The sequence below is a fragment of the uncultured Aquimarina sp. genome (assembly GCF_947500065.1).
In the GTDB taxonomy this organism is placed as follows: Bacteria; Bacteroidota; Bacteroidia; order Flavobacteriales; family Flavobacteriaceae; genus Aquimarina.
Genome location: NZ_CANMQT010000007.1, coordinates 57,672 through 173,014, shown reverse-complemented (window position 1 = coordinate 173,014; position 115,343 = coordinate 57,672). Strand labels below are relative to the sequence as shown.

The window sequence follows — 115,343 nt, the reverse complement described above, 5'->3', positions numbered from 1 at the left end:
AACAATACTACTGATTATATCAGAGTCCAAAAAAGTGGTGAATCCAATTACACAAGGGCTTTCGGTTTAAATGGAACCAATCAGCTCTATATTGGAAGTATTGAAAAACCTATTGGTAATATCTATTTTTTTAACAAAGGAACAAACCATCTAATGACCTTAAATCCTGCTGGTAATGTAGGTATAGGAACAACAAATCCAGGAGCTAAATTAGATATATTATCAAATGCAGGACAAACAGAAAGTTTGATGCGATTTAAGATATCTGATGCCCCTTCCGATTATTTACAAATAGCAAACAGTACAGGTTCTGCAAATCAATTTATTCCTTTAATTAAAGGATATCACGCAACAGACAACAGATATTCGCTTTCTATTATGGGTTCCACATCTGATGCTATGGATACAGGAACTAATGCATTGGTAGCTTTTGATGCAAGAAGATCTAATGGTCCGATACAAAACAGGCCATTATTTACCTGGACTAGTTATACTACCAAAATGATGACAATGGCAGCTAATGGTAATTTAGGTATTGGAACTACAAATCCTAACGCAAAATTACATATTGTGGATCAGGGAAATTCTAGTGTTACTAGTCTTCAATTGAATAATAGAATTAAATTTAGAGGAGATGGAGTTATTACTTGGGGATCAAGTGCGGATCATGGTCGATTAAGTTGGGATACAAACAAAGCTATTATTGGCGGACAAACAGGAAAGGATTTAAGCTTACTTGCTGGCGGAGGAGAAAAAATGATTGTAAAAACAAACGGAAATGTAGGTATTGGAACTACAAATCCAACTGCAGAACTAGAAGTTAAATCTATTGCAAACAATAATGCTGAAATTCATATAAATTCATCTACTGATGGGAAACCATCCATCATACGTTTTCAGGATGCAGGTCAAGATAGCTGGGGACTTCTTTCTAATTATCCTACTGTAGGGAAATTCAGTTTATATAATTACAATAATAATTCCATTTCGATGCTCGCAGACACCAATGGAAATATCGGTATTGGAACTACAAATCCGCAAGAAAAACTTGATGTGAAAGGAAAAATATTCTTAAACTCTGGACCTGATGATGATGGAATATATTGGGCCAGACATAACATGACCATGGGAACAATTCCAGGGAGTTATAATCACAATGTCTTTATGCTTAAACCTGGTGGATCATCAAGTGGTTTTCTTCACTCTAAATTCGAAATGTACACAGCTGATTCTGAAACAGAAAAAACAAAAAAAGTACAAATTCACTCCTATGGGACATCTTTTTTTAACGGAGGTAATGTAGGGATCGGTACTGAAGATACCAAAGGTTTCAAACTAGGTGTAAAAGGCAAAATCGCTGCGGAAGAGGTTAAGGTTGCCTTATACAATGCATGGCCTGACTACGTTTTCGAGAATGATTATAACCTACCTACGCTACAAGAAGTAGAAAATCATATCGCAGAAAAAGGACACTTAGAAAACGTTCCTTCTGCAACAGAAGTATCCGAAAATGGTATTCAACTAGGGGAAATGAATGCTAAACTTCTTCAAAAAATAGAGGAGCTTACATTGTATATGATTGAGCAGAATAAAAAGACAGAAAACTTAATCAAGGAAGTAGAAGCTTTAAAACTAAAAAATACTGAGTTGGAGCAAAAAATAAAATAAGAATGTCAGAGGCTTGAAGTCGGATGTCCGAGATAATCTATTATTTTCACTTCCGACTTCCATCACCCTTCCAACAATCTTTTCATATTGACATTTTCATAATTACGTTTTACAAAATCCAAGGCAGTCTTTAGGACTTCTCCCATCGATTTACTTCTCCTGAATTTTAGATCTAAGGTAAAATTATAGAGGTGTTCTCTTAGTTCTTCCAAGTTTTCGGAAGTAGAAATAGTATCAGCACACATGCAATTAACTAAGGTTTCATAACGTGATCTGGAATTTAATATACGTTTTGCCAGAACAGAACGTTCCTCTTTTTTATACTGTTCTATAGAACTAGGCTGTAATTTATTCATCACAATATCTACCATATCAAAATTCTCCTTAAAGAATTGTGGTTGATATACTTTTAACTTCCCTTCAAAACATTGTTGATCAAAATCAATAGCTCTAATCTTATACTCCACATGCTCAAAATCGTGTATAGGAATGATTACATAATTATAGGATCGCATATCTCCTAATAAACGCATCTGGCAGCGTTCATTAAACTTCACAAATTCCTTGGCGATCTGAGATTTTGCCTGATCACTTAGATCAGGTAAAAAATCTTTTATAAATACATCTCCAGGAATTCCTGCAATATGTTCCTCTATCAACGTATTTTTATATACTAAAAAGTTAATACGATTTGGCGAGAACATATGCTCTAACTCTAATCCATAAATACGAGAAGCATCCGCTTTCTTTACATAAATATAGGTGTAGTTATCATTCAGTATATTCCGAATCTTAATCCTAAAAGGCTTAGAATTTCCAAAAGTACAGTAATCAATCGCATCGATATTAAGAAACTCAATCGCATCTTCATTTCCATCAGAATGTAGTATCGTATACACTTTCTTTAGACTGGATTCTATCTCAGGACGCTCGTGTTCTTCATAATACACACGAACCCATAAAGTATCTATATCATTACTATCATACACAACAATAGAACCCGAAAACCTCAACAAATCATCATAAAATACCGGAATCTTGATTTTACGATTACATTCTTTTAAATAACTATCCAGGCTATCATTAATGGGATAGATAGGTTTCTTCTTAGACATTAGCTTTTCTTCCATGATTATAAAATTAACCAAAATATACAATTAGTAAGTTCTTTTTCTCGTTGTAAATGCACGCATGCCCATCAAATATTTATCTTTATAGTCTAATATTAAACTCAACAAACCTTTAAAATGAAAAAGCTCTTCTCACTATTAATAATATACTCATTATCAATTCCACTTACTTTTGCTCAACAAGAAACCTCCTCTTTCTATGCTACGATGGCGCTAATAGATGCTGAGGAATTACAAAAAGAATATCCTAACGAAATAGAAATTATAGCTAAACGAAGAAACGAAGCTGCAGTTTTCATGTCTGAAGAAGTAAGCCATAAACTACATGGTCGCGTTTTAGTTCATGGACCTGGGTTTATCTATAAATCATCAGAAACTGAAGCAAAACAATCATTGCAAAAAGATGATATAAAAGCGGTTTCTAATAAAATGGCCTTTACTATAACAGAGGATACTATGGTAAATCAAGCAATGAATGCTATTGATACTCAAAACATTGAAAACCATATCACCGAACTAGAAAATTACGGAACAAGATACCATACTTCTAATTCCGCTAATCAATCTGCGCAGGATCTAAAAACAAAATGGGAAACTATGGCTTCTACTTACAACAGAACAGATGTTAGTGTTAGATTAGTAAGCCATAATAGTACCCCAATGAAATCAGTAGTTATGACCATTCAAGGTTCTGAATTCCCAGATGAGTTTGTAATTGTTGGTGGTCATTTGGATTCTACTTCTTCTCAGGGAAATAATGACGCTCCAGGAGCTGATGATGACGCATCAGGTATTGCTACGATTACGGAAGCAGCAAGAACATTATTTGAAATTGGTTTTCAACCCAAAAGAACTATTGAAGTGATGGCATATGCCGCAGAAGAAGTTGGACTAAGAGGATCAGCAGAAATTGCAGCAGATTATAAAACTAACAATGTTAATGTAATTGCTGTAGGTCAATTCGACATGACAAATTATAATGGTTCTGCCAATGATGTTTATTTTATTGACGATAATACAGATAGTACTCTTAATGACTTTTTTAAACAATTAATGGATCATTATAACACATCTGGAAATCACCAACTCACCTATAGCACAGCGGTTTGTAACTATGGATGTTCTGATCACGCAAGTTGGAACAGTCAAGGATACCCAGCATCCTTTCCTTTTGAAGCTAATTTTTCTCAGTACAATCCAAATATTCATACCAGAAATGATACTTTTAGCATATCAGGAACTGCTGAGCATGCTACAAAATTTGCTAAATTATGTAGTGAATTCCTAATTGAAATAGCAAAAAATGATGCAACACTTTCTACACCTGAATTTGAAGAAGAAGGATATTATTTCTATGTAAAGAACAAAATATTAACATATAATATATCACAAACAAGTATGGAAGTAGAAAACATTAATATGTATGATATAAATGGAAGAAAAGTTCTACAAAAAAAGAATATAATTTCCTCAGGGAATATTTCACTCAATTCCCTTAGTAGTGGTATCTATGTAATTACGCTATCGCTAAAAGATCAGAGACAACTAAGTAAAAAAATCATTTTAGATTAAAATATCAAAAGAATTTAATGTAAAAAAGATCAACTAAAGAGTTGGTCTTTTTTACGTTTTTCAAGGATCCTAATAACATTATTAAATACTTTTTCCAACTAATGTTTGTAACAAAAACAAACACTGGTCGTCTTGTTTAATATAACCGCCAAAAAAAAACACCATTGGAAACCATTCTAACTTTGAAGAATCTTACCAAAAGATTCGGACCGATAACCGCTGTCAATGACCTTTCCTTTACCATTAAAAAAGGAAATGTGTATGGCATTCTAGGACCTAACGGAAGTGGTAAATCAACCACTCTCGGTATTGTTCTTAATGTTGTAAATAGATCTTCAGGAGATTTTACCTGGTTTGATGGAAATACATCTACTCATGAAGCTCTTAAAAAAGTTGGAGCCATTATAGAACGTCCTAATTTTTATCCCTATATGACTGCCGCTCAAAATCTGAAGCTAGTATGTCAGATTAAAGAAGTTGCAACTGATAAAATTGAAGAAAAGCTAGAACTTGTTGGTCTTTTGGATAGAAAAGACAGTAAATTCAGAACATTCTCTCTTGGTATGAAGCAGCGTTTAGCTATTGCATCGGCATTACTAAACGATCCTGAAATTCTTATTCTAGATGAACCTACAAATGGTTTAGATCCACAAGGAATCCATCAGATAAGAGAAATTATTAAGGTAATCGCTTCTCAGGGAACTACAATTCTTCTTGCTTCCCACTTATTGGATGAAGTAGAAAAAGTATGTAGTCATGTAGTTATCATTCGCAAAGGAGTAAAACTATACTCTGGTCCTGTTGATGAAATGAATGCCAGTTATGGTTTCTTTGAACTAAACAGTAATCAAAACAGTGTACTCAAGAAATGGTTATCTGACCAAAGTACTTTTGGCAATATTAAAGAAGAAGACGATAAGCTCATTGCTTTTTTAAATCGTGAGTTAGATGCAGAAAGTTTGAACAAGCAGTTATATGAAGCTGGTATTACGTTAACGCATCTTGTAAAACGAAAAGAAAGTCTGGAAGAACAGTTCTTACAATTAACCAACAACTTAAACTAAAGCAATGTTACGATTACTCAATATAGAATTTCAAAAATTACGATATAATAAGTCTGCTAAAGTACTTACCATTACCTATTTTATTTTAATACTCCTTATATCACTTATAGCTTCTTATGAGTTCAGTTTTGGAGGGGTTAATTTTAGGTTAGCTGATCAGGGAATCTTTAATTTCCCTTATATATGGCATGTTAACTCTTGGATAGCGGCTTGGTTAAAGCTTTTCTTAGCAATTGTTATTGTTTCTATTATGGCCAACGAATACTCTAACAGAACGCTAAAACAAAATTTAATAGATGGGTTAAGCAAAAAAGAATTTTTAGCTTCTAAGTTTCTTACTGTTATTGTTTTCTCATTTATATCTACAGTATTCTTATTCTTAGTTTCTTTGATTCTGGGACTTGTTTTTTCTGACTATAATGAGGTTTCAATTATATTTTCTGATTTAGAATTTATCCTTGCATATTTTGTAAAACTAGTGGGATTCTTTTCCTTCTGTATGTTTTTAGGTATACTTATTAAACGTTCTGCCTTTGCTCTTGGTTTTCTAATTTTTTGGCAACTTATAGAAGGGGCTTTTAGATTGTTCTCCGGATTAATTAAGTGGAAATTTGATTCTGACATTGTGGATAAAATTATACCCTTTTTGCCATTAGATAGCATGTCTAATCTGATTAATGAACCAGTAACCAGATTAAATGTTATACAATCAGCTGCAAATCAATTGGGAGAAAACTTTCAAAGAGACTATGCCGTACACTGGTATGAGATACTAATTGTGTTAGTTTGGACAGTAATATTTGTGAGACTTTCATATTATCTTCTTAAAAAGAGAGATTTATAATATCTTTGAGTTTTTGAACTCAACTCATGAAATACGTATCGATCGTCCTTTTATTTTTATTAGGCTCTTCATTATATGCACAAGGAGAAGCTAATAACTGGTATTTTGGACAAAATGCAGGGATAAACTTTAGTACGACACCTCCTACTCCACTTACTGATGGAAGAATAAATACATTAGAAGGATGTACTACAATCTCTGATGCAACCGGCGGTCTTCTTTTTTATACAGACGGTTCTACAATTTATACAAGAAATCATGGAGTAATGCAGAATGGAACAGATCTGAGAGGAGATACTTCCAGTACTTCATCTGCATTGATCGTTCCACAGCCCAATACACCTAACATATATATTGTTTTTACTGTAGATGAACCTCATCACTTTAATGCAGATAATAATTCCAGCACATCAGACGGAGATGGAGTGAATGATGGGCTTTTATATTCTATTGTCGATATGTCCTTGGACGGAGGAAATGGAGCAGTAGTTTCCGGACAAAAAAATATACCACTAGTTACCTATGACACATCTGATACTCAAGAAAGCTTATATAGATGTTCTGAAAAAATAACTGCTGTAAAAAGTGATGATTGCGATTCTTTTTGGGTGATTACCCATTTTATTGATACCTATTATGCCTTTAGTGTGGATCAAACTGGTGTAAATGCAACTCCTATAACCTCGCAAGTTGGCGTTACTGTGCCTATTTCGGGATATAGAAGAAACGCTTTAGGATACCTAAAAGCTTCTCCGGAAGGAGATAAATTAGCGGTAGTACATTTTGGGTTAACCAATGTAACAGGCGGAGATGGACCTGGAAAAGTATTATTTTATGATTTTGATAATAATACAGGAATTGTAAGTAATGAAATTGAATTATATGATGGTGACGCTCCTTATGGCATAGAATTTTCACAAAATGGAGAACGTTTATATACAACAGTAGGTATAGGTGATGGTGGCCAAGGAAATGGATTTTTGATGCAATTTGACCTTACATTACCTAACAATCAGATCGCAGCAAGTGGAACAAGAATTGCGAATGAAAATGGACAAGATTCCTCAGGTTTTAGTGCTGGAGCATTACAGCTCGGGCCGGATGGAAGAATTTATAGAGCTTTATATAATTTTAGCTCCGGATTCGGAAATTATCTAGGAGTCATAGAAAACCCGGAAGAAGTAGCAGCTAATATTGTCTATAGTGATACCGGATTATTAGTAAATGTAGATGGAAATCGAGGATCTAGAATAGGGTTACCACCATTTATTCAATCCATTTTTGCGCAGACCATTGACATTATTAACAGTGGAGATCCTAACAATGTAAATCTTATACTTTGTGAAGGAGATAGTTACAGATTAGAATATCAAGATATTACAACAGCTACATATACTTGGTTCGTGAATGATGTGCAGATTGCAAACAATACTTTTTTTCTGGATATAACTACCACTGGAAATTATAGATTAGAAGTTGACTTAAATGATGGTAGTTGTCCTTTGGTTGGAGTAGCTAATGTAACCTTTTTTGAAATACCAATAGTCCAAAACACTCCTGCAGATGAGATCGTTTGTGATGATAATAATGATGGTATAACCGACTTGGACCTATCAGTATATGATAGTACAATTTTAGGAACTCAAGATCCTAATCAGTTCCAGATTCGTTACTTCAGAACGATATTAGACGCCGATGCTGATCTGAATGTACTACCTCAAAATTTCACAACCGAGAATAATCCACAGACAATTGCTGCCAGAATTGAAAATACAGGAAACATTAACTGTTACAGCACAACAAGTTTTCAAATTGAAATTTTTGATAATCCAACGGCTTTTGCCACCAATCCTATAATTTCCTGTGATAATGCCGATGATGGTGATGACACTAATGGTATGATAACATATGATTTAACGATCGCTAACGCTGACATTTATAATGGTCAGAATGTTGCAGACTATGCTATAAGCTATCATACCTCACTTATAGATGCTCAGAATAATGCAAATCCAATTGCCGATCCTACTAATGCAGTGCTTTCTAATACAATGACAGCAGTGTATGCTAGACTTGAAAATATTCTAAACACAACATGTTTTGATACTTTAGAAATTCCTGTAACCATAAATTTATTACCTATTGCTAATAGTACCTCTTTATCACAATGTGATGAATATATGAATACCAATGATGGAATTACACTATTCAACCTAAATGAAGCAATTGATCAAATCACAACAGGTATTACAGATCGAACGGTTTTATTTTTTGAAGATATGACTTCTGCGGATTCAGGAACACCTTCAATAGTTAATACAAATACATATCAAAACACTACAGCCAACCAACAATTGTATGCGAGAGTAACAGATGACTTAACAGGATGCTTCAGAATTTCTACTTTAGATTTATTAGTAAGTACTACATCTGCAAGTGATGCAATTTTAAATATCTGTGATGATGACGGTATAGAAGATGGGTTTAGAGAATTTGATCTGACACAGGCAAATGCTCAAATTCTTTTTGGGATAGCGAGTCCTAATCTTGCTGTTTCCTATTATGAAACCAATGAAAATGCTCTTAGTGAAACTGATCCTATTACACTTTATACTAATAGTACTGCTGGAACTCAAGGGCAAGATATTGTATATGCCAGAGTGGAAGATAATTTAAACCAATGTTACGGTATAAATCAAGTGCAATTATTTGTGAATCCCTTACCAGATTTAGAAGAAATTGGTGAAGCATTTTTATGCGAAGGAACAAATGTTGTTATTAACTCAGGACTAGAATCTGGTAATTCTAGTGATTTTAATTATCAATGGTTACCTAATGGGGAAACAACGGAGAGTATAAGTGTCACTCAAGAAGGAACATATACAGTGACAGTGACAAATCAATTAACAGGATGTTTTAAAGATCGTACAGTCACCGTTATCATATCTTCTCCGCCCACCATACTAGAACCTATTATAATCAACGATGCTTCTGATAATAATACAGTGACCATTAATATAACAGGGTCTGGTAATTATGAATACGCTATAGCCTTTAACGGAAGTAATATTAGAACCTATCAAGATAGTGCTACATTTACTAATGTTCCTCCAGGATTTCATACAGTGTATGTAAGAGATAAAAATGGATGTGGCCCTGAAGATACTCAAGATATTTCTGTGGTGGGTTTTCCTAAATATTTCACACCTAATGGAGATGGTTTTCATGAAACCTGGAATGTAGAGGGAATATCCTCTCAGGTACTTGGTAATTCTACCATTTATATTTATGACCGAAGTGGGAAACTCTTAAAGCAATTGATTCCATCTGGAAATGGTTGGGACGGAACTTACGGAGGAAGATTAATGCCATCAAGCGAATATTGGTTTCAAGTAAAACTTGGTGATGGAAGAATCCGTAAAGGAAGCTTTTCTTTAATTAGATAGTACTTCCTTATCCTAATATACCTTAAGAACAATATTTTATTATTAGTATATTCGCAGCATAACAAAAATTGTAAATGAGGAAAAAATTACTAATTACTTTAGTACTTCTTATATCATTTTTTCGCGGCTATTCTCAAAACGAACCTACAGATTGTGCAAATGCCATTATCATATGTGGGAACACTAATTTAGAATTAAACTCTAATGGTGTAGGTATTGACGATTTTGCATTAGCAGGTAATAATGCTCCTGATTGTGCTTTTGCGGAAAGTCAGAGTCTATGGATAAGAGTAAATATTGTACAATCCGGAACATTAGCCTTTACTATAACACCTGAGTCCACAAGTGCCGAAGAAGATTATGATTTTGCAGTATATGGCCCAAATGTTACTTGTAGTACACTTGGTAGCTCCATTCGATGTTCTTCTACTAATCCCAGAGCAGCTGGAGTACCTACTCTAACTGGACTTAATGATACAGAAACAGATTTAAGCGAAGGTCCTGGAGCCACTGGTAATGGGTTTGTGCGATTTATAGATGCACTTGCTGGAGAAGAATACTATATCCTCATTGATAACTTTTCTCAAAATGGTGGTTTTGATTTAGAATTTACGGGAACTGCAATACTCCCTGATAGTCCTGAAAATGATACGGGAACAGGGATTAATTTAGATCTTACAGCATGTGATATAATTGGAGATTCAAGTGACGGTATGACAAATTTTGATCTAGAAAGTAATACTGCTGCCATTCTGGGAACTCAAACAAATACTGTTATAACCTATCATATCACGGAAGAGGATGCCAGTTTAGGTAACGGAGCATTAGCTAGTCCATACCTAAGTACTCAGAATAATCAAACTATTTATGTAAGAATTGAAAACACAACTACCGAATGTTTTATTGTAGATACATTTACTTTAATTACAAATCCCGGTCCTCCGATTAGCACTCCTAATCCATTCATCTTATGTGATAACGATAGTGATGGAAATGACGCTAATGGATTTGTTTCCTTTTTACTAAGTGACAAGGATACAGAAATTCTTAATGGTTTAGATCCCATAGATTATACACTTACATATCATACATCTCAGATAGATGCTAATACTGGCGCTGCTATTATTGATAAAACAACACCTTATACAAACATTTCAAACCCTCAGACAATTTTTGTACGTGTTCAAGAAAATACTGGTTTATTATGTTTAAACACAGTTAGCTTTGAGTTACAAGTAGACCAATTACCAGTCGCTACTCCATCTTCTTTAACGCAATGCGATGAGTATATGGATCCAACAGATGGTATAACTCTATTCAACCTGAATGAAGCAATAAATCAAATCACTGGAGGAAACTCTGATAGAACTGTCCTGTTTTTTGAAAATATGACTTCTGCTGATGCAGGGACACCATCAATTACAAACTCGGATACGTACCAAAACATAACTAGCAATCAGCAATTATTTGTTCGTGTAACAAATGATATTAATAATTGTTTTAGGATTTCCACACTAGATCTTCTGGTAAGTGTAACCTCCGCTAGTAATGCCTCCTTATCTGCATGTGATGATGATGGTACTGAAGATGGTTTTAGAGAGTTTGACCTAACACAAGCAAATGCACAAGTCCTCTTTGGTATTTCTAGTCCGAATTTAGTAGTAACCTATTACGGAACTATTAATGATGCATTAAGTGAAACAAATGCTATAACCTTATACACCAACATAACTTCTGGAACCCAAGGTACCGATGTAGTGTATGCTCGTGTAGAAGATAACCTAAATCAATGTTTCGGAATAAATCAAGTAGCATTATTTGTGAATCCATTACCTGATATTGAAGAACAAGAAGATTTTATTTTATGTCAAAACCAAAATGTAATTATAAATGCCGGTTTACAACCTGGAATCAACCCAAATGGCTTTAATTATTTATGGTCTACTGGTGACACCTCAGAAACTATCAATGTAACCCAGGAAGGTACTTATGATGTAATCGTAACAAATCAAACAACAGGATGTTCTAAAAATAGAACAGTAAATGTATCTCTTTCAGGTTCTGCAACAATTATTGATCCTATTGAAATTAATGATGCAGTAGATAATAATACTATTACCATCAATGTTACTGGTTTAGGAGATTATGAGTATGCAATAGCGTATAATGGAAGTAATATTAGAACATATCAAGATAGTGCTACGTTTACTAATGTTCCTCCAGGATTTCATACCGTGTATGTAAGAGATAAAAATGGATGTACACCAGAAACTACTCAAAACATATCTGTTGTTGGTTTTCCAAAATATTTCACACCTAATGGAGATGGTTTTCATGAGACCTGGAATGTAGGAGGAGTATCATCACAAGTACTTGGTAATTCCGTTATTTACATTTTTGATCGTAGTGGTAAACTGCTTAAGCAATTGATTCCATCAGGAAGTGGTTGGGATGGAACTTATAGTGGGACTTTAATGCCGTCCAGTGAATATTGGTACCGCGTAGAATTAAGTGATGGTAGAGTTCGAAAAGGAAGCTTTTCTTTAATTCGATAAACTTTCCCTAAAACTTCTATCCTGTTTTAAAAATCATAACAGTATTCTGTATCTTTAGTCAGAAAACATAGCCTATATAATGAAGTTCGAACTCAAGTCAGATTTTAAACCCACAGGTGATCAACCTGAAGCGATAAAGCAGCTTGTTAATGCGATGGAAGCAGGAGAAAGATACCAAACGCTTTTAGGAGTAACTGGATCTGGTAAAACTTTTACTGTTGCGAATGTTATTTCACAAGTCCAACGCCCCACATTAGTACTAGCACATAATAAAACCCTGGCTGCTCAGTTGTATTCTGAGTTTAAGCAATTCTTTCCGGAGAATGCAATAGAATATTTTGTTTCGTATTATGATTATTATCAGCCAGAAGCATATATACCAACGACAGGAACATATATCGAAAAAGATTTATCGATTAATGATGAAATAGAAAAATTACGATTAAGTGCTACTTCTTCCCTACTTTCAGGACGAAGAGATGTATTGGTGGTAGCATCGGTTTCCTGTCTATATGGAATCGGGAACCCCGTTGAATTCCAAAAAAATGTCATCTCCATTGAACAAGGACAAATTGTTTCCAGAACAGCACTGCTTCATAAGTTAGTGCAAAGTTTATATTCTAGAACTGAGGCTGAATTTAATCATGGTAATTTTAGGATTAAGGGAGATACCGTAGATATATATCCTAGTTATGCAGATGATGCTTTTAGAGTACATTTTTTTGGTGATGAAATTGAAGAGATTGAAGCTTTTGACGTGCAAACCAATGAAATTATTGAAAAATATGATCGGTTGAATATCTATCCAGCCAATATGTTTGTTACATCACCAGATGTTCTACATGGAGCGATTGATCAGATTGCGTTAGATCTAGGTAAGCAAGTGGAGTACTTTAAAGAAATAGGAAAACATCTCGAAGCTAAACGTCTGGAAGAGCGTACCAATTTTGACTTAGAAATGATCAAAGAATTAGGGTATTGCTCTGGAATTGAAAATTACTCTCGTTATCTTGACGGCAGAGATCCTGGTACTAGACCTTTTTGTTTATTAGACTACTTTCCTGATGACTATCTTATGCTCATAGATGAAAGTCATGTAACTATTCCGCAAACGCATGCGATGTATGGAGGTGATCGATCCAGAAAAGAAAACCTTGTAGAATATGGGTTCAGACTCCCTGCTGCAATGGATAATAGACCTTTAAAATTTGAAGAATTTGAAGCTCTTCAAAATCAGATAATTTATATCAGTGCAACACCTGCTGATTATGAATTACAAAAAAGTGAAGGAACCTATGTAGAACAGATTATCAGACCAACCGGATTACTTGATCCTGTAATAGAAGTACGACCAAGCCTTAATCAGATTGATGATTTGATTGAAGAAATGCATAAACGAATCGAAAAAGATGAGCGTGTCTTAGTTACAACTCTAACTAAGAGAATGGCCGAAGAGTTAACCAAATACCTTACTAGAATTGATATTCGATGTCGTTACATACATAGTGATGTAGATACTTTGGAACGAGTAGAGATTATGCAGGATTTACGAAAAGGTATTTTTGACGTACTAATTGGTGTAAATCTACTTCGAGAAGGGTTAGACTTACCAGAAGTATCCTTAGTTGCCATTTTGGATGCTGACAAAGAAGGGTTCTTACGTAATAACAGATCTCTGACGCAAACAATAGGTAGAGCTGCAAGAAACGTGAACGGATTAGCAATTATGTATGCAGACAAAATCACTAAAAGTATGCAGTTAACAATTGATCAAACCAACTATAGACGCGAAAAGCAAATCGCTTATAACACAAAACACGGGATCACTCCTACTGCTATTAAAAAATCCCTGGATAATGCATTAGCAGGTAAAAAAGTAGAACCTTATCAATTCGAAACAGCTCCATCATTACAGGCAGCTGAAGAAGAAACTGCATATTTCACAAAAGATCAATTAGAAGCTCGTATCCGTAATGTTCGAAAGGAAATGGAAAAAGCTGCAAAGGATCTAGACTTTATGATGGCTGCTAGATTACGGGATGAGATTAAAATGCTGCAGACTAAAGTTCAGGATTTAAAAGTATAATTTTGTGAAAACAAATACTAAGAACATAAAATATTAAGGTTATCGTACCGAAATTGAATCAAAATAAACAATGGGTATAAAAAACAAACGTCAGTTCGAGTGATCCGCCTGATGCGGATTATATCGAGAACAAATAGTTTTTAAGCCAAAAGATGATATTAACACACGAATCTAAATCAATATGATTTCAATAGAAAAATTTATAGAGGGTATTCCTAAAACAGAACTTCATTTACATATAGAAGGAACTTTTGAACCTGAATTGATGTTCGAGATTGCAAAACGAAACCAAAAGAAGATTCCATACAACTCGGTTTCTGAACTAAAGAATGCGTATAAGTTTAATAACCTTCAAGAGTTTTTGGATATCTATTATGCAGGTGCCAATGTACTAATTACTGAACAAGATTTTTATGATCTTACCTGGGCATATCTGAACAAAGTTCATGAACAAAATGTAGTACACGTAGAGATATTTTTTGACCCACAAACGCATACAGATCGCGGTATTTCTTTCGATACAGTTATCAAAGGAATTAGAGCTGCGCTAGAAGATGGAAAGGAAAAACTAGGTATTACTTATAAACTAATCATGTCTTTTCTAAGACATCTGGATGAAGCTTCTGCTTTTAAAACATTAGAACAGGCATTACCTTATAGAGATTGGATAAGCGCAGTAGGATTAGATTCTTCAGAGGTTGGTAATCCTCCATCTAAATTTGAAAGAGTATTCGCTAAATCAATTGAAGAAGGTTTTCTAACCGTTGCGCATGCTGGTGAAGAAGGTCCTGCCGAGTATATCTGGGAAGCATTGGATTTATTAAAAATCACACGTATTGATCATGGCAATCGCTGCTTGGACGATGAAAAATTAGTGAATAGACTGGTTGACATGCAAATACCACTTACATTATGTCCTTTATCCAATCTAGAATTAAAAGTAGTACAAGACTTAAAAGATCATCCTATAACTAAGATGATGGATAAAAACCTATTAGTAACAGTTAATTCTGATGATCCGGCTTATTTTGGCGGGTATATGAATGAAAACTATATAGGAATAGCTAATGCCTTAAACCTTTCTAAAGAACAAATCGTAACCTTAGTAAAAAATAGTTTTAAAGCAAGTTGGTTATCTGATCAGGAAAAAGAACAAAAAACACAAGAAATTGACCAATACTTTCAGCAAAACTCATGAGTCAAGATCCTTTTCGATTATTTAACGAGTGGTATGTGGAAGAGCTTAAAAGGAGTTCAGCTAGCATACCTTCTGCTTGCTGTATTTCTTCTAATGGATTAGATGGATATCCAAATGCTCGATTTGTATCTCTAAAAGAAGTTAAGAATGATACTTTTATTATTACAGGACCACTGCGATCCAGAAAAGGGTTAGAAGTAACACAATCATCGAAAGTAGCATTGACCTTTTGGTGGGAAACTACCCAAAAACAAATACGAATTCAGGGAAATGCTACTAAAATTTCTGACACAGAAGCAACTCAGTATTTTAATGAAAGAGCTAAGGATTCTAACATCATATCCATGATCAGCGAACAAGGAACGGCTATTGAAAATATTGAAGTTTTAAAAAAGAAGTTTACCGAAATCGAAATAGCATATAAAAACAAAGATGTCATGAAACCCAAAAACTGGGGTGGATTTGCTATTGCACCTATTAGAATAGAATGCATGGAATTCGAAAAAACTAGGTTTCATAAAAGAACGCTTTTTCAGTTAGAAGGAAAAAACTGGACAACAACTGTATTGCAACCATGATTTAAAAAGCATAGTCAGGTTATGATGTGTAATAACATTATGAAACGTAGCCCGATAATTATACGCTTACAAATGACAACAATCAACTATATAAAAGAAATAAGCGTAATTGCTGTTATGCAGTTGTTATAGTCAATTCCTATATTACTGATAGCTTTTCAGTAACACTTTTAAAAACATTTTGAACATTCAAAAATAAATCATACATTTGCATAGGAAAATGTTACCTATACAATGAAAAAAACTAAGGACTTATATCAAAATGTTGCTGTAGAACTACTAACTACCCATAGTTGGTATATGCATCAATTGAAAACAGTTTTAAAACCTTATGACATTTCTCCAGCTCAATACAACATTTTAAGAATCCTGAAAGGTGCAAAAGACACACCTGTATCTGCTTCATTTCTTAAAGATCAAGTCATAGATAAAGGTAGTAATATTACTCGTTTGATTGATAAAATGGAAATCAAGAAATGGGTCACACGTTGTCTTTGTTTAACTAATAGAAGGCAGATGGATATTGACATTACTGAAGAAGGTATAAAGATCTTATCAGACGCAACAAAAGAAATAAACGAGCTTATTAAAGTCCTCTACTCTATTACTGAAGAAGAAGCAGAGATTGTATCAAAAATTTTAATCAAAATTAGGAGTTAAAAAAATTTTCTTTAATATTTTCCTATACAAATATTACCTATACAATAATAAATAAAACTAATATTATGAAAACAGACAACAGATTTACAGAGTTTTTAACAAAAGAGAATGCAGTACTAACATTAATAGACCATCAAACAGGTTTACTAGCAAGTGTTAGGGACATCGACCCTATCCTATTGCAAAACAATTTAAAAGCATTAGCAACAATGGCTAAGGTCGCAGGGATTCCAGTAATCATAACCACAAGTATGGCTGATGGACCAAATGGCCCTTTCTGGCAAGAAATATTAGATATCGTTCCAGATGCAACTATTGTTGACAGACCAGGAGAAATAAATGCTTGGGATAATCCAGACTTCAAAGCAGCAATAGACAAGACTGGAAGAAAGAAGGTTATTATGGCTGGTATCGTAACAGATGTCTGCTTATTGTTCCCCGCTATTTCAGCTGTTCGCGATGGCTATGACCCTTATGCAGTTATTGATGCTTCTGGAACGTGGAACAAAATGGTACAAGATGCCACAATGCATCGCTTATCTCAAGCTGGCGCAAAAGTAGCTACATGGGCATCGGTAAATGCAGAATTAATGCACGATTGGAGAGATGAGAAATCTATGGAATTAGGTGGTGTTTTAGGGCAGTTCACTTCTTACGGATGGGTTTACGAAAGCTATTTATCATCAGTTAAACAGAAAAAATAAAGTTCTTTATTAATAAAAAAGGCAAATAAAATGGAATTACATATAAAATCAAAACTGGAACAAAAAGGCATTTCGCTTTTTGGTGGGCGTCTCCAAGAAAACAAACCTTTATCTGGAGAGCCTTTATATTCAAACCTTATTTACTGGGCAAATGTAGATGCAATTGAAGAAGGAGCCTTTCCAATGCATCCACACGAAGGGATAGAAATACTTACTTTTATTTTTGATGGTGGTTTAGAGCATTATGATACTGCCACTAATAAATGGACGCCTTTGCCAGCAGATGGTGTACAACATATTAAAGCTGGAAGTGGTTTACAACATTCAGAAAAATATTGGAAAGGTTCAAGAGCTTTTCAAATATGGTTTGATCCAGATTTTAGTAAATCATTACAAAAAGCACCTTACTACAAGGATTATCAAGCAAACAGTTTTCAATGGAAAAATGAAAATGACTATGAGGTAAAATCATATGCGGGAGAAGATGCTCCGATACAAACGGACGCTCCGGGTATTTTTGCAAAACGATATAAATTACCTAAAGGCAATCATACCATAAATTTAGATAAGAATAGCTTTCATTCATTTTATTTAATGGAAGGTGGTCTTGAAATTGAAGGAAATGAAATGCTAAAAGATAGTTTTACAAAAACGAATAACATAGAACAAGTAAACTTAAATGTTACACAAAATAGTGAATTGTTTATTTTGCAATCACCAGTACAAGTAAGTTATAAAAAGGTAACTGATAGATAAATGGCTGTAGATAGAAAACCAAAAAAATGGAAGATGGCAATCATAGTTTGGATTGCTATCGTTCCATTAATCTTCACGATTATGCCATTTTTTAAACCAAGATTAATAGCATTAGGGTTAAACCCTATTGTTGTAGAACTACTTTTAACAACAGTTTTAGTAATATTAATGGTTTATGTGGCGCAACCATTACTGATGAAATTATTTAAAAAGTGGTTGAATAAATAATGAAAGCACAACAATTTCTAATCCTACCAAGTCAGCGCATTGTACCAAACCCAAGTTGGTAGTTTGAGATTTTATACAAAAAAATTAATGTCGGGTAAATGTCGTGAATACGACGTTATAGATTTTTGGAATAATTATAAGTTAATGATAATCTTACGTGAAATCTCAATTAAAACACGTATAAAATGACAATAATTTATATTCTAATTTCTTTAATAATCGTTCTATTATTAGTGCTAAGAAAAAATGACTATTTTCAAGATCATTGTATAGTTACTTTAAGTTCAAAAAAGGAGTTTCTAATTTGTTTAGTTTTGATTGGGTTATCCTATACATCTATTGAACTTCAAAAAATAAAAGCAGACAATTTTACTGAATTTGAAATTGGAAGTTTGAATCAAGCAAAAATTAATCAAATAAATACTTTTGACAGAGGTATTACTGGAAGATGGGACATACGAGCTAAAAACAATGGAAAGGTGTTTAAAAATACTTCAATCTATTTAATACCCTTTTCTTTATTCCTTTTTGCTGGTAGTTTAAAACGAAGACTTGTTTTGTTTTTTATTTTTTCACAAGGGTATGTTCTAACTGAAAGTTTAACTGGTTTAGCAAAAGGTCTAGTTAATAGATACAGACCGTTTGCATATAGAACAATTAATGAAATTGAAACATTAAATCCTGAGGCAAAAGAAAAATTTTTGGAAGACATTGTGGATTATGATATTCTAAATTCTTTTTTTTCCGGTGACGCCAGTATTATTGCATTTGGTTTTGTGTTTTTTGCATATTCGTATAGCTTGTTTTATAAAGAACGGAAGTATAAAAATATACTATGGATTATAGCTCTTATTGGTGTAGTTCTAGGTTGTTATTATAGAACTTCATCAGGAAAACATTTTCCAACAGATGTTATGATTGGGGCTATAGTTGGATTTCTTGTAGCATTTGGAATCTTACTAATTCATAAAAAATCTATAAATCTAATTGAACTAAAAGATAAACAGCTACCAACAAAGAACTGAGGCAAAAAGTAACCTTTTTCTTCATTAATCTGAGACGTAATTATGCTAAACTCAAGGAAATCTTAAAAACAATTCTTTGATTTTTTTTTATATGATGGTAAAAGTTTATATCGAATCAATTTAAATTGGTTAGATAAAAAAATCTAAAAAATTGATTCTGTGTTAAATTCAAAATTTAGTATCTTTTTACGCGCTATGCTTCATACACAAACCATTAGGTTTAATTAAAACACAGGAAATGATTATCCGAATTTTTAAAGCCACTATTCCCAAAAAACTTCATCATGAATTTGAAGTTAAATTCAAGGAAATTTCGGTTCCTATAGTCAATAACTATGAAGGATTTATTTCTCTTGAAATTGCAAGACCTACCAAATGGAATTCTAATGAATTTATTATGATATCAAGATGGGAAAAAGAGGATGATTTAATAAATTTCGTAGGAGATAAATGGAATGAAGCACATATACCTAAGGGAATGGAGAAATACATTGAAAAATGTTCGGTTAACCATTACGAAAATATTGATATACAGTTATGACACAGACACCTAATCATTAAAGAAAAAAAATAGTCCTAACAAAGAACTTCGATAAAAAACAACATTGATTCATGCTTAATAATATAGAGAATATTATTTTCTCACGTTTTGTAGAACAAGATATTCCTTTTGAATTTATATCGATTAAAGAATTATATAAACGCTGTAAAGAAAGTGAATATGATTTATCAAATCCGCATAGAATTAAATTTAATGCCTTGATACTTATTACAGAAGGCGAGAGTTTCCATACTATTGATTTTAAAGAGGAGATTTTATCTCCAGGAGTAATTTTACCTCTAACAAAAGACCAAGTACATTCGTTTAACAAGGATCTTACCGTTAAAGGATATGTTATTTCTTTTGAAGAAAACTTTATCACCGAAAATATAAGTGAAAAGAATCTTTTTCATTTTCTCCATATCTATCACACCCCAAGTATTTTAATTGGGAAAGAAAATATGACAGCTTTGAATCCATTTTTACAACTTCTTGAAAATTTACATTTGGAATCCAACAATATTATGAAGGCCGAAATTATCAATTCAACTTTAATAGCGCTGTTGTTTCAAATAAAACGTCTTTCTATTTATCAGCACAAAACATTTGAAAGTCAGCGATTCAAAGACTTTATTCAGTTTAAACAATTAATTACCGAGTATTACCATGAAAGTCATAATGCAAAAGATTATGCGAAAAAACTAGCTGTATCTTACAAGTATTTAAATGACATTTGTAAACAAATTGGTCATAAAACAGCGAAAGCTTTCTTAGATAGCTGGTTACTACTTGAAGCTAAGCGAAATATTTCAGAAAACAAGTATAATTCTCAAGAAATTGCATATAAAATGGGCTTTAAAGAGCCTTCGAATTTTATTCGTTTCTTTAAAAAATTCACAAGCCTCACTCCAAATCAATTTCAAAAAGAATTAAAAAAATCTAGACTCGGTTAGATATTGACTATTTGTTTGCAAGCATAGATAATCAAATTACGGTTGTTTGACATGATATTTGTACCAACAAAAATTAGGTATAAAATGACATTACAAGAACAACTAAAACAAATGCGGAATGCCACTATGGAGAGGATGCCGCAGTCGATAATTAAAGTTTTTACCGATAGTATTAATGACATCAGAAAAAAACGGTTAAAAGAGAATGCGCTTCAAGTGGGAGACCATATTCCAGATATGGGTCTTCAAAACATCAACGGAAACAATTTATTGTTAAGCAATTTAATAGAAAAGGAATTCCTAATTCTAAACTTTTATAGAGGTGGTTGGTGCCCATATTGCAATATGGAACTTCGAGAATATGAACGATTACGTAAAATCTTTAACCAACTGAATACTGATATAGTAGGAATCAGTGCGGAAATACCAGAACTGGTAAATCAAACAATCGATAAAAATACACTTTCATTTCCTGTCTTATCAGATATTGATGCCGAATTAATGAAAGCAATTGGTATCGTTTTTCAACTAGACGAAGCGTCTAAAAAGGAATTTGAAAATTTCGGTATGGATTTCACTAGAATTCATAAGAACAATAATTTTGAATTACCAGTGCCCGCTATATATATCATTAATAAGAAAATGGAAATCGTATTTGTCCATTTTGAAGAAGATTATATGACACGACTTGAACCCACAGAGCTTTTAAACATTCTAAAAAACAACTTAATAACAGAAAATATTTAATATTATGAAAAGAGACAAAATTATTTATTGGATTTCGACAGGGCTACTCAGTACTTTATTCATGTTTAGTGCAATGATGTATATTTTTAACTACCCAAGAATCGAAGGTTTCTTTATAAACCTTGGGTTTCCAACTTGGATTATTTATCCATTAGCTATTCTTAAAGTATTTGGAGTACTTGCTATACTTACAAAAAAAAACAACTTCTTAAAAGAACTCGCTTATGCAGGGTTTTTATTTGATGCTATACTAGCTTTATGTGCCCATCTAATAGTCAATGATGACGAATTTGTACCTGCCGTAATTGCTCTAGTCGTTACTTCAATTTCTTGGATATATGACAGAAAGGTGTTCGGAAACTATATCCAAAACTTAAATGTTACTAAATTATAGAATTATGAAAAGAGATAAAGTTATTTACTGGCTGGTAACAGGAATTGTTAGCTTTTTATTTGCATCAGGTGGTTTAATGTATTTTTTAAATTACGATTACGCTCATCAATTTTTTATTAGTTTAGGATTCCCAACTTGGATTATTTATCCATTAGCAGTACTAAAAATACTAGGACCTATAGCAATATTGACCAAAAAGTCATCATTCTTAAAAGAATTGGCATATGCTGGTTTTCTATTTGATGCTGTTCTTGCAGTTTCCGCTCATTTAATAGTTGGTGACGGATTTATATATCACGGATTCGCCGCTATTATTTTAACTATTGTTTCATGGAGATACGATAGAAAGTTATTTGGTGAATATGTACAAAAAATAGCCACAAAATCAAGAAATCATGATACTATCTACAGTTAATCAGACACTGAATATACTACTAATATCTCTAGTTATATTTTCCTGTAATGAACCCAAAAATCAAATTTCATATATGAAACAGCAAGATGAACAAACAGAAAAAGGCTTAATAAAATCTATAAATAGATTAATAGAACCAGACGAGAATTTTGGCTTAGCTACACTTGATTCAATTTACCATAATGATATGATTGTTATTATGATTGATCAAAATGATAATAAAAACATTTTTAAGAAAGATGAATTCAAAACATTAATTGCCTCCAAATTGGAAGGAGAAGAACGAACCAAGAACACTTGGGCAAAATTTATCCATACAGAAGTTAATCAAGATAAAGGTCATATCGTTGTCAAAAGAAGAGTAAGTCTTACCGAAGAAAATAATGAATTGACTGTAATTTTAGATTTCGTTTGGGAAGAGAATCGTTGGCAAATTATTAGAGAGGTGATTTTTGGATAACATCAAGAATCGTAATTTATCTCAATTAACTTAATATAACTGGCTACAACAAAGACGTATCTAAAAAATACCGAAGAAAGTGCAAATCTCAAAGGCTTGCACTTTTTTTTTGTAGATTTGGTTTAACTAAAAAACTTTTTATTTATAATCGCCACTTTTCATATACAATACCGTTACCCACAATTACTAAATATTAAATAATTTCACATTTACCATAAAGAATTCATAACAAATGAATTACACATGTTTTTAAACAAATCTTTTCCATACAATATTTCACTTAGAGTTCATATTTTTATTGGGATTACTCTAGGGTTTTTCGTCCTGTTCATTCTCTTTTTTTTAGAACCCTTTGACTCAGGAAGTTCTGACTTTTCGTTTAAAACAATCTACCTTACAGGATATGGCGTAATGACCTTTTTCATGTATTTTATAATACACTTATTTTCTGCTATATACTATAAAAAAGCCAAGGTTTGGAAACTTTTTGAAGAAATCATCTTTTGTCTGTTTTTTATTATATCCGTAATAATAATTGCATTTTTCTATACAGAAATTATCATTAATAAAAATCCTGAAAGATTAAATCTAAATCATTTTTTTGGTTGGTTTAAAGTTATATTCTTTGGCTTTGGCACCCTTTTGTTTATTTCAGCGATTTTATTAAGAAAACGATATACTAGAACAAAAGTCCAAGATAAATCGGAAGACTTGACAAAGGAAGACTTGATTAAAAATATTACTATTTCTGGTAGTTTAAAAAAGGAATCTTTTCAAGTGGATCAAACAAATCTTGTTTACGTAAAGTCCGAAAATAATTATGTAAGCATATTCTATTTTGAAGAAAATTTGCTAAAAGAAAAACTATTAAGAAGTACTCTTTCTAATATTCAAAAACAACTCCCATTATTTGTCAAAATACACCGCTCATATATTGTGAACCCAGACTTTACTCTTTCGTTAAAAGGAAGTAAACAAAATGCCAAACTGTACCTAAAAAAAACAGAGCACAGTATTCCTGTATCGCAGCCCTTTTTTGAGACCGTGCATACATTGTTAAATCACCCCAAATAAATACTAAACCACACCAAAAATGACTAATTGACCACAAAAAATAGTCATCAGCAACTTTTATTTTCCTGAGATTTAAAAACCTCTTTTTTTTACTAGAATATTTGAACAATCAAACATTTTAGTAAATGAAAAAAACATTGAAAATTCTTATCAGGTTAATAGGTGCGATCGTAATATTACTCATTAGTATAATATGCTATATAAGATTTAGCAGAACCCTTGATCCCTATATTTATAGAGCTACTCCCAGTAAAGGTAAATTTACAAGCCTATATAAACATCAAGAACTAATGTTGGATTTGGAAGACAACACCAAAATACATGCAGCTATATTTAGCCCTGACTCAGCAAAAATAAAGGCCACTATTTTTCATCATTTAGGAAATGGAATGGATTTAAATACCGCTCAATTAACGTACAAAACGCTTCTTCAGGATGGGTATCAAATATTTGCCTATGAAAGAAGAGGTTTTGGCGAATCCACCGGAGATGACAACGACTCCAGTATACTAAAAAAAGATGCAATTGAAATATTTGATGCGTTTAAAAAAATGGATAAAGTTAAAGGTACAGACATCATCATTTGGGGAGTTTCTCTAGGCGGTATTTTTGCTACAACAAATGCAGCAGAAAGAAATAGTGACATTAAAGGACTTATTCTAGAAGGTACTTTTAGTTCTTTTCCCGATGTAGCTAAACATTATGCTAGTGAAATCAACTTAGAGAATTATAAATGGTTAATACCATTGCTATTGAATAATGATTTTCCAACAAACAAAGAAATTAAAAAGGTGACTAAACCTATTGTAATTATACACAGTACAGAAGATAAATTGATTCCTTTTAAATTGGGTGAAAATATTTTTAATAATTCAAATAAATCGAATACAACATTCTGGAAAATAAAAGGAGCGCACGTCAAAGGAATTTTAAATTATGAACAAGAATATTTAGAGAAATTTAACCAGATATTAAATCATTAATTCGCTTCGCAATAAATAATTTAAATAGTACTAGAATAATGAAATACTAACAATGTATAAAAACCATAGGGCTGTTTAGGTTTACCCAAAGGATCGTATTTATTTGAAAAGTCACCAAATATAAAATTTGACATCTATGAGGAAAAAGATAAAAGCAAAATATTTATATTTGACTTGCCACCAACTCAAAAAAGTATTGCCTATACATAAATATGGAATCAATTTCAAAAAATGACATAGTACGCAATTCATTATTGGGTAAGATCATGTTGTATATTATCATCCTATTTTTCATTGGTTTGACTATAGCGATATCATACTGGATTGTAATCATCATTCTAAATGAAGGAGTTTTAGGGACCCCAGGAGTTTTTGTTCTACTGTATTTTGCTGGTCAAATGTCATATACAGGTTTATTTTTATTTAAACATATAACTACCACTGTTGTTCATAGTAGACAAGGTTTCAAAATTACTTCAGGGAAGAAAACCATTGAATATTTATGGTCAGATATATCAAAGGCAAAAAGATATACTTTAGGCGGAGTTTTGCGATTATATGATCATCAAGGAAAATCTATTTATGCAGTTCAAAGTTCTGCGTTTGGCTATAGCTCTTTCAGAAAAAGAGTTAACGAAGAAATTGGAATAAGAACGGTTTTAACATAAACCTTATATCCAATTAAAATATTGAAATAAATTAGTATACAAGATGTATCAATGATTATAACAGGGCTTATAATTTTAGTCCAATATCAAAGCTGATAATTAGTGAAAATCATAAACAAAACTGTTTAATAATTACTATTTTTAAACATAAAGAAAACTTTATACTTCTTTAAAAAGCTTATATACTTTTTATTTCTAATGTTCAACGATTAAAAGCTATACCCTATGAATGATTTGCAAATTGCCAAAAAAGTGACTCTTACGCATATTTCATCCATTGCAGAAAAATTTGGTATCGATCCAGATCAAATAGAAATGTATGGCAAACATAAAGCTAAATTACCCTTACAAGCCATCGATAAACAAAATGCCAGTAAAAGCAACTTAGTACTGGTTTCTGCTATTTCTCCCACACCGGCAGGAGAAGGAAAGACTACCATGTCTATTGGTTTATCTGAAGGTTTAAATCGATTAGATAAAAAAACAACTGTCGTTTTAAGAGAACCTTCATTAGGCCCTGTTTTCGGTATCAAAGGTGGTGCTACAGGTGGTGGTTATTCGCAGGTATTACCGATGGAAGATATTAATCTTCATTTTACAGGTGATTTTGCAGCCATAGAAAAAGCACATAATCTATTAGCAGCGATTATAGATAATAATATTCAAAGCAAAACCAATTCTTTATTGTTGGATCCAAGAACCATAAGTTGGAAACGAGTAGTTGACTTAAATGATCGTGCTTTACGTCGCGTTATCGTTGGCTTAGGAGGAACAACATCAGGTGTACCCAGAGAGACTGGTTTTGATATTACCGCTGCTTCAGAAATTATGGCGATTCTTTGTTTGGCCGAGAATTTAGGTGATCTCAAAAAACGATTAGGTAATATTTTTATCGGTTATACGTATGATAAAAAACCTATGTATGCAAAAGACCTAAAGGCTGAAGGGGCTATGACTGCGCTACTTAAAGATGCGATAAAACCAAATCTAGTGCAAACTATAGAAGGAAATCCAGCCATTATCCATGGCGGACCTTTCGCCAATATTGCTCAGGGCACAAATTCAGTCATAGCTACATTAATGGGTATGACACATTCAGAATACACAGTAACAGAAGCTGGTTTTGGATTTGATCTGGGTGCCGAAAAATTCTTTGATATTAAATGTCAGAGTGCTGGATTAAAACCAAAAGTAGTAGTACTTACTGCCACAATACGTGCCTTAAAATATCATGGAGGTGCAGATCTGAAATCTTTGACTATTCCGGATACAGAAGCATTGCAAAAAGGGCTACCAAATTTAGAAAAACATCTAGAAAATATTTCTAAGTTTCATATTACACCAGTAATCTCAATTAATAAATTTACATCGGATAGTGATGCGGAAATCGATATTATTAGAAATTTTGCTGCTTCCAAAGGTGTCAGAGTTGCACTGGCCGAAGTTTGGGAAAAAGGCGGAGCAGGCGCAATTGAATTAGCAAAATGTGTAATTGATATAGTAGCATCTGACACTTCAGATTTTAAGCCGTTATATCAGTGGGAATCTACTGTTATGACTAAAATAGAAACTATTGCCACAGAAATTTATGGTGCCAAACATGTGGATTATACCGCAAAGGCAAAAGCGCATTTAAAAAAAATCACCAATTTAGGATTAGATCACTTACCGGTTTGTATTGCAAAAACCCAAAAATCATTATCTGACAATCCTAAATTACTAGGGAGACCAAAAGATTTTATTCTAACAGTAAGAGAAATTGAAATAGCTGCTGGAGCAGGCTTTTTGATCCCTATAACAGGTGATATTATGAGAATGCCTGGATTACCTGCACATCCCGCATCCGAAGGAATAGACATAACTGACGATGGAGAAATCATAGGATTGTTTTAGATAGTAAACTGTCAAATAACCAAGATGTAAGCGTGAAATTTCTTAAGAATATATTCAAAACTTATAACGGTAAGATTACCGCTAACAACTTACTTTGTGGAATGGGAGATTCGGAAATCGGCAAAGACACAATATTGATAAAAGAGTATCCTTTTGAACCATCCATAGCATATCCAGAAAAACTAATTAAAGCATCAGAAATTAACTCCATTTGTGTTGATTTTGGCGTATTAAAAATTAAAATAAAAGACGATATTGTTTTTATGTCAGCAGAGAAAAAAGAGCAGTTGAAAATATTTGCAGAAAAAAACAAAATACCTCTGTTTGCATATAGCTGGAATTGGGATTGGATTTTAGAACCTTATTTAGATACAGAATATACCACAGAAAACGATCAATTAGTCACGGATAGACTTTTAGAAAACGGTTTTGATAAAATTGAAATAAACGAAATCAGAAAAGAGGTAGGAAAACAGATGTACTCCTATAATTTTGATACCATGTTATGGGATTGGTGCAGTTTATCGTTAATAGATGTGCTTTCTGCCATGCGTGCAAAATATAATAAAGAAGATTTTCGTGATTTTTATACAAGAGCCATGAAAATTGAAAAACGAGAAAAACAAAATTAACCATCATATAGGATGAATTACTCTTTTATTCCAAACGACGACCCTTATTTCCCTACTCCTATTGAGGTTGTACAGCATAAACTGGATCTTTTAGAATTAAAAAATGGAGAAACAGTTTTTGATCTTGGTTGCGGTGATGCCAGGCAATTAATTATGGCATGCGCTATGGCAGATGTAAACTGTATAGGATATGAAATCTTGCCAGAAGCGATACGAGATGCAAAAATAAAAATAGAAGAAGCTAAACTGTCAGATCGAATAAAAATTCGGACTGAGGATATTTACCAGGCGGATATCTCTAATGCAGATGTGTTAATACTTTATTTCTCCAGAAGTGTATTGGGTGCATTATCTCTAAAATTGGAAAAAGAGTTACCTGTTGGAGCAAGAATTGCAACACATCAATTCGATATACCGGGATGGAAAGAAGAAACAAAGAAAGAAATAATGCAAAAAAATGGAGCTTTGGAAACCATCTATTTATACCGAAAGATCTGATTACTATTAGGCTCTTTCTATTCTTTACCTAGAATATCACGTATGATTTTTAAGTGATGTTTGGTGTGTATCTCAAGAAAACGCTTAGATTGTTTTTTATTTAGCTGACCAAAAACCGGGTGAATAAAGTTCACATTTTCGTTTAAATTTTCTAAATCTGAAAGATTTTCTCTAGCTATTTCTAATTGAGACAATATGCCTTCAGTTTTTATTTCCTTTGGCGGCAAAACAGCTGCGGGAGATTGCCCTCTTCCTCTAGGAATATAACCAAACAAAAACGAAAAGCTACGAGCTAGGTTGAAACGTTTTTCATAAACAGTAGGATCAGAACTCTTTAGTACATCGTGAATTCTATTAATAACTTTTAGGCTATGATCCAAATGCCAAGCAATTGGTACTTTAGAAACTGTAGCATTCACACGGTCTCTAAACTGAATCAAATATGCGATATCATATAACTGACTATCCATAAACCCTTTCTTAGCATCATTATTATCTCCTTGTCCATACCCCCAGAAAGCCAAGTTATCAATAGTAATCAACGTTAATAATGGTGTTCTCATTGTGTGCATTGCCTCTTTTTTTATGTTAAAATTCAAATCGATATCCGAAATCCGGAAAGAACCCTATCTGATTTACCTCATCTACATTATTTGTTATTCGATTATAACGTCGAGCAAATAAGTTCTCATTTCCAGTTACATTCTGCAAATCCACATAAAATTGATGAGAACGTTTCTTTTTACGACTATTGATCTTATATCCTAATTTCACATCCCATCTAAAATATCCATCGTTTTGTTCACTAAATGCAATATCCTCTTGTAATATCTCAAAACCAGCAGCTTGCGATGCTGCTAAATCAACAGGAGTATAATATCTACCTCCAGAAAAAGTAAGTCTGGTATCAAAAAATAACACATCCTTTTTAGTTTTTCCCATAGCAAACTCTTTTCCCGCTAACAAGTTGATCACATATCCATTATTAAATGGTGTGTTGCGTTCTACACCATCACTTCCTTCATATTTACTTTCGAATAAAGAGGTAGTTAACAATCCATAATACCCTTTATTAAAGAATCTTTCGAGTGTCAATTCAATTCCTTGATTAAAACCTGTTCCTTCATTTACTAATGAAATTCGATCATTATCAAACCCAAAATCAGCTCCTTCTGTTAGCGATGAATAACTAGAAGGAAATGATTCTACAGCAGCATTATCAATATCTTGATAATACACTTCTACCTTACCTCTCCAACTATTACCTAATTTCACATCATATCCTAATACATAATGGTTACTTCTTACAAAGTCAAGGTTTTTATTGGCTTGCACCAACTCCCCATTCACTTCTTCATTTAAGAATAAGAGGGGTAATGGAACAGGTTGATGATGCAAACCATACCCAAAGCTTAAACGATGCTTTTGGGATATTTTATAATTAAGTCCAGCTCTTGGTTCTATTACAAATTGTTCATTCAATGAGCTATATTGACCATGAACTCCTGCATTTAAAGTTAGCTTTTCTGTCAGTCTAAATTGTCCTTGAACAAACGGCTGAACTATCATTAGATTTTCGTCAATATCTCTAAACGTAAACAAATCTGGATCTCCATCTGCATTGAGGTCTGGTTGTTTTTCGCGATCTCTTTCAAGGGATTCTATTCCTATGTTTTCCAATAAAACTCCTGTTCTTATGGTACTTTTACTACTTAGTTTAGTGTTATACAGGGTAGAAAAAGTAACTCTATTTTCGGTATTATCCGCCTCAGTATATAGTATGGTTCGCTCTTGTGGAGTATCTTTATCAATAAAGCGATCGGCCATAAAATCATTTCCTGTAAATGAACCTGAAACAATAGTTTTTAAATAAGACTTGTCGGTGATATTAATTCTATGTTTTAGACCTATCACTCCAAACCTCGATTTCACAAAGCTGTTTTCATCTTCTGCTGCAAAAAGGTCGTCTTCATCAATATCATCACCAAGGAAATCGATATCAGAAAAACCAATAATTCCAAACAAAGAAAAATTACCTAACTTACTTTTTCCTAAATCCAGATTAAAAGAAACATCACTATAATTGGGAGCTGCCGAAGTTCCTCCTGCTCCAACACCTAGTAAACCGACTAATGAATATCTTCCCGCAACCAGAAAAGATCCATTGTTTTTTCCAACAGGACCTTCAGCCATAGCTTCTATTCCGGTAAAAATTCCTACTTGAGCAGTATATTCATAATCATCCTTATTTCCTTTTCTAAAACCTAGATCAAAAACACCTCCGATTGCATTTCCATATTCTGAGGGAAAAGCAGAAGTAATAAAATCAGAATTCTTTAACAGATTAGGATTTAATGCCGACACAGGCCCTCCAGTAGTTCCTAATGTACTATAATGATTAGGGCTTGGTATCGGAACCCCTTCTAATCTCCATAATAATCCCGTAGGAGAATTACCTCGAATCACTACATCATTTCTACTATCATCTGGAGCAGATACTCCTGCAAAATTTGCCGCTAATCGTCCAACATCACTTCTACCTCCCGAAAAACGAGTCACTTCTTCTAAACTAAATTGCCGTGCCGAGACTGATGTTAATTTATTTATAGCCTGAGCTTTATTAGTATCTGAAGTTATAATTACCTCATCCAATCGATCAAAAGCTTCAATTAAGGATACATTAACAACTGCATCCTTACCTGAGGTAACAACAATATTAGGTAAAGTAATAGATTCGAAACCAATATAACTTACTCGCACAGTTTGTCTTCCCAAAGGAACTTTTTCTAAGGTGAAATATCCATCTATATCTGTAATAACCCCATTGATTTCATCCGTATTTAATAATTCTACAGTTGCTCCGACCAATGGAGTTTCTGATTGTTTATCGACTACAAGCCCTTTAATAATTCCCGTTTGTGCATTCACTATACTGATACATAAAATAGCAAATATGAAAGCGTATTTTTTCATAACCTTATTGATTTTGATCAAATCTGCTAACTTGATACTAATCCACAAAACCAAAATACTAGAGTCGTTCATTTAACCCTTGAACTGTATATAATTATGATTGAATCCTTTTTAGTTACTAATTAGCTTCAATTTTCAAGAGAAATGACTTTTACTACGGTTCAACTTCTATTATGACAATTCAAGGAAATACTACATGTAAATTGATTCTCAGTTATGTATCTTTAACAATACTATCTGAATCTTTATGCTAAAAAAAACTACTATACAAAAATTAGGAATACGAGTGATCATTATTCATGTAGTGTATTTCTTGATCAAACTTACCATCGTTCATGACGAAGAAGAAAACATTTTTGATGCTACAAGTATTTTTTATTATTGTAGCGCTTTTTTTCTATTCATGCTTGCTTGGGAAAGCAATGATTGGTTAGTAAAAAGACTACAATCGAAAACAGGTGAAGGTCTTGACCTAACGAAAGGAGTTAAGATTTTACTAATTAATATGGCCATTTGCCTTCCTATTTCGGCATTAGTATATTATTTAGCAATCTTTCAGTTTGACCAAATTTGTCAAATTGATGTAGATGATCCTTGGTTACGTTTTAGAATTGATTTTTTTAGAGCAGCAATTCTTGGTTTTGCCTTAATCATCTTCAACTTATTCTATCATTCTTTGCAACAAAAAAAAGAAATAGAAAATAAGATGAACGATCTTCAGAAGGAAATAATGACCTCGAAATACAAGTCTTTAAAAAACCAAATAAGTCCTCATTTCTTATTCAACAGTCTAAACACGCTGACTTCTCTTATGTATGAAGACAGAGATCTAGCATCGGATTTCGTGTCCAGATTAGCTACTTGTTATCGCTATATCCTGGATAACCGCGAGGAAGATTTAGTAAGCTTGGAAAAAGAACTAAATTTTTTGGATTCTTTTATATTTATGATGAATATCAGACACAAGGGAGCGCTTAGCATCACTACCCATATCTCTGTAAATCCACAAGATTATGTAATCCCAACGCTTTCTTTACAAATGTTAGTAGAAAATGCACTAAAACATAATTATTACTCTAAAGAAAAACCTTTGGAAATCAATATTATTTCAATCAAAAATAACAGTCTTGTTATTCAGAACAATCTACACGTAAGAAAACATAAAGAAGAATCCACTAAACTGGGATTGAAAAACATAGAAAAAAGATACTCTTTCTACACAAATCAAAAAGTAATTGTAAAAACTGAAAACTGGTATTTTAAGGTAACGATTCCGTTACTTACCAAGAATATAAAAGAAATTGCAATCGTAAAAGTATCCTAAGATGACAGCAGTAATTGTAGAAGATGAAAATTTTGCCTCTAAACGACTGGCAGCTCTTATTGGGGAGCTCGCTCCTGAAATTAGGATAACTGGTCAAATCACATCTGTAGAAAATGGTCGTCAATGGTTTGACAATAACCCAAAACCTGATTTAATATTTCTGGACATTCAGCTTAATGATGGATACGGGTTTGATATTCTGGATATGCTAGAGGATCATCCTCCAGTTATTTTTACTACGGCATACAACGAATATGCTATTAGAGGATTTAAGTATAACGGATTAGATTATTTATTAAAACCTATTGATAAAAGTGATCTCAAAAATGCCCTTGGAAAATATAGAAAGTCACAGATAAAATCTGATGCAATTTTTAATGATGAAAAATTAGAAAAAATTAAAGACTTATTTACTAAAGAATACAAAAAGCGGTTCATGATTAAGGTTGGTAATCAATTTAACACCTTTAGTGTAGAAGATATTGCTTATTTCAAATCGAATGAAGGTTTGATCTTTCTGCACTCTCATACTGGACAGCAATACCCCATTGAATACTCTATAGATCAGCTAGAGGATATTCTGGATCCCGTTCATTTTTTTAGAATCAATAGAAAATTTATGATATCAGTAAAAGCGGTTACAGAAATACACAGTTATTTTAATAGTAGGTTATTACTCAAACTAAAACCACAAGAAGAAGAACAGATTATTGTTTCGCGAGAACGAACCTCTAATTTTAAAAAATGGTTAGATCTCTAAAAATTGTAAAAATCATCTTAAGAAATGGAAAATAAAAAAGTATTACTCACCGGAGTAACCGGTTTTCTTGGTTCCCATACTGCCATCCAATTACTTAATAAAGGATATGAAGTTATTGGCACATTACGAAACATGAAAAGAGCTGATGAAATAAAACAAATTATCGCAAAAAACACGGATAATATTGACAAATTATATTTTGCTGAAGCGGATTTAATGGATGAAAACATATGGGATGATCTTATAAGCGAAGTTCAGGATGTAATACATATTGCTTCGCCTTTTCCTAGAGAATTACCAAAACATGAAGAAGAACTCATTGCTCCTGCTAAAGCTGGAACGATAAATATATTAAAAGCTGCCTCTAAACATGGACTCAGAAGAGTAGTGCTTACATCCTCTTCTGGAGCAATTGCATATGGGAAAGAGAAATCTAACAGAAAAGGTGTTTTTGATGAAAACCATTGGACCGATATTACCAATATAAAAGACTCTACTCCATATTTCAGAAGTAAAACAATAGCAGAAAAAGCTGCTTGGGATTTTATTAAAAGTGATACTAGTGGATTAGAATTGACCACCATTTGTCCTGGAGCAATTCTGGGTCCAATACTAGAAAAAGATTTTGGAACCTCTGCTAATATTGTAATAAAAGCAATGGACGGTAGTTCTCCTGCAATTCCAAAAATTGGTTTTGATATGGTTGATGTTCGATCCGTAGCCGATCTGCATATAAGAGCAATGGAAACTCCTGAAGCTGCTGGCGAACGCTTTGTATGCTCAGCTGGTTTTTTAACCTTTAAGGAAGTAGCCTCTATATTAAGAGAAAAATATCCTGACAAAAAAGTGCCAAAATTTTCTTTACCTGATTTTGTTATACGTTTATTCTCTAATCTTGATAAAACTATAAAACCAATTCTGGTTGATTTAGGCGCAGAAAGAAAAGTAAATAACAAGAAAGCTATAAAACTTTTAGGTTGGCAACCTATCTCTGCAAAAGATGCGGTATTGGCTTGTGCAGAAAGTGCCATAAAACTAAGTTTAGTTTAATTCTTGTAAAAAAAAGTAATTAGAAACATATTTATAATGCTTAGCATCCTAATCAGACTATATCCTTTTATTGACAGTAAACTTGGATTATTAAATTCTAAAACTGATCAGCTTCTTGCAAATAAATACTGAAGTATTGCTTTTTATAGTCATATTTTATTTGGCGACATTACTTTATGAATCAGTTAAATACAATTCAATAAACGCATATGATTAAAAAGATTAAATCGAGTGTTTAATTGATGTTATTAAGTTTAAAAACAGAAAATTGAGGGGGAAATCTCACAAATTTATATACAAATAATCGATACAACTTTAAGATTAATTCCTTAAATTCGTGCCATACACAATTCATATAGATCATAATTTAATATAATTTCATTCTTCTGATCTAACTCATATAATTTTATTAGGGCTTAAAACTTATAACAATGCAGGCAAACTGTTTGTGATAATTATAATTAATATAAAGTACGCCTTAAATGAAACTAATTTTATTATCAATATTTACTAGTGTATTTGCCATAGGTACACCAAAAACAAGATCAGAAGGAACCGTTGATGGTATTTTCATTACTTCTACAGATCCTATATCTGGTAGAACACTAATGATAGAAGAAGATGAATATTCTGTATGGGTATATGTATTGAATTCTGATAAGCAGGGAATTGATTTTGATGGATTTCTTTGCTCAGTCGTTGATCCTGAATCCATAAAAATCAGTCCAAAAGAAGCTACAAAAAATGGAAATGCACCTCCTCTAACGACTACTTTTGCAAATAAGTATAGTTACATTAAAAACCTTAAATCAAAGGATATCAAAATATACTGGAAGCAAAATAGAATAGAAATAAAGCTGAAAAAAGAGATGTATCTTATTATGGATTTAGAATCCAAAACCAGTTACTCTAAAGCTCTTTCTAAAGATTGTTATTACGGAAACACATTATAAAAACATAAAAAAACGCCCTTTTAATAAGGGCGTTTTTCGTAACATTAACTAACTAACTCAAATCTCAAATCAACTTATGAAATTTCTATCGATCGCTTAGGTTGTACTTTTGCTTCTTCTTTTTTAGGAAGTTTTACGGATAAAATTCCACTGTTATAAGAAGCTAAAATCTCAACACTATTCACAGTATCTGGTAAGGTAAATGAACGCTTAAACGTACTGTAGCTAAATTCTTTTCTGGTATAATTATCTTTCTCTTCTGAGGCATCATTACTCGTTTCAGAAGAAATAGTTAATACATCGTTATCTAATTCTATTTTAAAATCTTCTTTTACTAATCCTGGTGCTGCAAGTTCGATAACAAAATCATTATCATTTTCTTTTACATTAACGGCAGGAGTATTGAAACCTATTTTATGATCGTTACTGATTCCACCGAACCAATCCGTATTAAAAATATCATCAAAAATAAAAGGTAATCTATCTGTTCTTTTTACTAAACTCATTGTATTATATTTTTAAGTTATTCTATATTTCAAATTCAATGAGTATATAGCAATTAGAGTTCCATTGCTGTTTTTATGTCAAAATGTCACTTTTGCATATTTAAACTATGTCATTTTGTCAATTATTTGTTTTTTTGAATGACAGAAATGCACGAAAAAGTAAAACCTTCAAGCTGCACTTGAAGGTTTGCGTATCGGATATTATAAGTAGATATTTTTACTAGTTATAAAATCTAGTAAAAATTGTAATCAATTCTTTCGGTGGAATTACTTTATTAGGATAGTTATGCATTTCTTTAAGCACAGAATCTATAGCTTCAGATCTTAATCCCATATGCAATCCCATTTCCCTGATTTTATGAATTTCTGATTGTGATGTTTCCTGATCAACATTCATTAGTAAAATCAATCTATGAAATTGTAATATTCTTTGCGACTCTGGTTGTAGATGTTTCTTTTCCGCATTATTTCTTACCAAATGACCAATCTCTTCCTCTGTTATTTCAAGTTGAGAGGCTACAGCCAAAATAAAATTATATTCTTCGTCCTTTATTTTTTTATCAGCCTTTGCAAAATCAATCATTTCTGATAATAAACTTAATTTCTCTTCCTTACTATACATCTTTTTAATATAAAATTTTGAGTATGCAAATATCCTATAAACATATTTGTTATAGAACATAAACGATATTTTTTTCTTTGAACTCATTTAAAAAAGTACCTTTGCTTTTATGGGATTAACGAACAATGATATTTTTAAAAAATTACGAGTAGCACACAAACTGAGAGATGATGATATCGTAAAGATTTGTGCTCTGGTAGATTTTAAGGTGACTAAAAGTGAACTTGGAGCTATTTTCAGAAATGAAAATCATCCTAAATATATGGAGTGTGGTGACCAAATTTTGCGGAACTTTTTAAATGGGCTGGTCATTCACCTAAGAGGTCCTATGCCTAAAAAAGAAGATAAAACTACCGCAAATAAGAAAGCATAGCACACTATCTTCAAAAATAAATCCTTAATTTGGATGAGACTAATCACAGTAAACTCTACAACCAAATCAAATAAGGTTTTATGCTTACAAAACAAGAAAAACAAATATTCCGAGAAGAATTATTTAGGCATTTAGACGGAATCGCTGTAGCGCCAGTTGCTTATTCTATTTTTAAGAACAATATTACTGGTTATCTCCTTACTCATCAAACTGCATCTGTATCTAAAATTGCGGAGCAATTTAATGGAAATTCTGGATATCTTAATGTTGCACTAAGAATGTTATCCTCTCAAGGATGGCTAGATTATAAAATTGAACAAAATTCTGTAAAAGTATCTATAAATGCATATACAAAAACAGCATTCGAACATTTTTACTTATATGAAGGTGTCATAGATCTTCTGGAGTATTCTGGTAAATTCCATCCCAGAAAATTCGAATTGGAACCTTTTCATAAATTAGAAAAGTTAATTACTCAATACCAAAACTCATTCAATCTCACCCTTTCTGAAGATCCATTAATAAGTCGAATACAACAACAAATATTAAAACATATAGAAGGTATTCTCGTTGGGCCAACAATCGTTCATCTTGGAATGGGTGGAATGTTTCATAAATATTTTATGGAAGCATCCTTTAGCGCAGATGAATATCATCGCTTTCCTGCAAGTTTTGATACAATTCTGACCTTTTTAAGCACTTTAGGATGGTTCAGTAAAAACAATGAAAATTATACGTTTACTAATAAAGGACTGTTTTTTGCCAAAAGAGCAACAGCCTATGGAGTAACGGTTTCTTATATCCCCATGTTCAGGCAAATGGACAAACTACTATTTGGAGATCCTAAGGTTTTGTGGAACACAGAACAAAATGTTGATGAGACTCATGTAGACCGTGAAATGAATGTTTGGGGAAGTGGTGGTGCTCACGCCACTTATTTTAAAAAAATAGATGAAATTATTATTAGTTTATTTAACAAACCACTAGAAGAACAACCCAAAGGAATTCTTGATATGGGTTGTGGAAATGGAGCTTTTCTTATTCATCTTTTTGAAATTATAGCATCTAAAACATTAAGAGGAAAACATCTGGATGATCATCCTTTATTTTTAGTTGGAGCGGATTATAATAAAGCCGCTCTTAAAGTCACTAGAGCCAATCTAATTCAGGCAGATATATGGGCCAAAGTAATTTGGGGTGACATTAGCGATCCTGATCTTTTAGAAACAGATTTAAAAGAAAATTATAAGATTGAATTAAAAGACCTCCTATCAGTAAGAACTTTTCTTGATCATAACAGAATCTGGAGCGAACCCACATCACAATTAGATACTCCCAGCAAATCTACAGGTGCATTTGCTTTTAGAGGAAAATTACTGAGTAATGATGACGTAGAACGCAACCTGAAAGATCATTTTAAGAAATGGGAACCGCATATTGCCAAATTTGGATTAATCGTTATTGAATTACATACTATTTCTCCTGATGTTGCCGCTAAAAATATAGGAAACACTGCAGCAACAGCGTATGATGCGACTCATGGATTTTCTGATCAGTATATTTTAGAAATTACTTCTTTTCTTAAGATTATTAAAGAAGTTGGTTTAGAAAGTAACCCAAATTATTTTTCTAGATTTCCTGATTCTGATTTAGCAACGGTAAGTATACACTATATTACAGGAAAATAACCAACATCATTTCACATAAAATAGATTGCATAAAAAATCCCGGGTGATTAATCCGGGATCATACTTTTTAAGAAACTATACTTTACGAGGCCACTACTCTAACCGGCATTGTATAAAACTTAATATCAGCATCTAGCTTCGTTTCGATTTTCTTATAGTTCAATCTGTCTTTGATAAAACCTTTAATTCTATCACTATCAGAATCAACTGAAAGCACAACGATTTCACCTTCATTATTTAAGGTAAACGTAACACTAGCCTCTATTTCATTTTCAACTTCAAATGAAGGCTTTTTTAATAACTCCTTAATTTCTTTTGTGAAATTAGTTTCTGATTTTGTTGGTTTCGTACTTGCACTTGCAATACTACAGATTGCAAATACTGCTGCTAACAGCATAACATTTAATTTTTTCATTCTATTCGTTTTTTATGATTTATACTTATAAGACGAAGAGAAATCACATTTTGTTACAGTAACAAAACATGTTTAACAACAGATTAACAAACTAACAAACAATAGTTTTCGGGTTTTATAATCAATTAAAGACTTAAGGTTTATAAAACTATATTATTTTAAAATATGATTAACAAAATCCAATTCATAAAGACTTAATTTCATCCATTAAATAAAAAACATAAATCTTCATCAATCATACAAGTCATGAAAAATTTAAACTCTACTCTTTATAAGATACTGCTATTAACGGCTTTGTATTCTATCAAATCTTATGCTACAGATCCTAGTGATACCCGAATGCTACATACACCAGCGATCAGCCAATCACATATCGCTTTTGTTTATGCGGAAGATCTTTGGATAGCTAAATCAGATGGGACTCAACCTCGTAGACTTACTATAGATGAAGGAATAGAATCTAACCCTGTTTTTTCTCCCGATGGTAAGCTTATTGCTTTTAATGCAGAATACGACGGAAATGTTGATGTTTTTATTATTCCGGTAGAAGGAGGAATTCCTAAAAGACTTACCTGGCATCCAATGAGAGACACTACATTAGGGTTTTCTCCTGATGGTAATTCTGTACTTTTCAACTCTCAAAGAGCAATTCATACTAACCGATATTCAAAGCTTTATCAAGTTGCTATCAATGGTGGTTTCCCAACCGAACTAGAAATACCGAATGCATGGCATGCTACTTATTCACCAGACGGAAAGCATATGGCTTACACTCCAATAAGAGAACGTTTTCATCAGTGGAAAAACTATCGAGGTGGTACAACAGCAAATATATGGCTGTTTTCTTTTGCAGATAAATCTATTATAAAAATCCCACAACCTAAAGGTGGAAGTAATGATGTACAGCCCATGTGGAAAAATGACACTATATTCTTTTTGAGTGACCGAAATGGAGAATTTAATTTATTTTCTTATCAGATAAACTCGAAAACAATAGAACAACTTACTCAATTTGATAAATTTCCAATTACTAATGCAGATTTAGGGACTGATAAAATAATTTTTGAACAAGCTGGTTACCTCCATACGTATGATATCAGCACAAAAACAAGCACCAAACTAACCATAGGGATAGCCACAGATCTTTTAGAGTTACGTGATAGATATATAAGCGGCTCCGAACATATACGCACTGCTGATATATCTCCCTCGGGAAAAAGGGCTGTTTTTGATTATCGAGGAGAAATTGTAACCGTTCCAGAAAGTAAAGGAGATCCTAGAAATCTAACACAAAGCCCTGGCAGTCATGAAAAATATCCGGCTTGGTCTCCTGATGGAAAAAGTATTGCTTATTTCTCCGATGATTCAGGAGAATATGAGTTATATATTAAATCCCAAGATGGTAAAGGAGATCCTCAAAGATTTAAAATTCCTGGCACTGGTTTTTATGCTTATACCAATTGGTCTCCTGATAGTAAAAAAATAAGCTTTTCGGATAATGGTAGAAATTTATATATTTTAAATATCGCTTCTAAAAAGGTTTCTAAAATTGCCAATGATGAATATTATGTTCCAGGAGCTTTCAGAAATATTTTTGGAGATTGGTCTAAGGATTCTAAATGGATTGTTTATTCGAAAATCATAGATTCTAACTACGAACAAGTATTTTTACATCACATAGAAGAATCCAAATCACATCCTATTAGTGACGGATTAAGTAATGCTACCAATCCTATTTTTGATCCTGGTGGCGATTATATTTACTTCTTTGCTTCTACCGATGCCGGACCGGTTGTTAACTGGTTTGATCAGTCTAATCAAGATATGACATCTAGCAGCTCTATTTATCTAGCTACACTTAGAAAAGATATCATTTCTCCTTTTGCCAAAGAAAGCGATGAAGAAGAAGTTAAAGAAAAAGGTGAATCTTCAGAAGATGAAGACAAAAATGAAGATTCCAAGAAATTACTGCAAATTGATATTGATGGAATACAAAATAGAATCATTGATATCCCTATAAAAGCAGGTAACTATCGTGAATTAAATTCAGGGCAAGCTAATAAAATCTTATACATCTCATCAAACCCTCTAGATCGTTCAATTCCTTCCTCTCTACACGAATACGATCTGAAGGAACGCAAAGACACTAAGGTAATGGAATTGGATAATTATGCTATTTCCTCTAATGGCAAAAAAATGCTCTATCAAAAAAATAATACATGGACAATAACAGAAATAGCTAAAAAGCCAAAAGACGGAAAAGGGACCTTAAAAGTTAACGAAATAGAAGTAAAAATGAGCCCAATAGATGAATGGGAAAACATTTTCGAAGAAGCATGGCGAATCAATCGTGATTATTTTTATGATCCTGGAATGCATGGCTCCGATTGGAAAGGAATGAAAAAGAAATACCAACAGTTTTTACCCCATCTTTCTTGTAGAAATGACCTTAATAGAGTGATACAATGGATGTGTAGTGAATTATCTGTAGGACACCATAGATTACAAGGAGGTGGAGAAAAATTAAATACTCCTGAAAGAATCCCTGGAGGTCTTCTTGGCGCTGATTATGAAATAACAAACAACAGATATCGATTTAAGAAAATCTATGGTGGACTAAATTGGAATCCTGATTTAAGATCTCCACTAACAGAACCTGGAGTATTAATCAATAAAGGAGATTATTTGTTAGCAGTAAATGGAATAAACCTAGAAGGCACTATGAACCTTTTTAGTGTTTTCGAGAATACTGCTGATAAAATCACCGAAATTACCGTAAGCTCTAATGGCACCTACAAAGATTCTAGAATTGTAAAAGTGACACCTATATCAAGTGAATATCGATTACGTAATCGTGATTGGGTTGAAGGAAACCTTAAAAAAGTACATGAAGCTACCAATGGAGAAGTTGCTTATGTATATGTTCCTAATACTGCTGGTGCCGGTCATGAATATTTTAAAAGATATTTCTTTCCTCAAGCTAATAAAAAAGCCATTATTATTGATGAGCGTTTTAATGGTGGTGGTCAAATAGCGGATTATTACATCAACTTATTATTAAATCCTTATCAGTCTCATTGGAATTTCAGGTATGGAAAAGATCTAAAAACACCAAGTGCTTCTATTCAGGGACCAAAAGTAATGATCATTGATGAAACTGCTGGATCTGGTGGAGATATGCTACCATGGATGTTTAGAAAATTTAAAGTAGGACAAATGGTAGGTAAACGAACCTGGGGCGGTTTAGTTGGAGTTTTAGGATTTCCAGAATTTATTGATGGCGCTAGTGTTACAGCACCAAATGTAGCAATTTGGACAGAAGATGGTTTCATTGTAGAAAATGTTGGTGTTGCACCAGATATAGAGGTAGAGCAATTACCATCTGAAGTAATTAAAGGAAAGGATCCTCAATTAGAAAAAGCTATAGAAATAGCCTTAAAAGAACTGAAAAAAAATCCACCAAAAGAGCGTAAAAGACCTCAATATCCTAAAAGAGCTCGTAATTAAATATAATCTAGCTATGTATTAGGTCATACTAAAATGAACCATAGTAGCAGACTACAAAACAAAACGTTACATATCCTGAAAAGAAACGTATAAAAAAAATATGTTGGGAATAGTTTTTTTTAAATATTTAAAATTCCATTCTCAACATTTTCTTTATGAAATAAAAATGCTTATAACAGATAAATTACTAACCCAGAATTATTAACTGAATAAATAACCAAACGATATAACAGTATCAAATAACAACTATTTTATTTACAAAAGTCAGAGTAACACAACTGATAAAAAGCACTTATTTCGAAATGAGTTAGAAAAGTTAGGCCTCGACAAGTATACTAAGCAGCTTGCTCGAATGCTATATAATTAATAAGCTTCCCTCTTTTATTAAGAACTGGAAAACCTTTAATATGGCACAAATAAGTAGAGTTATCCTTTTTATAATTAACAATAGAAACCTCAAATGGTTCTTGCCTATTCACTGCTTCTCTGATAGTTTGGGAAGTACTTTGATCCGTTTCTTTTCCTTGAAACATTTTAGGAGAGTTACCGATTACTTCATCAGGAGAATAACCGCTCATTTTTTCTATATTACGAGTAGCAAATACTATTTTAAGATCGGTATTAGTTATAACAATGACTGATTTCTTATGAACTAATTCATTATGGTAAACATCTTCAAAATCCCACTTTTTAGTAATTTTACTTAATGAATCAAGATCATTTTTAAAATTATTCAAAAGCCAATTATGTTCTCCATAAAATTCCCAGGACGATAATGGTAAAACAAGTGCTGGTGTAGCATTATAATATTCTGCCATCATAGTATCATACCCTTCAAACTCTTTCATAATGTGTGTTTTTAACAAATCTATAGATTTAAACTAAAACTACAGATTGAACAAAAGTTAATTATACAAGTAAACAAAAGTTAAATCTTATTAAATCACCACTTAAATTGTAATGTTGTATACCAAGTCAATGGATCAGAAGGAATGATCCCTGGTCCAGGATACCCTGTTGCTCTTTGGGTAAAATAACTCTCATCTAAAAGATTATTTATTCCAGTTTCTAACTTAAACTTTTTGTAAGTATAAGAGAGAGAGAGATCTAATACTGAATATGAAGGTATTTCACCTATAATACCATTTCTACTATCTCCATCTAAAGCAACGGAGGCATTTGAAACATCTGTAAATTGTTCAGAAAGATATGTATACTGGATATTTGCTAAGAAGTTCTTATAACCAAATTTCAATCCCGCTTTTAGATTAATCTCTGGTATAAATTCTACCTTATTACCCTCTACACCCGAAATATCTGACGAAGTATACTCTGAAGCTGTAAAAGAAGTATTTGCAAATACATTTAATCTGTAATCATTGTTATCTTCAGCAAAAGTATTCCAGATATTCCAATCTATAAAACTTTCAACACCATATATAAAAGCATCTCCAATATTCCCTCTTACCCGCTCTGCTCTATTATTAAACACAATTCCTATCCGTTCATCATATGCCAATCCAAAAACACTAATATCATAAGACAACATATTGTTTAACCTACCTCGTATTCCGATATCAGCAGTAAATCCTTCTTCATCACTTATTTCAGGATCAACCCTAAATGTTGGACTTACTACTCTAATATCACTAAAAGTTATAGATCTATAATTCTGCGAAACATTCGCATACGCTTCTAAAGAGTTACTAATTTTATAACTCGACCCTATTCCAAATAGGAAAAAAGATCGATCTAATTCTCTATTATCAGTTTCCAAATTATTAGCAATAGGATTCCCTGCATTATCAAAAACTACATCATTAAAAATTCCTTCGCTTTCTGTTTTAATGTACTCGAATCGAAATCCAGGAGTAACCGAAAACTTATCAGATAATTTAAATATGTTCTCTCCAAAAACAGCTAGGTTAACATTAGGAAAATCAAAAGAAGATTGATTTGGATAATCGGGAAAAGCTTCATCTTGAAAATTAAAATCTGGTCCTGATCCTATGCCTCCTGACCCTTGTCTTGAATCATTAGAAGCCTTATAATACTTTGAACCAATAAGAAACACAGACTCTTCGTCCCATAATTGATATCTAGTAAGTAATCTTGCTTCTGCACCCCAATTTCTAAAATTATCAACAATAAGATCCCTTGAGTTTACAAAATTACCAGATCCATCAACTTCATCTACATCTGTAATAGGATTAGTATTTAGACTACCTGGAATCCCTCTAAAACCAACAGCTGATCTCGAAGCATCTAATCCAAACAAATTAAAACTAAAATCTGTCTTGTCAGAAAATTCATGTTCAAGTTTCAAGGAAAATAATTTCCAGTTTACATCAAACCAATTTCTAGTTCTATTACTAAATGTAGGATCTATATTAAATTGTGTATCTGTTAAACCTCCTGGTTGTTTTGCCAAATAATCTAAATATGTAAATTCTCCGATCAGCTTTGTTCTATCAGACAACTGATATCCTAAATGAAAATAGGCATTCTTAGAATCAAACTTAGAATTTGCTCTAAACCCATCCCCCTTTTTATAATTGAAATAGGTATAATAACTTACCTTACCAATAGTGCCTCCTAAACTATTGAAGCTCGTAAAAAGATTATAGGAACCTAATGTTTGACGAGAAACCAATTCAATTTTTTTATTTGGATTTGGCCTCTTCATTTTAAAGTTTAACAACCCGCCGAATTGTGTTCCATATTGCAAAGAAGCGGCTCCACGCACTACTTGTATTTCTTCAATAGCTTCTGCAGGTGGGGTATAATAACTCTCAGGATATCCTAGTACATCTGCACTAATATCATAACCATTCTGACGAGTATTGAAATTTGCTGTACGATTCGGATCCAATCCTCTCCCTCCAATATTAAGCTGCAATCCGCCGGTACTATTTTCATAAATATTTAAACCCGCTACTTGCGCATAAATTTGTCGCGCATTATTAGAAGCTAGATTACCTTGCACATTACTTAGCAATACCACCTCACTTTTCTTTCCTGCATAAATAGCTGTTCCTTCAACTTCCTTTAATTGTTTAAGTCCAAAAACTTTTTCTCTTCGTTGAGTTATAACTACTTCAGAAAGTTCCTCTCCCAAAGGATTCAAAGTCAAATTAATTTCGGTATTCTTACTAATTGCTACTTGCTGTTCTAAAATCTCATAATCAAAACTAAATACAGCAATTAAACACTTCCCCTCCTCAACATCAGTAAGCTCAAAACTACCATCACTTCCAGTAATTACTTGTTGTCCCGTACTCCTATTATACACTTCTGCTCCAGAAACCGGTTGATTATTTTGGTTTTTTACAATACCTATAACATTATACTGCGCCGAAACGATTGCAGTTACTAATAAAAAAAAGATAACTACTTTACAATCCCTTAATCTCATCCTTAAATGGAATAATCCACGTTTTATGTTTAAATGATTCTTTTTGTTTTCCCAGATCCACATTAGGATCAATATACTGAGTACTTAATCTACCGTTAAGCGCTACATGACTTTCTACAAACACTTGTACATTTTGATGCCCCTGTTTTTCGAAATGTGCTTGAAGATAATGTGCGTATTCTAATATAAAATCAGGCTGTGTTGCCATCTGTTTTTGCTGAAACGGACTTAAGAAATCGTCATTATCTACGTAAAATCTTTTCCCAGTTTCTTTATCTACGATCTTAAAATTAGCATACCCTGCTTTTTCCATTAACATCACTCTCCAAGAAAATCGATATCCTTCTTCTGTCCAAAATAATTCTCCAGGATATAACACATATCTAAACGGTAAAAGCAACTGGATCACAAAAAACAACACCAATACTGGTGCAATAATTTTGGTCTTACTTGGGAGAAAATTTAAAGTTTTTCCTGTATCAAAATTTGCTTTTGCTATTCTAAATATTTTAGAGAAAAACTGTAATATCCTATGATGAATACTGCTGTCAAAAAATATCATTGCACTGACAATCATGATGTAAGGAAACATGCCTATTGGAAAAAGCACTCTAGTTAAAACATGAAAAATTACCACCATCACAAAGGCAAAAATTCTTGTCTTTCTATATATCAATAAAAATGGAATCGCTAGATCGTATATCACTCCTGTATAACTAAACACATAATGTACCCATTCCTGCTGCATTATGTCTCCTATTATGGGCGTATCATATTTAGAAGGTAGCCAAATTTTAAGAGGCATTGCTTTTTGTAACCAATCAGAGTTGAGTTTTGCCAAACCTGCATAGAAATAAACGATCCCTAATAATAATTTGACCGCATCAATCGACCAAGCTGGAATCTTCTGAAAAGAAGTTCCTTTTAATTTAGCATCTAATGAATAGTAGGCATTTGCCGGTAAAAAAATAAGTAAAAAACTAAGGACACTAATAAAATAGTAATGATTAAGATAGGTAGTCTTATCCATCAATTCTATATAAGTAAAACTTAGAAAAAATGTTACAATCGCTATTCTATACTTATATCCTATCGTAATGAATATGGTCGAAATACCACATAAAGCAAAAATAAAATATGTATAATTTCCTAATGGTTTAATAAATTCTAAACCATAATAAGAGAAGAAAAAAGAAGGCTTAACATATAATTTATCTATCCATCCATAACTCCAAAAACGAATAATACTGATCAACATCATTAATCCAAAAAAAATACGAAAGACTGCAAGTGGTGCAGCCTCAGTATTTTTTTTAAGATATTCGTTTAAACGATAATTCATATGATGCTAAAACAAATTAATCTCCATCTGCATCAATAAAATCAACAATAACTGATATTGCCGAAAGCATATCTACTTTAAGGAAAACTACATTTTTTTGAAGTTCGTTATATGTTTCAAGCATTAAATCGTTGTTCGTACGAACCTGTTCTGAAAAATCATTATTCAATCCCAAAGCTGTAGTTCTAGATAAATTAAACTGATCATTAATCATTACTGCCAGCTCTTTTTTATCTCTATTATCAAGATATGTCTTTAAGCTTTCGCCATTGAAGCTACTATTAAAATGTTTACCATTAAAAAAATCTTGTAATGCATTAAGATTAGCATTAAAGAGTGTTTTTGACAAATCCCCTTTATACAATGCTTCCACTCTATCCTCTAGAGGAGTTCCAGAAAACACACCAGCGGGAATACCAATTTTACCAGCACGTAAATGTTTCTCGTAATGAAATATAAAATCGTTTACTAACTTATCCACTGAGCTTGTTGCAGAAGAACCACTATTATTTACAAAAGTATCTCTATAGGTTCCTGTCCAATCATTTAGAACCTGAGTTGTTAATCCATCCATTCTATCTACAACATCTGTAAGGTAATTTTCATAAGTACTTCCACTAGTGGCATCTGTATAAAAACCAAGAATCGTAGCATCCGTATCAGACAAACCGTTAAGTAAATAATCTAATGCTCCAAATCCTTGTTCATCTTGCAGCGATACAGAAGTTAAATCATAAGTACCTGAAGAAATATTAGTTTCTATATTAGTGATATCAACCGGATATACATTTAAAAAATCTCTGTATAATAAATCCTCTGCTTTACCTATCTCAAACATACTAACAGATTGCCAAGAGATATAAGCCGTTGACCAAGCTTGTCTTAAAGAAACCAGATTAGCCTCATCCGTAGTAGTTACAAAATCCGAAGTTGCTATTTTTAATGCAGCCATATCTGTAGAAAAATTTTGATATGCCGGAATAATAATATTATCTGCTATATTTTCTAACATAGCTTTTCTATTAAAATCATCCGTTGTTCCAGCGCCATCATCACTAGATGAACATGCAGCTACAATAAGAACCAAAACAACCACTATTAAAAATCGAAACTTCACCATCTTATTTTTATTTATTCTTAATAAATTTTTGCAAATGTAAAAAAAGAGGTCGAAATGATATAACTTCCTACCTCTTTTTTTATCATTTTATACTTTGTTTATTTTTTAGCTTCCAGCTTGAGCTACTGTAAAATCAAATTTAGATGCAATTGTTTCTGATAATGTTTCTAATGTTGCTGGAGTCACATCCCAAAATCCGTTTGTACCTCCCATTAGGTCATCTATCAAATCCTGTACTTCAGTTCTTGTGAAATACGGTGTATTACTATCAGGTCTTCTTGTAAATTGTAAACTGTAAATAAACCCATATCCTTCAGAAAGATCATGGAATGCACTTGCATAATCAATTGTAGAAGCTTCTAAAGCTGTTTTACCTTGTTGCAAATAGTACACTGCTCTAATTGCAATGATTTGTGAAATTTTTTCTCTAATAATAGTTGCTTGCTGATCACGAACGGTATAATTCTTAGCTACAATAGCAGCTCTACCTAATTTGAATGCATTGTAAATATCATTTGCTATTCCTTCAAAATCAGTATCTCCTTCTACTCTACCAATATATTTATTAAGGAAACTATCATCTGCTCCTATAGTAGCGTTAGGATTTGCAGGATCTACAGAAGCTCCATATAAGTATCCATAAGCTTCATCCCATTTATGTTCCATCGTAGTATAAGGTTTCCCATCCGCTACAACTTCATTATCATTGTTTACTATATTATCTGCTTCATCAAGAACAGCAGTTCCCAAATAATTATTTAATGCCTGATCAGTCATTAATCCTCCGATCAAACTTTTTGCAAAGGCTTGATTTAATTCTAAACCTTTAGCATTTACATATCTGTTAGAACCATTTGCTCCTCCTTCTTGTATAACTCCAGGAGTACCTGCAGTAGCAGTTATCTCCCAATTAGGAAAAACGTCATCAACTTGACTTTTAATCCAACCATCAAAATCAGCTTTGATTGCCGCAGCATTTACTGTATTTGCAGAAAAATAATCTACGCTTGCCGCTGTTTTACTTCGTACACTTTTATCAGAAGAATTCAAATCCGCATCATCAAAATCATTAGCATTTTCCTGATGATCGAACATCGCATCTATAATTGTTTCTGTACTTGCATTATCTTTAAATTCATTAACAATAGCTTCTGCCATGGCTATTCTAGTAGTTTGCCCGCTGAAACTAACTGTACTTTCTCCTTCTCGTTCAAATACATATGTTGCAGGAGCTTCTACCTGAACTACCGTTATTGCATCATCATCTGAAGAACATGAACCTAAAATAACCGTGCCAGATATACATACAATTTTGAATAGACTTTTGATTTTCATTGCTTTTTATTTAGACTTATTACAAATAGTTAATTAATAGCTGCAAATATATTTAACCAAATGTATTTAGCAAATTTTTATTTATATTAAATCTAAATAAATTTAAAATTTTAACAATTGAAGAAAAAAAAGGAGTGATTTCAAACATTCATGAACGGCCTTGACCTATTACTAAAGCAAGCTATTACAATATTTAGAATAAGAATATTATTTCTGTTGTGAATACTTTTTTCTACAAGGATATACCTGTTTGATTACTATGGCAATCATAACGATATCGTTTATAAAGCAAAAATTATAACTTCTCCAAGAGCTTCTTAGCTTCTAAGTACTTATAATTATTTTCATTTTCGAGCAGGACATTTAGTGTTTTTTTTGCTTCTGATTTCTTTTCAAATTTTAAATACACTAATGCCTTATACCATAAAGATCTTGAACGATCTATACTATTAGAGTTTTCCAAAATAGTTAACTGCTCTATAGCTTTTTTTAGATCATTTTTTTCAGCATAAATAAGACTTGTATATATAAAAACAAGAGGATCCAAATCTTTATCACTAACTAATATATATTCCTCAAAATTAGATAAAGCAGCATCAAAATTAGTCGCTCTGAAATTAGATTTTGCCGTCGATAATAATGATGTCTTTCCTGATCTACTGGTAAAGGATGGTAATTCTTCTACCTTATAATACTCTGCAAATAGGTCCTTTTCCGATCCATCTATAAATAAAAAACCAAAAATCAATAAAACCATAGCAGCTGTAGAAATTGCAACGTATAAAAAACGCTTACTACTTGATTTATTATTTTTTGGGCGCTGCTCCTGTTCAGCTCGAGCATTCAATAAATTTTCTTTTATTTTCTTTCCTGTGTCACTTTTTATATAGGTATCTAACTTCTTTTTGTAATCTGTATTATAAAATGAATCATCTTCGTATGCAGTATCAGAAAGATGAAAATTGATAGCTTTATACAATGTTACCTCTTCTTTTAGGATAGTATTTGTATCTATTTCTTTTTGAAATTGTATCATCTCTTCTTTTGGCATATGCCCGCTGAAATATTTTTCAATTTTCATATACATTTCTTCTTCCATCACTTCTTCAGTTTTTCATAACTACTATCACTTTTTATCAAATCTGCTAATTGCTTCTTACATCTAAAGATACGTTGAAACGCCACATTATCTGATGAGTAATTAAATTTTGCAACAATCTCCGTGTATGATATTTTTTTAAAATATGCTTTTAACAATTCTCTACAATTAGGAGACAATAATTCTATTTTTTTTTCAAACAAGTCCCACCTTTCTTGTGCAATGATGGCTTCACTGTGATCATACTCTTCTTCTTTAAGTGTCATGAACGCATCTTTTCTTACCCATCTTTTTTGATTATTTAGCTCTTTTCTCCATATATTTCGACACATAGTAAATAAATATGCTTCGAAAGAAGAGTTTATTTCTATAGTATCAACTTTTAAACGTATCGTTAATTGAAATAATGCATTATGAAAAACTTCTTCTACGTCATGATGTTTCCCCTTATTTTTAAAAATAAAATCCCGTACTTTTGGGAAAACCGTGGTATATAATGCTTTAATGATTTTAGTATCACCATTGCGCAATCCTTCGAGATATTCTAAATCTTTTTGTTTACTCATTAATATCTAGGGTAAGATTATGGACCATAAAGAACATTAAGGCAAAATAACATATTAATATCACATTTGTAATTATGAAAACAGAAAAAATAATTCTATTTGTATTTAGTTTATTTGTAATTGGATGCTCTACTGATGAACTAGAAAAATCATTAATATTAGAGAAAGACCTTAATACCAATGAAAATTTAAGTAAAGGAATAGTAGTACGCGGTAACAATTCATCTAATTGTACAGAAACAAACCAGATTATTAAGATAATTTGGAAGTTACCAATAACAGATTCAGAAAAAAACGATGTTAGAATTTTCTTTGAACAAGATTATGGTAAGCATCCTCTAGTTGCCATTGATCCTAATGGCATAAATGAGACTTGGACATTTAATTTAAGTATAATACCTCTTGAACCTATATTAAACGATTCTGGTATAAACGATTGCCCACGTGCTAATGATGTTGTAAAAGCTGCAGTCACAGAGCATGAAGAAATTGAGTTAGACGATTAACACATGAGACTCTATTTTGCTTTTATATTTATTACTAGTATCATTATAGCTCAGGAAGAAAGTTATAATAATATTCATAGTCTAACCATTAACGATAGTATAAAATCATTAAAGATAGATTCTTTATTATGCAAGCGTATCAATGATCAAGAATACTTAGCTACTGATATTATTGGTAACAAATATGCTAATTGGCATTTTAGAAAAAAAAGGGTTTCCAAGGCTATTGAAGCCCTTTTAATTTCAATCACATATAATCAGAGAGGTGACACCTCTTTACAACAAAAGTATCATAAACTAGGGCAATTTTATAATGCAATAAAAATCCGCGATAAAAGTATTGAAGCATACAAAGAGGCTATCAGTATAAACGCCAATCCGATTAGAACAGCCAGAGTATATTCTTTACTGGGATTCTCATATTATGAAAATGGGGATTATTACAATTCTCAACAATATTTTGAAGTTGCTGAAAAAAAATTTAGAGAAGAAAAAGATGTACAACGTTTGATAATAAATCATATCAACTCTTCTAACACCTACTCAAGAATTAATACGCAAAAAGCTAGTAATAAGTTAATCAAAAACTTACTTGAAGCAGATTCTCTTACAAAATCAATAAATGTACCTACAACAAGAACGCTAAAAATAAAAAAAGCACTTTTATCTTATTATGTTGATTACAAAACCAGAGATATTAAATCTGGAGAAAAATATGGATCCGAGGCGCTAGTAATAGCTAACCAATTACAAGATTCTTTAGGAATATCCGAAACATATAATTTATTAGGAAACTTATATGATCACTCTAATCCTACAAATACAATACAATACAATAAAAAAGCTTTACGATTTAATACTCAATCTGAATATATTCAATCTATATCATACGCTAGTTTAGGGCTTAGTAATAGTAAGTTAAAAAATTATGATCAGAGTATTTCTCACTTCCATAAGTCATTAGCTTTATTGACAGGGTTTGATTTTAGATCTAAAGCTCCTGAAATAATCGAAAAAACATTAAACACGTACTTTGATAATGATAATCTATGGGTAATAATTAATAACCTAGCAGAAGCCTATTTACTACAATATGAGAACACTAACAATCCCATTTCACTGGAGAAATCTATTCATTTTTTCCTAATTGCCGATACTATAATTGACCTTTATAATAAGAATACAGATGAAACACAAACAAAACTTATATGGCGTCGTAAAGCAACAGAACTTTATGGTAGAGCGTTAAAAGCGGCATTTTTATCTAAAAGAATTGATGTTGGTCATTTCCTTCAGGAGAAAAATAAAGCATTATTACTCTATGAAGAAAACAGCAAACAACAACAATTACAAAACATCAAATTAAGCAGAGATATTTTACATCGTAAACTTCAACTTCAAAAAATAATTATAGAACTAGAACGAACTAATTCATCTACTAATAATATTTCGGAATCTTTATTAAAAAATAAACAAGCACTTAATCAGCTTTTGGATAGTATTCAAAAAATATATCCAGGCTATAATAATATAAAAAAAACATATATTCCTAAATCAATTAATGAAATCCAAGCTTCTTTAGATACTAATGAAATTATATTAGAATATCATGTAAATATAGATGAAGGTTATGGGGTCTACCCAAATAAGAACAAGGTGTATCTTATTTGTATTAGTAGAGAAAAAGCATATTTTTTTGAAATAAATGATGTTAAAAAACTAATTAAACAACTTTATCAAAAGCAATTAAAACCATTCAGAACAGATAACGATATTTTAGATTATCATAGTTTATCTCTAAAAGCGTATGATAAACTATTTCCTATTGAAATAAGAGAAGTTATTGCGAATAAAAACCTTACTATAATTCCTGATAATTATTTAAGTAAAATTCCTTTCGAAAGTTTAATTGTATCAAAAACAAAGCAAAGAGATTATCTTATCAATTACCATCAAATAAGCTATAAGTATAGTAACACATTTCATGATCAAAACAAAAATAACATAGTACTATCCAATCAAAACTTTGCTGCTTTTGCACCTGTATACTTTAATGATCCTGAATTAGATGAGTTAACGGAAAGTATGGCGGAGGTTGATATTTTAAAACAATATTTTAAGGGTCAAATATTTTTAGAAGAAAAAGCGACCAAAAAATCTTTTACTGATATACTAGGGAACGCTAATATCATTCATTTAGCAACTCATGCTGATGCTAATGATTCTATAGCACCGTGGATTGCTTTTAGTAAGCAAAAAATGTATTTAGATGAACTAAGTCTATCTCCAAACAATGCTTCCTTGGTGGTTTTAAGTGCCTGTAAAACAACAGATGGAAAAATAGAAACTGGAGAAGGAGTTATGAGTTTAGCTAGAGGTTTCTTTTATGGAGGAGCACAAAGTACTGTTTCTTCTTTATGGAATGTTGATGATAAATCTTCACAACTTATATTACGAGATTTTTACAAAAACCTAGATCTAGGAATTTCTAAATCACAGTCACTGCATACTGCTAAAATTAACTATTTAAAAAATCATGTTGGATCAGAAGCATCTCCTTATTATTGGGCTTCTCTTATTCTTATAGGTGATACAAGTCCATTGCCAAAGAATAATTGGGCTACTCCATTTTTGATAATAAGTATATTATCAGCTGTTATACTGATCATCTTAATCATTTTTTTGCTACGAACGCATATTCATAAAAAGAATGCATAAATTAAAGAGAGCAAGTAAAAATCACCTGCTCTCTATTTATAGTAATCTATCTTTCCCTTCTTAAAACTTAATCTAATTCAGGTTATAAAATATTTGATAAATTATTTAACCTATTACACCAAAACCACTTACTCTACATTCGTATGTTCCAGAAACGGCATTATTATCGGCACAAGGAGCGCAAGTGTTTCCTGGATTTGTACACACGTTCAAACAAGATGTTAATGAATTAAAATCACAACTAGAGGCAATTGGTAGGCCTCCAATATTAAATCCTCCTCCATTAATTACTTTTTGTTCACTTCTATTTAATCTCTGAACTCGGTTTAACTTCAAAATACTTTTTAACATGATTGTGGAAATTTAAAAAATTAATATTTATAGAAATTTTATAGGCATGCACTATGTATACCTAAGAATATTTTGATCTATTTATATCCTGATCTATTCAAATTACTGTAAGCTACTATTACTTTAATTCTTAATTAAGGGTGATTAAAGAAAAATAAAAAGCGGGCATAAAGCCCGCTTTATCTGAAATTATAAATGACAAGGGCCACATACTATATCACCACCAGGATTAACTCCAATTACACATTCTCTAGAACCAGGACATCGAGATTCTCCTAAACCAATACCAAAACCACCACTAATTACTTTTTGCTCAGCTTTATTTAATTCTTGAGCCCCGTTTAATTTTAAAATGTTTTTAATCATAATTGTAAAAATTTAAAAAAGTTTACTTTTGCTGCGATCATTTATGGACACTCACAGTTTGTGTCTATTCTTGCAAGAATATTTGTAATTGTATCATCAATACACCTTCATTATATTTTTAGAAGAAACAACAAATCAATAATTATCATTTTTCAGTATAATAATCCATTGTACTTGTAAACTAAAAATAGGTTTATACGTATGTAAGAGTTTGTATGAACACCTAGATGTTCCAATAGAGAAGAATTCTTACCCTTAGAAAACAAAAAAAATAATAGAATTAGCCAAAAAACAAACCAAAAATCTGATTTTTAGATAGTTACTCAAAAAAAATAAATATATCTAAGCTTAGTGATACGCTGTAAATACTTTAGTCGCTTCGTTATGTGAAGATTCGAAGCTCATCATTCTAACATTAGTATCTGCTTTTTGAGTCGTGAAATATGACAACATACGTTCTGTAGGCATATTACCAGTAAGTTCATCTTTTGCCATTGGGCATCCTCCAAATCCTTGGATTGCTCCATCAAATCTTCTGCAACCAGCTTTATAGGCTGCATCAACTTTCTCATGCCAAGTTGTTGGTGTTGTATGCAAATGTGCACCAAATTCAATTTCTGGATATTTAGGAATCAGATTAGCATATAAATAATCTATAATTTCAGGGTTAGAAGTACCCACAGTATCCGATAGTGATAAAATTTTCACTCCCATAGTACTCAACTTCTCCGTCCATTCTCCAACGATTTCAACATTCCAAGGATCTCCATATGGATTACCAAAGCCCATGGACAAATATGCAACCACTTGCTTATTAGATTTATCAGCAATATTTAGAATTTCTTGTAATGCCTCTACAGATTCTGCAATTGTCTTGTGCGTATTACGCATCTGAAAATTCTCCGAGATTGAAAAAGGATATCCCAAATAATCAATTTCCTTATGCTGTACCGCATCATTAGCCCCACGTACATTAGCAATAATTGCTAATAATTTACTATCTGTAGAAGATAAATCTAATCCTGCCAAAACCTCAGCCGTATCTACCATTTGTGGAATAGCTTTAGGAGACACAAAACTTCCGAAATCTATAGTATCAAACCCACATCGCAATAAAGATTGGATATACTGAATCTTTTTTTCTGTAGGAATAAAGTCTTTGATGCCTTGCATAGCATCTCTCGGACATTCAATAATTTTTACTTTTTCGGCCATTTACACGTGTCGATCTAGAAGAAATTCAATTTAGAGTATAAAAATATGATTATTTTTCAGAAAAGAGGATAAAAATTCCGATTCCGATAAAGACTATGACCTGCAACCATTTTAAGAACACTTTGTTCAGTCTCTCACATATTTATTCCAAAACATAAGGGATATATACAACCACCAGCGCACCAGGCTTATCATTATCTACAATATCAAATCGGGCATTAACTTTTAGAGATTTTGAATAAATTTTAAATCGTTCCTCTAGTATAGTGCCTGACAATGATTGGTAACCTGTCGTATTATTTTTTAATGTATTTCTTTTTGTATATCCTACCCCGTTATCTAGAACACTGCACTTTAACAAGTTTTCATTCTTTTCTTTTACAAGTTTCAATGTTATTTGTCCCTTTTCAATATTTGATATTCCATGTTCAATTGCATTTTCAACAAATGGCTGTATAAACATGGGAGGAATAAGCATCTCGTCAGAATCAATATCTAAATCAATTTCAACATCATAGCTGAATTTTTGAGAAAAATTAGATTGTAACTCTAAATAATCCCTAATCGTTTGAATTTCTTCTTCCACAGAAACAAATTCTTCTCTAGAATTTTCCAGAATTGATCTTAATAAACTACTTAATTTAAGTGTATATGGAATTACTTTTTCCGATTTGTTGGATGATAAATTTACTATACTACTTAAAGCGTTAAATAAAAAATGTGGATTCAATTGAGAACGGAGTAAACGTTGCTCCAAGACTGCCGTTTTATACTTACTGTTTAATTTATTTTGCCTAAATAGCACCACTCCCAATATTAAAAATGAAATAAACAATCCTATTAAAACCCAATTGATTATATTTTTTTGTTGCACAATTGTATTCTGTTGCTGTGTTAATTCCTCTAATTTTGATATTGACGCATCTTTTTCCTTCAAATCAAACTCAGCAGCATATAATTGTAATTGCTTGGTGATACTATTATCGTGATATCTAATCAAATAGTTATTTAATTCTTTTTGGACAATTAATTCGCTTGATGGATCATCTATTTTTTTAAAATTTCTACTAAGAATACCTTGTACCCTAAAAAGCAACCTTTTTTCATCTCGGCTATAATCATAATTACTTTTTAGTGAATCCAGAACACTTTTTAAAACGACATTTGATTGCTTAATACTATCCTTATGTGATAATATAAATCCATAATCTATTTGGGCAGATAACTTTAATTTTTCATCAATGTTAGCTTCCGCAAGATTATTAGTCCTAAAAATATTATACGATTCATTATAAGAGTTATATGCAGAATCATCTTGTTTCTGATTTAAAGCAACGTCTCCGATACCAGTGTTAGCTATAACCTGATTAATTAAGAAATTAACATTTCTATAATTATCACTATCTATTAGTGAAGTATCACGATATGTTTTTAGCGCACTTTTAAAATAAAATTTAGCGGAGTCATATTTTTTTAAATCTCTATATAGTGAACCTATTTCCGATTCATTATTACCTTTTTCAAACTTATGAGACATCCATATAGTATCCATTGCAGCTTTTTTTCGAGTTTCAAGTGCTAAATTGACATCTCCCACTTCAATATGTATGTATGAAATTCTATCTAAAATATAGAACTTCCAAGATTTTTTATCAGGTGATTCTGGATATTTGGATGTGAGCTCTAATCCTCTATAAAGAGTTTTTAATGCACTAAGTGGTTTTTTTCCAAAATATTCTCTCAAACCTTTAATATAATATGCTTTATGAACAATTCCATCCGCTCCCGGATGGGTATATTCAAATGATTCATATGCCTCAATAGCTTTATGAGCGTTTGTCAATGCAGAATCATTCTCACGTTTAAATAAATGTACGTAACTTTTGAATGTATAATATTTTGTCCAACCCTTAAGTGTAGTATCTTGCTGTATACTGTACTTTATTTGATCAATATAAACTCTATTGGGCTCCTTAAACGAAATCGTATCAATAAAATGCTGGGATAATATTTCTTGTGCAAAAGAATTAAAACTAACCAATAGAATTACAGAAATAAAAAAAAGACGTTTCAATGTTGTATTATTTGTGATGTAAACATAAATTTAGTGTTCGAATTTACATCTATTTTTATGATTAATGTTGTTATTATTGAAAATGATACTGATGCATCAAATTATCTTTCTAAACTTCTAAAAAATCCAATTTTTCAAATAAATATAGTAGGTTCAACTAAATCTATTAAAGAAGGTATAGCACTTATTTCTTCTTCTTCTCCTGAATTGGTTTTTCTTGATATACACCTAGATGATGGTCTAGGTTTTGAAATTCTGGATAATATACATTCAAAAAACTTTGAAGTTATATTTGTAACCGCATATGACACCTATTATGAGAAAGCAATAGAACATTTTGCATTTAATTACTTATTAAAACCAATAGATCCTTTAATGTTAGAAAAGGTAATCAATAGATATCAACAAGTAAAATCAAGGCATAGCCTACAAAGCAAGTATGATCACTTTAGAGAATTCATTAAAGAAAGTAATTCAAAAATACTTTTACACACTGGTCAACATTATAAATCTATTTATCTTGATGATATCATCTCTTGCACGGCAGATGGTAACTATACTTCTTTTACACTTAAAGACCATAAACCTATTTTAGCCAATAATATTCTAAAACACTATGATAAGCTACTATCAAATCGAGGTTTTTTTAGAGCGAATCGATCTTGTCTTATTAATATCTCCCATATAGAATCTATTTTTAGAAAAGAAACTATTATTCTTGATAACGGAGACAAAGTTCAAGTTTCCGGTAGTAATAGAGAGCAATTATCCCTACTTCTAGATTCGTTTAAATAGCAAAACACCTTGTTTATTTATTAAATCCTTTCATTCATTTATTCCTTTATTTATTATTTCTTATTCATTATAAATTTGGATATAAATTAAAAAAATAGACACAGACTGTGAGTGTCTTTAAAGGATCACAAATATTTAATTTTCAAAAAACAAATAATTATGTTGAAAAGCGTTTTAAATTTAGAAGGAGTACAAAGACTAAATAGAAATGAGCAAAAAATCATAAAAGGTGGAAGAGAACTGGAACCTAATCTTCCTTCGGGTTCTCCAGAATGTAATGGTTGTGAAATTCTGCGATTTAATGTATGCGTACCTGTATGCCTATAAAACTAAAAAAGCTGCCAAAAAAAATGGCAGCTTTTCTTTTAATTTATTTTTCAGAAAAGAGGATAAAAATTCCGATTCCGATAAAGACTATGATCTGCAACCATTTTAAAAACACACCTACTCTAGAGTTACCCTTAATATAATCTGAGATATATCCTGCCCCAATAGCTATTAAGCTAAATACTAAAAGAGATACACCCATAAATAAAAAACCTAAAACGTAAAACTGTGTTACACTACTTAACGTTTCACTAAATAAAAATCCTGGAAAGAAAGCCAAAAAAAATATTGAGACTTTAGGATTTAATACATTCATAACAAACCCTTGTCGAAATAATTGCCCCAAACTTTTTTTCTCTACAGTATCAGCCGAAAGTTGTATCGCTGCACTATTTTTCCAAACCTTATATGCTAAAAAAAATAAATATAGCGCTCCTAATAGTTTTATAGTAAAAAACAACACTTCACTTTGCTGGATAATAGTAGATACTCCAAAGGCTACTAATGTAGTATGCACCAAACAACCAGATATTAAGCCTGCCACTGTAGCAAGTCCATATTTTTTGCCATTTACAATACTTTGCATTAGTACGTAAATATTATCTGGTCCTGGAGAAATGGATAAAGCCAGAGTAGCGATTACAAAAGTGTATAGGATTTCAAAATTCATTGTTATTTTTTGTAAGGTTTCACATAAGTAACCGACAGCTCAAAAATATACATATCATTTTAAAATCAGTTCATAATAAATTATTATCGAAGAATTAGGGTTATTCCTTAGTCAGCTGTTTAAAGTATATAACACAATCAACTCATTTAATAACCATACAAATGAAAAAGCTTATTCTAAAAACTACCTTATTACTTTTATCATTATCAACATTTGGTCAAACTACTACAGCAGTTTATGACATAGTATTTACAAGCAATTGGGATGCTCATGGCACATTACCAGGAAATGCGCATTTTACAGAATTAGTAGGTGCTACTCACAATAGTAGTGTTACATTTCTCGAAATGGGAGGAATGGCAACAGCAGGTATCAAACAAGTAGCAGAAACAGGTCTTTTTGGAACTTTTAACTCAGAAGTTACTACTGCGATAAATGCAAATAATGCTGATCAATTTATTGAAGGTCCGAATTTATTTCCAACCCCTACTTCTAAAACTATTACGATAAGTGATCTTACTATAAGTTCAGACTACCCTTTAATTAGTCTTGCATCTATGATTGCTCCCAGTCCTGATTGGATGATCGCTGTAAATAGCGTATCTATGATTGATGGTGGAGGTCAATGGATTTCGCAAGTTACATTAGATTTATATGCATATGATGCTGGAACTGAAAATGGTACTGGTTACAGTTTAAATAATACAGCTACAGTGCCTCAGGAAGCAATATCAAGTCTACAAGGAGTTTCTCCATTCAATTCAGCAAAAATCGGAACGATAGTTTTTAATCAGAAACGACTTAGTACGGAAGATTTTACTAGCGAAAAGGAAAATGATAAAATTACAATCTCTCCTAATCCCAGTAATGGAGATATATCTATTTTAACATCAAAATCTGCTACTATAGAAGAAATTGAAATATACAATGTCCTAGGAAAACAAGTAAGACGCTATAATTTTAAGCAAAGTAACGCTAACATCAACCTTGATCTTACACAACTTACCTCTGGTATTTATCTGGTAAGACTTCTAACTAATTCAGGAAAAAGCGAAACCCAGAAAATAATTTTGAGATAGTTTATAATCCTTTTTTGATTACTGCTTTATTAATATTCTTAATCAATTTTGGCCCTTCATAAATAAAACCTGTATATAATTGTACAAGGCTTGCTCCTGCTTCTAATTTTTCTATAGCATCAGTAGCACTATGAATGCCTCCTACTCCAATAATAGGAAAAGCTTTATTGCTTTTTTCTGATAAAAACCTGATTACTTCAGTAGATCTATTGGTTAGTGGTTTACCACTCAACCCTCCTTTTTCATTTGCCAACGTGAGATTTGATTTCAATCCTTTTCTAGATATTGTAGTATTAGCAGCAATAACACCTGCTATTTTAGTGTCTTTCACAATATCAATTATATCTAATAACTGTTCATCTGTAAGGTCTGGTGCTATTTTAAGTAGGATTGGCTTAGCATTTTGATTATCAACAGTACCTTTTTCAAGATTTCTCTGTTGAAGTGTATTCAATAATGCTGTCAATGGTTCTTTATCCTGCAATGCTCTTAAATTTGGAGTATTAGGCGAACTAACATTGACCACAAAATAATCTACATAATCAAAAAGCGCATCAAAACATATTTTATAATCTTCTACTGCTGTTTCGTTTGGAGTTACTTTATTCTTACCAATGTTACCTCCTATTAAAACGCCTTTATTTTTCTTCAGTCGTTGTACTGCATCCTCTACTCCACCATTATTAAAACCCATTCGATTAATAATTGCGCTATCTTCCTTTAATCTAAATAATCTTTTTTTAGGATTACCTTCCTGAGGTTTAGGGGTCAATGTTCCTATCTCTACAAATCCAAACCCAAAATCAGAAAGTTCATTAAATAATTTAGCATCTTTATCAAAACCAGCTGCCAAGCCAACAGGGTTTTTGAATTTCAACCCAAATACTTCTCTTTCAAGAGTAGCGTTTTTTACTTGATATATACTTCTAAAAATTCCAGAAACAAATGGAATTTTAGACAAAGCTCTTATCATCTTAAAGGTAAAGTGATGTACACCTTCAGGATCATAATTAAATAAAATTGGTCGAATTATTGATTTGTACATTGGAAGATTCTTTTGGTTCGCAAAAATACGGGATACAAAAATTTTACCATACAAATATTTGATATTTATAGTAGCTCAGGAAATCCCCACATAATCTTAATAACAATCCATTCTAATCTGTTTATTATTAAGAAATGTACTCAATGGAATTTTAAGTTTATTTTCCGTGATACGCTCCAAAACATCAAGTACTTCTTCCTGCATGTTAACAGAACCACATATCATTATTACACCACCTTTTTGAAGAGTATTAGCAATAAGGTCATTCTCCTTACTTACCAAATCCTGAACATATTCTTTATCATTCTCCCTAGAATAGGCAACATGAAAACTAGATATTTGCTTTGTTAATCTTCCTCGTTTCACATAATCTTCATATATCTCCAAAGACTTTTTGGTTCTTCCTCCCCAAAACAAGTGAATTTTAGCATTACTCGTTTCACTTGTAATCATTCCTAAAAATGGGGCAATACCCGTTCCGTTAGCAATTAGAATTCCATCATTTGTGAAACTTGGAAAATAAAATTCTTCATTAGGTTTAATCATTGCCTTTATCGTATCACCTTCTTGTAATTGATTTAAATACGATGAACACACACCATTATCATGTTTTTTAATGCTCAATACGATAGCTCCATCCAATTTACCTATTGAATACAATCTAGCCACAGTATCATTATTAGGACGAATCGATAATAAATCTCCTGATCTAAAATCTAGCGATTGTTTTGAATGATGTAAACGAAGTAAAAACGTATCATCCGTATTTAAGGGTGTTTTATTTGCTACTTTGAAGACTTCATATCCTGATTCCCTTACTTCTTCGGAAGTATCAATTTTTAAGGACAAACCAACTAAATCATTCCATTTCTCTACCCAATTCTTGAAAACATCCAAAGATTGATTATTTATTTTTTGTAATGGTAAAATCGACCTGAATTCAGAATGCAATCCTAAAATTGCATCAACATCTATAGCATACTTACAAAAATCCGGATATGCTAATGATCCTAAACCTATGACTGAAAACTGAAGGGTATTGATTGGTTTAATTTCCTTAAACAATCGCTCAAATTTTTTGGCGTTTGCAGGAGGTTCTCCTTTTCCATAGGTAGCTGTAAAAACAATAAGATGTTTTGCTTTTTGATAGGTTGTATATGAATTTAATTCTGAAACGAAAACAGACTTGCCTGCCTTAAGAAGTGCTTTCCTAAAGAGATTTGCAAAAGTAAATGTAGAACCTGTTTCTGATCCTACTAGAATAATATATTCACACTCGTCTTTATTATTTTGTCCATTACTTAGCCTACTTCTCCTACTACGTTTAATAGTCATCCAGAACCCTGAATACATAAAAAACAGAATAATCCCACTAGTAATCAATAAAACAATTGACCACAAAACATTACCACTACCAGTATGTAACAAAAGGCTGTAGTACGATGCTAATTTCACAAAAGTATATTGCTGTACACTCAGAACACTTCCGCTAAATTGATGAACCATTAGTTCTTTATCAATTAGTTCTATTCTAAAATAATCTTCAACATCATCAGAAAATGGAAATTCTATATTTCTAACATCATTTAAATGAATTCTCCTGAAAACCGGAAAATCAGCAGCCGCCGTTTTCGTAGCTTTTTCGTATGCTTGTATATTAATTTGGTTAGAAGAAGAATATTTTGGAAGCAAAGAAAATTTTTCAAGAGACAAATAAACACCCGTAACAGCAATAATGAGTATTGGGATAAAAAACCAGCGACCGAAGACTACATGGTAATACTGATTCGTGGATTCCTTATGTACCTTCGTAAAAAACTTTGAAACACCTCCTTGTCGTTTCAGAATAAGTAGCATTCCGGTAACAACGATAATAACCAATAGTAACGAAACCAATCCAACAAAAAAACGCCCTACACTTTTCAGAAATAAAGATCTATGAAGATTAGTCGCAAACTTAAAAATACTTGCTTTTTGTTCAGGATTGCCAAGTTTTTCTCCAGTCCTGGGATTAACATAGATTTTTTCACCTTTTCCCTCTTTAGTAATTACAGAAGCAACAACAAAATTCGAATCTTCTACGGTAATTGTAATTACCTCTTTATACTCTCTTTGTAAAACTGCTATAGTTTCTGCTATAGTAATATTTTCAATATCACCTATTGCATAAGGTTGTACAGCATTAGACATAGGCTCTAAAGCAAGAATAATACCTGTTACTGAAGCTATCGATAAAAAAATAGCAGAAGATATAGCCAATACAAGATGGCTATATCTCCATAATGAAATAGTCATACTATTCTAAAAATTATTGTGGAAGCATTCGTATATATCTTATAAAACCTTTTCCTTCTACTTTAGATTTTATAGTTTCAGTAGTCAACTCAAACTCAACATCATCTTCATAGTATTCTTGATCCTCAACGGCTGTTTCAAAACGAATTTTATATCCGCTATCAATTTTATCTTTAGGGATTTTAATAATACTTACTGTTCTTTCTCCACCACTTATAGTAGCTCCAGAAATCGCGTCAATATCTGATCGTTGTTTTCCATAGAATTTCCACCATTCTGTAATATCACTATACCATTCACTATCTTTTCCTTGAACATATAAAGTCTCATCATATCCTCCTTCTGGTTTTATTAGAGAAATAACAACATATGCACCTTCTCCTGTATAATTTATCATCTGTATCATACATTTAAGGTTCGTTGTGTTTGACTCCCTTGTAAAAGATACTAATACAAAAACCGTTAGTATAGCTAATGGAAATAATCTAAAAATTGTTTTCATAACATTTATATTTTAATAAAGACCACACCATATTCACTGATCTCTCCTCATTTGTTATTGATATTTAGTAATTGTCAATTATTGTAAGAAACTTAACTCGACATTTTGCTGTTGTAGTAATTCGTTTTCTGTTGCTAGATCAAAAACCGTTTCTTCAAAACTCGTTTGTATACTTTTATCTGCTCCATTCTCTAAAAGAAATTTTAATAAATCTGCACTAGTAGCTTTCATAGCTGCAAGATGCAATGCTGTATTTCCTTCATCATTTTTACTATTCATAGGAACGGTCAATTTGGCAATTCTTTTTAGCAATTCAATATCATTTTCTTTTACTGCCAAATGCCATAACGTATGGCCATCAGCCTGAACTTCTGTAAAATCCACTCCCTTTTCTTGAAGCAATGCAATTTTTTGATCAAATTCTTGAGCTTTGTCTTTTTGATACGATTGCAAGACATAATATGCAAGCGAATTTCCTTTTAAGTCTTTCGCCAATGGATTTGCCTCATGATCCAGTAATAGTCTAATTACATCAATAGTATTTCTTTGAACAGCTTTCATTAGTGGTGTAACACCACTTTTATTAGCCTGATCGATGTCTTTTACATATGTAATAAGATGACTAATACGTTGCATATCATTTCTAGAAGCAGCATTGGCAAATGGTGTATCCCCTTTACTATTTGGTTGATTAACATCTACACCTTTCTGAATAAAGTAATCAAAAATAGCTCGCTCCTTATTTTTAAAAGCTAAAGCGTGTAACGCATTAATACCTTTATCCGTTACTACATTTGGTTGAATTCCTATGCCTTCAAAATATTTATACACTTCTAGATTATTAGCACTATTCCGAGTACCTTGACTTGCAAAAACAAATGCATTTCCACCTTCACTATTTAGATTTTTATAGGCTACACCTTTCTTAATAAGCTGGTTTAAGATTTCTTTATTTCCTTTTTTAGCAGCATAATTAAAAATACCATTGCCATTGGTATCTATACAATGTAGATCTATGCCTCTATCAACAAAATAATCAATGAGCTTATCATTCTCCAAAAACGGAGCAACCAATAACAACGCATTAGCTCCATCATTATTTTTTTCTGTCAACAAATCTGCTCCATTGGCAATACAAAAATCATATAGCTTAACGTTTTGCTGACCGGTAACAGCGGCAAAGTTTAATAACGAATATCCGTGGCTATCGATAATATCTGTCGTTGCTCCTTTTTCAAGAAGATGCTTCATCATTTCCAAATTATCACGATAGATAGCCCAAAAAATATAAGTACGTCCATCATGAGTTTTTTTATTTACGTCATTTCCTTTTTTAGTCAAAAGATATTTAATCGTTTGATTATCTACTTTTTCAATCAGCGCCCAAGAAACAGCATCAAAAGCAAACCGATTAAGTTCTGCAGGATCATTCCCTGAGGCAATATCTTTATCTATTTGCTGTATAGTAGGGTTTGATTTCCAATAGTTTCGATCTAAAAAAACATTTTCCTGTGCAGATACGTTTATATACAATAAAATAAAAACGATCCCCAATAAGCTATGAACTTTTCTCATATTATTATTTTTTTACAAAAGATTCTATAATTGTATTAATATCATTTTCTGCTTGATAATCTTCAGTAAAAAGATGCTTATATAGCGCTTTGTTCTCAACTTTTTGTTCTAAAGATAAATCTGTGTTTCTTCCAAAAACTTCTTCCCACTTACTTCTTACCAAAACCCATTTATCATTATGTTCTTTCCACCAATTAGATGCTCCTGCACAACGTTTATCATCTACACGTGTATAAATATTATTCCCTTTCTCTTTGGCTATGATTATATCTTCTTTACCCGCTTCTCTAATAATTTTGTCATTATCTTGATCATGTATCCAACCAGTTTCGGTAATTTCCTGACGATTACCTCTCATTGTAATATTATAATCACTTCTGGTAGTATACTCACGTCGTGGCAAAGGCGCTGTTGTAGTGTTTTCCCAAAAACTCTTACCATCGACATGGACCCAGCTAGCAGAACCTTCATAACGAGGACTATCATCTACTTGATATACTTTTTGAGACCACTGCCCTTTTACATCTTCTTCGGGTTTACGAACATATTTCCAATTATTATCTCCATCATACATATAAAAATCTCGGTTTTCAAACACCCAATCCTGTCTCCAATGCTTTACAATATGAGGTTTGGATGGATCGCCTACTTGTAGAATATGCTGAATAGCTATCTTATTCTCCTTATCAACTACTAATTCTGCCCACTCTAATGCCTTACTATCCTTTTTCGTTTTAGAAGGTTTATATAGAGAATCGTTACTATAATTAAAAGTTTCTGCAAAATTAAAAGAGACCTCATAGCAACCGCACATGGACTTTATTGCGGCAAGATCATTTGCTTTTTTATCTACTTGCCCTATTACTACACTAGATGTAAGTAGTGACACAACAATTACTAACTGACTGATTTTCATTTTGAAAGATTATTTAAAAGTTTAAAACATAAAAAATAATTAATCTTATTTAGACTTAATTAAAATAAGATTATATATTTGTCAAAAATAATAATTATTTTTAATTAGTCTAAATAAATGAATAAAATCATTACTTTTATCTTACTCTTATGCTGTAACCTATATAGTCAAGAACATGTTACTCCTAAAGAAAGTGACTCTCTAAAAACAGAGAGATTAGAAGAAGTATTCATAAGTGCAACTCGTACAGAAAGACAATTATCTTCTCTCCCTTTGCCTGCACAGATTATTTCTAAAAAAGAAATTGATGCAGTAAATTCAGTTCGCTTAACCGATATTCTTAATGAGCAAACTGGGCTCATTACTGTTCCTGATTTTGGTGGTGGAGAAGGAATTCAATTACAAGGTTTAGATAGTCAGTATACCTTGATCTTGATCGATGGGGTTCCTCTTGTTGGGAGATCCGCAGGCACCTTAGACTTAAGTCGTCTTACCACAGGTAACGTTAAACAATTAGAAGTAGTAAAAGGAGCCTCCTCAAGTTTATATGGTAGTGAAGCTTTGGGAGGTGTCATCAATATAATTACTAAAAACCCCAAGGAAGGCTTTAAAGGTACTATTAGTCATCGTACAGGAAGCTTCAATACCCAAGATTTAAGCACCGCTATTAATTTTAAACAAAAAAAGTTCGGAATTAATGCTTTTTTTAATAGATATAGTAGCTCCGGTTATGACCTTATTAATTCTGATGAGCTTAATACCGTAGAGCCTTTTAGCAACTATACTTTTACCACTAAAATATCCTATGATTTTAATGATAATACTAAACTTCTATTATCGAGTCGCTATTACACTCAGGAACAAGATAATGTTGCTCCAAATAATTTATTAGGAGAAAGTACCATAACAGAATGGAATACGCACTTTAAGTTCGATCACAAATTCAATAAAAAATGGGCCACATATATTGAATTCTACACTACCCAATATAAAGCTGAAGAGTTTCTTGATGACCCATCTGGTGCAAGATTCTCGGATAGTGATTTTGATCAACGTTTTTTACGTCCTGAAATACGAGCTTCTTACACTCCTAACGAAAAACATACACTTATCGGCGGTGTTGGTCTAACAAATGAAACATTAGACAGAACAGACTTTTTTGAAAAACCTGAGTTCTATGCTCCTTATATTTTTGCTCAATATGATGTCCAAGCTTTAGAAAAACTAAACGTTATTCTAGGTTTTAGATATGATGATCATAACGAATATGAATCACAGCTTAGTCCAAAAATTGCTCTTAGATATGAAATTACGGATAAGTTATCTGTAAAAAGTTCTGTAGGTTATGGATTCAAAGCTCCAGATTTTAGACAACTCTACTTTGATTTTACAAATGCTACTGTAGGATACACCGTGCTAGGATATAATGCTGTTCCTAGTCAGCTTCAGGAACTGGCAGATCAAGGACAATTAACAGAAGAATCTGTAAACAATCTTCCTTCTATTATAGAACAATTTAATGAATCTCTAAAACCAGAAAGTTCTGTGAGTTATAATTTAGGGGTCGATTTCGAGCCAATTTCAAAACTAAAACTAAGTCTAAACTTTTTCCAGAATAACATTACAAATCTAATAGACACTAGAGTAATTGCTAGAAAATCAAATGGTCAAAATGTATTTAGTTACTCAAATGTAGATGACGTATATACACAAGGTGTAGAATTCAGCGCAAACTGGAAACCAATCACAAATCTAAAAATATCAGGAGGTTATCAATTACTTTATGCTAAAGACAAAGAAGCAGAAAGAATTTTTCAAAACGGAGAAGCTTTTGCTCGTGTACCTAACCCTGATGGCCTAGGAACTACAACAATTCAATTAGAAGAAGGTGATTATTTTGGTTTACCCAATCGCTCCAGACATATGGCTAATGTCAAGCTATTTTATGAAATTCCAGATTGGAACATAAATACAAATATTAGAGCAACTTACAGAAGTAGCTATGGATTGTCTGATACTAATGGAACCATTAATGGTTACATAGATACCTATGACGAATTTGTAGGAGAATATACTATTTGGGATTTTGCTATAAACAAAACTTTTTACAACAACTATATCCTAGGAATGGGTATAGACAACCTCTTTGATTTTACCGATCCCGGAAACATAAGTAACATTGCTGGTCGCATATTATACGGAAAACTAAACATTAAATTTTAAATACATACAAATGAGAACACTTAGATTTTTAACTTTTGCTATACTCGCTATTGGATTTTTTTCTTGTAGTAGTGATGACGATTCATGCGCAGAAACTTTATTTTTTGATGATGCTGATGGAGATGGATTAGGAAATTCTGCAGCATCACAACTTGCTTGTGTTGCCCCAGAAGGATTTGTTTCCAATTCTGATGATAATGACGACACACAAGCTCTTGCCAACCTTATTTCTGAAACAGTTACTAATTTACACGCACCTCAAGAAGGAGGACAGGGACAACCAATATCTGGTGCTTTTACAAAATTTGATTTCGAAACAGGTCAAATTACTACTAGTGATGAAGATTGGGACATTGCTTTTAGAGGAACTACCATTATAATTAATGGAGGAGCTACACAAGGAACTACTGATGAACCAGATAGAACTGGAGATGCCGCTGCCTATATTGCTACAGGAACTATGGATAATATAACATCTGTGGAAATCGGAAATCTTATACAAGATACTGCTGCCGATACAGCCATACCTTCAGGAAGTGATAATGGATGGTATAATTATTCTGGAGCACCAAATTTCTTAATCACTCCTTTAACAGGAAAAATTTTAGTAATAAGAACTAGTGACGGAAAGTATGCAAAAGTAGAAATACTTAGCTACTATAAAGATGCTCCTATTAATCCAGATGCCTTTGTACATGAAAGCAGATATTTCACTTTTAACTATATATACCAACCAAACAATAATGTAACTGTATTTTAGAAAGCATCAATTAACCCTAAAACTAAATTACCCCCCTTTTTTAAGTTGTAATTGCATTGTTGTTTCTGCAGAAAACCTTGCTTGGCAAGGTTTTCTTATTTTAAAAAACTACTTTTTATAATAATAATGTATTTTTGAAAATCCAAAAATTAATTCATCCCTATGATTCCTAAAAAACATATTATTGATAGATTTATAAGTTATGTAACCATAGATACGGAGAGTGATCCTAATAGCGATACAACTCCTAGTTCTGAAAAGCAATGGGATCTAGCAAATAAATTAGTTGACGAATTAAAATCAATAGGTTTAGAAGATGTAACTATTGACCAAAATGCTTACATCATGGCAACACTACCATCTAATGTGGATCACGATGTCCCAACAATTGGTTTCATTTCTCATTTTGATACTACTCCTGATTTCACAGGAGCTAATGTGAATCCTCAAGTTATCGAATCCTATGATGGAAAAGATATCATTCTCAATAAAGAGGAGAATATTGTGTTGTCTCCAGATTACTTTGAAGATCTAAAATTATACAAAGGACAAACATTAATTACCACAGACGGAACTACACTTCTGGGAGCTGATGATAAGGCTGGTATTGCTGAGATTATTTCCGCCATGGAATACCTTATCCAACATCCAGAAATCAAACATGGAAAAATACGTATTGGTTTTACTCCTGATGAAGAAATCGGTAGAGGTGCTCATAAGTTTGATATCGAAAAATTTGGAGCAAAATGGGCCTACACCATGGATGGTAGCCAAATTGGTGAATTAGAATATGAAAACTTCAATGCAGCAGGTGCTGTCGTTACTATAAAAGGCAAAATAGTACATCCAGGATATGCTAAAGGAAAAATGATCAACAGCATGTATATCGCACAGGATTTCATCAATTCTTTGCCCAGATTAGAAACTCCGGAACACACTAGTGATCGGGAAGGTTTTTTTCATTTACATACCATGAACGGTGAAGTTGAAGAAACTAAATTACAGTACATCATTAGAGATCACGACAAAAAGCATTTCGAAGCTCGTAAAGAGATCATGACCAAGCTTGCAAATGAACTTAACAATCAATACGGAAAAGATACCATTACTGTAACCATTGATGATCAATACTATAACATGCGGGAAAAAGTGGAACCTGTAATGCACATTGTAGATATTGCAGAAGAAGCTATGAAAGAAATAGGTATCACTCCTCTCATAAAACCAATTCGCGGTGGTACGGATGGATCACAATTGAGCTATATGGGATTACCATGTCCTAATATTTTTGCTGGAGGACATAACTTTCACGGAAGATATGAATATGTTCCTGTGGAAAGTATGATTAAGGCGGTAGAAGTGATAGTAAAGATTGCGGAGTTAACTGCAAAGAGATAATCTGTAACTCATCGATATTTCATCACTTTTGACGATTTTGTGCTTTTTTCTTATTTACAAAGGAAAACCGTTAACCTGATATAGTAGTAGATTTATGTGATAACTATTTAATCACTATAAAACATAAATCATGCAAACTACAGACAAGGTTGTAGATACAGCTGTATCAGCAACTACAGAAGCAGGAGGAACAGTTATGAGTTCTCTTGGCGGTTTTTTTAATTCTATACAAGAAGGAGTTGGTCAATATGGACTTAAAATTGTTGGAGGAATTGTAGCATTAATAATTGGGCTTTGGATTGTAAAACTCATTATGAGAGCTATCAAAAAAGCTTTTGACAAAAGCAAAGTTGACGGCACTTTAAAACCATTTTTAGTTACTCTTGTTGGTTTTTTATTAAAAGTTCTCTTATTCATTTCTATAGCAGGTATTGTAGGTATTCCTACCGCCACTTTTGCAGCTTTATTAGCAGCAGTTGGATTGGCTATTGGAGGTGCCTTTAATGGTTCTTTGGGTCATATGGCTGCTGGAGTAATGTTACTTGTTTTCAGGCCATTTAAAGTCGGTGATCTAATCGAAACAGGTGGTAAACTTGGATTTGTAAAAGAAATCTCCGTATTTATTACAGTACTAGAAACTTTCCAAAATAAAACAGAAATTATTCCAAACGGTGCTATTACCGCAGGAACAATAACTAACCTAACAACTATTGGTAATCTAAGAGTAGATATGCCTTTTGGAATTCAATACGGCACTGACATTGAAAAAGCAAAACAAATTGTAATGGATGTTATGAAAGCTGATCAAAATGTAATGGAGAATCCTGCTCCAAGAGTTGCTGTTAATAATTTAGGACCTAATGGCGTAGAATTATTAGCACTACCCTATTCTACCTGTGAAGATTATTGGGATGTATATTGGGATACAAGACAAAAAATTGTTGAAGCACTAGGTAAGGCAGATTACGCAGCTCCACTACCACAACGAATTGTTACTATGAAATCATAACCAACTTTATTTATATATTACACAAAAAAAGCGTCGTATTTACATACGACGCTTTTTGCTTTATAAGCTCTGTTATTACTTTTTCTTTTCGGCAGGTGGTGCATTTAATTTCTGACTCATTTCTAAAGAAATAGCAGATTTATCGAATGTTAATTTACCAGCTCCTGTTTCAATAACAACGGCATTATTTTTTTCACTGAAGTCAAAGACTTTTCCGTGAAGACCACTTTTTGTAACTACGCGATCTCCTTTCTTAAGCTCTGCAGCGAATTTCTTCTCCTTTTTTGCCTTTTGCATTTGTGGACGTATCATAAAAAAATACATCACTACAAATATCAAAAGTATAAAAGGTAATTGTCCTCCAAATCCTTCCATAAAAATTACTCGCTTACCGGAGTTCCGCTTACTGGTTTAGCTTTTGGAGTTACCATTGCCTTAATCTTAAGGATTTCTTTTCCTGCTTCTGTATTAGCAGTAATAGTAACTTGTTTGTTTTGAGCGTTTGGCTTACCGTTAGAATTAAACTTCACTAACATAGATCCAGTAGCTCCAGGAGCAACAGGTTCTTTTGTCCACTCAGGAACAGTACAACCACAACTTCCTTTTGCATTTACAATTACTAAAGGTGCTTTACCTGTATTAGTAAAAGTAAATGTATGTTCTACTACATCACCTTCGTTGATTGTTCCGAAATCGTGCTCAGTTGCATCAAAAGACATTACAGGAAAATCTGTATTCTTTGCATCACGATCTGCAGCATCTGCTACATTTTCTTCTTTAACTTTTTCTGCTGCATTATCTTTGCAAGACACAAATGTCAAAGCAAAAACACCAGCTAAAATTAAGATTCCTTTTTTCATTACTTGGGTTTTTAATTAATTGAGGGTTAAAAATACTATTTTTTTTGAACTACAAAAGTCCTCGGCCAACTTTATTTAGTTTACCGTTTTCTTGATATTCTTTGGATATTTTATCCAAAATCCCGTTGATAAAGATACTACTCTTTGGAGTACTATATTCCTTGGCAATCTCTAAATATTCGTTAATTGTTACTTTTACAGGTATAGATGGGAATTTTTGAAACTCACAAATTGCCATTTTAATGACTGCTTTGTCTAATTCTGCAATACGATCTTTATCCCAATTAGGGGTTTTTCCTTCTATCTCTCCAGCAAATTCAACTCCGTTAAGCGCTGTTTTTCTAAAAATATCTTTAGCAAATTTTTTATCATCTACATCCTTATATAATCTTGGTAAAGACATATGCTCATCATGAGTTTGCTTCACTTTTCTGAGCATCTTAATAATTCCTGTATTGATTAATGGTAAATCATCAATCCAGGTAAGTTTCTTATCTTCTATATATTCATACAACTTGTCATTAGGAGCTACGATTTCTTTGAAGATATCAAGAATAAAATCTTTATCTTCTTTGAAGGAGCTCATCTTCGTATTCATATAATCTGCATACAACTCACTCTCATGAATTTCCTTCCAAAGAATTTTTACATACTCGTCATCAAGATGCCAGCAGTTCATCTTCTTACGTTCCATTGCTTCTTTAAGCTCAATATTATTTTCTAATAACAAAAGAATTTCGTTATTAATAAATTTTTGATTTGGGTTCTTTTCTTCTGAAGTAGCTAATATTTTTTTCTGACTTTTTTCCAGAAAATCAGCAGCGTGCTTTCTTATTTCTATCAAAAGTTGAAGATTTATTAGAAATAAATCATACATCTGTTCGATACTAAAAAGCAAAAACTTTTCTTCTTTATCTAGATTATCACTTTGCGTCTGCTCTAGCGCATAGAGAGATTGCATTACTTTAACTCGAATATGTCTTCTTGTTAACATAAGAAATTACAAAGAACATTAATTAAAAAGGACGAAAGTGTAGCTCACTTTCGTCCTGCAAAAATACTATTATTTTTAATCTACCAATTCTAAAATTTACTTTTTATGCAGTAAAATTTAGATAAATTTATTTATCGTTTTTTTTGGCAGCAATTCTTTCATCTGCAATACTAACGGCTGCAGCATTTGCAGTCATACCTGTAGCCTTTGATTTGTTTAAAATATCTAAGGTAGTATTATAAATATTTTCCGTTTTGGTCATAATTTGATCTCTTCCGTATCCTTCAATTTCTGCATATACATTAATAATACCTCCTGCATTGATTAAAAAATCCGGAGCATATACAATTCCTTTTTCCTGTAATAACGGACCGTGAACATTTTCTGAAGCTAACTGATTGTTTGCTGCTCCAGCAATCACTTTAACATTTAACTTATTAATAGTTTCATCGTTTATAGTAGCACCTAATGCACAAGGAGCATAAATATCAGCTGTCTCAGTATATAAATCTTGTCCTTTATATATTTCTACTCCGTATTTACCACTGACTTCATGAAGTCTTTCTTGGTTTATATCTGTAATAATAACATTAGCTCCTTCTTCTGCTGTTAACCTTACCAATTCCTCACCTACATGTCCAATACCTTGTACTAAGATTTTTTTACCATCTAAGTTATCAGTTCCATAAGCAAATTTAGCTGAGGCCTTCATACCCATATACACACCATATGCTGTTACCGGAGAAGGATTACCTGCTCCTCCTTTTGATTCTGATATTCCTGTTACGTAAGGTGTTACTTCTCGAACAGTATCCATATCAGAAGTTTCCATACCTACATCTTCTGCTGTATAGTATTTTCCTCCTAGTGTATGAACAAACTCTCCAAAACGTTTCATAAGTGCGGGAGTCTTCAATGTTTTAGGATCTCCAATAATCACAGCTTTCCCTCCACCTAAATTCAATCCAGTGATAGCCGCCTTATACGTCATTCCTCTAGATAGTCTCAAAACATCATTTAGAGCATCCCATTCTGTCTGATAATTATACATTCTAGTACCTCCTAATGCAGGTCCTAAAATTGTGTTATGCACCCCAATTATTGCCTTTAAACCTGTATCTTTGTCTTGACAAAAAACAACTTGTTCGTGATCATTAAAGGACAATTGTCCAAATACAGGAGCCTCTTTTTTTAATTGATTTGCAGTAAGCACTTCGGTTATCATTTTTGGAAATTTTAAAATGTTATATATTGAATAATAGTCAAAATTGAAGCGCTAAAATAATGTATTTTTACGAATTTAAAGTTTTTCGTTGTTAAATTTTAAGAATTTGTTAATAATTGAGCTTCTAAAAATCAATCCCTTATGCGTGCATTACGCCATTTAGACAAGTATTTCCTAAAATATAAATATCGCCTTATCATTGGTTTAGTTATTACAATAATTGCAAGAGTTTTTGCTATTGCAGTTCCCACATTTATTGGCGATAGTATTGATCTTATTCGTCAATATATTGATGGAGAAATTACAGATTATAGTTACTTAAAAAGAAATCTACTTATCAATCTTCTATTTCTTCTTGGTTCTGCTCTTTTAGCAGGTTTCTTTACTTTCTTAATGCGGCAGACCTTTATAGTGGTATCGCGATTTATTGAATTTGATCTAAAAAATGAAGTCTTTAAACATTATCAGATATTATCTCTCAATTTCTATAAAAAGAACAGAACTGGTGATTTGATGAGTCGTATCAGTGAAGATGTATCTAAAGTAAGAATGTATGTTGGTCCTGCTATTATGTATAGTGTAACCACCATTACGTTATTTGTTTTAGTAATAGGATACATGATTAGTATTGCACCACAATTAACCTTGTACACTGTTGCTCCGCTACCGATTCTTTCTGTTTCTATTTATAAGCTAAGTGTTGCCATACATAAAAGAAGTACGGTCGTTCAGCAATTTTTATCTAAACTAACGACATTCACCCAAGAATCATTTAGCGGTATATCTGTTATCAAAGCTTATGGAATAGAACCCCAAACTTTAAAAAACTTTACAAACTTATCCAATACCAGTAAAGAAAAAAACATTGATTTGGTAAAAGTACAAGCGTTATTTTTTCCTTTGATGGTGTTGCTTATTGGGATTAGTAATATTATGGTAATCTATATTGGAGGTAGACAATATATTAATGGCACGATTCAGGATCTTGGTGTTATTGTAGAATTCATCATTTTTGTAAATATGCTTACCTGGCCTGTTGCTACTGTAGGATGGGTAACCTCTATTATACAACAAGCAGAGGCTTCACAAGTTAGGATTAACGAATTCTTAAGCCAAGAACCCGAAATAACAAATACCATTACCGATCAAACACCAATAATCGGAAACGTTACCTTTGACAATGTTTCTTTTACATATGATGACACCAATATTACGGCTCTAAAAAAGATAAGTTTTGAAATTAATTCTGGCCAGACAATTGCTATTATTGGAAAGACTGGTTCAGGTAAATCTACTATTTTAGATCTATTAGGAAGATTATATGATGTTTCTAATGGTGAAATCAGAGTAGACGGAACACCTATCAGACAGTTAAACTTAATAAATCTTAGAGAATCCATTGGGTATGTGCCACAAGATGCTTTTTTGTTTAGCGACTCGATAAGAAATAATATAAAATTTGGTAAAACGAACGCCACAGAAACCGAAGTATTGGAAGCTGCAAAAAATGCTGCTGTTCACAAGAACATCGAAGGATTTAGCAAAGGATATGATACCGTTTTAGGCGAAAGAGGGATTACATTATCTGGAGGACAAAAACAACGTGTTTCTATTGCAAGAGCAATCATTAAAGACCCTTCTATTCTTCTTTTTGATGACTGTTTATCTGCCGTAGATACAGAAACTGAAGAAGAAATACTCAACAATCTTAATAGAATTTCCAAAAACAAGACTACTTTCATCGTTAGTCATCGAGTTTCTACTGCAAGAAATGCTGATAAAATAATTGTTTTAGAAGAAGGGGAAATCATCCAACAAGGCACTCATAATCAACTATTAGACGCCGATGGGTACTACAAAGAACTTTATTTAAAACAACTAAGCGAAAAAGAAATTTGATATTTTGTTGTACGATTAACAATTTTTTTAGATTTTTGATTCCATCGTAACAGACTAATTAATTAAGAAATAAGGATTATGAGTGATCATGAAATGTTGGAGAAAGAGGAGATTTTCTCAAAAGTTTTAAGGGCAGGAAGAAGAACATATTTCTTTGATGTAAGATCAACAAAAGCTGGAGATTACTATCTTACTATTACAGAGAGTAAAAAATTCACAAATGATGATGGATCTTTTCACTATAAAAAACATAAAATCTATTTATACAAAGAGGATTTTGTTGGATTTAGTGAAATACTAAGCGAAATGACTGATTTTATCGTTAACGAAAAGGGTGAAGAGGTTATAAGCGAAAGACATCAAAAAGATTATCAGAAATCTTACGAACAAAATACCGAAGAATCTACAACAGCTAATGAAGAAGTTACTGCTTCTACAGAAAGCTTTACAGATGTAAGCTTCGATGACATATAAGACATAGCAACTTATGTTAAACTTATGCAAACCGCTTCAATCTCTGAAGCGGTTTTTTTTATTTTCGGTGAATATAGACTCAACAATCGCACAAACTATCTAAAATGAAGCACTTCTTTACTATTATCTTATCTTTACTATTCATTTCTTCCTTTTCACAAGAAAACCTATCACTGGATTATTATTTACCAAAAGGAGTGTCCTATAACCCTGAAATTCCGACACCGCAAAGTGTTTTAGGGTTTGTTCCCGGAAAATGGCACGTTACACATGATAAACTAGTAGAATATATGAAAGCTTTAGCAGAAGCTTCACCTCGTATCACATTAGAGGATCGCGGGACAACTTTTGAAGATCGTCCAATTATTCTATTGACAATCACTTCAGAAAAAAATCATCAAAATCTGGATGAAATCCGAAACCAACATATTCAACTAACAGAAGCTACTGCAAGCACAACAGATATAGCATCCATGCCTGCCGTAGTGTATCAAGGGTTTTCTATCCATGGTAATGAACCTAGCGGATCTAATGCCAGTTTACTAGCCGCATATTATCTGGCCGCAGGACAAGGAAACGAAATTGATGAGCTTCTGGACAATGTTGTGATTTTATTTGATCCTTCGTTTAATCCTGATGGATTACAACGTTTTGCATATTGGGCAAACACCAATAAAAGCAAAAACATAAGTACTGATCCTCAGGATCGCGAATATAGCGAAGTGTGGCCTGGAGGAAGAACAAACCACTATTGGTTTGATATGAATCGTGATTGGCTACCTGTACAATTACCAGAATCAAGAGCCAGAATCAATACTTTTCATAAATGGTATCCAAACATTCTTACTGATCATCATGAAATGGGTTCTAATAGCAGTTTTTTCTTTCAGCCAGGAATACAGTCTCGAACACATCCTCTCACACCAAAGTTAAATCAAGAGCTAACAAAAAAAATAGCCAATTACCACGCCGATGCATTTAACAAAATAGGGTCCTTATATTTCACTGAAGAAAATTTTGATGATTTCTATTATGGAAAAGGCTCTACATTTCCAGATATTAATGGAGGTATTGGAATTCTGTTTGAACAAGGAAGTTCTCGCGGACATGCGCAACAAACAGATAATGGAATACTAACATTCCCTTTTACCATACGAAATCAATTTACTGCGGCACTTTCTACGCTAGAAGCTGCAAAATCAATGCGTACAGAACTCTTACAATATCAAAATAATTTCTACTCCAATGCCAGAAAAGAAGCAGAAAGTGGAGCTTATGTTTTTGGTAATGAAAAAGACGCTGCTTCCACATACCATTTAGCAGAAATTTTAAAACGTCACCAAATTAAGTTTTATGATTTAAAAAATAATATTACTTCAGATGGTAAAAAATTCAAAAAAGGATATAGCTATGTGGTTCCAAAAAATCAAAAGCAAAGCCGTTTGATTAAAGCCATGTTCGAAAAAAGAACTAGTTTTCAGGATAGTTTATTTTATGATGTCTCCGCTTGGACATTTCCTTTAGCTTTTAATCTAGATTATTCAGAAAAATCGACCACTGCGGATAAAGGAAAAGAAATTACTGAGTTAAAACAGAACACCCCAAAAGCTATTAATAAAAGTAACTATGCATACCTAATGGAATGGCATGAGTATTATACACCTGCTGTTTTATATAAAATTCTAAAAAAAGGACTGAGAGCTAAAGTAGGAATGAAACCATTTTCTGTAGAGAATCAAAATTATGATTACGGAACTATTATGCTTCCAATTCAAAATCAGAAATTAAACTCAGAAGAAATACATTCGTTTTTACAAAAACTTGCTTCAGAAAACCATGTAAACATTACTGGAGTATCTACTGGGTTAACCCTAGGAATTGATCTCGGAAGCAACCAGTTCCGGGCTTTATCATTGCCGAAAATCGCCTTACTAACAGGTAGTGGGATTACCCCATATGATGCTGGTGAAGTATGGCACCTTATGGATCAACGATACAACATTCCTATTACAAAACTAAACACAGATTATCTAGAGAGAAGAAACCTGTCTAGATACACGCATATCATTTTACCGAATAGCTGGAACCAAACATTAGACAAGAAGGTTATAGATAAAATAAAAGCCTGGATCCGAAATGGTGGTACGTTGATTGGATATAGAAATGCCGCACAGTTCTTTAAAAACAACGAACTGATGAAAATCGAATTTGCCAAACCGGAAAATGATGCTAAGCAAATTTCATTCGAACAAAGAAGAGATTTCTTTGGAGCTCAAGTGATTGGTGGGGCTATTTTTCAGGCTAAAGTAGACAGATCACATCCTATCAATTTCGGATATAAAAACGATAAAATCTCTTTATTTAGAAATACAACATTATTCATCAAAGCAGATAAACAGAGTTACAACAATCCTATTCAATACACAAAATCACCTCTTTTAAGTGGTTATATTAGTAAAAAGAATTTAGACTCTTTATCAGGTACTGTGCCTTTTAAACATCATAGTCTAGGAAGGGGAAATGCAATTTTATTTACGGATAACACTAATTTTAGAGCTTTCTGGTATGGAACCAACAAGTTATTAATGAATGCCATTTTCTTTAGTGATGAAATGTAGTTTGAGGTTTGAGGTTTGAGGTTTGAGGTTTGAGGTTTGAGGTTTGAGGAAGTTAAAAAATCCATTTAGTTTGTTCAAAAAAAACAAGTTTCAAAACGTTACAACTGCTTCCTAAATTCAGTATAATGATCTAGTACTTCTTGCGGTGCTTCCGTTTGAGGATAATGCCCTATGGCATCTAATATCACTACATCCGCATCAGGTACAATTTCTTGATAGAACTCTGCCATATGTCTTCCAGAAATTGGATCAACCGCTCCATCAATAAGTCGTTTTGGCACATCAGTATACTGTATTGCCTCTCGCCATCTAATCTTATAAGTATCTCTTTCTGTTAGATATTTAATAAGTTTTGGAATTACATTTTTACCAGAGTTATAAGCTATAGTTTCCCAAAACTCATCTATTTCTTGTTCACTTGCCTGTGTATCCTTTCCAAATATTTTTTTAAAGTTCTTTGCCAGCGTATTTCTTCCCATAAAATGTTTCAGAATAGTACCAAAAGGAGTTAGTAACATTCTTTGAGTAAATGTAGGGAAATTGGTTTCTGGAAACATTCCTCCGTTCAGAAAGCAAACAGATTGAATCTTGAATTCATATTCAAAATTTTCTCTTAACCTAGCTAGCATTTCCTGAACCACAGTATCTCCATAATCATGTGCCAGAATATGAAAAGTAGTAATCCCTTTTTCCTTTAAAAAAGCTTCCCACAAATCTACCTGAGAGGCAATTGTATATCTAAAATCAGTAGGTTTAGAAGAAAACCCATACCCTAACATATCAATAGCATACACACTATATTTTTTAACAAGCACATCCCATACCTTATTCCAATCCCAAGAAGATGTTGGAAATCCATGAATAAGAATCAGCGGTACTCCTGCTCCTTCTTCCCTATAGAAGATCTGATAATTTTTATATAAATAATAGGAACCCGAATTTTTCCAATCCTGTAATTTCATCTGTTTTTTTTTATTATTCTTAGATCTCAGATGGAATTAGCCACTGATATTATTAGCTGGTATCTACCTATATTATGGCTCATTTCAGATTACTTCTTTCCAAACATTTTTTGGATTACCCAAGCAGGTCCAATTAATAAAAATTGCAAATCCTGTGCTGCAGAAGGTTTCTTTCCTTCTAGGTGATGTCCATAAAATTGCCCTATCCAAGCAACTACAAAAATAATAAGAGACACCATCCATAATGGTGCATATTGACTAATATAATAATTAGCGATAATGCAAAAAGCAACAAAAACTAATATCTGCAATGCCATTTTAACAGATAATCTAACATAAAACAAAAGAATAAGTAAGGCAACTACAAATGCCCAATTTTCTATAAAAGGATTTTCACCAGGTATAATTGAAGCTAAAAATCCGCTGGGAATACTCATAATCAAACCTACAACAGAAAAAAATATTGCAGGTACACATATGAAATGAATTGCAATATTTGTTTTGTTTTGATGACTCACTGCATATTCTTGAAACCAGGTCTCTAAAGTTTTCATATCTATTGGATTTTAATGTAACTAAGATAACAATTTTTAGACTCATAAAGTATAAAATTGTAATTTCGAAAACCTAAAAAATTAAACATTATGGCTCGTACTCCTTCAAATATGTTACCTCTTGGTACAACCGCTCCCGATTTCACCTTGGTAGATGCAATTACCGATAATAAGATTTCTTTAAAGGATATTAAAGGCGAAAAAGGTACTGTAGTAATGTTCATCTGCAATCATTGTCCGTTTGTTATTCATGTAAATGAAGAGATTGTAAGAACAGCAAACGATTATCGTGTTCAAGGATTTGGTTTTGTAGCTATTAGCAGTAATGATATTGAAAACTATCCGCAAGACGGTCCTAAACATATGTGGAAAACAGCTCGGAAAAATAATTATACATTCCCATATTTGTTCGATGAGACGCAGGACGTAGCCAAAGCATATGATGCCGCTTGCACACCAGATTTTTATCTTTTTGATGCCGAATTAAAACTTATTTATCGCGGACAATTAGATGATTCCCGTCCTGGAAATGGGATCCCGGTAAATGGTCGTGATCTTCGCCAAGCATTAGATGCCGTTCTTAAAAACTCTAAAGTTATTGAACCACAAAAACCAAGTATAGGTTGCAATATTAAGTGGAAAGAGTAGCATATGGCTTTTGAAATTGAATTCCATAGATGTTCAGAAAACGATATTGAAACTTTAGTAAAAGTAAGTCAACAATTCTATCCTGAACACTACTCACACATATGGGAAAATGGAGACACCAGTTTTTATGTGAATTTAAGTTTTACTGCAGCTGCTTTTAAAAAAGACATTGACACTGAAAACATTATTTATTTTTTGATCCAAAGATCTGAAAAGACACTCGGATTACTAAAACTAAGAAAGCATCAAGAATTAGTCGGATACACGCAAATCGAAGCGCTTCAACTTGAAAAAATATATCTTCTTGCTGAAGCTACTGGATTAGGTATAGGTACGCTAGCTATGGATTTTACAAAAAATCTTGCTCAAGAATTGAATAAAAAAGTTATTTGGCTTGATGTTATGACTACAAGTCCAGCACTTCAATTTTATAAAAAGTTGGGATTTAAGACTATTTCTTATTACAGTCTTGATTATTCTGGACTAAAAGATGGTTATAGAGAAATGCAACGAATGATACTACCTATTTTGTAGCTGTTGCCACTATCTGTAGATGTGCTAAATGATGGTTTCCATGCCAGGCATATATACCAATATCTTCTGCTAAAGAAATAACCGAATTATCCTCAGGATGCACAAAGGCTTTTTCTAGATCGCTATCTGATAACCCTTTTAAGAAATACACCCATTTGGCATGAAGTGCTTTAATCAAATCTAAGGACAGCTGAATTGGAGCAGATTTTGTGTCAAACAACTCAGCCCATCGATCTTCATAATATGCTTTAATTACTGGAGTATCTTCTGTAAGTGCCCATTTAAAGCGAATATACCCATTATGATGACTGTCATGAATATGATGAATAACCTGTCTTGCCGTCCATCCTCCTGATCTGTATGGAGTTTCTAGTTGTTCTTCCGTAAAACCCGAAACAAGTTCAGATATTTTTGCTGGCAACTCTTCAATATCTTTTATCCAGTTAGAAATATGTTTTGCAGTAATAGTGCTAGGGCATTCGAATTTCCCTATAGGATATTGAAACTTCATGATTTATATAAGTTATTCCATTTTTTTGTACAAAACTAAACTTGAAGATGCATCCTGCATATCTTTAACCACTAACTCATGCGAATTGAGTGATTCGATTTTGTATCTATAAACATATTTATCTTTAGGAGATGAGCAATACATAATGTCATCTTTAATTTTGACTTTTAACCTTTTTAAAAATTTCCCGTCCCGGAAATTAAATCGTATGGTTTCTTCAAAAATCATATGTTCATCGGGAAATTGAACATTTACCCATTTTCCCTGAAGCGCATCATAAGTACCTCTATTTTTAAACTTATCATCTAATAGAGACTTCATTCGTAAACTATAGGTCACAAAAGTATCTTCTGGTTCAATATTAGTAACTGCTTGACCCATTACCTCTTTATCAATCTCTTTTCCTTTATCAAAAAAGTGCTTTGATTCATATTTAGTAAACGCATTAGAATAATCCATCACAATATTACCCTCTTCATTTCTCCGCTCCATATACTGGCGTTGCTTGTAATTTACGTGAATCAACTGATCATTCCAAAAATAAAACACAGTAGTTACCATAGCATTAGGCATACCTATTTTTCTTATGATCTTCTTTAAACGTTCATGTTCATAATATCCATTAAGTTCTGCTCCATGATCGGCAATTTGATCTAGGAACTCTTCCGGATCTAATGAAAACACATCAGATTCTATATAACTATCAATGATTTCTATCTGATCTTTGATAGCCATCATTATTGCGTCATTTTCCTGAGAAAAAGAAAAATTTACACAACAAAATGTTAAAAAAACTAGCAGTATCCACTTCATAACTGTCAAAAAACGGGGTTTCTTTATTGGCTTTAAATCTCAATAGGGGGTGTAAATATCTAAATTATAGATGGAAAAGCGTACTCTTTTCGTTAAAACTTATAAATTTCAAAAAACAAATCAATGTTTTAAGAGTGTTGATAAGTGTTAACAAAACCTTAAGGCAATATATCAAAATTTTCGAAACCACAAAAAAACCTCCGAAATTTCTTTCAGAGGTTTCTTATTATATACCTAAAAATGGCTTATTTCACTTCTACTAATTCTACATCAAAAACCAATGTAGCATTTGGAGGAATTACACCACCTGCACCGTGTGCTCCATATCCTAAAGATGGTGGAATCACAAAACGTGCTTTATCTCCTGTCTGTAATAAAGCAATACCTTCATCCCATCCTGGGATTACTTGCCCCATTCCTAATGGAAAATCAATCGGTTGGTTACGCTTATAAGAAGAATCGAAAACAGTACCATCTGTTAAACTTCCTTTATAATGAACAGAAACGGTTTTTCCTTTTTCTGCCTGTGCACCATCACCTTTTTGAATTATTTTATAACGTAAACCGCTATCAGTTTTATCAAATCCAGCTGCCAATTCCTCTAGTAATTGATCTGCTGCTTTCTTTGATGCTTCTTCTCTTTCTGCTTTAGCTCCATTAAATTGTCTAAAAGTCTCTACTCCATTAAAACTTTCTGCTTCTGCTCCTACTCTGATGATCTCTAAAGAATCAATAGTATCTCCTTGCGCAACTGCATTTACAACATCTAGTCCTTCTACAACTTTACCAAAAACAGTATGCTTCCCATCTAACCAAGCTGTTTCTACATGCGTAATAAAAAACTGACTTCCGTTAGTTCCTGGTCCTGCGTTGGCCATAGATAACACTCCTGGTCCATCATGTGTAAGATCTGGATGAATCTCATCATCAAATTGATATCCTGGTCCACCAGCACCTGAACCTTGAGGATCTCCTCCCTGAATCATAAAATCAGGAATAACTCTATGAAATTTTAATCCATCATAATAAGGCTTTCCCTGAGGAACTGCCTTATTCTCCATATTTCCTTCTGCTAAACCTACAAAGTTCCCCACTGTTCCCGGAGTTTTCTTATACTCTAGATTCACTAGAATACTACCCTTTGTTGTATTAAATTTTGCGTATAATCCGTCTTGCATAACTGCGTATTTTAAGCTTGTTAAATTTTAAGCTGCAAAGATAGGTAATTGCTTAATGTTTAGTAAATAAAAACACAGGATTGTTTATTGATTAAACTCGGTTAGGTATGAGGATTCTAACTATTAAAAACCATCAAATCGAATAATTCTTATTTGGTGGCCTCTCGACTACGCTCGAGGTGACTGAAGAAAGATGATGTCAAGATTCGGTTTTTAGTTAAAAATTACGTCACCTTGAGTGAAATTCTGTAAGAATTTTGTGTCGAAAGGAAGTAATTTTATTAAATCAACCTTATTACAGAATTTAACACACGATCCTAAAGCAAAACCTTATACCATCAATCAATTTTCCCTAGTAGTTCTTGTGCTTCCTTATATTTATAATTACTGGTATCTGATAAAATTGTTTGCAAGACATCTTTGAGTTTACGTTTCCTCTTTTGTTTTAAAAACACTAGAGCTTTATACCAATTCGTTTTTTTGGATTGTAATGTATTGGAATTCCCTAAAAGTTCAAACTGTGCTAGCGCTTCATCAAATTTATTAAGTTCTGTATAGGCAATCCCATTGTAGATATAACTTAAAGGATCTATAGCTGTTTCTTTTTTATGATATGCTGCAAAAGATTCTGTCGCCTTTTGATACTTTTTATCCTCAAATAACAATTGCGCTTTTTCTAATATTTTATTAGCATCTTCTCCTCTGGTCACTAAAGAAGGAATCTCATCAATATGCACATAGGAGGCATATAACTCATCATAATTAGTATCCTTAAATACAAATAATGAAACAGATATTAAAACCGCAATAGATGCAGCAACACCTATAAACCAAAACGTTTTGTTCTGCGAGTTGGATCTGTTTTCGGAGATCACTTCATTAATAGTAGACTTTAAACTGGCAGCCTCATCACTTTCATAAAAAGATTTCAGTTGTGTGGCTTTATCCGTTTTTAATATCTCTTTATCTCCTTCTAACCATTCCTGATCATCATAAACAGCTAGCATATCTCTCTGTAACTTCAGCTCTTTGGCGAGTTCAGTGTCTGTGCGAAGTTTTTCTTCGAATACTTCTTTTTCTGATGTTGACATGGTGCCACTCAGATAATCGTCAATTTCTATCGGATAGTCTTTCATAATTCTTTGATTTGGTTATATCTAGAATCCTTTTTAATCAATTTAGTCAATTGCGATTTACAATTAAAAATACGCTGTCTCACCACATTATCACTATTATATCCTAGTTTATCCACAATATCTTTATAAGGTATTTTCTGAAAAAATAATTGTAATAATTGCTTACAATTATCAGATAATTGTTCTAATTTTTCCTGAAACAATTCCCATTTTTCTTGTTCTAATGTGGCCATGGTCATGTCTTCGGCTTCTTTAGCACGTTCAATAATGGCATCATTTGTTACTATCCTTTTTTGTTTATTTAGCTCTCTCCTCCATAAATTTTTACAAACTGTATAGAAATATCCTTCTAAAGTACTTTCAATCACAAATTCTTTTGTTCTATACCTTGCAATTAATTGAACCAAAGCTTTCTGAAAGACGTCCTCTGCATCTGCCTCATTTCCTTTATTATTAAGAACAAAACTTCTTATTTTCGGAAACCCCTTTATATACAAATCCTGTATCACTTTTTTATCTCCAGTAACAAGTTGTTTTAATTGATCATTATCAGTTATCTGCATTAAGATATCTTTAACTATTTATTTTTTTTTACTTTTGCCTGGTAACATTTATTAGGTTAGGGGAACATACTAATAAATAATAAAACAAAAAAAGATTTAAGAATGAAAAAAATCACGTTACTAGTAGTAACTGCAGTTTTTGTAATTGGAATGCAAAGCTGCTCAACAGAAGAAGATGTATTCAGCGAAGAAAATGTGCTTATAGAAAGTGCTATTAAAGAAAAAAACGGTATTCCTGAAAATACTATTCATTTTAGCTCCAAAAGCTTCAGTAAAATTCCAGGTCCAGGAGAAGCAATTTACAGAAGAGTATTTGTACGCTTTCCAGAAGGGGCTCCTTATCATTCTCGATTGCATCTAGCAACGGTAGTAGGCCCAACAGTTTTTGATGACTTTTATGTGATATTAGACAACGGATGTGACTATGTGGATGAATGGTTCATAAGATGCTACACTTGCGGTGATTACCCTCAAGGTCAATCTGGCACAGTAGATGCTGAAAATATTGATAAAACTGAGGTATCGGATGATGAATTTGGGCAAGAAGGAAGTAATCCTAACGTTTATTGGAATTGTTCAGAAGTTCCACCTAGAAGTGGTTTAAATATACTAAGAGAAGACGGAGACATATTAATATTACAGGACAATCCAAATTAAAACCTTCACAACAATTATATTTATGCGTCTAACTATTAATATTAATTATATAACGCAAAAAATGAGGAAGCCATACAAAAGGTTTCCTCATTTTTTTGTTTTTACACTATTTTGTTGCACCGTTTGTAGAGGGCAACAAATATCTGGTACGTTAGATTCTATACATAATCTTAATGAAAATGACTACAGTAATATTCACCTATATGATTCTCTGTTTGATCATTACAAAATAGTAAAGAACTATACTCAGTTAGGATCCGATGCACATCAATTAGCAAAGTGGTTATCTAGAGAACAAAAGCTAGATAAAACGATAGAAGTTCTTAAAACTGGTATCCAAGCCCGAAAAAAAGCAAATCCTTTTAATCCCGAATTACTAAAAAGAAGCTACCTTAATTTAGGGAACTATTACAACGTAAAAAAAGATTACTATGGTGCTATACAGGCATACAAAAAAATGCTTAATGTAAAAGAAAACATAACCTTTAATGGTGTGTCTTACACTCGACTTGGTGATCTTTATCATAAACTAGAAGATCCGCATAAAGCTGTAAATTATTTTTCTAAAGCTTTTGAATTCTATGATATAGAAAAAGACAAATCTAGAATTATTAAAAACCACATAGAGATTTCTTTGGCTTATAGCAGTCAAAAAACAGCCCAAAGCAACGATAAAGCATTAGAACATGTACTAATTGCTGATTCTTTAATTAAAACACAAACCAAACCATCACTAAAATACTTATTTGAAATAAACCTTGACCTTGGGGTATTGTACAGTAATGATTTTCTTAATGACCATAAAAAAGCACTCTTCTACTATAAAAAAACGTTAGGTTATGCAAAAAGCATAAATAAAAATTCACATATTGGGGCTTGTTATATTAATATTGGGATTGCTAATTTGAAACTTAACAATTTTAAAGAATCCGAAGAAAGCTTTTTTACTTCATTAAAATTTACAGAAAATATTAAACACTTACGAGCAGCTTCCTATTTAGGTCTAGCTTTTTTAGAATCAAAAAAAGAAAATTATACCATAGCTCAAGAATACTATCAAAAATCGCTGTCCGACATTTTAAACCATAGTGATACAGATACATTATGGATCCCAAAAGCTAAAGACTTACAACTATCTAATGAAAAAGAAGATATTTTAGAGTTATTCTATTTTAGAATCGCAGATTATCTAAAACAAGTAGCTCTTGATAAAAATCCTGAAATCTATGAATCCATATTAAGTACCGTAAAATTGGGAGATTCTTTAATAAATTATATAACCATCGAGAATTTTTCTTACGGAAAGAAATTATTAGGAAGAGATGCCGAGTCCGTATTCAATATTATGGGTTTAGAGGCTTGTTATCAAACAAATAACCTGAGAGATGCTTTTTATCTAATGGAAAAAAGTAAAGCTGTTTTATTAATGCACGATATTAATGATAGAATTACATCTCTACCAACAAATCTATTATCTACCAAGATAAACTATGAAGATACTATAGAGAAGCTCCAAAACGAAATACTCATCGCAACAAATGCTGAAAAAGATTCTTTATCAAGTCTTATTAAAAAAAGAAAAGAAAATTTTACTCATTTTAAAGATTCGGTCAGCACAGAATTTCCTCAATATTTTTCTACTAAAAAGATTCCTGAAATCTTAAAATTATCAGAGATAAAAGTGCCTAAAAATAAAATTATTATCCAATATATGATGGCGGAACGAAATATTGGTGAGTTACCTCATGCCTATGTTATGGTGTTAACCGATAATAAACAAGAACTCTTTAAAATAGAAAATATCAAAGAGCTGCTAGCTGATATTACTGAGCTTAGAGAATTGCTCGATCAGCCTTTTAAAACATCCAGCAACATTACAGCGTATAGAGAAACGGCAAACAAAATTTTCAAAGCCTTATTCCCAAAAGAGATTAGAGCATCACTAAAGGGTAAAAAAATTACTATCATTCCTGATCATGTGTTAGGTATGATTCCTTTTGAGGCATTAATAACCGATATTGATAAAAATAGGTATCTGATAGAAGACAATGAGATTAATTATGCATTCTCACTTACGTTTCAAGAAAAAAATGCTTCGATAGTAAGAAAAGCTGATCAGGATTTTCTGGGGATTGCTCCCGTCAATTTCACTAATCAATTAACACCATTAAAAAATAGCACAAAAGAGATCACATACGCAAATGATTTGTACGATGGAACTTTGCTATTAGATCAGGAAGCCACTAAAGAAAATTTTATCAAAGAGATAAAGAACTATAAAATACTGCACCTAGCAACGCATGCAGACGCTTCTGATTCGATAGCACCTTGGATTGCTTTTCGTAATTCTAAATTAACAGATCTAGAGCTAAACTCCCTACAGAGCCAAGCGGAATTAGTAGTTTTAAGTGCTTGTAATACCTCCTTAGGTGAAATTAGCAGAGGTGAAGGGATATTGAGTCTTGCTCGTGGATTTTTTAAATCTGGAGCACATACCGTGATTCCATCCTTATGGAGTACTAATGATAAAGCTACGGCTACGATTACTTCTGATTTTTATAAAAATCTTAGTGAAGGACAAACTAAATCAACAGCTTTACGAGCTGCAAAACTTAATTACCTGAACAATAATAGCGATGCAGAAGCGTCTCCGCATTACTGGGCTTCACTAGTACTGATTGGGGATAGTGGAACATTGTTACCGCAAGCTAACAACCTATTATTTTTATGGATTGGATTAGGTGTTCTGATACTTTTAATTGGATTCTTTTTATTTAAAAAAGTAAGATGAGTTGTGTAGGAAAAAAATACAAGTTTATTTTTTTTTTACTTTCGCGTGGTAACATTTATTAGGTTAGGGAAACATACTAATAAATAATGAAAACAAAAAACATTTTAAAAATGAAAAAAATCGCGTTACTATTAGTAGCGGCAGTTTTTGTAATTGGAATGCAAAGCTGCTCAACAGAAGAAAATGTACTTGAAGAAGAAGTACAACAAACCCAAGAAGAAAACCTCTCTAAGTTTAATTTCACCCCACATTGTAATTTTTTTGTACGTTATCCAGTAGATTGGACTCAGCAAGACAGAGATGATTTTCATACTTGGGCAAGAGAGAACATGTTTAGTTCAATCTTAGTACTTTTTGAAGATGGTTGTTATGAGGTAGATGAATGGAGAGTGCCTTGTAATGAATTATACGGGATCATTATTAAAAATGATAAAGAAAATAATGCTACTGATGCTGTAGCGGAAATGGATGATGATGATGATGATGGTTTTCCTACTATAAAATATTCACTGATAGCCAAAAATGGTTATTATGAAACTTGCGCAGATGTTCCTTTACACGGTCAACTCTAAGGAATATGAATAAAATGTATTATTTTAACAAAGTAAGAAAGGGAATGTATTTCCCTTTCTTGTTTTATGTACTTTACTTTTCATTAAACCTACACCTTTACGGACAGAAAATGTCTCCGGTATTAGATTCAATTCTAATAAGTTCAGAAAATGATACTATCAAAAAACGACTATACACGCAGCTTTTTGACAACTATAAAAATAAAAACGACTATACTCAATTAGGTACAGATGCCCATGAATTAGCAAAATGGCATTACAAAAAAAAGAATAAAAAAAGTACCCTCTTCTATGCTCAGCTTGCCATTGATGCCAAAAAGAAAGCCATCCCTTTTGACAAAGAACTCTTAAAAAACAGCTATATTAACCTAGGATACATCTTTTATAAATATGAAAATTATCAAGATGCTACCAAGGCCTTTAAAAAAGCAGTTCCCTTCAAAAAAAAGTCCCTAAATATAAGAGCCTATAATTATTTAGCTAACAGCTATCACAAACTACAAGATCCTTATAATGCTGTCGAAAACCGTTTAAAGGTGTTTCAGTATTTAGACCCATTAAAAGATCAACAAAAAATAATAAAAAACCATATTAAATTGGCCTTTTCATATAGAAGTATGGGCCAAATGAAAACTGGGAAACAAGTTGTACGACACTTACTCTTAGCAGATTCAATTATAAAAAGAATTCAAAACTCTGATAAAAAAGACAAATACTTGATTAAATTGAATATAGGTGTTGAGTATCACGAAAACGGTGACATTGACTATATCAAAAATGGTGAAACTAAAAACCTTATAACAGCCATATCATATTATAAAGAAGCAGTTCAAATAGCCAAAGAGATAAAAAGTGATTACTACCTATGCTCTTCTTACTATAATTTAGGTTTAGCATATATCGAGTTGGATATGGTAATTGCCAAAGAATATTTTGATAAATCATTAGCATTGGTAGAAAATAGACCTGAATTATTAAAATCCATCTATTTTGGCTATGGAAAGCTTGCCTATAAAGAAAGTAAATATGATAAAGCTATAAACTTATATCAGGAATCTATTGCAGGTTTTTTTAATGAACAAAAACCCAACATTGGTTGGCAGCCAACCAAAGAACAACTCACTAGGGTAGAAAAAAAGTCATTACTTCTAAGGATTTTAAAAACAAAAATTAAAACCCATTTGGATCAAGGAATTGATATTAATAATCAGAAATCATATCTACAAGCATTAAAAACCTTAGAAACTGCTGATAAATTAATTGAAATAATGCTGACATCAGATGCTTCTTACAAAACAAAACTTCGATGGCGGGATCTTGCTTCAGAAGTTTATATCATAGGCTTAGAAGCTTGTTATCAGGGCAACCTATTAGACAAAGCTTTTTATCTAATGGAAAAAAACAAGGCATTGCTACTCATGCAAGATCTTAATAGAAGTAAAGATGAGCTACCAACAACTATTTTAGAAAAAGAATTGGCATTTAAAAGCAAGATCGCCTCTCTTGGAGAACAAAAACAAGGGCTTTCTGATCAAAAACAAGATTCTTTATCGATATTGATTTTTGACAAAAAGGAAGAACTTCAGCGTTTTCACGATTCTATTGCAGAGTTTTATCCAGAGTACTTTTTGTCTAAGGAAATTCCGGATGTATTATCGCTATCGCAAATCAAAGCTAAAAAAGACGAAGTAGTTATTCAATATACTATGGCAGAAAGGATCGGATATACGACTCCTTATGGATATGGAATGCTATTATCTGACCAGGAAAATAAGATCTTTAAGCTGGAAAATATTGATACACTTTTAAATAACATAAAAACATTAAGAGAACAACTTCATAAACCTTTTACTACTAAAGAAGATATCAATGCATATAAAATGATCTCAAATTCTTTATACAAATCTTTATTCCCTAAAGAGATTAGAGCATCACTAAAAGACAAAAAAATTACTATTATTCCGGATCATATGTTGGGTATGATTCCTTTTGAGGCATTAATAACCGATATTGATAAAAATAGATATCTAATAGAAGACAATGAAATTAATTATGCGTTCTCACTTACGTTTCAAGAAAAAAATGCTTCGATAGTAAGAAAAGCTGATCAGGATTTTCTGGGGATTGCTCCCGTCAATTTCACTAATCAATTAACACCATTAAAAAATAGCACAAAAGAGATCACATACGCAAATGATTTGTACGATGGAACTTTGCTATTAGATAAGGAAGCCACTAAAGAAAATTTTATCAAAGAGATAAAGAACTATAAAATACTGCACCTAGCAACGCATGCAGACGCTTCTGATTCGATAGCACCTTGGATTGCTTTTCGTAATTCTAAATTGACGGACCTAGAGCTAAACTCCCTACAGAGCCAAGCGGAATTAGTAGTTTTAAGTGCCTGTAATACTTCTCTAGGAAAAATTAGCCGAGGCGAAGGTGTATTAAGTCTTGCTCGTGGCTTTTTTAAATCCGGAGCCAATACTGTGATTCCATCGTTGTGGAGCACCAATGATAAAGCAACTGCCACGATTACTTCTGATTTTTATAAAAACCTTAGTGAAGGACAAACTAAATCAGCAGCGTTACGAGCCGCAAAACTTACGTACTTAAACAATAATACCGATGCAGAAGCTTCTCCGCATTATTGGGCGTCGCTGGTATTAATTGGTGATAGTGGGACATTGTTGCCAACATCAGACTATACTATTTTTATACTCATAGGTATTGCTCTGTTGCTTATAATATTGCTTAGTATGTTTATATATAGGAAATAATAATATTTTTTTACATCAAATAATTATAACGTAGGTTGACAATTATCAAAAAAACAATCTGTTCTTTTCTATTCTCTTACTAAACACCCATCAACAACTAACTGAATTTCAAATAATTGAAATTAATTTCAAAAAAAAACCATTTTCGCATAGTAACATATCTATACTTCGAAGAACATTCTAATAGACACATACCTTGAGTGTCTTTTAAATGTTCAAGGAAACAAAACAATTAATATATATATTATGTTAAAAAACATTTTAAATGTAAACGGGGTTCAAGAGTTAAACAAAAAAGAACAAAAAACAGTTAATGGAGGTACATTTCACACAAACTGTGATGATATTCAAGGATGCATGTATGGAGGTAGTTTAGTGTTTATTGGTGGACGACCAAGACTAATGTGCTGTGCAGGATCTCCTGATAATTAAAATATTCAAGAGCAATTAATATGTAGCTCTGAAAAATAGGGGAATAATTAAAAAGAGATTGCTGTTGTTAGCAATCTCTTTGTTTATCTTTAAAACTCAATTCTACAGGTTTCAAAAAAAATTATTTTCATATCAAATGATCTGATTTTTAACAAAAAAGCTATATTTACTGCTTCACAAACTCAGATCATCTAATTCATGAAATCATTATTTTGTTTTATAGTGGGTATATTTTTTATGTCTACTATTAGCGCACAGAGCATCTATGAAGCTGGATACTTTATTGATAATAACGGAAAACGAAAAGAATGCTTAATCAAAAAACTTTCCTGGAAAAGTAATCCCACAGAATTCGAATGGAAACGAACCATATCTTCTAGCCCTAAGACTGAAAACATCGAAGACATTAAAGAGTTTGCAGTAGGTGAAGATTATAGATTTAAAAGGTATATCTTACAATTTGATCTAAATGGAGATACTGTAGGTAAATCCACTAAATCAAAAGATCCAAATCTTAAATACAAAAAAATATTTCTTAGAACGATCCTAAAAAGTAAAACAACTTTATACCAATACTCAGAAAATAACGTGCATCGTTTTTTCTACACAGACCAAAACACAGCATATCCAGAGTTATTAATATATAAGGTATTCTACACTCCTGATGAAAGCAAAAAACCAGGAAAAAAGATCATTCCGCAAGAAAATAACACCTATCAAGAACAGCTACAAGAAAAAATAAACTGCGAAAATCAGAATGTATCCAGATTGACGTATACACAAGGGGATCTGAAAAGATATTTCAAAAAATATAATGAGTGTAAAGGGAATAAGATCGAATACATCATCCGTAAAAAGATTAACCAAACTAGAATTGGTATTGTTGCTGCAATGGACCTAAGTGGTTTTACCCACAACTCTATAGCAGGAAGTGCTGGTAATGTAAGTTATGACGATGTTTTTGTTCCTAGATATGGGCTATTTATTGAAACCTTTATACCATTTTCTAAAGTGGATTTAAGTTTCTTTTTAGAATCTACTTACAAAGCTTTTACAATGGATGGCCGGGATCTAGCTATTTCGAACAGTGAATTCGAGTTGGATTATAAAAGTATCAATGTAGCTGTTGGGCCTAGATTTCATATTTACCTGAGTTCAAAATTCGAGTTATTCCTGGAAGGAGGACTTACGGTAGATTTTAATATTGGTACAGAATCAAATGTTTTTGCAGATAATGAAATAGAAAATACCACAACCAATTATTTCTATGGTGGTGGTTTTGGATCTGGTCGTTTTAAAGTTGGTTATAGACAATATACCAATAAAAACATATCCAAAAGTACAGCAATACCAGATTCCGAATTAACTAGCTCCAGTTTATATATTTCAATGAATATATTCTAATTCAAAACAACAATACAATCATATAGCAAGAAGGCTTTGAAAATATTTTCAAAGCCTTCTTTTTTGTTCATTCTAACTATGAGACATGTTTACAATAACTATTTCATTGACAAATTCAATACAGTATAACCCAAAAAACAATAGCTGAATTCCCCTTTTTTTTAACATAAGTTTAAGAAACAATTCTCCTCTATGAAACATTAACCTTTACAATAGACATAAACCTTGAGTGTCTATAAACAATTCAAGAATATACAAATCATTAATTCAACAAATCATGTTAAAAAACCTTTTAAATCTAAACGGGATTGAAAAATTAAACAAAGAGAATCAAAAAGCTATTAATGGTGGTGGATTTTCACTACAATGTCGATACGTCTGTCACGGAACTACGGCTAGACAGCCTTCTGGAGCAAGTCAATATTGTTTATTAAACTTCCCTTATCAGATCCATAACGCCTCCCAATGTACCGATGGAGGTGATGATGGACCTGTTGATTGGGCATAATCCTTAATCTTTAAAATCAATCATAAGACAAAGGCTTTGACAGATGTCAAAGCCTTTTATAATCTTTATAATTACTATTCAAATTAGTTCGCTACATCACTAATAAATTTGATACGATACAGTCTCAATTCTTCGTCATCATAATCTCCATCAAATTCTTCAATAGCAGTGTCTATTTTGTCATTTTCAGCTTCAATAAAATATTCATGGATTTCCTCTTGTTGATCTTCATCCAATATTTCATCTATCCAATATGTAATATTCAATTTGGTACCACTATATACAATAGCCTCCATTTCTTTAATAAACTCAGGCATATCCATTCCTTTGGCCGCAGCAATATCGTCTAGTGGTAATTTTCTATCCACATTCTGAATGATATATAATTTAAGACCACTATTGGCTCCTGTACTTTTTACAACAAAATCGTCAGGACGCATGATATCATTTTCATCTACATATTTAGCGATAAAAGTTGCAAATTCTTTTCCATATTTTTTAGCCTTTCCCTCTCCTACTCCATGAACATTGCCAAGTTCTTCTACGGTAATAGGATATTTTAATGCCATATCCTCTAAAGACGGATCCTGAAATACTACAAATGGAGGAACTCCTAACTTCTTTGCTACACTTTTTCGTAAATCTTTTAGCATTCCTACCAATCGATCATCGGTTCCTCCTGCTTTGCCTCCTGCTTTGGCAGCAGTAATGATAGAATCATCTTTAGTTTCATCATATACATGATCTTCTGTCATCATAAAACTAATAGGTTCCTCTATAAATTCTCTTCCTTTAGGAGTAATTCTGATAACACCATAGGTTTCTATATCTTTTTTAAGATATCCAGAAACTAATACTTGTCGTATTAATGCCATCCAATATTTATCTTCTCTGGATTTTCCTGTTCCAAAAAAAGGTTGCTCGTGAGTTCTATGAGAAATAATCAATGCATTACTCTTACCAACTAACGTACTTACTAAATCTTTAGACTTATAGATTTCTCCAGTTTTACTTACAACTTTCAGTAAAAGTTGCACTTCATCTTTTGCTTCGTGTTTTTTCTTTGGATTACGAATATTATCATCCATATCGGCACCATCTCCCGTAACATCATCAAACTCTTCACCAAAATAATGCAATATAAATTTACGTCTGGAAATTGAAGTTTCTGCAAAAGCCACAACTTCTTGTAAAAGTGCATGACCTATTTCCTGCTCTGCAACAGGTTTACCACTCATAAATTTTTCTAGCTTCTCAATATCCTTGTACGCATAATACGCTAAACAATGACCTTCTCCTCCATCTCTACCGGCGCGACCTGTTTCCTGATAGTAACTTTCTATACTTTTAGGAATATCGTGATGAATTACAAACCGTACATCCGGTTTATCGATTCCCATTCCAAAAGCAATTGTTGCTACCACTACATCCGCATCTTCCATTAAGAACATATCCTGATGTTTAGCCCTGGTTTTAGCATCCAGACCTGCGTGATATGGAACTGCTTTAACGCCATTAACCTCTAAGGTTTGCGCAAGCTCTTCCACTCTTTTTCTACTCAAGCAATATACAATACCACTTTTACCGCTATTTTGTTTTACAAAACGGATAATGTCCGCATCCACATTTTTTGTTTTAGGACGTATTTCATAGTATAAATTAGGGCGATTAAACGATGCCTTAAATGTTTGGGCATTGCTCATTGCTAAATTCTTAAGAATATCTTCTTGTACTTTTGGAGTAGCCGTAGCTGTAAGTCCAATAATCGGGATGTTCTCTCCGATTCTCTTTATAATACTCTTTAGATTTCTGTATTCTGGTCTAAAATCGTGTCCCCATTCGCTTATACAATGCGCTTCATCCACAGCCAGAAAAGAAATTTTTTGTTCTTTAAGAAAATCTACATATTCTTCTTTGGTAAGAGATTCCGGTGCTACATACAATAACTTAGTCACACCACTAACAATATCTTCTTTTACTCTCTTAACCTCAGATTTATTAAGGGAAGAATTTAACACATGTGCTATTCCTTCTTCAGAAGAAATACTTCGAATAGCATCTACTTGATTTTTCATTAGTGCGATTAACGGAGAAACTACAATAGCTGTTCCTTCGCACATTAAGGCAGGAAGTTGGTAGCAAAGGGATTTTCCACCACCCGTTGGCATAATAACAAAAGTATTCTCTTTATTCAAAATACTTTCTATTACCTTCTCCTGCAATCCTCTAAATTGACTAAAACCAAAGTACTTTTTTAAAGCTCCTTGTAAGTCGGTTTTGTTCAAACTCATTAAATCGTTTAACTTTTATATACCAATTAAATTAAAATAGCTATCACTTAAACCTTTTTCCCCAATTAAAGATCTAGTGGATTGTTCTTTTTAAAAAAGTTACCAAAGATAAACAAACTAAAAATAGCAAGCTTTTTTTCGGCACTATTTAAAATTCATAAGGTATTACATACCTTTGCATAATTAAAGATAATAAAATCTTTATTTATAACACGCAAATTTTATAAATTTTGAACACCCTTGATACTATTATTTCTTTTGCCCAAAAAACTATTCATGAAGAAGCCAAAGCTATTGCACATTTGGAACAGCTTATAGACCAAGAGTTTGCTGAAGCTGTTCATGCCATACATAATTCTAACGGTCGAGTTATTATTACAGGGATCGGTAAAAGTGCTATTATTGCTTCAAAAATAGTAGCTACTATGAATTCTACTGGTACACCTGCTGTCTTTATGCACGCTGCGGATGCTATTCATGGAGATTTGGGTAATATTCTCAAAGATGATGTGGTTATTTGTATTTCTAAAAGTGGAAATACTCCCGAAATCAAAGTACTTGTTCCCTTAATTAAAAACTTTAACAATACTTTAATTGGGATCACTTCTAATAAAGATTCTTTTCTGGGGAAAGAAGCTGACTATGTTTTAAATGCTTACGTAGAAAAAGAAGCTTGTCCTAATAATCTAGCTCCTACAACTAGTACAACAGCACAATTGGTAATTGGTGATGCTGTAGCAGTTTGCTTATTAAATCTGAAAGGTTTTTCTAGCACAGATTTTGCCAAATATCATCCAGGAGGAGCCTTAGGAAAGAAGCTATATCTTCGTGTAAACGATATTGTATCAAAAAACGAAAAACCAGAAGTAAGTCCTGATTCTAATATCAATGATGTGATCGTAGAAATGACAGAAAAAAGATTAGGTGCTACCGCGGTAACCGAACACAATAAAATTATCGGAATTATTACAGATGGAGATTTACGAAGAATGCTAACCACTAACACCTCTTTTAACGGGTTAACTGCTAAAGACATTATGTCTCCTAGTCCTAAACGCATCGATGTAGAAGCTATGGCTGTAGATGCTTTAGACAGACTAGAAGAATATGGTATCTCCCAATTATTAGCTGAAAAGAAAGGTGACTATGCAGGGCTTTTACATATTCATGATCTAATGAGAGAAGGTATTTTATAATGAGTGATAAAACAACAAATGATCCGCAATCCATGTCTTTTCTGGATCACCTCGAAGAATTACGTTGGCATTTAATACGCATGTCTTTAGCTATTATTCTAATTGCTATTGTTGCCTTTGTTTTTATAAAAAGTATTTTTACGGATATCATTTTTGCACTTAGAGATCCTAATTTTATATCATATGAGATTTTATGTAAAATTTCTCGGACCTTTGGTATGGAAAAAGGATGTCTGGAGGAAATGCCTTTTAATTTTATTAGCACCGAAATGGCCGGGCAATTTAGTGCTGCCATATGGACATCTATCACTACTGGTTTCGTGGTTGCATTTCCTTATATATTGCATGAATTTTGGAAATTTATTTCACCTGCCCTTTATGAAAATGAACGAAAGCATTCCAGAGGATTTATTATAGTATCCTCTCTTCTATTCTTTATCGGTACGCTTTTCGGGTATTTCGTAATTGCACCATTATCGGTAAATTTCTTAGCCACTTTCTCTATAGCAGAAGTCGTGGATAATCAATTCAAAATTGGATCCTATATTTCACTGGTGCGTGCCTCTGTCATTGCTTCAGGATTTATTTTTGAATTACCAATTATTATATATTTTCTAAGTAAAGTAGGATTGGTGACTCCAGAATTTTTAAGACGTAACCGTAAGTACGCTCTGGTTATTGTTCTTATCCTAGCTGCAGTAATTACACCACCGGATATTTCGACTCAGATAATTGTTGCAATTCCAATACTTATATTATATGAGGTGAGTATTTTTATCTCTAAAATGGTTATCAAAAGACAAAATAAAAAAATATTAAAATCTACAAAATGAGTAGTATAGTAGACGAATTTAATGAATATAGAGAGAAAATGAACTCTCGTATTTTAGAAGACAATAACAAAATCATCAAAAGAATCTTCAATTTAGATACCAATGCCTTTATGAAAGGTGCTTTGGATGTGAAAACAAAAGAATTATTAGGTCTTGTGGCTTCAGCTGTTATGAGATGCGATGATTGTGTGCGGTATCATTTAGAAACTTGTCATAAAGAAGGTTTGACAAAAGAAGAAGTAGTAGAAACTTTAAGCATTGCTACCTTGATTGGCGGTACTATCGTGATACCTCATCTACGTCGTGCCTATGAGTTTTGGGATGCATTAGAAGCAAAAGAATCTTAAATTCTGATTTAAAAGAATAATGTACATTTACCACTTCGTTTTAGCAACACCTAATTTAGAAACAAGTCATGTTAATATGACACTAAGCAATTGCTAAAAAGTCAGTTTTAATGATACATTTTTAGTGGTAAATTTCATTTCCATTAAAAATAATAAATATCGGCAGATGAAATTAAAAGCAGAAAATCTAATAAAGTCATACAAAGGAAGGAAAGTAGTGAAAGGGATTTCTCTGGAAGTAAACCAAGGAGAAATCGTAGGGCTTTTAGGTCCTAATGGAGCTGGTAAGACAACTTCCTTTTATATGATTGTTGGTTTAGTTAAGCCTAATGGTGGAAAGATTTCGCTAGATAGTACTGACATCACTAAATTCCCGATGTACAAACGTGCTCAGAATGGAATAGGCTACTTAGCGCAAGAAGCTTCTGTTTTTAGAAAATTAAGTATTGAAGATAACATATTAAGTGTGTTGCAATTGACGAAACTTTCTAAAAAAGAACAACTGCATAAAATGGAATCACTTATAGAAGAATTTGGTTTAGGACACATCAGAAAAAATCGTGGTGACTTATTAAGTGGTGGTGAACGACGCCGAACAGAAATTGCCAGAGCATTGGCTACCGATCCTAATTTTATTCTTCTTGATGAACCTTTTGCAGGAGTTGATCCCGTGGCAGTAGAAGATATCCAGCGAATAGTTGCGCAACTTAAAAATAAAAATATTGGTATCCTTATAACAGATCATAATGTACAAGAGACATTAGCGATCACCGACAGAACTTATCTTATGTTCGAAGGAAGTATTCTTAAAGCAGGAATGCCTGAAGAGTTAGCTGAAGATGAAATGGTACGTAAAGTATATCTGGGTCAGAATTTTGAATTGAGAAAAAAGAAGTTAGATTTTTAATTATTTCCTTATTTTAGGAACACAATTTTCAATATCTATCTCTATCTGTGTAGATACTATCTTTTCTTTATATATTTTTAAACTTACAAGTAGTCCTTTTGAATTTATAGGTTTTTTTTGATCAAAAATAAAATTCCCAATACTATAGTAAATTGGTTTTTCCTTATACAACTCAACAGTTTGGACAGTATGTGGATGATGACCAACAATAACATCAGCTCCAGCATCTATTAGCTGATACGCTTGCTGTTTTTGCAAAATCATTGGTTTCAAAGTATGTTCAACTCCCCAGTGTAGCTGAACAATTACAGCAGCATTTGCATCCTTATCTTTAATTTCTTTAATTCTTTCAGAAATAGCTTCAAAAGACTCTTCACAGACACATGGTTGGTTTTCTAAAAATGTCCAGTTCTCCGATGGAACTTGCAAAGATGACAAAAGATACACCTTTCTTGGATATGTAGCTAAAAGCGAAGATTTACACGCTTCTTTTGCATTCATTCCGAACCCTAATGGAGTCATATTATATTTCAGGATTTGTGTGCGCGTATCAACAAGTCCTTTTCTTCCTTGATCCATCGAATGATTATTCGCCAAATTAAGATGGGTAATCCCGTGCCCTTCCAATCTTTCTAGCCATTCTGGTTCTGCTCTGAAGATAAACTTCTTATGAATAGGTTCTTTTATTTTTGTTGCCGGGCATTCTAAATTAGCAACAACAATATCATTTGATAAGAAAATAGCGTCTATGGATTCATGGAATAAATCATCCATTCCCTTATGTTTAATCTTTTCTCGTACTCCTCTATCCAAAAGTAAATCACCTGTGAAAATAATACGAGTCATATCGTTTTCATTACATGCTGAAAATGATGTCAATAATAAAATACCTACGCACAAGCATTTTACACTTCGAAATATCCATCGATTACGTCTCATTTAACAGCCAGAGCTATAGAAAATCTTCTCATTAGACTTAGGCACATCAATAGGCACTATAATTTCTTTCATCCAATCAAGTAAAGGTGGTGCTTGATTTTTATCTATCATTTCTTGCCACTCTTCATCCGTTAATCTATTCCCCATAGGTAGATGAAACTCGTGATATCCGAACACGGCTCCTTTAGTGAGGTATAAATAGCCTTCTATTTCTACTAAAACATAAATATCATTAACATTTCCTGTAGCCACATGCAAAATACCTTTATCTGGATTATTTCCTCCATTGGCTGTATAAATATCAGCAACTACTGCCACAGATTTATCTGGTCCTTGTACATTTTTCCAATCATCAAGATATTGATCTTTCTCTTTCACAAGATCTAATGTTAACCATTCGAAGGTACTACCAATAAGTTCTATTTGTCCATATTCATTATCAGAAAGTTTTTTGCCTGCAAGTTCTTTCTCACTAGCAGAAAGGAGAAACATTGCATTTTCTTTAAGGCTATTCGTGATCCTTGATATATCCGAATTTATAAGCTTATTTCTCTCCAGAACACTTTCGGTTAAATTTATTAATTCTATAACTGATTTCCAGTATCCTATATTAGGCTCTACATATCCTACAGTATAAGGGCTTGGCGGACCTCCATCACCACATTCTGCTGCCATAGGTTGTTCCGCATATAATATGGCATCATGTTTTAACTCTGCCCAAGAAGCCAGAGAAGCATTCAAGTCTTTTTTATCCCATTGTGAAGTTTGCATGAAATAAGGGTACTCTTCTCTTGATTTTTGAAGATTTAGCAAGCTTTCAATCCATTTATTATACAGTGTTGCATTCCAATTTATATCAGACATATTATCTTTCATTTCCGAAAGCAATTCAGGATACTTCTCCCAGTTTTCTCCTTCTTTTAATTCTCCTAATAATAAATTCTCTGCTGACTTACTACCAAAAGCCGCCATTACATCCAATCCTTTTGGATATGCTCGCTTCGAAACTTCGCTTTTTAGGTCTACTAATTCCTGTAGCACCTCATTATCTGACAAATATCGTTGGGGAATAAAGTTAATTTTATCTACACAACTTCCAGCTTCTTTAGCTTTGATCTTATTTTGTATATCCGCTATTTTTTTTACAATTCCTCTAAAATCTTCTAACGAATCTTCTTTTGACAAAAGGTTTTCAAGTAAAAAATCCTGACTCTCTAATATTTTTACCAAATCTAAAAAAGAGACGTTGTCTGGCTGACCTATAATAAAATTAATAGGCTCCATAATAGCATTATATTTTTTTAATGTTTCTTCATCCTTCTTTAAAACAGCAGCACTTAAAATTGCGCGTTTTAATTGTGCATCGTTGTCCAGGCAAAAAGGAGCCGTTTGCAACCACATCATAGCTTTAAAATAACGCTTCAATGATTCAGTCCTTGTATAATGTCCTCTAGGTTTAAACAAACTATACGGAAATGCAACTTGTCTGTATTCTAAAAATTCAGAATTAACATCCTCTGCATTTTCAATTGCCGAGAGTTCATCTTCATAATATTTCTCATAGCCAGCCGGGACCGTAACCTTTTCTGAAGTCAAAATAGAATATGCAATTGCATAATAAGTTTCATTAAACTTTGCTATCTCTAGTGCAGACATTTCGGTTCCTGTTGTACTAATATCATTCATACCTTTCATCATTGATTTACATATTTCGGAAAGTAATGGAATGAATTTATCTTCTTCAACTGTTCTTAGTATATATCCAAAATACATATGAAACAATTGCATATACATATCAGTAGTTACAAAATTCGGAAACTGCTGATAGTCGTTTTGCTCATATACATGAAATAATTGAATATTAGTATTAGGAACAATCGCAAATCCATTGTTACCAAGCATACTCATAAGTTGCTTATCAGCTGATTCTAATTGAAATAGATTAACAATATTATCTAGATTTGGGCCTTTATGATCTGTAGTACTTAAAAAATTCTTCTTCTTTAATTCTTCTTCTCTTTTTTTAAGCTTATCAATAAATTTTATTTCTTCTGGGGTATATGATATAGGTACAATATTTGTCCCTTCTTCATCATCATTCCAATACTTTTCTTCCATACGATCATCATACCAACTAGTTGTTCCAAAAACCCCTCTTAAATCGGCTTTCATAAAACAATACCCTTTCTTAGCTGCATAACTATTACGCAAAATTCTAATATCAGAAAGTTTCAATTGAGAAATATCCATTGACATATCAATATTCTGATTCAATTGTTCGACATCTAGAATACCATTAACAAAAGGATTAATCGCATTAGGATCTACTTCAATTGTCTTTTCTTCTTGTACAATTTTAATTGTGTCGGTGGGCTTTTCTACTATTTTCGGTTCTTTCTTATCGCCACATCCCAATAGCGTAAGTGATAAAGAAAATATGATGATTTTTTTCATAAGAAATTGATTCTAATATTCTAATTTATTTTTTATTAATAGCTAACATATTAATTGCAGTAATACTATCCATTTCTCTTCCCAGATATCTCACAAACTCTAATCCGAATCTACGCCATCTATATTCTGCCACTAGAAAAGCACCCCGTTTCTCTCGTTCTACACTTCTGATGATTGGTTCTTCTCTATTATAAAAATTAAAATCTACTAAGGGTTGTCCTAAAGCAGATCCTAACCACAAAGGCCGAACATAACCTTTATAATTCTTAAAAATAAAAAGACGTTTTCTAATTACGGAATCAAATCGTGTTTTTTTAATTACACCAACGAGTGCATCTTTTTTTCCATTATTATCAATATCTCCAACATGAAATTGATATACAGGATAAGGTAGCTCCCAAATGTCTATTAGACTATCTGTCTTAATTGTAAGATTATATAAAGAATCATTTCGTTTCTCTAAAGAAAAACCTCCTTTACTAATATTTTCTATATGTTTCTTTTTACTACAACCTGTACATAAAAACAGCACCAATAATAAACAAAGTTTAAATTGATTTTTATGGCAATTATAGAAAAACATCAATTCACGAAGCATTGAATCTACTATTTTGATTTCTCTCTAAAAAGTATCGACAGGAGAACATACAATAATAATATACAAGGTATTGCTAAAAACTTAAGCACTACTAATAACACAACTGCAAGCAGCAAGAAAATGTATCTCATTTTATTTTCAGCGAATCCCCAAGTCTTAAACTTAAGGGCAAATAATGGAATTTCAGCATTTAATAAATAACAACTTATCAGCGTTAAACCAATAAGGAACCATGGATTTAAAATAATATCAGAAATCCAATTATCTGTTTGGTACGTTAATATTAATGGTAAGCACAAAATCAATAATGCATTTGCTGGTGTTGGTAAGCCTATAAAAGATGTTGTTTGGCGTGTATCAATATTAAACTTGGCCAGACGATATGCAGAAGCCAAGGTTATTAATAAGCCTATTAATGGTAAAAAATGAGTGTATCCTATTAAAAAATCTTCATCATATACATTATGTGTAAAAATACTATCCATTGTAATCCCATAAGATTTCGCTAACAACTGACACATCACGAGTCCAGGCACTAATCCACTAGTCACCATATCCGCCAGCGAATCTAATTGCAAACCCAATTCACTCTGCACATTCAAGATTCTGGCAGCAAAACCATCAAAAAAATCAAATCCAATACCAAGTGCCACAAAAAGTGCTGACATACCTAAAGCTCCTTGTACAGCAAAAATTGCAGCAATGCATCCACATAATAGATTCAAAAGGGTAATAATATTGGGAATTTGCTTTTTAAGCTGCATATGGTTCGATTTTTGTGTAAAAATAACAAACTATTTCCGTCTATTAACATAGGTAACACAATATGAAATCATAAATAAAGTTTATCATGTTGAAAAATAGTAAGATATTTGTCAAAAATTGCTAGGATTGAAAAGAATTATAATTGCTTTATTTTTTTTGGTTGTATCGGTTGCTCCGGCACAAACTAGAAAATACTCTAATGAATTTCTAAACATTGGTGTAGATGCCGGTGCTTTAGGTATGGCTAATGCTGTGGTTGCGTCTTCTGGAGATGTCAATTCGGGATACTGGAATCCTGCAGGATTAATTCACCTGGAAGATAATCAGGTGTCTTTTATGCACGCTGCCTATTTTGCTAATATTGCTAATTATGATTATCTAGCTTTTGCAATGCCCTTGGATGAAAAAAGTGCAATCGCGCTCTCTTTAATTCGTTTCGGAGTTGATGACATCTTGGATACTACAAGTTTAGTAGATGCAGATGGAAATATTGACTATACCCGAATTAACCTATTCTCTGCAGCTGATTATGCATTTACATTTTCATACTCCAGAAAATTACCTATAGAAGGATTAAGCTATGGAGCGAATGCCAAAGTAATTCGTAGAGTTATTGGTGATTTTGCTTCATCTTGGGGATTTGGTTTTGATGCAGCATTACAATACCAAAAAAACAACTGGCAATTCGGAATTATGGTTCGAGATATCACTACTACCTTTAATGCTTGGAGCATAGAAGATTTTGTAATTGGTGATCTTAATGGTGATGGAATACCAGATGAAGATCAGATACCACAAATTAGAGATCAAGAATTACCAGAAACTACAGAAATAACTATTCCAAAACTACAATTTGGTGCTGCGAGAAAATTTGATCTAGGCAAAAAATTTGGTTTAAATACCGAATTGGATATGAATGTTCGTTTTGCAGAGACTAATGATATCATTTCTTCTTCTGCTATTAGTATCACACCTGCCTTTGGTTTTGAATTGGACTACGCTAAAATCGTTTACTTGCGCGGTGGTGTGGGTAATTTTCAAAATATTGAACAGTTTGATGGTTCCGATAATGTAGGTTTTCAACCTAACTTTGGTGTCGGTTTTAAATATAAAGGAATACAGGTGGATTATGCTTTGACTGATATTGGAGATCAAAGTGCCGCGATCTACTCCAACGTATTTTCTTTAAAGGTAGACTGGAGTATCTTTAGATAAATACCAACAATAATTACATTTTTTTACTTTGAGTTTTTAAGTTTTGTAACGAAATAAGTTTAATTTCGTTATTAAGACAGAGCACTCTTATATGAAGAATATACTCCTTGCCATTTTATCAGGTTTATTACTCGCTATCGGTTGGCCAACCTATGGTTTTCCTATATTTCTATTTTTTGGTTTTGTTCCATTATTAATTATGGAATATAGAATACGTCATAATAAATATCACAAAAGTCAACTATTTGGATTGGCTTTTATTGCTCTTTTTATTTGGAATATGATCACCACCTGGTGGATCTACAACTCCACTCCTTTTGGAATGTGGTTTGCCGAAATAGTAAATAGCTTATTAATGGCATTGGTATTTCTTATGTATCATATAATAGCTAGAAGAACTTCGTTTACTATTGGATCTATTTTTCTGGTAAGCATATGGATGAGTTTTGAATACTTACACCTACAATGGCAATTCTCTTGGCCTTGGCTTAATCTAGGTAATGGATTTGCCAATTTCACTTCCTGGATACAGTGGTATGAGTACACAGGAACCTTTGGAGGAACCTTATGGATCTGGATTGTGAATATTGGAATCTATAAAAGTGTTTTGCTCTTTATAGAGCACAAAGACAAATCAATTTTATATAGATCAGCGATAAAAAATGGATTGATTATTATCGTTCCAATTTTAATTTCTTTTATTATCCTGAAAACTTATAAGGAAGATGGGCAGGATGTCGAAGTTGTTATTTTACAACCTAATATAAATCCCTATACAGAAAAGTATAACACTACAGATGATCGCGTAGGAGAATTATTGAGTTCGCTTACAGCATCAAAGATTAGTGAGAAAACAAATTTTATTATTGCTCCTGAAACGGTTTTTGCGGACAATAATAGATTGAAAAACTTTCAGAATTCTATCGCTAAAAAAACGGCTGCTGATATAATCAATGGATATCCTAAAGCTAATTTCCTTTCTGGTATTTCACTCCTTGATGTCTTTAAAGATCCTTCTAAAGTTCACCCACAAACTAACAAACATAAAAGTGGTGTCTATTATGATGATTATAACTCTGCCTTTCTGGTAAGACCAGATGGAACTAACGAGCTTTATCACAAAAGTAAATTGGTAGTTGGTGTAGAAAACTTTCCTTATCAAAGTGTTTTTAAACCCATTGTTGGTGATGCTATGATAGATTTAGGCGGCACGGTTGCTAAGAAAACAACGCAATCCGATCGTGAGGTATTCTTTACAAAAGAAGGAATTGGTGCAGGACCCATTATATGTTATGAAAGTGTATATGGTGAATTTGTATCAGGTTATGTAAGAAATAATGCCGATTTTCTTGCCATTATTACCAATGATGCTTGGTGGGGAGTCACACAAGGACACAAACAACATTTGGCTTATGCAAAATTTAGAGCTATAGAAACTCGAAGAAGTATTGCAAGAAGTGCTAATACTGGGATTTCTGCTATTATAAATCAAACCGGAAATATAGTTTCTTCTCTCCCATATAATGAGCAAGGAGCGCTAAAAGGAACTCTTAAAACCAATGACAAAATAACTTTTTATGTCCAAGCTGGGGACTACCTAGCAAGAGTAGCTATTTTCCTAATGATCTCTATTTTTCTGTTTTCTGTTACCCGACGAAGAAAGAAAATATCAATACCATAAAGCTCAATTGAATATTTGTGCTTAATTTGCAAGATTTCGAATCATAAACCACCAATTACCACGTGAATTACGTATCAGTAGAAAATATAGCCAAATCCTTTGGAGAGCGTGTGCTATTCAAGAATATTTCTTTTGGAATAAATGAAGGACAAAAAGTAGGTTTTGTTGCAAAAAACGGAACAGGAAAAACCTCTTTACTTAATATTATTGCCGGCGATGAAGAACCTGATGATGGCCAAGTGGTATACAGGAAAAATCTTAAAGTAGCGTTCCTGCCTCAAGAACCAAATCTAGATCCCAGCCTAACTATAGAACAAACTATTTTTGCGGCAGATAACGAAATTTTACGGGTAATTAAAACCTACGAGAAAGCGTTAGAAAATCCAGATGATGCAGAAGCATACCAAAAAGCATTTGAACAAATGGATGCCTTAAGCGCTTGGGATTTTGAGACACAATACAAACAAATCCTTTTTAAGCTAAAACTTGAAAATCTTGATCAAAAAGTAAGTCAACTTTCTGGAGGGCAGAAAAAAAGGTTAGCATTAGCTAATATCTTATTAAGCAAACCAGAACTACTCTACCTCGATGAACCTACCAACCATTTGGACCTAGAAATGATCGAATGGCTAGAAGAGTATTTTGCCAAAGAGAATTTCACGCTTTTTATGGTTACTCACGATCGTTATTTTTTAGAAAATGTATGTAATGAGATTGTAGAGTTAGAAAACGGAAAACTATACAATTACAAAGGTAATTATGGATATTATCTTCAGAATAAAGAAACTAGAATTGCTAATGAAGAAATAGAAATTGGCAAGGCAAAACAACTCTACAAAAAAGAGCTAGATTGGATGCGACGACAACCTAAAGCTCGTACTACAAAATCTAAATCTAGAATTGACGATTTTTATGAAATAAAAGAACGCGCTCACCAGAGAAGAAATGATCATGAGGTACAGTTGGAAATCAATATGGAACGTCTGGGAAGTAAGATTTTAGAAATTCATAAAGTTTCCAAAAGTTTTGAAGACCTTACCTTATTAGATAAATATGAGTATGTTTTTAGAAAAGGAGAACGAGTAGGTATTATCGGTAAGAATGGAACCGGAAAATCAACATTCTTAAATATGATTACTGGAGCTATCCAACCTGATCAAGGAAAAATAGTAGTAGGTGATACTGTAAAATTTGGATATTACACACAACGTGGTATTAACATTAAAGAAGGACAAAAGGTCATTGATGTGATCAGAGAGTTCGGTGATTACATTCCATTAAAAAAAGGCAGACAGATTTCTGCACAACAATTATTAGAGCGCTTTTTGTTTGATCGCAAAAAACAATATGATTTTGTAGAAAAACTAAGTGGTGGAGAGCGTAAACGATTATATCTATGTACGGTTCTTATACAAAATCCTAATTTTCTAATTCTGGATGAACCCACTAATGATTTAGATATCGTTACCTTAAATGTCTTGGAAAACTTTTTATTAGATTTTCCTGGTTGTCTAATGGTAGTATCTCACGACCGTTATTTTATGGATAAGATTGTGGATCATTTGTTTGTATTCAGAGGAAATGCGGTAATAGAGGATTTCCCTGGGAATTATTCTGATTATCGAATTTATGAAAATAGTAGAACTCCTGAGAAAACAAAAACTGTAGAATCAGAACCTAAAACAAAAACTGACTGGAAAAAAGATAATAAAATAGCATTATCCTATAATGAACAGAAAGAATTTAGTCGAATAGAACGTGATCTAAAAAAACTAGAAATCCAGAAAAAAGAAATCGAAGCCCTTTTTACTAATGGTACATTAGAAGGAGATAAGATTAATGAAGAATCCGCGAAACTAAAAAAGATCATTGAAGATATAGAAGAAAAGGAAATGCGTTGGCTGGAACTTTCTGAAAAAATGGAATAACCAATATCTATGTATCAGTCTGATGTTATTTCAAATTAAATCATATCTACATTTTTTATGGAAATCCACCAATCAACATGGTGTACATTCTCCTTTTGTATATAACTTGATTACAAAATGTTTTTACAATAGAAAAAAACGAGCATCTTACGCATCGATTATCCCTATTTATAAAAAAAACACTCCTGAAATTAGTTTGAAGAATGCCAAGCTTCTTAATCGATTGGTACCTTATCTCAAATACAGAACCATATTAATCCCTGAAAATGCTTCGGGTTTCATATCACAAGTTGTTTCGATTAACAATGCTGTTTCTGTATCCTATGCTATAGAAGATCAGGATTCATTTGATTTTATCTATTTAGATATTAAGAAAATTAAAAATAATTCTGATTTTTTAGACACCATATTCTCTAAGGTTCATAACGATTCATTGCTGCTTCTAAACTCTATAAATAAGTCTAAAGAAAGTCAGTCTTTTTGGGAGCAAATACAGAATCACCCTAAAACTAAAGTAACCATTAATACATTTGATTTTGGGTTTGTTTTTTTTAGAAAAGAGCAAGAAAAAGAACATTTTATAATTAGAGTGTAACAACTTCATTGATCATGCGTCATATAAGCTAAAATTGTATCTTACAGCTGTAATATAACACATCACATGGAAAACGTTATCGATATTAAAGGTATCATTAGAAATTTTCAATTAGGTCAGGAAACAGTTTATGTACTTAAAAGTATTGATCTGGAAATAAAACGAGGTGAGTACCTAGCTATTATGGGGCCATCTGGATCCGGTAAATCCACTTTAATGAATCTTTTAGGATGTTTAGACACACCAACAGATGGCACCTATAATCTAAACGGAAATGATGTAAGTAAAATGACTGATGACGAATTGGCTGATATTAGGAATAAAGAAATTGGATTCGTTTTTCAAACATTTAACTTATTGCCAAGAACTACAGCTTTGGATAATGTTGCATTACCTATGGTGTATGCCGGGATTTCTAAAAAAGACAGAAATGCAAGAGCTGAACAAGTGTTAACCGATGTAGGTCTTGCGGATCGTATGGATCATAAACCTAATCAGCTTTCTGGTGGACAAAGACAACGTGTGGCAGTAGGTCGCGCCTTGGTCAATAAACCTTCTATTATATTAGCAGATGAACCAACCGGAAATCTGGATTCTAAGACTTCTCTGGAGATTATGCAGTTACTCGATGATATACACGCTGCAGGAAATACAGTGATTGTGGTTACTCATGAAGAAGAAGTTGCAGAACATGCACATAGAGTAATCAGATTACGAGATGGTATGATTGAGAGCGATAAGAGAAATCGATAGCTTATCTTTTAGAACAATCCATAAATCAAACATACTATTATTGAATAGAAAATCATTAATGTTATTTCTAAACGATATTTCTGAATTATTTTATTCATTTAAAAAAATTAGAATATAAAGCCTTAAAGAGAACTTTCTTTAAGGCCTTATATTTATGTTCTAGATTTTATATTATCTTTTTATGAATCGCTGAGCTCCTTTACCTTTGTTTGTTTCGATAATTAAGAAATAAACTCCTTTGCTAAGAGACGAAACATCTATTTGGGTACTATTAGTTTCTAATACTTTAATTTCGTTTCCTAATATCGAATACAATCGAATAGAAGTGATCACCTCATCGGTTTTGATATGTAAATTATTACTTACTGGGTTTGGATACACCATAAAAGCTACAGGAAATTCCTGATCATTTATTCCTAAAGTGAGATCACTAAAAGTAGCTGTTATATTTGTATTACCGTTAATAGTAATTTGTAATGGGTTTGTGTTTCCTGAAGCATCACCACTCCATCCATCAAATTGCCAATTTTGATCAGCTGTTGCAGTTATCGTAACTACCTCACCATTGGTATATGTACCTCCTGCCGGAGATAAGGTAACATTTCCATTTCCGGTAGTGTTAACCACTAACATATATTGAATCTGACTAAATGTAGCTGTAACCGTTTTATCAGCATCCATCGTAATCGTTAATGGATTCATAACTCCTGTAGCATCTCCACTCCAACCATCAAATTGATAACCTGCATCTGGTGTTGCAGTAAGAATTATTGATGTTCCTTCATCATAAGTCCCATTTGTTGGATTTGGATTCGTACTTACTGATCCATTAGTTGTATTAAGAATCAAAGTACGTTGAATTGTACTAAATAATGCTGTTATTGTTTTATCAGCATCCATCGTAATCGTTAATGGATTCATAACTCCTGTAGCATCTCCACTCCAACCATCAAATTGATAACCCGCATCTGGTGCTGCAGTAAGAATTATTGATGTTCCTTCATCATAAGCCCCATTTGTTGGATTTGGATTCGTACTTACAGCTCCATTTGTAGCATTGATAGTTAATGCACGTTGGATAGCA

The 115,343-nt window shown here is 32.5% G+C and carries 103 protein-coding genes (2 of these 103 cut by a window edge); 63 read left to right on the top strand and 40 right to left on the bottom strand.

Annotated elements, in window-relative coordinates; genetic code table 11:
• Nucleotides 1-1,668 carry the 3' portion of a hypothetical protein gene (locus tag Q0975_RS19775; RefSeq protein WP_299439856.1) on the top strand. The gene continues 72 nt to the left of window position 1, outside the view, so 1,668 of the gene's 1,740 nt are visible here — the last part of the coding sequence; its start codon lies off the left edge, out of view; the stop codon is at nucleotides 1,666-1,668.
• Between the two features lie 62 nt (nucleotides 1,669-1,730).
• On the opposite strand, the gene Q0975_RS19770 is transcribed toward Q0975_RS19775, so the two are convergent.
• Nucleotides 1,731-2,798 carry a hypothetical protein gene (locus Q0975_RS19770; protein ID WP_299439854.1) on the bottom strand — a complete coding sequence of 356 codons (1,068 nt, stop codon included), beginning with the start codon at nucleotides 2,796-2,798 and terminating at the stop codon, nucleotides 1,731-1,733.
• A gap of 117 nt (nucleotides 2,799-2,915) precedes the next feature.
• On the opposite strand from Q0975_RS19770, the gene Q0975_RS19765 reads away from it, so the two are divergent.
• The 25 genes from Q0975_RS19765 (at nucleotide 2,916) to Q0975_RS19645 (ending at nucleotide 28,772) form a co-directional block, all read left to right on the top strand.
• Complete coding sequence (locus tag Q0975_RS19765) at nucleotides 2,916-4,370, top strand: M20/M25/M40 family metallo-hydrolase (protein WP_299439852.1); 1,455 nt, start codon at nucleotides 2,916-2,918, stop codon at nucleotides 4,368-4,370.
• A gap of 164 nt (nucleotides 4,371-4,534) precedes the next feature.
• Complete coding sequence (locus Q0975_RS19760; protein ID WP_299439850.1) at nucleotides 4,535-5,434, top strand: ABC transporter ATP-binding protein; 900 nt, start codon at nucleotides 4,535-4,537, stop codon at nucleotides 5,432-5,434.
• Nucleotides 5,435-5,438: 4 nt separating this feature from the next.
• Complete coding sequence (locus Q0975_RS19755; protein WP_299439848.1) at nucleotides 5,439-6,278, top strand: ABC transporter permease subunit; 840 nt, start codon at nucleotides 5,439-5,441, stop codon at nucleotides 6,276-6,278.
• 26 nt (nucleotides 6,279-6,304) lie between these two features.
• Nucleotides 6,305-9,724: a T9SS type B sorting domain-containing protein gene (locus Q0975_RS19750; RefSeq protein ID WP_299439846.1), complete on the top strand. Its 3,420-nt coding sequence runs from the start codon at nucleotides 6,305-6,307 to the stop codon at nucleotides 9,722-9,724.
• Between the two features lie 74 nt (nucleotides 9,725-9,798).
• Nucleotides 9,799-12,279, top strand: coding sequence for a T9SS type B sorting domain-containing protein (locus tag Q0975_RS19745; RefSeq protein WP_299439844.1), 2,481 nt, complete (start codon nucleotides 9,799-9,801; stop codon nucleotides 12,277-12,279).
• Nucleotides 12,280-12,358: 79 nt separating this feature from the next.
• The gene (uvrB, locus tag Q0975_RS19740) at nucleotides 12,359-14,365 is read left to right on the top strand and encodes an excinuclease ABC subunit UvrB (RefSeq protein ID WP_299439842.1); all 2,007 of its coding nucleotides are present in this window, start codon (nucleotides 12,359-12,361) and stop codon (nucleotides 14,363-14,365) included.
• 181 nt (nucleotides 14,366-14,546) lie between these two features.
• Nucleotides 14,547-15,563 carry an adenosine deaminase gene (locus tag Q0975_RS19735; protein WP_299439840.1) on the top strand — a complete coding sequence of 339 codons (1,017 nt, stop codon included), beginning with the start codon at nucleotides 14,547-14,549 and terminating at the stop codon, nucleotides 15,561-15,563.
• Nucleotides 15,560-16,141, top strand: a complete 582-nt coding sequence (locus Q0975_RS19730; protein WP_299439838.1) for a pyridoxal 5'-phosphate synthase — start codon at nucleotides 15,560-15,562, stop codon at nucleotides 16,139-16,141. The genes Q0975_RS19735 and Q0975_RS19730 overlap by 4 nt, the downstream gene beginning before the upstream one ends.
• 234 nt (nucleotides 16,142-16,375) lie before the next feature.
• Complete coding sequence (locus Q0975_RS19725) at nucleotides 16,376-16,801, top strand: MarR family transcriptional regulator (protein WP_299439836.1); 426 nt, start codon at nucleotides 16,376-16,378, stop codon at nucleotides 16,799-16,801.
• A gap of 65 nt (nucleotides 16,802-16,866) precedes the next feature.
• Nucleotides 16,867-17,505 carry an isochorismatase family protein gene (locus Q0975_RS19720; protein WP_299439834.1) on the top strand — a complete coding sequence of 213 codons (639 nt, stop codon included), beginning with the start codon at nucleotides 16,867-16,869 and terminating at the stop codon, nucleotides 17,503-17,505.
• Between the two features lie 30 nt (nucleotides 17,506-17,535).
• Nucleotides 17,536-18,261: a pirin family protein gene (locus Q0975_RS19715; RefSeq protein ID WP_299439833.1), complete on the top strand. Its 726-nt coding sequence runs from the start codon at nucleotides 17,536-17,538 to the stop codon at nucleotides 18,259-18,261.
• 33 nt (nucleotides 18,262-18,294) lie between these two features.
• Nucleotides 18,295-18,489 (top strand): hypothetical protein, encoded by a 195-nt coding sequence (locus tag Q0975_RS19710; RefSeq protein WP_299439831.1) that lies wholly within the window; start codon nucleotides 18,295-18,297, stop codon nucleotides 18,487-18,489.
• Between the two features lie 185 nt (nucleotides 18,490-18,674).
• Complete coding sequence (locus Q0975_RS19705) at nucleotides 18,675-19,514, top strand: phosphatase PAP2 family protein (RefSeq protein ID WP_299439829.1); 840 nt, start codon at nucleotides 18,675-18,677, stop codon at nucleotides 19,512-19,514.
• A 238-nt stretch (nucleotides 19,515-19,752) separates the two neighbouring features.
• Nucleotides 19,753-20,055, top strand: a complete 303-nt coding sequence (locus tag Q0975_RS19700) for an antibiotic biosynthesis monooxygenase family protein (RefSeq protein ID WP_299439827.1) — start codon at nucleotides 19,753-19,755, stop codon at nucleotides 20,053-20,055.
• A gap of 71 nt (nucleotides 20,056-20,126) precedes the next feature.
• Nucleotides 20,127-21,008 carry an AraC family transcriptional regulator gene (locus Q0975_RS19695; RefSeq protein ID WP_299439825.1) on the top strand — a complete coding sequence of 294 codons (882 nt, stop codon included), beginning with the start codon at nucleotides 20,127-20,129 and terminating at the stop codon, nucleotides 21,006-21,008.
• An 84-nt stretch (nucleotides 21,009-21,092) separates the two neighbouring features.
• Complete coding sequence (locus Q0975_RS19690) at nucleotides 21,093-21,755, top strand: peroxiredoxin-like family protein (protein WP_299439823.1); 663 nt, start codon at nucleotides 21,093-21,095, stop codon at nucleotides 21,753-21,755.
• Between the two features lie 4 nt (nucleotides 21,756-21,759).
• Nucleotides 21,760-22,149, top strand: coding sequence for a DoxX family protein (locus tag Q0975_RS19685; protein ID WP_299439821.1), 390 nt, complete (start codon nucleotides 21,760-21,762; stop codon nucleotides 22,147-22,149).
• 4 nt (nucleotides 22,150-22,153) lie between these two features.
• Nucleotides 22,154-22,564, top strand: coding sequence for a DoxX family protein (locus Q0975_RS19680; protein WP_299439819.1), 411 nt, complete (start codon nucleotides 22,154-22,156; stop codon nucleotides 22,562-22,564).
• A gap of 73 nt (nucleotides 22,565-22,637) precedes the next feature.
• Nucleotides 22,638-23,024: a hypothetical protein gene (locus tag Q0975_RS19675; RefSeq protein WP_299439817.1), complete on the top strand. Its 387-nt coding sequence runs from the start codon at nucleotides 22,638-22,640 to the stop codon at nucleotides 23,022-23,024.
• A gap of 243 nt (nucleotides 23,025-23,267) precedes the next feature.
• Nucleotides 23,268-24,098 carry a LytTR family transcriptional regulator DNA-binding domain-containing protein gene (locus tag Q0975_RS19670; protein WP_299439815.1) on the top strand — a complete coding sequence of 277 codons (831 nt, stop codon included), beginning with the start codon at nucleotides 23,268-23,270 and terminating at the stop codon, nucleotides 24,096-24,098.
• Between the two features lie 125 nt (nucleotides 24,099-24,223).
• Nucleotides 24,224-25,081 carry an alpha/beta hydrolase gene (locus Q0975_RS19665; protein WP_299439813.1) on the top strand — a complete coding sequence of 286 codons (858 nt, stop codon included), beginning with the start codon at nucleotides 24,224-24,226 and terminating at the stop codon, nucleotides 25,079-25,081.
• Nucleotides 25,082-25,293: 212 nt separating this feature from the next.
• Entirely contained in the window at nucleotides 25,294-25,749 is a 456-nt protein-coding gene (locus Q0975_RS19660; protein WP_299439811.1) for a hypothetical protein, read from the top strand.
• A 225-nt stretch (nucleotides 25,750-25,974) separates the two neighbouring features.
• Nucleotides 25,975-27,642 (top strand): formate--tetrahydrofolate ligase, encoded by a 1,668-nt coding sequence (locus tag Q0975_RS19655; RefSeq protein ID WP_299439809.1) that lies wholly within the window; start codon nucleotides 25,975-25,977, stop codon nucleotides 27,640-27,642.
• A 32-nt stretch (nucleotides 27,643-27,674) separates the two neighbouring features.
• A complete protein-coding gene (locus tag Q0975_RS19650) occupies nucleotides 27,675-28,274 on the top strand; it encodes a hypothetical protein (protein ID WP_299439808.1) in 600 nt (199 codons plus the stop codon).
• Between the two features lie 12 nt (nucleotides 28,275-28,286).
• The gene (locus Q0975_RS19645; RefSeq protein ID WP_299439806.1) at nucleotides 28,287-28,772 is read left to right on the top strand and encodes a methyltransferase domain-containing protein; all 486 of its coding nucleotides are present in this window, start codon (nucleotides 28,287-28,289) and stop codon (nucleotides 28,770-28,772) included.
• A 17-nt stretch (nucleotides 28,773-28,789) separates the two neighbouring features.
• Here the strand turns inward: Q0975_RS19645 and Q0975_RS19640 are convergent, their stop codons facing one another.
• Complete coding sequence (locus tag Q0975_RS19640; protein ID WP_299439804.1) at nucleotides 28,790-29,344, bottom strand: DUF1569 domain-containing protein; 555 nt, start codon at nucleotides 29,342-29,344, stop codon at nucleotides 28,790-28,792.
• 16 nt (nucleotides 29,345-29,360) lie between these two features.
• Nucleotides 29,361-31,745 (bottom strand): TonB-dependent receptor, encoded by a 2,385-nt coding sequence (locus Q0975_RS19635; protein WP_299439802.1) that lies wholly within the window; start codon nucleotides 31,743-31,745, stop codon nucleotides 29,361-29,363.
• Nucleotides 31,746-31,992: 247 nt separating this feature from the next.
• Between Q0975_RS19635 and Q0975_RS19630 the strand changes: the two genes are divergently transcribed.
• The 4 genes from Q0975_RS19630 (at nucleotide 31,993) to Q0975_RS19615 (ending at nucleotide 35,832) form a co-directional block, all read left to right on the top strand.
• Nucleotides 31,993-33,069 carry a histidine kinase gene (locus Q0975_RS19630; protein ID WP_299439800.1) on the top strand — a complete coding sequence of 359 codons (1,077 nt, stop codon included), beginning with the start codon at nucleotides 31,993-31,995 and terminating at the stop codon, nucleotides 33,067-33,069.
• 1 nt (nucleotide 33,070) lies between these two features.
• Nucleotides 33,071-33,829, top strand: a complete 759-nt coding sequence (locus Q0975_RS19625) for a LytTR family DNA-binding domain-containing protein (protein WP_299439798.1) — start codon at nucleotides 33,071-33,073, stop codon at nucleotides 33,827-33,829.
• 24 nt (nucleotides 33,830-33,853) lie between these two features.
• Nucleotides 33,854-34,879: an aldehyde reductase gene (locus Q0975_RS19620; protein ID WP_299439796.1), complete on the top strand. Its 1,026-nt coding sequence runs from the start codon at nucleotides 33,854-33,856 to the stop codon at nucleotides 34,877-34,879.
• 482 nt (nucleotides 34,880-35,361) lie between these two features.
• A complete protein-coding gene (locus tag Q0975_RS19615; RefSeq protein ID WP_299439794.1) occupies nucleotides 35,362-35,832 on the top strand; it encodes a hypothetical protein in 471 nt (156 codons plus the stop codon).
• A 74-nt stretch (nucleotides 35,833-35,906) separates the two neighbouring features.
• Here the strand turns inward: Q0975_RS19615 and Q0975_RS19610 are convergent, their stop codons facing one another.
• Both Q0975_RS19610 and Q0975_RS19605 read right to left on the bottom strand, forming a co-directional pair.
• Complete coding sequence (locus Q0975_RS19610; RefSeq protein ID WP_299439792.1) at nucleotides 35,907-36,338, bottom strand: Hsp20/alpha crystallin family protein; 432 nt, start codon at nucleotides 36,336-36,338, stop codon at nucleotides 35,907-35,909.
• 220 nt (nucleotides 36,339-36,558) lie between these two features.
• Nucleotides 36,559-36,960 carry a TerB family tellurite resistance protein gene (locus tag Q0975_RS19605; RefSeq protein WP_299439790.1) on the bottom strand — a complete coding sequence of 134 codons (402 nt, stop codon included), beginning with the start codon at nucleotides 36,958-36,960 and terminating at the stop codon, nucleotides 36,559-36,561.
• Nucleotides 36,961-37,069: 109 nt separating this feature from the next.
• Between Q0975_RS19605 and Q0975_RS19600 the strand changes: the two genes are divergently transcribed.
• Nucleotides 37,070-37,333: a DUF1456 family protein gene (locus tag Q0975_RS19600; protein WP_299439788.1), complete on the top strand. Its 264-nt coding sequence runs from the start codon at nucleotides 37,070-37,072 to the stop codon at nucleotides 37,331-37,333.
• Between the two features lie 80 nt (nucleotides 37,334-37,413).
• Complete coding sequence (locus Q0975_RS19595) at nucleotides 37,414-39,021, top strand: class I SAM-dependent methyltransferase (RefSeq protein WP_299439786.1); 1,608 nt, start codon at nucleotides 37,414-37,416, stop codon at nucleotides 39,019-39,021.
• 82 nt (nucleotides 39,022-39,103) lie between these two features.
• On the opposite strand, the gene Q0975_RS19590 is transcribed toward Q0975_RS19595, so the two are convergent.
• A complete protein-coding gene (locus Q0975_RS19590; RefSeq protein ID WP_299439785.1) occupies nucleotides 39,104-39,418 on the bottom strand; it encodes a hypothetical protein in 315 nt (104 codons plus the stop codon).
• 264 nt (nucleotides 39,419-39,682) lie between these two features.
• On the opposite strand from Q0975_RS19590, the gene Q0975_RS19585 reads away from it, so the two are divergent.
• Complete coding sequence (locus Q0975_RS19585; RefSeq protein ID WP_299439783.1) at nucleotides 39,683-42,943, top strand: S41 family peptidase; 3,261 nt, start codon at nucleotides 39,683-39,685, stop codon at nucleotides 42,941-42,943.
• Between the two features lie 335 nt (nucleotides 42,944-43,278).
• Here the strand turns inward: Q0975_RS19585 and Q0975_RS19580 are convergent, their stop codons facing one another.
• The 7 genes from Q0975_RS19580 to Q0975_RS19550 all read right to left on the bottom strand — a co-directional run bounded on the left by Q0975_RS19580 (nucleotide 43,279) and on the right by Q0975_RS19550 (nucleotide 51,820).
• The gene (locus Q0975_RS19580; RefSeq protein ID WP_299439781.1) at nucleotides 43,279-43,791 is read right to left on the bottom strand and encodes a PAS domain-containing protein; all 513 of its coding nucleotides are present in this window, start codon (nucleotides 43,789-43,791) and stop codon (nucleotides 43,279-43,281) included.
• A 95-nt stretch (nucleotides 43,792-43,886) separates the two neighbouring features.
• Nucleotides 43,887-46,358: a TonB-dependent receptor gene (locus Q0975_RS19575; RefSeq protein WP_299439779.1), complete on the bottom strand. Its 2,472-nt coding sequence runs from the start codon at nucleotides 46,356-46,358 to the stop codon at nucleotides 43,887-43,889.
• On the bottom strand, nucleotides 46,339-47,700 hold the full coding sequence (locus tag Q0975_RS19570) for an HTTM domain-containing protein (protein WP_299439777.1): 1,362 nt from the start codon (nucleotides 47,698-47,700) through the stop codon (nucleotides 46,339-46,341). Before Q0975_RS19570 ends, Q0975_RS19575 begins: the two co-directional genes overlap by 20 nt.
• Before the next feature lie 16 nt (nucleotides 47,701-47,716).
• Nucleotides 47,717-48,820, bottom strand: coding sequence for an imelysin family protein (locus Q0975_RS19565; protein ID WP_299439775.1), 1,104 nt, complete (start codon nucleotides 48,818-48,820; stop codon nucleotides 47,717-47,719).
• A 105-nt stretch (nucleotides 48,821-48,925) separates the two neighbouring features.
• Nucleotides 48,926-50,155, bottom strand: a complete 1,230-nt coding sequence (locus tag Q0975_RS19560) for a DUF4856 domain-containing protein (protein ID WP_299439773.1) — start codon at nucleotides 50,153-50,155, stop codon at nucleotides 48,926-48,928.
• Between the two features lie 295 nt (nucleotides 50,156-50,450).
• Nucleotides 50,451-51,254 (bottom strand): hypothetical protein, encoded by an 804-nt coding sequence (locus Q0975_RS19555; protein WP_299439771.1) that lies wholly within the window; start codon nucleotides 51,252-51,254, stop codon nucleotides 50,451-50,453.
• Nucleotides 51,254-51,820: a sigma-70 family RNA polymerase sigma factor gene (locus Q0975_RS19550; RefSeq protein WP_299439769.1), complete on the bottom strand. Its 567-nt coding sequence runs from the start codon at nucleotides 51,818-51,820 to the stop codon at nucleotides 51,254-51,256. Before Q0975_RS19550 ends, Q0975_RS19555 begins: the two co-directional genes overlap by 1 nt.
• Before the next feature lie 74 nt (nucleotides 51,821-51,894).
• Between Q0975_RS19550 and Q0975_RS19545 the strand changes: the two genes are divergently transcribed.
• Together Q0975_RS19545 and Q0975_RS19540 are read left to right on the top strand one after the other, a co-directional pair.
• Nucleotides 51,895-52,326, top strand: coding sequence for a hypothetical protein (locus Q0975_RS19545; protein ID WP_299439767.1), 432 nt, complete (start codon nucleotides 51,895-51,897; stop codon nucleotides 52,324-52,326).
• Between the two features lie 3 nt (nucleotides 52,327-52,329).
• Nucleotides 52,330-55,044, top strand: a complete 2,715-nt coding sequence (locus Q0975_RS19540) for a CHAT domain-containing protein (protein WP_299439765.1) — start codon at nucleotides 52,330-52,332, stop codon at nucleotides 55,042-55,044.
• Between the two features lie 105 nt (nucleotides 55,045-55,149).
• Here the strand turns inward: Q0975_RS19540 and Q0975_RS19535 are convergent, their stop codons facing one another.
• From Q0975_RS19535 to Q0975_RS19520, 4 genes are all read right to left on the bottom strand, one after another.
• Nucleotides 55,150-55,395: a hypothetical protein gene (locus tag Q0975_RS19535; RefSeq protein WP_299439763.1), complete on the bottom strand. Its 246-nt coding sequence runs from the start codon at nucleotides 55,393-55,395 to the stop codon at nucleotides 55,150-55,152.
• Between the two features lie 189 nt (nucleotides 55,396-55,584).
• A complete protein-coding gene (locus Q0975_RS19530; protein WP_299439761.1) occupies nucleotides 55,585-55,761 on the bottom strand; it encodes a hypothetical protein in 177 nt (58 codons plus the stop codon).
• 348 nt (nucleotides 55,762-56,109) lie between these two features.
• Nucleotides 56,110-56,976, bottom strand: coding sequence for a hydroxymethylglutaryl-CoA lyase (locus tag Q0975_RS19525; RefSeq protein ID WP_299439759.1), 867 nt, complete (start codon nucleotides 56,974-56,976; stop codon nucleotides 56,110-56,112).
• 142 nt (nucleotides 56,977-57,118) lie between these two features.
• Complete coding sequence (locus Q0975_RS19520; RefSeq protein ID WP_299439757.1) at nucleotides 57,119-59,050, bottom strand: histidine kinase; 1,932 nt, start codon at nucleotides 59,048-59,050, stop codon at nucleotides 57,119-57,121.
• Between the two features lie 57 nt (nucleotides 59,051-59,107).
• Between Q0975_RS19520 and Q0975_RS19515 the strand changes: the two genes are divergently transcribed.
• Together Q0975_RS19515 and Q0975_RS19510 are read left to right on the top strand one after the other, a co-directional pair.
• Nucleotides 59,108-59,845 (top strand): LytTR family DNA-binding domain-containing protein, encoded by a 738-nt coding sequence (locus Q0975_RS19515; RefSeq protein WP_299439755.1) that lies wholly within the window; start codon nucleotides 59,108-59,110, stop codon nucleotides 59,843-59,845.
• A gap of 159 nt (nucleotides 59,846-60,004) precedes the next feature.
• On the top strand, nucleotides 60,005-60,172 hold the full coding sequence (locus Q0975_RS19510) for a hypothetical protein (RefSeq protein WP_299439753.1): 168 nt from the start codon (nucleotides 60,005-60,007) through the stop codon (nucleotides 60,170-60,172).
• A 43-nt stretch (nucleotides 60,173-60,215) separates the two neighbouring features.
• Here the strand turns inward: Q0975_RS19510 and Q0975_RS19505 are convergent, their stop codons facing one another.
• Complete coding sequence (locus tag Q0975_RS19505) at nucleotides 60,216-60,842, bottom strand: LysE family translocator (RefSeq protein WP_299439751.1); 627 nt, start codon at nucleotides 60,840-60,842, stop codon at nucleotides 60,216-60,218.
• Nucleotides 60,843-61,003: 161 nt separating this feature from the next.
• Here Q0975_RS19505 and Q0975_RS19500 point away from each other — a divergent pair, with 161 nt between their 5' ends.
• The gene (locus Q0975_RS19500) at nucleotides 61,004-61,921 is read left to right on the top strand and encodes a spondin domain-containing protein (protein ID WP_299439749.1); all 918 of its coding nucleotides are present in this window, start codon (nucleotides 61,004-61,006) and stop codon (nucleotides 61,919-61,921) included.
• A 1-nt stretch (nucleotide 61,922) separates the two neighbouring features.
• Here Q0975_RS19500 and Q0975_RS19495 read toward each other — a convergent pair whose 3' ends face one another.
• The 5 genes from Q0975_RS19495 to Q0975_RS19475 form a co-directional block, all read right to left on the bottom strand.
• On the bottom strand, nucleotides 61,923-62,966 hold the full coding sequence (locus Q0975_RS19495; protein ID WP_299439747.1) for a quinone-dependent dihydroorotate dehydrogenase: 1,044 nt from the start codon (nucleotides 62,964-62,966) through the stop codon (nucleotides 61,923-61,925).
• Nucleotides 62,967-63,062: 96 nt separating this feature from the next.
• A complete protein-coding gene (locus tag Q0975_RS19490; RefSeq protein ID WP_299439745.1) occupies nucleotides 63,063-65,261 on the bottom strand; it encodes a PepSY domain-containing protein in 2,199 nt (732 codons plus the stop codon).
• A gap of 13 nt (nucleotides 65,262-65,274) precedes the next feature.
• Nucleotides 65,275-65,763: a DUF2271 domain-containing protein gene (locus Q0975_RS19485; RefSeq protein WP_299439743.1), complete on the bottom strand. Its 489-nt coding sequence runs from the start codon at nucleotides 65,761-65,763 to the stop codon at nucleotides 65,275-65,277.
• A gap of 78 nt (nucleotides 65,764-65,841) precedes the next feature.
• The gene (locus tag Q0975_RS19480) at nucleotides 65,842-67,338 is read right to left on the bottom strand and encodes an ankyrin repeat domain-containing protein (RefSeq protein WP_299439741.1); all 1,497 of its coding nucleotides are present in this window, start codon (nucleotides 67,336-67,338) and stop codon (nucleotides 65,842-65,844) included.
• A gap of 4 nt (nucleotides 67,339-67,342) precedes the next feature.
• Nucleotides 67,343-68,254 carry a DUF6607 family protein gene (locus Q0975_RS19475; RefSeq protein WP_299439739.1) on the bottom strand — a complete coding sequence of 304 codons (912 nt, stop codon included), beginning with the start codon at nucleotides 68,252-68,254 and terminating at the stop codon, nucleotides 67,343-67,345.
• A 117-nt stretch (nucleotides 68,255-68,371) separates the two neighbouring features.
• Here Q0975_RS19475 and Q0975_RS19470 point away from each other — a divergent pair, with 117 nt between their 5' ends.
• From Q0975_RS19470 to Q0975_RS19455, 4 genes are all read left to right on the top strand, one after another.
• Nucleotides 68,372-70,477, top strand: coding sequence for a TonB-dependent receptor (locus Q0975_RS19470; protein WP_299439737.1), 2,106 nt, complete (start codon nucleotides 68,372-68,374; stop codon nucleotides 70,475-70,477).
• A gap of 10 nt (nucleotides 70,478-70,487) precedes the next feature.
• A complete protein-coding gene (locus tag Q0975_RS19465; RefSeq protein ID WP_299439735.1) occupies nucleotides 70,488-71,237 on the top strand; it encodes an HmuY family protein in 750 nt (249 codons plus the stop codon).
• Between the two features lie 162 nt (nucleotides 71,238-71,399).
• Nucleotides 71,400-72,635, top strand: a complete 1,236-nt coding sequence (gene pepT / locus Q0975_RS19460; protein WP_299439734.1) for a peptidase T — start codon at nucleotides 71,400-71,402, stop codon at nucleotides 72,633-72,635.
• Nucleotides 72,636-72,765: 130 nt separating this feature from the next.
• Complete coding sequence (locus tag Q0975_RS19455) at nucleotides 72,766-73,644, top strand: mechanosensitive ion channel domain-containing protein (RefSeq protein WP_299439732.1); 879 nt, start codon at nucleotides 72,766-72,768, stop codon at nucleotides 73,642-73,644.
• A 75-nt stretch (nucleotides 73,645-73,719) separates the two neighbouring features.
• Here the strand turns inward: Q0975_RS19455 and yajC are convergent, their stop codons facing one another.
• The 4 genes from yajC to Q0975_RS19435 form a co-directional block, all read right to left on the bottom strand.
• A complete protein-coding gene (gene yajC, locus Q0975_RS19450) occupies nucleotides 73,720-74,019 on the bottom strand; it encodes a preprotein translocase subunit YajC (protein WP_299439730.1) in 300 nt (99 codons plus the stop codon).
• Nucleotides 74,020-74,024: 5 nt separating this feature from the next.
• Nucleotides 74,025-74,504: a DUF1573 domain-containing protein gene (locus Q0975_RS19445; protein ID WP_299439728.1), complete on the bottom strand. Its 480-nt coding sequence runs from the start codon at nucleotides 74,502-74,504 to the stop codon at nucleotides 74,025-74,027.
• Nucleotides 74,505-74,553: 49 nt separating this feature from the next.
• The gene (gene nusB, locus Q0975_RS19440) at nucleotides 74,554-75,465 is read right to left on the bottom strand and encodes a transcription antitermination factor NusB (protein WP_299439726.1); all 912 of its coding nucleotides are present in this window, start codon (nucleotides 75,463-75,465) and stop codon (nucleotides 74,554-74,556) included.
• A 160-nt stretch (nucleotides 75,466-75,625) separates the two neighbouring features.
• Entirely contained in the window at nucleotides 75,626-76,723 is a 1,098-nt protein-coding gene (locus Q0975_RS19435; protein WP_299439724.1) for a Glu/Leu/Phe/Val dehydrogenase dimerization domain-containing protein, read from the bottom strand.
• A gap of 141 nt (nucleotides 76,724-76,864) precedes the next feature.
• Here Q0975_RS19435 and Q0975_RS19430 point away from each other — a divergent pair, with 141 nt between their 5' ends.
• The 3 genes from Q0975_RS19430 (at nucleotide 76,865) to Q0975_RS19420 (ending at nucleotide 81,714) form a co-directional block, all read left to right on the top strand.
• A complete protein-coding gene (locus Q0975_RS19430; protein WP_299439722.1) occupies nucleotides 76,865-78,622 on the top strand; it encodes an ABC transporter ATP-binding protein in 1,758 nt (585 codons plus the stop codon).
• A gap of 78 nt (nucleotides 78,623-78,700) precedes the next feature.
• Nucleotides 78,701-79,096, top strand: coding sequence for a PUR family DNA/RNA-binding protein (locus Q0975_RS19425; protein ID WP_299439720.1), 396 nt, complete (start codon nucleotides 78,701-78,703; stop codon nucleotides 79,094-79,096).
• A 104-nt stretch (nucleotides 79,097-79,200) separates the two neighbouring features.
• A complete protein-coding gene (locus tag Q0975_RS19420) occupies nucleotides 79,201-81,714 on the top strand; it encodes a M14 family metallopeptidase (RefSeq protein ID WP_299439718.1) in 2,514 nt (837 codons plus the stop codon).
• A gap of 98 nt (nucleotides 81,715-81,812) precedes the next feature.
• On the opposite strand, the gene Q0975_RS19415 is transcribed toward Q0975_RS19420, so the two are convergent.
• Nucleotides 81,813-82,676, bottom strand: a complete 864-nt coding sequence (locus Q0975_RS19415; RefSeq protein WP_299439717.1) for an alpha/beta hydrolase — start codon at nucleotides 82,674-82,676, stop codon at nucleotides 81,813-81,815.
• Nucleotides 82,677-82,765: 89 nt separating this feature from the next.
• Nucleotides 82,766-83,230: an Mpo1-like protein gene (locus tag Q0975_RS19410; RefSeq protein ID WP_118389687.1), complete on the bottom strand. Its 465-nt coding sequence runs from the start codon at nucleotides 83,228-83,230 to the stop codon at nucleotides 82,766-82,768.
• A 90-nt stretch (nucleotides 83,231-83,320) separates the two neighbouring features.
• Between Q0975_RS19410 and Q0975_RS19405 the strand changes: the two genes are divergently transcribed.
• Entirely contained in the window at nucleotides 83,321-83,878 is a 558-nt protein-coding gene (locus Q0975_RS19405; RefSeq protein WP_299439714.1) for a thioredoxin family protein, read from the top strand.
• Nucleotides 83,879-83,881: 3 nt separating this feature from the next.
• Nucleotides 83,882-84,412 (top strand): GNAT family N-acetyltransferase, encoded by a 531-nt coding sequence (locus Q0975_RS19400; RefSeq protein WP_299439712.1) that lies wholly within the window; start codon nucleotides 83,882-83,884, stop codon nucleotides 84,410-84,412.
• Here Q0975_RS19400 and Q0975_RS19395 read toward each other — a convergent pair.
• From Q0975_RS19395 to Q0975_RS19375, 5 genes are all read right to left on the bottom strand, one after another.
• Nucleotides 84,402-84,923 carry a YfiT family bacillithiol transferase gene (locus Q0975_RS19395; protein WP_299439711.1) on the bottom strand — a complete coding sequence of 174 codons (522 nt, stop codon included), beginning with the start codon at nucleotides 84,921-84,923 and terminating at the stop codon, nucleotides 84,402-84,404. The two genes, Q0975_RS19400 and Q0975_RS19395, sit on opposite strands and share 11 nt — an antisense overlap.
• Nucleotides 84,924-84,935: 12 nt before the next feature.
• Nucleotides 84,936-85,661, bottom strand: a complete 726-nt coding sequence (locus Q0975_RS19390; RefSeq protein ID WP_299439709.1) for a hypothetical protein — start codon at nucleotides 85,659-85,661, stop codon at nucleotides 84,936-84,938.
• 320 nt (nucleotides 85,662-85,981) lie between these two features.
• Entirely contained in the window at nucleotides 85,982-86,914 is a 933-nt protein-coding gene (locus Q0975_RS19385) for a peptidylprolyl isomerase (protein ID WP_299439707.1), read from the bottom strand.
• A gap of 338 nt (nucleotides 86,915-87,252) precedes the next feature.
• Nucleotides 87,253-88,050, bottom strand: a complete 798-nt coding sequence (locus Q0975_RS19380) for a hypothetical protein (RefSeq protein ID WP_299439705.1) — start codon at nucleotides 88,048-88,050, stop codon at nucleotides 87,253-87,255.
• Complete coding sequence (locus Q0975_RS19375) at nucleotides 88,047-88,613, bottom strand: sigma-70 family RNA polymerase sigma factor (protein WP_299439703.1); 567 nt, start codon at nucleotides 88,611-88,613, stop codon at nucleotides 88,047-88,049. The genes Q0975_RS19380 and Q0975_RS19375 overlap by 4 nt, the downstream gene beginning before the upstream one ends.
• Before the next feature lie 102 nt (nucleotides 88,614-88,715).
• Here Q0975_RS19375 and Q0975_RS19370 point away from each other — a divergent pair, with 102 nt between their 5' ends.
• From Q0975_RS19370 to Q0975_RS19340, 7 genes are all read left to right on the top strand, one after another.
• A complete protein-coding gene (locus Q0975_RS19370; protein ID WP_299439701.1) occupies nucleotides 88,716-89,270 on the top strand; it encodes a hypothetical protein in 555 nt (184 codons plus the stop codon).
• Between the two features lie 61 nt (nucleotides 89,271-89,331).
• Nucleotides 89,332-92,061 carry a CHAT domain-containing tetratricopeptide repeat protein gene (locus tag Q0975_RS19365; protein ID WP_299439699.1) on the top strand — a complete coding sequence of 910 codons (2,730 nt, stop codon included), beginning with the start codon at nucleotides 89,332-89,334 and terminating at the stop codon, nucleotides 92,059-92,061.
• A 110-nt stretch (nucleotides 92,062-92,171) separates the two neighbouring features.
• Nucleotides 92,172-92,633: a hypothetical protein gene (locus Q0975_RS19360; protein WP_299439697.1), complete on the top strand. Its 462-nt coding sequence runs from the start codon at nucleotides 92,172-92,174 to the stop codon at nucleotides 92,631-92,633.
• A 5-nt stretch (nucleotides 92,634-92,638) separates the two neighbouring features.
• On the top strand, nucleotides 92,639-95,413 hold the full coding sequence (locus tag Q0975_RS19355; RefSeq protein WP_299439695.1) for a CHAT domain-containing tetratricopeptide repeat protein: 2,775 nt from the start codon (nucleotides 92,639-92,641) through the stop codon (nucleotides 95,411-95,413).
• Between the two features lie 246 nt (nucleotides 95,414-95,659).
• Nucleotides 95,660-95,845 carry a hypothetical protein gene (locus Q0975_RS19350; RefSeq protein WP_299439693.1) on the top strand — a complete coding sequence of 62 codons (186 nt, stop codon included), beginning with the start codon at nucleotides 95,660-95,662 and terminating at the stop codon, nucleotides 95,843-95,845.
• A gap of 198 nt (nucleotides 95,846-96,043) precedes the next feature.
• On the top strand, nucleotides 96,044-97,249 hold the full coding sequence (locus tag Q0975_RS19345; RefSeq protein ID WP_299439691.1) for a hypothetical protein: 1,206 nt from the start codon (nucleotides 96,044-96,046) through the stop codon (nucleotides 97,247-97,249).
• A 277-nt stretch (nucleotides 97,250-97,526) separates the two neighbouring features.
• On the top strand, nucleotides 97,527-97,757 hold the full coding sequence (locus tag Q0975_RS19340) for a hypothetical protein (RefSeq protein WP_299439689.1): 231 nt from the start codon (nucleotides 97,527-97,529) through the stop codon (nucleotides 97,755-97,757).
• Nucleotides 97,758-97,840: 83 nt separating this feature from the next.
• Here Q0975_RS19340 and Q0975_RS19335 read toward each other — a convergent pair whose 3' ends face one another.
• Nucleotides 97,841-100,048 (bottom strand): ATP-dependent DNA helicase RecQ, encoded by a 2,208-nt coding sequence (locus Q0975_RS19335; protein WP_299439687.1) that lies wholly within the window; start codon nucleotides 100,046-100,048, stop codon nucleotides 97,841-97,843.
• A 230-nt stretch (nucleotides 100,049-100,278) separates the two neighbouring features.
• Between Q0975_RS19335 and Q0975_RS19330 the strand changes: the two genes are divergently transcribed.
• The 4 genes from Q0975_RS19330 to lptB all read left to right on the top strand — a co-directional run bounded on the left by Q0975_RS19330 (nucleotide 100,279) and on the right by lptB (nucleotide 103,331).
• Complete coding sequence (locus Q0975_RS19330) at nucleotides 100,279-101,244, top strand: KpsF/GutQ family sugar-phosphate isomerase (RefSeq protein WP_299439685.1); 966 nt, start codon at nucleotides 100,279-100,281, stop codon at nucleotides 101,242-101,244.
• Nucleotides 101,244-102,077 carry a twin-arginine translocase subunit TatC gene (gene tatC / locus Q0975_RS19325; protein ID WP_299439683.1) on the top strand — a complete coding sequence of 278 codons (834 nt, stop codon included), beginning with the start codon at nucleotides 101,244-101,246 and terminating at the stop codon, nucleotides 102,075-102,077. The genes Q0975_RS19330 and tatC overlap by 1 nt, the downstream gene beginning before the upstream one ends.
• Entirely contained in the window at nucleotides 102,074-102,424 is a 351-nt protein-coding gene (locus tag Q0975_RS19320) for a carboxymuconolactone decarboxylase family protein (RefSeq protein WP_299439682.1), read from the top strand. The genes tatC and Q0975_RS19320 overlap by 4 nt, the downstream gene beginning before the upstream one ends.
• A 166-nt stretch (nucleotides 102,425-102,590) precedes the next feature.
• The gene (gene lptB / locus Q0975_RS19315) at nucleotides 102,591-103,331 is read left to right on the top strand and encodes an LPS export ABC transporter ATP-binding protein (RefSeq protein ID WP_299439680.1); all 741 of its coding nucleotides are present in this window, start codon (nucleotides 102,591-102,593) and stop codon (nucleotides 103,329-103,331) included.
• Here the strand turns inward: lptB and Q0975_RS19310 are convergent, their stop codons facing one another.
• The 4 genes from Q0975_RS19310 to Q0975_RS19295 form a co-directional block, all read right to left on the bottom strand.
• Nucleotides 103,332-104,177 carry a CapA family protein gene (locus tag Q0975_RS19310; RefSeq protein ID WP_299439678.1) on the bottom strand — a complete coding sequence of 282 codons (846 nt, stop codon included), beginning with the start codon at nucleotides 104,175-104,177 and terminating at the stop codon, nucleotides 103,332-103,334. It lies immediately after the preceding gene.
• Between the two features lie 93 nt (nucleotides 104,178-104,270).
• A complete protein-coding gene (locus Q0975_RS19305) occupies nucleotides 104,271-106,724 on the bottom strand; it encodes a DUF3160 domain-containing protein (RefSeq protein ID WP_299439676.1) in 2,454 nt (817 codons plus the stop codon).
• Between the two features lie 25 nt (nucleotides 106,725-106,749).
• Entirely contained in the window at nucleotides 106,750-107,322 is a 573-nt protein-coding gene (locus Q0975_RS19300; protein WP_299439675.1) for a hypothetical protein, read from the bottom strand.
• Between the two features lie 8 nt (nucleotides 107,323-107,330).
• Nucleotides 107,331-108,086 carry a CDP-alcohol phosphatidyltransferase family protein gene (locus tag Q0975_RS19295; protein ID WP_299439674.1) on the bottom strand — a complete coding sequence of 252 codons (756 nt, stop codon included), beginning with the start codon at nucleotides 108,084-108,086 and terminating at the stop codon, nucleotides 107,331-107,333.
• 127 nt (nucleotides 108,087-108,213) lie between these two features.
• Between Q0975_RS19295 and Q0975_RS19290 the strand changes: the two genes are divergently transcribed.
• The 5 genes from Q0975_RS19290 (at nucleotide 108,214) to Q0975_RS19270 (ending at nucleotide 114,259) form a co-directional block, all read left to right on the top strand.
• Entirely contained in the window at nucleotides 108,214-109,302 is a 1,089-nt protein-coding gene (locus tag Q0975_RS19290; RefSeq protein ID WP_299439673.1) for a PorV/PorQ family protein, read from the top strand.
• A gap of 91 nt (nucleotides 109,303-109,393) precedes the next feature.
• Nucleotides 109,394-110,983 carry an apolipoprotein N-acyltransferase gene (gene lnt, locus Q0975_RS19285; RefSeq protein WP_299439672.1) on the top strand — a complete coding sequence of 530 codons (1,590 nt, stop codon included), beginning with the start codon at nucleotides 109,394-109,396 and terminating at the stop codon, nucleotides 110,981-110,983.
• Between the two features lie 62 nt (nucleotides 110,984-111,045).
• Nucleotides 111,046-112,911, top strand: a complete 1,866-nt coding sequence (locus Q0975_RS19280; RefSeq protein WP_299439671.1) for an ABC-F family ATP-binding cassette domain-containing protein — start codon at nucleotides 111,046-111,048, stop codon at nucleotides 112,909-112,911.
• A gap of 22 nt (nucleotides 112,912-112,933) precedes the next feature.
• The gene (locus Q0975_RS19275) at nucleotides 112,934-113,506 is read left to right on the top strand and encodes a hypothetical protein (RefSeq protein WP_299439670.1); all 573 of its coding nucleotides are present in this window, start codon (nucleotides 112,934-112,936) and stop codon (nucleotides 113,504-113,506) included.
• A gap of 66 nt (nucleotides 113,507-113,572) precedes the next feature.
• Nucleotides 113,573-114,259: an ABC transporter ATP-binding protein gene (locus tag Q0975_RS19270; RefSeq protein ID WP_299439669.1), complete on the top strand. Its 687-nt coding sequence runs from the start codon at nucleotides 113,573-113,575 to the stop codon at nucleotides 114,257-114,259.
• 171 nt (nucleotides 114,260-114,430) lie between these two features.
• On the opposite strand, the gene Q0975_RS19265 is transcribed toward Q0975_RS19270, so the two are convergent.
• On the bottom strand, nucleotides 114,431-115,343 hold the 3' portion of the coding sequence (locus tag Q0975_RS19265; RefSeq protein WP_299439668.1) for an InlB B-repeat-containing protein. The gene runs 2,990 nt beyond the window's last position; 913 of the gene's 3,903 nt are visible here — the last part of the coding sequence; the start codon falls outside the window, past its right edge — the gene reads right to left on this strand; the stop codon is at nucleotides 114,431-114,433.

What these genes read in the sequence shown, in the direction of transcription:
- Q0975_RS19770 (WP_299439854.1), bottom strand. Translation starts at nt 2,798, where the DNA reads ATGGAAGAAAAGCTAATGTCTAAGAAGAAACCTATCTATCCCATTAAT.
- Q0975_RS19765 (WP_299439852.1), top strand. Translation starts at nt 2,916, where the DNA reads ATGAAAAAGCTCTTCTCACTATTAATAATATACTCATTATCAATTCCA.
- Q0975_RS19755 (WP_299439848.1), top strand. Translation starts at nt 5,439, where the DNA reads ATGTTACGATTACTCAATATAGAATTTCAAAAATTACGATATAATAAG.
- Q0975_RS19750 (WP_299439846.1), top strand. Translation starts at nt 6,305, where the DNA reads ATGAAATACGTATCGATCGTCCTTTTATTTTTATTAGGCTCTTCATTA.
- Q0975_RS19745 (WP_299439844.1), top strand. Translation starts at nt 9,799, where the DNA reads ATGAGGAAAAAATTACTAATTACTTTAGTACTTCTTATATCATTTTTT.
- uvrB (WP_299439842.1), top strand. Translation starts at nt 12,359, where the DNA reads ATGAAGTTCGAACTCAAGTCAGATTTTAAACCCACAGGTGATCAACCT.
- Q0975_RS19735 (WP_299439840.1), top strand. Translation starts at nt 14,547, where the DNA reads ATGATTTCAATAGAAAAATTTATAGAGGGTATTCCTAAAACAGAACTT.
- Q0975_RS19730 (WP_299439838.1), top strand. Translation starts at nt 15,560, where the DNA reads ATGAGTCAAGATCCTTTTCGATTATTTAACGAGTGGTATGTGGAAGAG.
- Q0975_RS19725 (WP_299439836.1), top strand. Translation starts at nt 16,376, where the DNA reads ATGAAAAAAACTAAGGACTTATATCAAAATGTTGCTGTAGAACTACTA.
- Q0975_RS19720 (WP_299439834.1), top strand. Translation starts at nt 16,867, where the DNA reads ATGAAAACAGACAACAGATTTACAGAGTTTTTAACAAAAGAGAATGCA.
- Q0975_RS19715 (WP_299439833.1), top strand. Translation starts at nt 17,536, where the DNA reads ATGGAATTACATATAAAATCAAAACTGGAACAAAAAGGCATTTCGCTT.
- Q0975_RS19710 (WP_299439831.1), top strand. Translation starts at nt 18,295, where the DNA reads ATGGCAATCATAGTTTGGATTGCTATCGTTCCATTAATCTTCACGATT.
- Q0975_RS19705 (WP_299439829.1), top strand. Translation starts at nt 18,675, where the DNA reads ATGACAATAATTTATATTCTAATTTCTTTAATAATCGTTCTATTATTA.
- Q0975_RS19700 (WP_299439827.1), top strand. Translation starts at nt 19,753, where the DNA reads ATGATTATCCGAATTTTTAAAGCCACTATTCCCAAAAAACTTCATCAT.
- Q0975_RS19695 (WP_299439825.1), top strand. Translation starts at nt 20,127, where the DNA reads ATGCTTAATAATATAGAGAATATTATTTTCTCACGTTTTGTAGAACAA.
- Q0975_RS19690 (WP_299439823.1), top strand. Translation starts at nt 21,093, where the DNA reads ATGACATTACAAGAACAACTAAAACAAATGCGGAATGCCACTATGGAG.
- Q0975_RS19685 (WP_299439821.1), top strand. Translation starts at nt 21,760, where the DNA reads ATGAAAAGAGACAAAATTATTTATTGGATTTCGACAGGGCTACTCAGT.
- Q0975_RS19680 (WP_299439819.1), top strand. Translation starts at nt 22,154, where the DNA reads ATGAAAAGAGATAAAGTTATTTACTGGCTGGTAACAGGAATTGTTAGC.
- Q0975_RS19675 (WP_299439817.1), top strand. Translation starts at nt 22,638, where the DNA reads ATGAAACAGCAAGATGAACAAACAGAAAAAGGCTTAATAAAATCTATA.
- Q0975_RS19670 (WP_299439815.1), top strand. Translation starts at nt 23,268, where the DNA reads ATGTTTTTAAACAAATCTTTTCCATACAATATTTCACTTAGAGTTCAT.
- Q0975_RS19665 (WP_299439813.1), top strand. Translation starts at nt 24,224, where the DNA reads ATGAAAAAAACATTGAAAATTCTTATCAGGTTAATAGGTGCGATCGTA.
- Q0975_RS19660 (WP_299439811.1), top strand. Translation starts at nt 25,294, where the DNA reads ATGGAATCAATTTCAAAAAATGACATAGTACGCAATTCATTATTGGGT.
- Q0975_RS19655 (WP_299439809.1), top strand. Translation starts at nt 25,975, where the DNA reads ATGAATGATTTGCAAATTGCCAAAAAAGTGACTCTTACGCATATTTCA.
- Q0975_RS19645 (WP_299439806.1), top strand. Translation starts at nt 28,287, where the DNA reads ATGAATTACTCTTTTATTCCAAACGACGACCCTTATTTCCCTACTCCT.
- Q0975_RS19640 (WP_299439804.1), bottom strand. Translation starts at nt 29,344, where the DNA reads ATGCACACAATGAGAACACCATTATTAACGTTGATTACTATTGATAAC.
- Q0975_RS19635 (WP_299439802.1), bottom strand. Translation starts at nt 31,745, where the DNA reads ATGAAAAAATACGCTTTCATATTTGCTATTTTATGTATCAGTATAGTG.
- Q0975_RS19630 (WP_299439800.1), top strand. Translation starts at nt 31,993, where the DNA reads ATGCTAAAAAAAACTACTATACAAAAATTAGGAATACGAGTGATCATT.
- Q0975_RS19625 (WP_299439798.1), top strand. Translation starts at nt 33,071, where the DNA reads ATGACAGCAGTAATTGTAGAAGATGAAAATTTTGCCTCTAAACGACTG.
- Q0975_RS19620 (WP_299439796.1), top strand. Translation starts at nt 33,854, where the DNA reads ATGGAAAATAAAAAAGTATTACTCACCGGAGTAACCGGTTTTCTTGGT.
- Q0975_RS19615 (WP_299439794.1), top strand. Translation starts at nt 35,362, where the DNA reads ATGAAACTAATTTTATTATCAATATTTACTAGTGTATTTGCCATAGGT.
- Q0975_RS19610 (WP_299439792.1), bottom strand. Translation starts at nt 36,338, where the DNA reads ATGAGTTTAGTAAAAAGAACAGATAGATTACCTTTTATTTTTGATGAT.
- Q0975_RS19605 (WP_299439790.1), bottom strand. Translation starts at nt 36,960, where the DNA reads ATGTATAGTAAGGAAGAGAAATTAAGTTTATTATCAGAAATGATTGAT.
- Q0975_RS19600 (WP_299439788.1), top strand. Translation starts at nt 37,070, where the DNA reads ATGGGATTAACGAACAATGATATTTTTAAAAAATTACGAGTAGCACAC.
- Q0975_RS19595 (WP_299439786.1), top strand. Translation starts at nt 37,414, where the DNA reads ATGCTTACAAAACAAGAAAAACAAATATTCCGAGAAGAATTATTTAGG.
- Q0975_RS19590 (WP_299439785.1), bottom strand. Translation starts at nt 39,418, where the DNA reads ATGCTGTTAGCAGCAGTATTTGCAATCTGTAGTATTGCAAGTGCAAGT.
- Q0975_RS19585 (WP_299439783.1), top strand. Translation starts at nt 39,683, where the DNA reads ATGAAAAATTTAAACTCTACTCTTTATAAGATACTGCTATTAACGGCT.
- Q0975_RS19580 (WP_299439781.1), bottom strand. Translation starts at nt 43,791, where the DNA reads ATGAAAGAGTTTGAAGGGTATGATACTATGATGGCAGAATATTATAAT.
- Q0975_RS19575 (WP_299439779.1), bottom strand. Translation starts at nt 46,358, where the DNA reads ATGAGATTAAGGGATTGTAAAGTAGTTATCTTTTTTTTATTAGTAACT.
- Q0975_RS19570 (WP_299439777.1), bottom strand. Translation starts at nt 47,700, where the DNA reads ATGAATTATCGTTTAAACGAATATCTTAAAAAAAATACTGAGGCTGCA.
- Q0975_RS19565 (WP_299439775.1), bottom strand. Translation starts at nt 48,820, where the DNA reads ATGGTGAAGTTTCGATTTTTAATAGTGGTTGTTTTGGTTCTTATTGTA.
- Q0975_RS19560 (WP_299439773.1), bottom strand. Translation starts at nt 50,155, where the DNA reads ATGAAAATCAAAAGTCTATTCAAAATTGTATGTATATCTGGCACGGTT.
- Q0975_RS19555 (WP_299439771.1), bottom strand. Translation starts at nt 51,254, where the DNA reads ATGGAAGAAGAAATGTATATGAAAATTGAAAAATATTTCAGCGGGCAT.
- Q0975_RS19550 (WP_299439769.1), bottom strand. Translation starts at nt 51,820, where the DNA reads ATGAGTAAACAAAAAGATTTAGAATATCTCGAAGGATTGCGCAATGGT.
- Q0975_RS19545 (WP_299439767.1), top strand. Translation starts at nt 51,895, where the DNA reads ATGAAAACAGAAAAAATAATTCTATTTGTATTTAGTTTATTTGTAATT.
- Q0975_RS19540 (WP_299439765.1), top strand. Translation starts at nt 52,330, where the DNA reads ATGAGACTCTATTTTGCTTTTATATTTATTACTAGTATCATTATAGCT.
- Q0975_RS19535 (WP_299439763.1), bottom strand. Translation starts at nt 55,395, where the DNA reads ATGTTAAAAAGTATTTTGAAGTTAAACCGAGTTCAGAGATTAAATAGA.
- Q0975_RS19530 (WP_299439761.1), bottom strand. Translation starts at nt 55,761, where the DNA reads ATGATTAAAAACATTTTAAAATTAAACGGGGCTCAAGAATTAAATAAA.
- Q0975_RS19525 (WP_299439759.1), bottom strand. Translation starts at nt 56,976, where the DNA reads ATGGCCGAAAAAGTAAAAATTATTGAATGTCCGAGAGATGCTATGCAA.
- Q0975_RS19515 (WP_299439755.1), top strand. Translation starts at nt 59,108, where the DNA reads ATGATTAATGTTGTTATTATTGAAAATGATACTGATGCATCAAATTAT.
- Q0975_RS19510 (WP_299439753.1), top strand. Translation starts at nt 60,005, where the DNA reads ATGTTGAAAAGCGTTTTAAATTTAGAAGGAGTACAAAGACTAAATAGA.
- Q0975_RS19505 (WP_299439751.1), bottom strand. Translation starts at nt 60,842, where the DNA reads ATGAATTTTGAAATCCTATACACTTTTGTAATCGCTACTCTGGCTTTA.
- Q0975_RS19500 (WP_299439749.1), top strand. Translation starts at nt 61,004, where the DNA reads ATGAAAAAGCTTATTCTAAAAACTACCTTATTACTTTTATCATTATCA.
- Q0975_RS19495 (WP_299439747.1), bottom strand. Translation starts at nt 62,966, where the DNA reads ATGTACAAATCAATAATTCGACCAATTTTATTTAATTATGATCCTGAA.
- Q0975_RS19490 (WP_299439745.1), bottom strand. Translation starts at nt 65,261, where the DNA reads ATGACTATTTCATTATGGAGATATAGCCATCTTGTATTGGCTATATCT.
- Q0975_RS19485 (WP_299439743.1), bottom strand. Translation starts at nt 65,763, where the DNA reads ATGAAAACAATTTTTAGATTATTTCCATTAGCTATACTAACGGTTTTT.
- Q0975_RS19480 (WP_299439741.1), bottom strand. Translation starts at nt 67,338, where the DNA reads ATGAGAAAAGTTCATAGCTTATTGGGGATCGTTTTTATTTTATTGTAT.
- Q0975_RS19475 (WP_299439739.1), bottom strand. Translation starts at nt 68,254, where the DNA reads ATGAAAATCAGTCAGTTAGTAATTGTTGTGTCACTACTTACATCTAGT.
- Q0975_RS19470 (WP_299439737.1), top strand. Translation starts at nt 68,372, where the DNA reads ATGAATAAAATCATTACTTTTATCTTACTCTTATGCTGTAACCTATAT.
- Q0975_RS19465 (WP_299439735.1), top strand. Translation starts at nt 70,488, where the DNA reads ATGAGAACACTTAGATTTTTAACTTTTGCTATACTCGCTATTGGATTT.
- pepT (WP_299439734.1), top strand. Translation starts at nt 71,400, where the DNA reads ATGATTCCTAAAAAACATATTATTGATAGATTTATAAGTTATGTAACC.
- Q0975_RS19455 (WP_299439732.1), top strand. Translation starts at nt 72,766, where the DNA reads ATGCAAACTACAGACAAGGTTGTAGATACAGCTGTATCAGCAACTACA.
- yajC (WP_299439730.1), bottom strand. Translation starts at nt 74,019, where the DNA reads ATGGAAGGATTTGGAGGACAATTACCTTTTATACTTTTGATATTTGTA.
- Q0975_RS19445 (WP_299439728.1), bottom strand. Translation starts at nt 74,504, where the DNA reads ATGAAAAAAGGAATCTTAATTTTAGCTGGTGTTTTTGCTTTGACATTT.
- nusB (WP_299439726.1), bottom strand. Translation starts at nt 75,465, where the DNA reads ATGCAATCTCTCTATGCGCTAGAGCAGACGCAAAGTGATAATCTAGAT.
- Q0975_RS19435 (WP_299439724.1), bottom strand. Translation starts at nt 76,723, where the DNA reads ATGATAACCGAAGTGCTTACTGCAAATCAATTAAAAAAAGAGGCTCCT.
- Q0975_RS19430 (WP_299439722.1), top strand. Translation starts at nt 76,865, where the DNA reads ATGCGTGCATTACGCCATTTAGACAAGTATTTCCTAAAATATAAATAT.
- Q0975_RS19425 (WP_299439720.1), top strand. Translation starts at nt 78,701, where the DNA reads ATGAGTGATCATGAAATGTTGGAGAAAGAGGAGATTTTCTCAAAAGTT.
- Q0975_RS19420 (WP_299439718.1), top strand. Translation starts at nt 79,201, where the DNA reads ATGAAGCACTTCTTTACTATTATCTTATCTTTACTATTCATTTCTTCC.
- Q0975_RS19415 (WP_299439717.1), bottom strand. Translation starts at nt 82,676, where the DNA reads ATGAAATTACAGGATTGGAAAAATTCGGGTTCCTATTATTTATATAAA.
- Q0975_RS19410 (WP_118389687.1), bottom strand. Translation starts at nt 83,230, where the DNA reads ATGAAAACTTTAGAGACCTGGTTTCAAGAATATGCAGTGAGTCATCAA.
- Q0975_RS19405 (WP_299439714.1), top strand. Translation starts at nt 83,321, where the DNA reads ATGGCTCGTACTCCTTCAAATATGTTACCTCTTGGTACAACCGCTCCC.
- Q0975_RS19400 (WP_299439712.1), top strand. Translation starts at nt 83,882, where the DNA reads ATGGCTTTTGAAATTGAATTCCATAGATGTTCAGAAAACGATATTGAA.
- Q0975_RS19395 (WP_299439711.1), bottom strand. Translation starts at nt 84,923, where the DNA reads ATGAAGTTTCAATATCCTATAGGGAAATTCGAATGCCCTAGCACTATT.
- Q0975_RS19390 (WP_299439709.1), bottom strand. Translation starts at nt 85,661, where the DNA reads ATGATGGCTATCAAAGATCAGATAGAAATCATTGATAGTTATATAGAA.
- Q0975_RS19385 (WP_299439707.1), bottom strand. Translation starts at nt 86,914, where the DNA reads ATGCAAGACGGATTATACGCAAAATTTAATACAACAAAGGGTAGTATT.
- Q0975_RS19380 (WP_299439705.1), bottom strand. Translation starts at nt 88,050, where the DNA reads ATGAAAGACTATCCGATAGAAATTGACGATTATCTGAGTGGCACCATG.
- Q0975_RS19375 (WP_299439703.1), bottom strand. Translation starts at nt 88,613, where the DNA reads ATGCAGATAACTGATAATGATCAATTAAAACAACTTGTTACTGGAGAT.
- Q0975_RS19370 (WP_299439701.1), top strand. Translation starts at nt 88,716, where the DNA reads ATGAAAAAAATCACGTTACTAGTAGTAACTGCAGTTTTTGTAATTGGA.
- Q0975_RS19365 (WP_299439699.1), top strand. Translation starts at nt 89,332, where the DNA reads ATGAGGAAGCCATACAAAAGGTTTCCTCATTTTTTTGTTTTTACACTA.
- Q0975_RS19360 (WP_299439697.1), top strand. Translation starts at nt 92,172, where the DNA reads ATGAAAAAAATCGCGTTACTATTAGTAGCGGCAGTTTTTGTAATTGGA.
- Q0975_RS19355 (WP_299439695.1), top strand. Translation starts at nt 92,639, where the DNA reads ATGAATAAAATGTATTATTTTAACAAAGTAAGAAAGGGAATGTATTTC.
- Q0975_RS19350 (WP_299439693.1), top strand. Translation starts at nt 95,660, where the DNA reads ATGTTAAAAAACATTTTAAATGTAAACGGGGTTCAAGAGTTAAACAAA.
- Q0975_RS19345 (WP_299439691.1), top strand. Translation starts at nt 96,044, where the DNA reads ATGAAATCATTATTTTGTTTTATAGTGGGTATATTTTTTATGTCTACT.
- Q0975_RS19340 (WP_299439689.1), top strand. Translation starts at nt 97,527, where the DNA reads ATGTTAAAAAACCTTTTAAATCTAAACGGGATTGAAAAATTAAACAAA.
- Q0975_RS19335 (WP_299439687.1), bottom strand. Translation starts at nt 100,048, where the DNA reads ATGAGTTTGAACAAAACCGACTTACAAGGAGCTTTAAAAAAGTACTTT.
- tatC (WP_299439683.1), top strand. Translation starts at nt 101,244, where the DNA reads ATGAGTGATAAAACAACAAATGATCCGCAATCCATGTCTTTTCTGGAT.
- Q0975_RS19320 (WP_299439682.1), top strand. Translation starts at nt 102,074, where the DNA reads ATGAGTAGTATAGTAGACGAATTTAATGAATATAGAGAGAAAATGAAC.
- lptB (WP_299439680.1), top strand. Translation starts at nt 102,591, where the DNA reads ATGAAATTAAAAGCAGAAAATCTAATAAAGTCATACAAAGGAAGGAAA.
- Q0975_RS19310 (WP_299439678.1), bottom strand. Translation starts at nt 104,177, where the DNA reads ATGACTCGTATTATTTTCACAGGTGATTTACTTTTGGATAGAGGAGTA.
- Q0975_RS19305 (WP_299439676.1), bottom strand. Translation starts at nt 106,724, where the DNA reads ATGAAAAAAATCATCATATTTTCTTTATCACTTACGCTATTGGGATGT.
- Q0975_RS19300 (WP_299439675.1), bottom strand. Translation starts at nt 107,322, where the DNA reads ATGCTTCGTGAATTGATGTTTTTCTATAATTGCCATAAAAATCAATTT.
- Q0975_RS19295 (WP_299439674.1), bottom strand. Translation starts at nt 108,086, where the DNA reads ATGCAGCTTAAAAAGCAAATTCCCAATATTATTACCCTTTTGAATCTA.
- lnt (WP_299439672.1), top strand. Translation starts at nt 109,394, where the DNA reads ATGAAGAATATACTCCTTGCCATTTTATCAGGTTTATTACTCGCTATC.
- Q0975_RS19275 (WP_299439670.1), top strand. Translation starts at nt 112,934, where the DNA reads ATGTTATTTCAAATTAAATCATATCTACATTTTTTATGGAAATCCACC.
- Q0975_RS19270 (WP_299439669.1), top strand. Translation starts at nt 113,573, where the DNA reads ATGGAAAACGTTATCGATATTAAAGGTATCATTAGAAATTTTCAATTA.